Raw genomic sequence first — 113,504 nt, 5'->3', positions numbered from 1 at the left:
GCCCTCGGGCTGGTTGGCCAGGATATCGGCCCCCAGGTTCGAGGTCAGCACGATCAGGGTATTGCGGAAATCGACGGTGCGGCCCTGGCCATCGGTCAAGCGGCCGTCGTCAAGCACCTGCAGAAGCACGTTGAACACATCGGGATGGGCCTTCTCGACCTCGTCAAACAAGATCACCTGATAGGGCCGGCGCCGCACCGCCTCGGTCAAAGCCCCGCCCTCGTCATAGCCGACATAGCCCGGAGGCGCGCCGATCAGCCGGGAAACCGCGTGCTTTTCCATGTATTCGGACATGTCGATGCGCACCATCGCCTGCTCGTCGTCGAACAGGAAGGCGGCCAGGGCCTTGGTCAGTTCGGTCTTGCCCACGCCGGTGGGGCCGAGGAACAGGAACGACCCCATCGGCCGGTTGGGATCTTGCAAGCCGGCCCGCGAGCGGCGGACGGCGTTGGAAACGGCCACCACCGCCTCGCGCTGGCCGACCACCCTTGAAGCCAGAACCTTTTCCATGCCCAGCAGCTTTTCGCGTTCGCCCGCCAGCATCTTGTCAACGGGAATGCCGGTCCAGCGCGACACCACCGAAGCGATGGTCTCGGCGGTCACCACCTCGTTGACCAGCTTGCCACCCTGGCGATGGGCGAGGCCATCACCGGATTCGACCTCGCCCAAACGGCGTTCGAGATCGGGGATGACGCCATATTCCAACTCGCCCGCCCGCGCCCAATTGGCTTGGCGTTTGGCGATATCAAGATCACCGCGCGCCTGCTCCAATTGCTCCTTGATGCGCGTCGATCCGGCCAGACCTTCCTTTTCGCGCTTCCAGTCCTCGGTCAGGGTCGCCGACTGGCTTTCCAGATCGGCCAGTTCCTTTTCCAGATCGCTAAGACGGGCCTCCGAGGCGATGTCCTTTTCCTTGCGCAGGGCCTCGCGCTCGATTTTCAGCTGGATGATGCGGCGATCAAGCTCGTCCAGGGCCTCGGGCTTGCTGTCGACCTCCATGCGCAGGCGGCTTGCCGCCTCGTCCATCAGGTCGATGGCCTTATCGGGCAGGAAGCGGTCGGTGATATAGCGGTTGGACAAGGTGGCGGCGGCGACCAGGGCGTTATCGGCGATGCGCACCCCGTGGTGCAGCTCGTACTTCTCCTTGATGCCGCGCAGGATCGAAATGGTATCGGCCACACCCGGCTCGGAGACGAAAACCGGCTGGAAACGCCGGGCCAGGGCCGCGTCCTTTTCCACATGCTTGCGGTATTCATTGAGCGTGGTCGCGCCAACGCAATGCAGATCGCCGCGCGCCAAGGCCGGCTTGAGCAGGTTCGAGGCGTCCATCGCCCCCTCCCCGGCCCCGGCGCCGATCAGGGTGTGCATCTCGTCGATGAACAAGATGATCTCGCCCTCGGCCGCCGACACCTCGGTCAGCATCGCCTTCAGGCGTTCCTCGAACTCGCCACGGAACTTGGCGCCGGCGACCATGGCGCCAAGGTCAAGGGCCATCAGCTTCTTGTTCTGCAGGCTTTCGGGAACGTCGCCATTGACGATGCGCAGGGCCAGACCCTCGATGATCGCCGTCTTGCCGACACCGGGCTCGCCGATCAGCACCGGGTTGTTCTTGGTGCGGCGGCTGAGCACCTGGATGGTGCGGCGGATTTCCTCGTCGCGGCCGATCACCGGGTCAAGCTTGCCCTCGCGCGCCGCCTCGGTCAGGTCGCGGGCGTATTTCTTCAGGGCGTCATATTGGGATTCCGCCCCGGCGCTATCGGCCTTGCGGCCCTTGCGCAGGTCTTCGACCGCCTTGTTGAGGCCCTGGGGCGTGGCGCCGGCCTCGGCGAGGATGCGCTTGGCCGGGGTCTCGGCGGCCATCGCCAGGGCGATCAGCAAGCGCTCCACGGTCACGAAGCTATCGCCGGCCTTTTCGGCCATGCGCGTCGCCTGATCGATCACCCGGGCCAGCGACTGGGCCCAATACATCTGCTGGGCGCCTTGCACCTTGGGCAGTTTGTCGACTTCGCGGTTGACCGCCTCCTGGGCGCGCAGCGGGTCACCGCCAGCGGCGCGAATCAAATTGGCCGCCAATCCTTCTTTATCATCAAGCAGGGCCTTGAGCAGATGCTCGGGCGTCACCTGCTGGTGGGTTTCGCGCAGGGCGATGGTCTGAGCCGCCTGCAGAAAGCCCTTCGACCGATCCGTCAGTTTTTCGGGATCCATAATCTATCCATCCTCACCTTCTCTAGGGGACCGGGCATGGCGCCCCGACATACGGCGGCGTCCTCGCCCTTCCAGGCATATGGTCACGGTAGATATGGGGGTGGGAAAGGCCCGCGCGCAACAGCGGCAACGCCCCGTTTACGCAGGGGGAAGCCAATAAATCCCGGGGCCGCACCCTTGCGGATACGGCCCCGGAAAAACGGCCTTTGGCTGGCCCGAAAAGGCCTCAGGCGGGGATGGTCTGTTCGCTGGCATCTCCGCCCTGGCCTTCGGCCTCGGCCTCGGCCTCGGCGGCGATCTCGGCGGCCGGACGACGGCGGCGGCGCGGCGCCCGCTCGGCCTTGGCCCGGGGCTTTTCCTCGTCGCCTTCGACGGCGATCACCGGCTGCTCGGCCGGCACCGGCTCGACGGCGGCGGCGGGAACGGCGACATCGACCTTCGGGCTGGCGTCGACGGCGGCCTCAGCGATTGGCGCAAGCTGGACCTCGGCCGGAGCCTCGAGGGCGGGACGGGGCTCCCGGCGCGGGCGGCGTTCGCGCACCTCGCGGGGCTCACGCGGTTCCCGGGGCTCGCGACCGTCGCGCGGCTCGCGGGTCTCCCTGGCTTCCCGGGGCTCCCTGGGTTCGCGGATCTCGCGCGGCTCGCGGGTATCGCGGTTATCCCTGGGTTCGCGAGGCTCGCGGATTTCACGCGGCTCCCTCGGCTCGCGGGTTTCCCTCGGCTCGCGCGGCTCGCGGGCCTCGGCGCGGGGCTCGCGATAATCGCTGCGATAGTCGGGCTGCTGGTAATCGGGCTGATAGTCGCGGGGGCCGCGGAAATCGTCGTCGTCGCCGAAATCCTCGTCCTCGCCATAGGCGCCACCCTGATTGGGATCCTCGGGACGGATGTAACGGCCGGTCAGGGCGTTGAGAACGCGCTGGTAGTGGTCGGCGTGCTGGTGGCAGTTCTCCGCCAGGATGCGGTCTCCCTGCGACGAGGCATCGCGGGCCATCGCCAGATATTTCTCGACCAGTTGCTGGGCATTGCCCCGCACCCGCACGCCGGGACCATTGCTGTCGAAAACCTGATTGCGGTTCGGCGGGCGCTTGCCATTCATGCTGCGCCCGCGGGGACGGCCCCTGGAGTTCGCGTTTTTCATCTGTCCGTCAAATCTCACTGGTGGCGTTGATTTCATGACGTTGATTTCATGATGTTAATCCCGTGTCTGGCGCCCAAAAAAAGGCCCGCCGCAAGCGCTCCCTTGGAGCACTCGTTAAGATACGATCGACCATTTTCCGTGCCCCGGCCTTGCGCATCCGCGCTTGCCGGCAAAGCGGCCACACCTTAGGGAAACGGTGTCTCCGGGGACCGGAGGTCCATGGAGATCGCGTCTACCGCACGCTTTATCGCGCCGGTCCCAGGGCGGGCCCCGCCATTGGGCAATCGGGCCTATGGTCGTTCAAGAATGTCTCGTTCGCGCCGCATGCGCGCTGTGGCCGTCCCGTTCCGGGAGCTTCCTTCGGACGGATCGTCCGCATCCGGCGCCCCAGGCCGGAAAAACCGATCCGTTCCCCGAAAATCCGACGCTCCTTCCCCGCATCCATAACGGACACCCCGGGCCGGGCTCGCACGACGTCTTTCGGCATTGATGGAAGCAACTCGGGATTCCCGGAAGCGCCCCCTTCGTATCCCCACCGGTCAATCCGCCGCGTGCCAATTGCACCCTATTCGCCCCGAACCCTTTTTTCCAGCGCTTTTTTCCGTCAAAGCGAAGACCGTCTCACGCCTTTGTCGGACCGTTCCCGGGTGCCGACGGCTTGGCATCGATATGGATAGGGGGCAAAGGACCCGCCGCTCGGCGCCGGGCGAGCAAACAGCGCTCTTCCCCGGAAAGATCCTTCTTGATCTCATATGGGCATAAACCGCCCACTTCCAAGAGCCCGGCCACATCCCTGGCTTGTCCCTGACCGAATTCGACGGCCAGAACCCCGGCCGGCGCCAGCAGCGCCGGCACCTGGGCGGCCAAGATACGATAAGGGTCAAGGCCGTCGGCCCCGCCGTCCAGGGCGCGCGACGGATCGAAGCGGGCGACCTCGGGCTCCAGGGCGGCGATATCGGCCGAGGGGATATAGGGGGGATTGGACACGATCAGATCGAAGGGGCCAGCGACCGCCGCCGCCCAATCGCCGACGGCGAACAGGGCGCGGCGCTCCAGACCCAGGGCGCGGGCGTTGCGCAGGGCCACCCGCACCGCCCCCGGGGCGATATCGATCCCCAGGCCGATCGCCCCGGGACGATCGGCAAGCAAGGCCAGCAGAATGCAGCCACTGCCGGTGCCCAGATCAAGGATGCGCCCGCCGCAGCCTTCCAGCACGGCCAGACCGGCCTCGACCAGGGTCTCCGTATCGGGGCGGGGGTCCAGGGTATCGGCGCCCAGCGCCAGATCGAAGCGCCAGAACCCGCGATGCCCGAGGATGCGCGAGACCGGCTCGCGGGTTTCGCGGCGGGCGATCACCGCCTCCAGGGCCTGGGCTTCCTCGGGGGTGACCACCCGGTCATCGGCCAGCAGCACCGCGCCCGGCGACAGGCCAAGGACATGGCCGGCCAGCAGGCGGGCATCGCGGCGGGGCTTTTCGACGCCGGCGACTTTCAGCCGCCAGGCGCCACGGTCGAGCAACCGGCCCAATACCAGGGCGGACTCCTCCGCCTCGGCCGGACCGCCGCCCCCTTGCTCCCCGCCGCCGTCGCCGTCGCTCACCCGCCGATCTCCGCCATCCGCGTCGCCTGATCCTCGGCGATCAGCGGCTCGATCACCTCGTCAAGGGCGGTTCCGGCCAGAACCTCGGGCAAGCGGTGCAGGGTCAGGCCGATGCGGTGGTCGGTCACCCGGCCCTGCGGGAAGTTATAGGTGCGGATGCGTTCGGAGCGATCGCCCGAGCCCACCTGAACGCGCCGCGCCTCGGCCCGGGCGTCATCCGCCGTCTGCCGGGCGTGGTCATAAAGCTTGGTGCGCAGCATGCGCATCGCCTTGGCCTTGTTCTTGTGCTGGGATTTTTCATCCTGGCACTGGGCGACGACGCCGCTGGGCAGATGGGTGATGCGCACGGCGCTATCGGTGGTGTTGACGTGCTGGCCGCCGGCGCCCTGCGAGCGATAGGTATCGATGCGCAGGTCCTTTTCCTCGATCTCGACATCGACCTCCTCGGCCTCGGGCAGCACCGCCACCGTCGCCGCCGAGGTGTGGATGCGTCCGCCGCCTTCGGTCACCGGCACCCGCTGCACCCGATGAACCCCGGATTCGAACTTGAGCCGAGCGAAAACCCCGCGACCGGAAATCGCCGCGCTGGCTTCCTTGATGCCGCCGATATCCGTATCGCTGGCCTCCATCACCTCGAACCGCCAGCCGCGTTCCTGGGCATAGCGTTCGTACATGCGCAACAGATCTCCGGCGAACAGCGCCGCCTCGTCGCCGCCGGTTCCGGCGCGCACCTCAAGGATCACGCCACGGTCGTCGGCCTCGTCGCGGGGCAGCAGCAGAAGCTTCACCCCGTGTTCAAGGGCGGGGATCTCGGCTTCCAGCCGCAGCACCTCCTCGCGGGCGAGATCGCGCATGTCGGGATCGTCGAGCAGGGCCCGCGCCCCGGCCAACTCGGCCTTGGCGTCATCAAGCCGGCCGATCGCCTCGACCACCGGGGCGAGATCGGCCAATTCGCGCGACATGCGCACGAAGCCCTCGCCGCCGCCGGCGCTGGTCGACAGCAGGGCGCGCAATTCATCGTGCCGGGCGACCACGCGGCTCAGGTTCTCTTCCAAACTCATCCCTTCGACCCATCCTCCCGGTCGGTTGCGCCCGTTTCGGCGATGCTCGTGGGCAGGTCAAACAGCCGCCGCAGCAGCATCTCCGCCCGCACCGTCATGAATTCCTTGTCGGCCGATCCCGCCGCCAGATCGCGCAAGGCCTCGCTCGGCCCATGCAGCAGGCGTCCGACCAGCAGCCGGGTGGCCTTTTCCGCATCGTCGGGGGCCTCGGCCAGGGCGCGCAGACGCTCGCCCTCGAAATGGGCGCGCAGGGCGGCGATCGCCGGCACGGCGGCCCGTTCGGCCCGGTGGCGCTCAAAGGCGGCGACCGCATCGGCCACCAGGGCGTGGGCCTCGCGCGACGCCTGATCGCGGGCCGCCCGCCCTTCCTCGGCCACCGCCTCCAGATCGGCCAGATCGTAGAGAAAGGCCGCCTCCAGCCGCTGGACCGACGGCTCGACATTGCCCGGCACCCCGGCGTCGACGATGAAGACAGGCCGGTTGCGGCGGCGCTTCAAGGTGCGGCGCATGGCCTCCTCGCCCAGGGCCAGCAGCCCGCCGCCAACGCCGACGACGACGATATCGGCATTGGGCAGCAGATCAAGCAAGGCCCCGTGATCGCCGACACTCGCCCCCAGCCGCGCCGCCACCGCCTCGGCGCGCGGCCGCCGGGGGGCGCAGACCACCAGCCGGCCGACACCGGCCATCTGAAGCTGTTCGGCGATCAACTCGCCCATCTCCTGGGTGCCCAGCAGCAGCAGGCAGGTTTCGCCAAGATCGCCGTGAAGATCGCGGGCGATCTGGGCGGCGACGGCGGCCAGACTGACCGGCCCTTCGGAAATGCGCGTCTCGCTGCGCACGCGTTTGGCGATGGCATAGGCCGCCTGCATCAGGGCCTCGGTCGCCGATCCAACGGTGCCGGCGTCGCGGGCGATGCGGTGGGCGGCCTTGACCTGCCCCAAAATATGGGGCTCGCCCAGAACCTGGCTCTCCAGGGCCGAGGTGATGCGAAACATATGCGCGACAACCGCCAAGCCGCGCAGATCGACCATCTGACCGGCCAGGGCCGCCGGTTCGATAGGACCAACCGCGCAAAGCTCGGCCAGCAGCAGGGCGCGCAAGGCGCGGGGATCGCCGCCATGACCAAAGATCTCCACGCGATCACAGGTCGATAGCGCCAAAGCCTCGGTCACGCCGCGGGCGCGCAGCCGCACCAGAAGGGCGGCCAGGGCGGGGTCGTCAAGAACAAGGCGGTCGCGCAGGGCCATCGGCGTGGTCTGGTGGTTCACCCCCACCATCACGTAGCCGTCCACCCCGCATCCCGCCGTCCGCTCCTGCGCCACCCGCTCTCCCCTCCGATAAGCTAGAGGAACCGGGCCAGGAACTCCTCCAGCACAGCAAGGCCGATGGTTTCCTGCTCGCCGCTGTCAAGATCGCGCACGACGACCGTTCCATTGGCGCGCTCCTCGCCGCCAAGGATGATGGCGGCCCGGGCGTTGATGCGGTTGGCCCGCTTCATGCGCTTGCCGAGATTGCCCGAATAGCCGAAATCGACGAACAGCCCGCCCTGACGCAGGGCATGGGCCAGCTTCAGCGCCTCGACCTCGTCATCGGGACCGGCGGGGATCATCGCCAGCGGTCGCGGCGCGCCCACCCGATCGGCGGCCATCAGCATGGACAGCCGCTCGACGCCCGCCGCCCAGCCCACGCCCGGCGTCTGCGATCCGCCCATCTGGCGGATCAGACCGTCATAGCGCCCGCCGGCCATCACCGTGCCCTGGGCCCCCAGATCGGTGGTGACGAATTCAAAGGCGGTATGGCCGTAATAGTCCAGACCGCGCACCAGCAAGGGATCGATCTCGAAGGGGATCCCCAGGGCTTCCAAGCCGCCGGTCACCCCGGCGAAGAAAGCCCGGCTGGCCTCGTTCAGGTGGTCGATCAGGCGCGGCGCCCCGGCGACCACGGCGCGGTCGCCCTCGTCCTTGGAATCAAGCACGCGCAGCGGGTTGCGCTCCAGGCGCTCCAGGCTGTCGCGCGACAGGCTGTCGCGGTGCCCCGACAGATAAGACACCAGCGCCGCCCGATAGGCCTCGCGGCTTTCGGGATCGCCCAGGCTGTTGAGATGCAAGATGGTGCGCCCGCCAACGCCCAGGGCGCCCAGCAACTGGCTGCCCAGGGCGATGACCTCGACATCGGCCAAGGGGTTCTCGGCGCCGATCAACTCGACGCCGACCTGGTGGAACTGGCGCAGGCGGCCCTTCTGCGGGCGCTCGTGGCGGAACATCGGCCCGCGATAGAACAGCTTCACCGGCACATTTTGCGCCAGACCGCCCGAAATGAAGGCGCGAGCCACCCCGGCGGTGTTTTCCGGCCGCAGGGTCAGGCTGTCGCCCGAGCGATCGGTGAAGGTGTACATCTCCTTGGTCACGACATCGGAGGTATCGCCCAGGGTGCGGGCGAAGACATCGGTGAACTCGAAGATCGGGGTGATGATCTCGCCGAAGCCGAAACGCTCGGCCACCGTGCGGGCGGTTTCCTCCACATGGCGGTGCGAACGGGCTTCATCGGGAAGGTAGTCGTGCGTCCCTCGAACAGGCTGCAAGGCGGCCACGGTCAACGTCCTCATATCACGGGGCCCAGGAAGGCCCGGTTGGCCGCTCTGCGATACCATCCCCAAGGGGCCGCTGTCTAGGAACGCAAAGGCGGCCCCGGCCGGATGAGCGGCCGGGGTCCGGTCCTATTCGGCGGCGGTCGCCGGTTCCTTGGCCTTGCGGGCGGCCTCGAGGGCTTCGATCTCGGCGGCCTTTTTCTCGACCAGGGCGACCAGATGATCGACCATCGCCTCGTTGTTGATGGTGTGATCGGGGATGCCCGACACATAGACCTTGTTGAGGGCGCCCTCCTTGGCCAGATTGCCGCCGCCGGTCAGGCCGATGTCGGTTTCCCGCGCCTCGCCCGGGCCATTGACCACGCAGCCGATGATCGACAGGGTTATCGGCGTCTGGATGTGCGACAGGCGGCTTTCCAGAACCTCGACCGTCTTGATCACGTCGAAGCCCTGGCGGGCGCAGGACGGGCACGACACGACGCGCACGCCGCGATGGCGCAGATTGAGCGACTTCAGGATCTCGAAGCCGACCTTGACCTCTTCCTCGGGCTGGGCCGAAAGCGAGACGCGGATGGTATCGCCGATCCCCGCCCACAGCATGCTGCCGATGCCGATCGCCGATTTCACCGTGCCGCCGCGCAGACCGCCGGCCTCGGTGATCCCCAGGTGCAACGGATAGTCGCAGGCCTCGGCCAGCGCCTTATAGGCGGCGACCGCCAGGAAGGCGTCGCTGGCCTTGACGCTGATCTTGAACTCGGTGAAGTCGTTGTCTTCCAGGATCCGGGCGTGGCTCAGCGCGCTTTCGACCATCGCCTCGGGGCAAGGCTCGCCGTATTTCTCCAGAAGCTCCTTTTCCAGCGATCCGGCATTGACGCCGATGCGCATGGAACAGCCGTGGTCCTTGGCGGCGCGCACCACTTCGCGCACCCGCTCGGCGCTGCCGATATTGCCCGGATTGATGCGCAGGCAGGCGGCGCCGGCCTCGGCGGCCTCGATGGCGCGCTTATAGTGGAAATGGATGTCGGCGACGATCGGCACCTCGACCTGCGAGATGATCGCCTTCAGCGCCGCCGTGCTTTCCTCGTCGGGGCACGAAACGCGCACGATATCGGCCCCCGCCTCCTGAGCCCGGCGGATCTGGGCGACCGTCGCCGCCACATCGGTGGTCAGCGTGTTGGTCATGGTCTGCACGCTGACCGGCGCATCGCCGCCAACAAAGACCGATCCGACACGGATCTTGCGGGAAACGCGGCGGCTGATGTCGCGATAGGTACGGACGGACATGGAAATCCCTTCGGTGACCGGCTCACGGTTGGGGGGCGGCGGCGGCCGTCAGGCACCCGCCCCGGGCGATCCGTCCTTGGACGGTCGCCGCACCGCCCTTTCGGCGGCGCGTTCGCACCCCGTAGATAACGCTTTCAGCGCCCGGATTTCAACCTGTTCGCATCCAGGCGGATATCGTTTCTGACCCCACCCACCGGTCCGAGCGACGGCGCGCGCACGCCATCGACATAAACCTCAAGGGCCCCGGCGTTGAGCACATTCAACGTTAGCCCCTCGGGCTGGCTCACCGCATAGACCTCGCCCTGACGCAACAGGCGGCGCACCACCAGGGCACCATCGCGGCGCAACTGGATCCAACTGTCGCTCGCCGCCTTGAGGACGATGCGCGAGGTCTGGGCCTGACGGGCCACCTCACCCGACGCCGGCTGACCCACGACGGACTCTTGACGGGGCGCCTGCGTGGCCTCCTCGGCCGGCGGTGGCGGCGGCGGAGCGACCGCTTCGGCGATGGGGGCGGGGGGCGACACCGCCGGACCAGCGGCGGGCGGCGGCGCCGGTTGGGGCGAAGGCGCGGCGCTCGGCGCCGGAGCGGCGGGCGGCGATGGGGGGGTCGACGGCGCCGGCCGCGCCGGCTCGGGGGTCGGCTGCGCCGGCTTCGCCGGCTCGGGGGTCGGCTGCGCCGGCTTCGCCGGCTCGGGGGTGGGCTGAGCCGGCCGCGCCGGCTCGGGGCGCTGAACGACGGTCACGGCGGGCTCGGCCGGCGTTTTCGGCGGTGCGGCGACCACGGGCGGCGGCGCCGGCTCCTCGTCGACGGCATTCCCCCGGGGCGGCGGCGGCAAGGGAGCCCCCGACGGGCTTTCGGGCGTATGCGAGACCAGCACCTCGGGCTCGGGCTGGGACGAGGCCTCCGCCTGGGGTTCGGGCGCGGCGGCGTCGGGCTTGGCCTCGGCGGTCGCGCCCTGATCGATCGGAGTGACCGGAGCCACCGGAAAGGCGCTGACCAGGGGCAAGCCGGAAGTCGGATCGGTTGCGCCTCTCGGCTCGTCATCGGGGCCGGGCATCAGGGTCTCGACGGGCGATCCCGCCATCGCCGGATCGGCGGGGGCGTTTTCACCGCTCGGACCGGCCTGGGGCGGGGCCACGGGCAAGGGTTCGCCCGCCGGGCTGGGTCCGGGGGGAAGACCGGGCGAGCGCCCGACCAGCGCGGCCAGACGGTCGGGGATATCGGGGATCAGTTCGGCCACCGGCTTTTCGGCCGAGGAGACCCAGTACCAGGCGCCATAGGCGCAAGCCGCCAGGATCAGCGCCACCGCCACCAGGGCGCCGGCGGGAACGCCGCCCTCGCCGGCCGGGGCGGGAAATTCCAAGGTGGCCGCCGGGGCCATGCTTTGGGTTTCATCCTTGAAGCGGCGCACGACCTCTTCGGCATGAAGCCCCAGATGATCGGCATAGGCCCGCACGAAGCCCACCGCATAGGCGGCGCCCGGCAGATCCTGATAGCGTCCCTCTTCGATCGCCTGCAGATAACCCTGGCGGATGCGCAGGGATTCGGCGACCCGTGCGATCGGCTCACCCACGCGCAACCGGGTGGCGCGCAACAGGGCGCCGACCTGACCGCTGCCCCCGGCTCGCTCGGCCCGGGAGGTGTCGGGAACGGATGTCTTCAAGATGTCCTCATTCCAGCGCGGATCCAGCCGCACGAGACACTGATAGGGTAGGCCGTTTTCCGGCGCGATCTTGCCGCGTCATCGGGCTCCACCGAACTACATCGGGCACTTCGCCCCTTCTCCCCCGGCGGCAATCCGGCGCGGACGCCACGAACCTAGCGAAAAACCCCTCTGGGAACAACGCTCGTTTCCGCAACGATCGCGGCGCCCGGCTGCCTTACGACAGGGAAATACCGTGGTCAAGGGCGAAGGAGCGCAGGTTTTCGCGGACCGAGGCGTCGGGCAAATCCAGCAGGGTTTCCACATAGGGACGGACCTGATCGATATTGGTCGACAGCAGCATCTGCTTGACCGGCCCGACCCCCGGCGCCGCCACCGACAGGAAGCGGAAGCCCAGGGCCACCAGGGCCATGGCGTCAAGCGGCCGCGAGGCCATCTCGCCACACAGCGACAGCGGCACGGCGGCGGCGTCGCAGAGCGTGACCACCCGATGCAGGATCGACAGCGCGGCCGGCGACAGCGGATCATAGCGCCCGGCCAGCCGCGAATTGGCGCGATCGGCGGCAAAGGTGAACTGCATCAGATCATTGCTGCCCACCGAGATGAAATCGACGCCATCCTTGAGCAGGGCCGGCAGTTGCCAGATCAACGAGGGAACCTCGAGCATGGTTCCAACGCGCACCCGCCGGGGCGGCGGCGTGCCGCGCGCCGCCTCGCGCGCCAGTTCGGCCATCAGCACCTTGCGGGCGGCGCGGAACTCGGCGACGTTGGCGACCATCGGGAACATGACGCGCAATTCCCGCTGTCCCGAGGCGCGGATCAGGGCGCGCAACTGCTCGCGCAGGATCGCCGGCCGGTCAAGGGTGATGCGGATCGAGCGCCAGCCCATCGCCGGATTGTCTTCGGGCGCGCGGTTCCAATAGGGCAGCAGCTTGTCGCCGCCGACATCAAGGGTGCGGAAGGTGACCGGCTTGTCGCCGGCCAGTTCCAGAACCTTGTCGTAAAGCTCGGTCTGGGTCTCGACGCTGGGCAGCGACGGCCGGGCCATGAAGGGGATCTCGGTGCGATAAAGCCCCACCCCGTCGGCCCCGCTTTCGACCAGCCCCTCCATATCGAACAGCAGGCCGGCGTTGATCATCAATTTGATGCGATAGCCGTCGCGGCTGACGGCGGGCTGGTCGCGGAAGCTTTGATAGAAGGCGCGGCGCTGCTTGCGCGCCAGCACGCCATTAAGGAACGCTTCGCGCACGTCTTCGCCGGGGCGGACGAAAACATGACCGTGATCGCCATCGACCACCACCTGATCAAGCGGAGCGACGCGCTGGAAGACATCGGGTACCCGGCCGATCACCGGAATATCGAGCGCCTTGGCCACGATCACCGCATGCATGCCCGAACTGCCCTCCTCCATGATCACCCCGCGCAGGCGCGAGGGGTCATAGTCAAGGAGTTCGGCCGGCCCCAGGCTGCGGCAGATCAGCACGACATGCTCGGGCAGGTCGCTGAGCGCGGCGGTCGAGCCGTCGCCGGTCAGATGGCGCAGCAGGCGGTTGGCCAGATCCTCGAGGTCGTGAAGGCGTTCGCGGATATAGGGATCGCTGACCTGGGACATGCGCAGGCGCATGTCATCATCGACCTTGCGCACCGCGCCCTCGGCCGACAGCCCGGTCTGGATATGCTCGGAGATACGACCGATCCAGCCCGCATCCTCGGCGAACATGCGGAAGGTTTCCAGAACGTCGTGATATTCGCCCGGAACGTCGCGGTGCAGGGCCAGCATGCTGTCGATGCTCTGGCGCATTTCCGACAGCGCCGTGCGCAGGCGCTCCATTTCGGTTTCGGGATCGTCGCCAACCAGCCGGTGGACCATCACCTCGGGCCGATGATAGACGGCGGTTCCCAGGCCGATGCCGCCGTTCAGGCGATCGCCCTCCAGGCGCATCGGCAGCACGGCATTGCCCGCCACCGGCCCCAGTTCGTCCTTGCCCACCAGATCGGCCCCGGCCAGCATCTCGGCCAGAACCATGGCGACGGTTTCGAGGATTTCCTGCTCGAACTCCTCGTAGTCACGCGACTCGCGATTTTGCACGGCCAGAACGCCGATCACCCGGCCGCCGCGTATCATCGGCACGCCCATCAGCGACTGGAACAGATCTTCCCCGGTTTCCGGGCGATAGGCGAAATTGGGGTGGGACCAGGCGTCGGCCACGGTCAGGGCGCGGCCGGTGGCCGCCACCTCGCCGATCAGCCCTTCGCCAACCCGCAGTCGCGTCTTGTGAACGGCGGCCTGCGACAGGCCCTCGGTGGCGAAAAGCTCCAGAACCTCGCCGGCGCGCAGCACGTAGCACGAACAGACATCGGTCCCCAGGCCGCGCGCGATCAAGGCCGTGACAAGGTCAAGGCGGACCTGCGGCGACCCGCCACCGGCCATGATATCGCGCAGACGACCAAGCAGGCTGCGTGCGTCGCGTTCCCGCTCAGGCATCTCCCGATGCCCCCCTTTCGTACGCTCAACCACCCGCTTGCCGGGCGGCCCTGCGGGTCAGGGCCGCGACGGCCTGTCCCCGCAATTCGGCCAGTATTTCGGCGACGGGCTCCTCGCGCTTGACCATGCCCACGCTCTGGCCGGCCATCAGCGAACCCGAGTCCACATCGCCTTCGATCACGGCGCGACGCAGGGCGCCGGCCCAGAAGTGCTCGATTTCAAGCTGGGCGGACTTCTGATCGATCTCGCCGTTGTGAAAGCGGTCGATGACGGTCCGCTGCATTTCCATGAAGCGGGCGGTTCCCTTATTGGCCAGGGCCCGCACCGGGATCACCGGAAACTGGGGGTCGATCTGGATGGTCGGCACCGCGTCGCGGGCGCTGGCGCGGATGAAGGCCTTCTTGAAGTTGGGATGGGCGATGCATTCGGTGGCGCACACGAAGCGCGTGCCGATCTGCACCCCGGCGGCGCCCATCTCCAGATAGGACAAGATCGCCTCGCCCCGGCCGATGCCGCCGGCGACGAAGATCGGAATCTCGGGGACCTCGGGCAGGATCTCCTGGGCGAGGACGCTGGTCGAAACCGGGCCGATATGCCCCCCGGCCTCGGCCCCTTCGATCACCAGGGCATCGGCCCCCGATCGCACCAGCTTGCGCGCCAGGGCCAGGGCGGGGGCGAAGCAGATGCAGCGCGCCCCCAGATCCTTGACGCGCTTGATCGACGCGGCACTCGGCAGGCCGCCGGCCAGAACCACATGGCTAACCCGGTGCTCGCCGCACAAATCGATCAAACGATCGAGTTCGGGATGCATGGTGATCAGATTGACGCCGAAAGGGCGCTCGCCGCCCATCCCCTCCAAAAGGGCGCGGGTGGCGGCGATCTCCTTGGACAACAGATCGGACGGCATCGAACCGCAGGCGATGACCCCGAAGCCGCCGGCCCCCGAAATCGCCGAAACCAGATGACGTTCCGAGACCCAGGCCATGGCGCCGCCGAGAATCGCCGTATCGCAGCCCAGGAAGGCGCGGCCACGGGCCCAAAGCTCGTCCAGCCGTTCTTCCGCCCACCCGTTCATCGCCGCGTCCTTCATCGTTCCGCTCCGCCTCAGGCCGCATCCAGCCCATAGGCGGAGTGCAGCGCGCGTACCGCGAGTTCCATGTATTCCTCGGCGATCAGCACCGACACCTTGATCTCCGAGGTGGAGATCACATGGATATTGATGCCTTTTTCGGAAAGGGCCCGGAACATCGTCTGGGCGACCCCGGCATGGCTGCGCATGCCGACGCCGATGACCGAAACCTTGACCACGGCGCTGCTGGTCGTCAGTTCGCGATAGTTGATATCGTCGCGCGCCCCTTCCAGAACCTTGAGGGCGCGGGCGAGATCGCTGCGCGGCAAGGTAAAGGTGAGATCGGTCGAATGACCGTCCTCGGACACGTTCTGCACGATCATATCGACATTGATATTGGCGTCGGCCAAGGGCCCGAAGATCCGCGCCGCCACGCCCGGCCGGTCGGAAACCTTGACCAGAGTGATCTTGGCCTCATCGCGACTATAAGCAATGCCGCTTACCAATTCCTTTTCCACGATCTCATCCTCGTCGCATACCAGGGTTCCGGGCGCATCGCTGAAGCTTGACAGCACACGGACCCGAACCCGGTGCTTCATGGCCATTTCCACCGACCGGGTCTGAAGGACCTTGGCCCCCAAGGATGCCTGCTCCAGCATCTCCTCATAGGTAATTCTGTCAAGCTTCCGCGCCTTGGGCACAATCCGCGGATCGGTCGTATAGACGCCGTCGACATCGGTGTAGATATCGCAACGATCGGCCTTCAGCGCCGCGGCCAGGGCGACGGCCGAGGTATCGGAGCCGCCACGGCCCAGGGTGGTCACGCGATTATTCGGTCCCAGCCCCTGGAAACCGGCGACCACCGCCACCTGACCGCTGGCCAGACGCTGTTCGAGCACGGTGGTGTCGATCGACAGGATGCGGGCCTTGCCGTGGGCCTCGTCCGTATGGATCGGGATCTGCCAGCCCATCCACGACCGCGCCTCGACGCCGATATCTTGCAAGGCGATGGCCAGAAGCCCGATGGTCACCTGTTCCCCGGTGGCGACCACGGCATCATATTCCCGCGCGTCGTACATGTTGGTCATGGAATCGCAGAAGCCGACCAGACGATTGGTCTCTCCCGACATGGCCGAGACCACCACCGCCACCTCATTGCCGGCGTCAACCTCGGCCTTGACCCGCCGGGCGACGTTGCGGATACGATCCACGTCGCCGACGGAGGTTCCGCCGAATTTCATCACGATGCGCGCCATGGCGTGCTGCCTTCCTCGTATCAGGTCCAGTCGAGCGCGCGGAAACTGCCGCGGACCGCGCCTCGCCCCCGGCGCCACGCGTCCGACACCGCGGGGCCCGTCAATGGCGGGGGGAAGGGCGGAGGTGGGGCGGGTCAGGGAGCGGGTCCGCGTGGCATCCAGATTGCCGGACAGCCTCGCGCCGTGTAGTAAATCAGCGTAGTTAAATCAGAGCGAGCACCCCGGCGAGCGCCAGGACGGCCAGAGGGCCGCCCGGTGGCGAAGCGCCGGAGAGCGCGTATGGATACGAAAAGCGGGGCCGCAAGTCCAGAGGTCCCGCGCGGCTTATGAAAGAGGGAGACCCCGATGTCCGCCACCACCTCCGGTACCGCGTCGGCCGCGGAACTTGCCAAGTTCAGTGCCATGGCCGACGCATGGTGGGATCCGGAAGGCGACTTTAAGCCGCTGCACAAGTTCAATCCGGTCCGAATCGCCTTTCTGCGTGACCATTTCGCCGCCCATTTCGGCCGCGATATCGAGGCGCCCCGCCCCTTCGAAGGGCTGAGCCTGCTTGATATCGGCTGCGGTGGCGGGCTGCTGTGCGAGCCCTTCGCCCGGCTCGGCTTCGCCGTGACCGGCATCGATGCCGCCGAGCGCAATATCGGCACCGCCTCGGTTCATGCCGAGCGCGCCGGACTGCCCCTCACCTACCGCTGCGCCATGCCCGAGGATCTGGTGGCCGAGGGCAAAACCTTCGACGCCGTCCTCACCATGGAAGTCGTCGAACATGTCGCCGACGTGCGGTTGTTCCTCGACTCGGTGGGCCAGCTGTGCCGGCCGGGCGGAGCGGTGGGGGCGGCCACGCTCAATCGCACGCTGAAATCCCTGGCCCTGGCCAAGGTCGGCGCGGAATACGTGCTGCGCTGGCTGCCGCGCGGCACCCACGACTGGCGCAAGTTCATGAAGCCCAGCGAACTGACGGCGGGCCTGCGCGAGGCCGGGCTGTCCGTCGACGCCATCGCCGGCATGACCTTCGATCCCTTCAGCGGTACCTGGAGCCAGACCACCGACGTCAGCGTCAATTACATGCTGTTCGCCACCCGGGCCGCCGCCTGAGCGATCCTTCCGGGCCCCCCGCCCCTTTTCGGCGAAAGGGGGCCCGCCTTGCCCTAATTGCGCCCTGGAGCCGCCATACCCCCTCCCCATCCTGGCCCCGATCGAATCGCCGCCCATATCTATGGGTGTGACGACGAGGATGGGGCACCCTGACGGAGGGATCTTTTCTGAACGCGTTCAGAAGAAACGCCGAACATGACAATGGGCCGTCGGCCCGCTGCTGCCCCTTCCCTTTTGCGCGGGGACACCACTGACCATGTTCAGCCTGATTGATTCGCTGGTTGGCGAAACCGCCCTTCTTCCCCATGGCCAGTGCCTGCTGTGGGACACCCCGCTTCTAGCCCTGCATGCGGTATCGGATGCGCTGATCGCCCTGGCCTATTTCGCCATTCCGCTGGCGATCGTCATCTTCGTGCGGCGCCGCCCGGGCCTCGAACCGCTTCATCTCGCCCTGGCCCTGCTGTTCGCCGTTTTCATCGTCGCCTGCGGCCTGAGCCACATCAGTTCGGTCGTTACCCTGTGGATCCCGGCCTATCTGACCCAGGGCCTGATCAAGGCGGCCACCGCCGTGGTCTCGCTGGTCACCGCCTTTGTCCTCTTCGCCCTGATCCCACGCCTGCTGGCCATCCCCAGCCCGGCCGAGCTCCGCGAGGCCAACCGGCGTCTTGGGCAGGAGGCCGCCCTGCGCCAGGGCATGGTCGAGGACTTGATCGTCGCCCGCGCCGATCTGGAACGCCGGGTCGAAGAACGCACCCGCGCCGCCGTCAAGATCATGGAGAACTTCGAGGTCACCCTGCGCGGCTCGGCGGTCACCATCTTTCAGCAGGATCTGGATCTGCGCTATACCTGGATCCATAATCTGCGGCCGCCGCTGGTCGCCTCCGATTATATCGGCCGCACCCCGCGCCAGGCCCTGCCGCCCGAGGCCGCCGCCGTCATCGAACCCTTCCAGCGCGAGGTCCTGCGGACCGGAGTCAAGGATCGGCTGATCCTCGCCATCAGCCGCGGCCTGGACGAGGGCGTCTGGTACGACATTCAAAGCGAACCCCTGCGCGATGACGCGGGCGTCATCAGCGGTCTGGCCTCGGTCGCCGTCGACATCACCTCGCAGAAGGCCGGTGAACAGCAGTTGCGCGTGCTGATGCGCGAATTGACCCATCGCTCGAAGAACCTTCTGGCGGTGGTCCAGGGCATCGCCCGCCAAAGCGCCGCGAACGTCCCCGACGTCAAGACCTTTACCGAACGCTTCGGCGCCCGCCTTCAGGCCCTGGGCGAATCCCATGATATCCTGGTATCCACCGACTGGCGCGGCGCCGCCATCCCCGATCTGGCCCGCGCCCATCTGGGCCATTTCCTGGCGGTCAGCAAGGAACGGCTGACCCTGCGCGGCCCCGATATCCTGCTCTCGCCCGAGGCCACCCAGCAAATTGGGCTGGCTTTGCACGAGCTATCGACCAATGCCGCCAAATACGGCGCCCTGTCCAACGATGGCGGGCGGGTGGAAATTACTTGGGAGACGCGGCCAAGCCCGCTCGGCGTCGATCTTGTGCTGATCTGGCGCGAAATCGACGGGCCGCCGGTCGTGCCCAGCGAGCGCACCGGCTTTGGCCATATCATGGTCACCTATCTGGTGCCGCGCTCCCTGCGTGGCACGGCGACCCTGACCCCCGCCGCCGAGGGCATGCTGTGGACCCTGACCTTCCCGCTGTTCATCCGCCAGAACCCCCATCCGCCAGCCACGCCAACGGCCTAAAACGCCGTGGCGCCGCCCGCTCAATGGCCGGCGCGGCGGCTCCAGGGCAGAAGGGCGACGGCGATGCCCTCCTCGTCAAGATCGCGGGCCTCTTCCAGGCTGGCCTCGCCATAGATCGGCCGCTCGACCCCTTCGCCATAATGAATGCGCCGGGCCTCTTCGGCGAAATTGGCGCCAACGTTCTCGCAGGTTTCCTCGACCCTCTTGCGCAAGGCGGCCAGGGTCTCGGCCATCTTGGCCGCCCGAGCGGCATCGATCGGCGCGGCGGCGGCGGGGGCGACGACGGCCGGCACCGCCGGCGGCGGCGAAGGGGCGGCCGGAGCGGCGCCCCCGGCCGCCGGGGGCGCCAGCCGCCCGGCGTCGCGCACCCGCGACGACACCACATTGGGCGCCATCAGCGCCTTGCCGACCGTCGACGAGCCGCAAACCGGGCAACGCACATCGCCGGCGGCAAGCTGCGTCCCACAGGTCGCGCTATCGCGAAACCAGCCGTCGAACTCGTGGTCGTTGTCACAGATCAGGGTATAGCGGATCATTTTTACCGTTCCGAACAAGCCCCCCCTCTACCCCAGCCGGTGGACGAAGGCAAGGCGGGCCCTAAAGCGTATCGAGGGCGAAGACCCGGTCGTGGGAGAGCGACGGAACCATCGCCCGCGCCTCGACCACCTTTTCGGGATCGATCTTGGCCAGGATGATGCCCGGGGCCTCGCCGGCATCGGCCAGAACCCGTCCCCAGGGATCGATGATCAGGGCATGGCCATAGGTTTGGCGGCCTTCGGCATGGGTGCCGGTCTGGGCCGGGGAAATCACGTAACAGCCGGTCTCGATCGCCCGCGTCCGCTGCAGCACATGCCAATGGGCCTCGCCGGTGGTGCGGGTGAAGGCCGCCGGGATGGTCAGATAATGACAGCCGGCCTTGGCCAGGGCGCGAAACAGATGGGGAAAGCGCAGATCGTAACAGATCGACAACCCGAGCCGGCCAAAGGGGATATCCAGGGCCACCGCCCGCGATCCCGCCTGAAAGGTCGAGCTTTCCTTATAGCTTTCGCCATCGGCCAGATTAACGTCGAACATGTGGATCTTGTCGTAGCGGCCGCGGATCGCCCCATCGCTATCGACCACATAGGTGCGGTTGGCCACCATGCCATCGCCGACGGCGACGGCCAGCGTGCCGCAATGCAGCCAGATATGCAGATCGCGGGCGAGATCGCGGAAGGCGGTCAAGGCGACGTGATCCTCCTCGGGCATCGCCTTGGCCTGGATATTACGCCGCCCCCATTCCATCATCGCCACGTTTTCGGGCATGAACACCATGTCCGCCCCACGCTCGCGCGCCTCGCGCACCAGGGCGCTCGCCGCCTCCACATTGGGATAGACCTCGCGCCCGGCATTGACCTGAATGCAAGCGGCGGTGAAGGAACGGGGGGGCTGGGTCATGGCGCGCTTCCCGACAGAAGACCATCAAGCTTGCCCAGGCGGTCAAGGGCGTGGATGTCATCGCAGCCGCCCAAGGCCCGGCCGTCGATGAAGATCTGCGGAACGGTGCTGCGCCCGCCGGCCCGCCGGGTCATCTCCTCGCGCAACCGGGGATCGCCCGACACATCGATCTCGCGATAGGCCACCCCCTTGTCGCCCAGCAGCGCCTTGGCGCGCCGACAATAGGGACAGCTCGGGGTGGTGAAAATCTCAACGGCAACCATCGATACTCTCCAGGCAAAAGAACGAAAACCGAAAACAGTCGTTTCTATATACGGCGGCCGGCTTGACGCTTCCAGGCCGCCACCCCCTCAGGTCTCCTCCAGGCTCACCCGCGCCAGGGTCAGCACGTCAACGCCGGTGGCGCCGGCGGCCAGCAGAGCCCGGGCGCAGGCATTGGCCGTCGCCCCGGTGGTCAGCACGTCGTCGATCAGCACCACCCGCCGCCCGGCGATCTCGTCGGGGCGGACGACGACGAAGGCGCCCTGGACATTGCGCGCCCGCGCCCCGCGCCCCAGGCCGCCCTGGCTTGGCGTCGCCCGCCGGCGCACCAGGGCCAGCGGACGATAATCCAGATCGCCGGCGTCGGCGATGGCCTGGGCGAGAACGGCGGCCTGATTATAGCGCCGCGAAAACAGCCGCCAGCGATGGAGCGGAACGGGCACCAGCACGGGATCCCCGGCCAGCAGGGCGCGGCCGGCCCGCGCCATCCAGCGGGCGAATCCCGGCACCGAGTCCAAGCGATCGGCATGCTTGAAGCCGAGGATCAGCCGGGCCGAGGCGTCATCATAGCGCCAGACCGCCCTTGCCCGGGAAAACAGCGGGGGGGTTCCCAAACAAGCCCCGCACAGCCGCTCGCCCTCCCCCTCGCCCCCCAGTTCGAAAGGCAGGCCACAGCAGGCGCAGAAGGGTTCGGTGATATGGGCGAGGCCGGAAAAACAGGCCGGACACAAGGCATCGGGGTCGGCGACCTGGGTGCCGCAGCCCAGGCAGCGCGGCGGCAACAAAAGATCGAACAGCCCCCGGCCCATCTCCCGCCACGACGCCCCCATCGCCCCCTCCGCTTTATCCGCGGCTTCCCCCTGGAGACCGACGGGCGAACCGACTATATCAGGCTCCATGTCCGAGAGCATGACCGTCTTCGATCGCCGCGCGGTTCGCCGCCACCGCGACCGCGCCGCCCCCACCCTTGACGGGTTCGATTTCCTGCTGGCCGAAGCCGCCGAGCGGCTGACCGAGCGGCTGGACGATATCACCCGGCGTTTCCCTTTGGCCCTTGACCTCGGCTGCCATGGCGGCGAGGTCGGCCGGGCCTTGGGGAAGCGCGGCGGGGTCGACACCCTGCTCGCCTGCGATCTGTCGCCGGCCTTCGCCGCCCGCGCCGCCGGCGATAAGGCCGCCCGCGCCTCCGGCGACAAGGTCACCCTAGCCTTCGCCGCCGACGAGGAACTTCTGCCGATCCGCCCGCAAAGCCTGGATCTGGTGCTGTCGAACCTGTCGCTGCATTGGGTGAACGACCTGCCCGGCGCCCTGATCCAGATCCGCCGGGCCCTCAAACCCGATGGCCTGTTCCTGGGCTGCCTGTTGGGCGGCGAGACCTTGGGCGAATTGCGCGGCTGTCTGGCGCAGACGGAAATCGCCCTGGAAGGCGGCTTGTCGCCGCGCACCAGCCCGCTGGCCGATGTCCGCGACGCCGGCAACCTGCTGACCCGCGCCGGCTTCGCCCTGCCCACCGTCGATGTCGATACCCTGACCGTCCATTACGGCGATCCGCTGGCGCTGTTGCGCGACCTGCGCGGCATGGGCGAGACCAACGCGGTGATCGAGCGGCGCAAGGGCTTCACCCGCCGCGAGACCCTGCTTTCGGCGCTCGCCCTCTACCGCGAACGCCATGGCGACGACCAGGGGCGGGTGCCCGCCACCTTCCAGATCATCACCCTGACCGCCTGGGCCCCCTCGCCCGATCAGCCCCAGCCGGCCAAGCGCGGCTCGGGCATGGTTGGCCTGGGACAGGCCTTGGCCAATCCGGGCGCCCCCCTTGTTTAACCCTTTGGTGTAAGGACGCCGCCATGCTGTTTCCCACGCCGCTGGTCGAAGGCCGGCTGGTCAAGCGCTACATGCGGTTCCTGGCCGATGTGATCTTGGACGATGGCACCGCCGTGACCGCCCATTGCGCCAATTCGGGATCGATGGCCTCGGTCAAGGAGCCGGGATCGCCGGTCTGGCTTTCCGAAAGCCCCAATCCCGACCGCAAGCTGAAATACACCTGGGAGATCATCCGCGTTGGCGACGCCTATTCCGGCGTCAACACCGGCACGCCCAATGCCGTGGTCGCCGAGGCCATCGCCGAGGGCAAGATCCCGCCGCTTGCCGGCTATGCCCGCCTGCGCCGCGAGGTCAAATACGGCAAGACCTCGCGCATCGACATCCTGCTCGAGGATGATGCCGCCGCCGACGACGCCCCCGCCCGCCCGCGCTGCTATGTCGAGGTCAAGAACGTCACCCTCAAGCGCGATCCGGCCTGGGATGGCCCCATCGATTTTCCCGACGCGGTGACGACGCGCGGCGCCAAGCACCTTCTCGAACTGGCCGATATGGTCGACCAGGGCCACCGCGCCGCCATGGTCTATCTGGTCCAGCGCACCGATGGCGGCGCCGTCGCCATGGCCGCCGACATCGATCCCGCCTATGCCGCCGGCCTGAAGACCGCCATCGCCAAGGGCGTCGAGGTCTATTGCCTGGGCTGCGAGGTCGACCCCTTGCGCGGCATCTGGGTCAACCGCGCCCTGCCGCTGATCGCCCCTTAACGGAGTCCGCCGCGACGGAGGACGAAACATGCGGGATGTTTTGAAGGTCGGCATGGGCGAAACCCTGAGCTTCGAGGTGCCGCGCGAAAAGACCGTGCCCTTTCTTTATCCCGAATCCGCCGAGTTCCAGGCGATCCCCGAGGTGTTCGCCACCGGCTATATGATCGGGCTGATGGAATGGTGCTGCGTGCGCTCGCTCGCCCCCGCCCTGGAAGACGGCGAAGGCAGCCTGGGCATCGCCATCAATGTGTCCCATCTGGCGCCCACGCCGCCGGGGGCGCGGGTCGTGGTCGAGGCCAAGATCATCGCCATCGACGGCCGCAAGGTAAGCTGGCATGTGGTCGCCCGCGACGAGGTCGATCTGATCGGCGAGGGCACCATCGGCCGGGCCGTCGTCCGCTGGTCGTCCTTCACCCAACGCCTAGCCGAGAAAGCCGCGACGATCGCCGCCCGGCGCGCCACCAAGCCAAGCGGGACCGACTGATCCGGGGGACTTGTAGCGAAGCCCCGCCGCGCCTAAAACAAAAGGGGCGGGTTCGGTTTCGGCACCCCATATATCTCCTTACCCCTTTTTCAGAAACGATTGGACCGTTTTCCCATGAACCAGACTGCCCAACGAGCCCAGCAGGTGACGATTCACGGGCTGGAGGGATTCGAGGGTATGCGCCGTGCCGGACGTCTCGCCGCCGAAACCCTCGACTTCATCACCCCCTATATCGTGCCCGGCGCGACGACCGAGGATCTCGACCGCCTTTGCGCCGAGTTCATGGCCGATAATGGCGCGATCAGCGCCACGCTGAACTACCGCGGCTACCCCAAGTCGATCTGCACCTCGATCAACCATGTGGTCTGTCACGGCATTCCCAGCGAAGACAAGATCCTGCACGACGGCGATATCATGAATATCGACGTCACGCCGATCCTGGACGGCTGGTATGGCGATTCCAGCCGGATGTATTACGTCGGCGAGCCCAAGGTGAAGGCCAAGCGCTTGGTCGAAGCTACCTATGAATGCCTGATGCGCGGCATCGCCGTGGTCAAGCCCGGCGCTACCCTGGGCGATATCGGCTATGCGATCCAAAGCTATGCCGAGGGGCTGAAGTTCTCGGTGGTCCGCGATTTCTGTGGCCATGGCCTGGGTCAGGTCTTCCACCAGCCGCCCAATGTCATGCATTTCGGCCGCAAGGGTCAGGGGATGACCCTGCGCGAAGGCATGATCTTCACCATCGAACCGATGATCAACACCGGCCGCGCCGATACCAAGATCCTGTCGGATGGCTGGACGGCGGTCACCCGCGACAAGTCGCTTTCGGCCCAGTTCGAGCATTCGATCGGCGTGACCGCCGATGGCTGCGAGATTTTCACCCTGTCGCCCAAAGGCTGGCACTGCCCGCCCTATACCGAGGCGCCATGACCCCGGCCTCGGGGGAGACGCCGCCCAACAAGGCGGTTGTGGCGCCCGAAAAGGCGCCCCTCCCCCATTATTCCGGGCACCGCGCCCGCCTGCGCGACCGCTTCCTGGCCAATCCCGATGGCCTGCCCGATTACGAATTGCTTGAATTACTGCTGTTCCAGGCCAATCCGCGCGGCGATGTGAAGCCGCTGGCCAAGGCGCTGCTGGCGACCTTCGGATCCTTCGCCCGGGTGATTTCGGCCTCGCCCGAGGCTTTGCGCCGGGTTGACGGCGTGGGCGACGCGGCGGTGGCGGCGCTCAAAACCGCCGAGGCCTCGGCCCACCGCCTGCTCAAGGGCGAGGTGATGAACCAGCCGGTGCTCGGCGCCTGGGACCGGGTGCTCGATTACTGCCACGCCACCATGGACCACCGGCCGATCGAGCAGTTCCGCGTGCTGTTTTTGGATAACCGCAACCGCCTGATCGCCGACGAGCTTCAGCAGACCGGCACCATCAACCATACCCCAGTCTATCCACGCGAGGTGGCGCGCCGCGCCCTGGAACTGCACGCCGCGGCGATTATAATGGTCCACAACCACCCATCAGGCGACCCCGCCCCCTCGGCCGCCGATCAGGACATGACCTTGCAGGTGCGCGACGCCCTGCGCGCCGTCGGCGTCGGCCTGCACGACCATATTGTGGTGGCGCGCGGCGGCCATGTGTCGTTCCGCTCGCAAGGGCTGTTCTAAGATCTTGATAGTCAAATAAATCGTCGTCGCGATCTGGTTCAGAGCGCTCGGGATTTATTCTAGAACATCGCTCGGGTCGGTCCGTCCCTAGATCCCGGCCGCGACCATCCCGGCCCCAATGATCCACACCGCCGCCGCGATCACCGCGCCCAGTCCCAGGCCGGCGACGAGGCGCATCATCGGCAGGCGCAAGGGCGGCAAACGCTCCCCGCATGGGGCCTCGAAGGGCACATCGCCCTCGGCCAAATCCGATAGCGGAGAGCGGTGAAGGCAAAGAGCGCCCGGCTCGGGCGGGAGGACGACGGGCGGCGGCGCGGCGAGCGCGGCCTGGGGAGCGACGGCCACGGGCGGCGGAGCGGCCGCCCTTTCGGCGTCGGCAACCGCCTCGGGGCGCGACCGGAACGCCGACTGCGGCCGGGGCGCCGGCCGCAGCGGGATCATGGTGGCGACGGCCGGGGACAGCGTTCGCGGCTTCAGCGGTGGTGGCATGCGGGTGCTGGGTGGCGGCAGAAGCCGCCAAGTCGGCCCCTCTTCCAGCGCAGCGGCGACGGCGAAGCCCCCCTGGCTGGCGAGACGCGGCGAGCGCGCGTCGACAAGGGCCTTGGCGGGAACGGCCGCATGGCCGGGGATAGCCGGGGACGCGGCGGCGCGGAGGGAGTCATCGCCCACCAAGCTCAGGCGGCTTTCCACCCGAGGGGGGATGGGGGGCGCCGTTCCCCTCACGGCATTTAGATCATCCAACCCGTACAGGCGGGGGGCACGCCACACAGTGTTTCCGCCCTCGGGCATAGTCCTGATCCTTGTCACAACACGACATTGACGAACCGGGGTCTCGCCGTTCACCGGAAGACCGCGACTGTTTTTCCTCTTTGCGACCCTCGGGTGATCCTTTTGCGCCTTTCATCCGTTGAAAGGAGACGATCACCCATCGTCCGATGCCCGAGGAGCAAATCCCATGCCGTTCCCCCGCAAAGCCGCCGTCCCGGCCCTTGCCGCCGCCTTGCTCCTGATCGCGCCGGCGAGCGGCCCGGCCCGGGCCCAATCCGCGATGCAAACGGCAACGCCTTTTGGCACCTCGCAAAATCCGCAGCAGAATGCGAAAGTCGATCCCCTGGCGCTCTACGGAGCAGATCTGCGCTTTCGCATCATGCGCAAGGGCGAGCGGGTGGGAACCCATCGAGTCAGCTTCTCCCACGACGGCAAGACGGTGATCGCCCGCGCCCATGCCGACATAGAGATCACCCTCGCCTTCATCCCGATCTATCGCTTCTCTTATTCCAGTACCACCACCTGGGCGCGCGGACAGATCCAGTCGCTGCGCGCCCGCACCGATGACAACGGCACCGATACCTCGGTCACCGTCGATAAACTGGCCAGCGGTCAGTTGGGGGTTTCGGGAAGCGGCGGCCCGGCCACGGTGGCGGCCGATACCTTCCCCACCGACCATTGGAATCCGGCGGTGATCGGCAGCGACCGGGTGATCAACACCATCACCGGCGAGATAAACGACGTGACCATCACCAGGATCGGCCGCGAGCGGGTGGAAACGGGAACCGGCCCGCGCGAGGCCGATCATTACCGCTACGCCGGCCAGCTTGAGGCCGAGGTCTGGTACGACGATCAGGGACGGTGGGTCAAACTGGCCTTTCCCGGCCGCGATGGCTCGCGCGTTGACTATATCTGCGAAAGCTGCGGCAGCGGCGAGGCCATGGCGGCGCGTCCCGCCCCCGGGGCATCTGGCGATAGGACCGCCCCCGCCGGGGCGCGGCCATGAGCGAAGCGCCGCGTCCGGTCACCTGGATCACCGGGGCGGGGAAGGGCATCGGCCGCGCGCTCGCCCTGCATCTGGCCGCCGAGGGCGCCACGGTGGCCGCCAGCGCCCGCACCCTCGGCGATCTCGATACCCTGGTCGCCGAGGCCGACCGCTCAAAAGGTGGATCGATCCACCCCTTCGCCCTTGATACCACCCAGCCCGAGGCGGTGGCCGCCGGGGTCGAGGCCATCGAAGGCGGCCTGGGGCCGATCACCCAGGCCGTGCTCAACGCCGGCACCGACCAGTCGATGGGGGTGGCGGATTTCTCGACCCAAACCCTGCGCGCGGTGATCGAGGTCAATCTTCTGGGCACCGCCTCCTGTCTTGAAGCGGTGCTGCCACCGATGCGACGGCGCAAGAGCGGGCGCATCGCCGTTGTCAGCTCGGTGGCCGGCTATCGCGGCCTGCCGACGGCGGCTGCCTATGGGCCAACCAAGGCGGCGCTGACCAATATGATGGAATCCCTGAAGATCGAGGCGGCCCAGGCCGGCATCCTCCTGCAGGTGATCAATCCGGGATTCGTGCGCACGCCGCTGACCGACCGCAACCCCTTTCCCATGCCCTTTCTGATCGAGGCCGACGAGGCGGCGGCGCGCATCGCCGATGGCTTGCGAAGCAAGGCCTTCGAGATCACCTTCCCCAAACGCTTCACCTATGGGCTGAAGCTGGCCCGCCTGCTGCCCTATGCCCTTTACTTCCCTTTGATCGCCAAGATAACCGGGAGCCCCAAGCGATGAGCCAAGACACCGCCTTGCAGCGGGCCGCCGCCCTGGAAGCCGGGGCCAACGCTTATTTGGCCTTTTATTCCTCGATGACGCCGCTGACCCTGGGCCAGCTTGACACGGTCACCACCAGCGATGTCCGCTTCAAGGACCCCTTCAACGACGTTCATGACCGCGACGCCTATCGCAAGGTTCTAGAGCATATGTTCGCGACCATCGGCACGCCGCGCACCACCATCGTGCATTGGGGCTGGGCGGCGCCCGAGCGCGTCTTCGTCCTCTGGCGGTTCTCGGCCAAGGTTCCGGTGATCGGCGACTGGCAGGTCGAGGGGATGAGCGACCTTCACTTCGCCGCCGATGGCCGGGTAAACGCCCATATCGATCACTGGGACGCCTCGCAAAGTTTCTATGCCCGCCTACCGGTGATCGGGTCGCTGATCGGCTTCATCCGCCGGCGGGCTTCGGGGGAATAGGGTCCGGCAGGCCGTAATCAACCGGTGCGGCGCCCTTTTCGTTGAGCAGATCCTTGCGGATGAAGGCGATCGACACCGTGCCGATCTCGAAGCCGAAGCGCGTCACCGTCGCCCGGTTCAGCATCACCCCGCCCGGCTGAAGAAGCATCCAATCGTCGAAGGATACGGTCCACACGGACTCGCCCACCGGCAGATCCAGCCGATAGCGCCAGCGCAGGGCGTTGCCCGCCAGCTCGCCGACCGCTTCGCCAACGACATCGCCGGCCGTGCCCTTGAACATCGCCGGACCGTTGGGGGTGATCGTCCACACCCGATGGCTTTTCTCGCCGTCCGAATACTGGAAGCGTTCGTCAAGGATCAGGGCGTCGCCCTGGCGACTGCCGGTGATATCGACGACGAATTGGCGGCGGATCTTGCCGAAGCGATCCTCAAACAGGCCCCAGGCGCGGGTTTCCCCCAGGAAATACTCATCCAGCGACAGTTTTTGCGCCGATTGGGCGAAATCCTGCGGTTCCATCGGCGAGCATCCGCTCATCAGCGGGATCATCAGCGCCAAGGCACCCAAAAGACCCGTTCGTTTCATCATCCGATCTCCGGTTTGCGGGGTTCAGAGCCAGGGGGAGCGGCGGGAGCGGCGCGATCAAGCAGGCGGCGGATCGCTTTTTGCCGGCCGAGCGTCAGGGGATGGCCCCAGACAACCAGGATGGCGCAGACCTTCAACCCTATCGGGATCAGCGCATAGATCACCACCAAAGCCGTTAACGCCTGGGGGGATTGCGTGGTTGCGCTTGTCTCGAACCCGGCCAGGGCCAATCCCCAGAAGCCGATGCCCACCGCCAGGGCCAGGGCCAGTTTCTGGGCCATCGCCCACAGGGCGAAGAACAACCCCTCCCGGCGCTGACCGGTACGCAGGCGATCAAGATCGATGACATCGGCCTGGATCGCCGGCGGCAGGGCCAGATCGGCGCCGAGCGCCATGCCGGTCAGGGCACAGATCACGCCAAAGGCCAGGACATCGCCGGGGCCGAGCAGCGGCACCCAGACAAAGGCGGCGATCGCCACGATCATCGCCACGCACCACGCCCGATGCTTGCCGATGCGCCGGGCCAATCCCAGCCAAAGCGGAATGAAAACAACGCCCGACAGGAAATAAACCAGGATCAGCCCGTTGCGCGCCGCCTCGGAGCCGCGCAGCAGGTGGTCGACGATCAGCGGAAACAGGGCGGCGGGCAGACCGGTGGCCATGCCGTTCAGGAACCAAGCGACGACCAGCCGCAGAAACGGACCATTGGCCGCCAGGGCGCGCAGATCGCGCCAACTCAAAGCCGGCGGAGCGCTTGATGGCGGCGGAGCCTCGGGCACGCGCAGCAGCAACAGGGCAAGGCCCGGCACCCCGAGAAGAATGGCCGCCCAGGCGACCCAGGCCAGCCCACCGGCGCGGTCCAGACCGGCGGCCAGGGCCAGGGCCGGCACCGCCCCGGCGACCAGCACGCCGACCATGGCCAATCCCTCGCGCCAGCCGGTGATGCGCGCCCGCTCGTGGTAATCGCCCGACAATTCGGCGCCCCAGGCGGTATAAGGCACCGAAACCAGCGTCCAACCCAAGGACAGCACCATGCTCCAGCCCAGCAGATAGCCGATCCCCGGCTCGGCCGGCGGCGAAAACAGTTGAACCAGCCCCAGGCCGGCCAGCAGGGCTCCGGCCAGAACATAGGGTTTGCGCCGCCGCTTCCCCCCCGGCCAGGGCAAGGCGTGGCGGTCCGACATCAGGCCGATCAGCGGATCGCAAAGACCATCAAACAGCCGGGCGACGACCATGGCCGTGCCGACCGCCGCCAGCCCCAAGCCCAGGTCCTGGGCGTAAAAGGCCGGCAGCAGCACGAAGGCCGGGATGGTCGGGATGGCCAGGGCCAAAGCCGGCAGGGCATAGGCCAGAAGGCGGCCCGCCGACAAATGGCCCGACGCCGCGTGGCCGGTGGGGCCGGTCATCGGTCGGTGGGAGCGCGGGGATCCTCGTCCGGCCGCTGGGCGGTATAGAAGCCGACGTCGATGATCCCTTCGGTGAATCCGGCCTGACAATAGGCGAAATAATACTCCCACATCCGGCGGAAGCGGTCGCTGAAGCCCGTCTCGCCAGCCAATCGCGGCCAGGCGTGCTGAAAGGCGCGCTGCCACAGATCAAGGGTGCGGGCATAGGACAGGCCGAAGCGCTGAACCTCCGCCCCCACCAGCCCGGCCTTGTCGATAGCCTCGAGAAGACGCGGCACCGAGGGCAGCATGCCGCCGGGGAAAATATGCTTCTGGATGAAATCCGCCCCCGAGCGGTAATCCTCGAAGCGATCGGCGGCGATGGTGATCACCTGCAGGGCCGCCAGCCCGCCGGGCTTCAACCGCGCGCGCAGGCTCTCGAAATAGATCGGCCAATGGTCCTGCCCCACCGCCTCGAACATCTCAATCGAAACCACGCGGTCGAACTGGCCGGTGACATCGCGGTAGTCTTGCAAACGCAGATCGACCTTGCCCTCCAGGCCGGCGCGGCGGATGCGCTCGCGCCCCCAGCTCAATTGTTCCTGGGACAGGGTGATGCCGACAACCTCGACGCCGTAATCGCGCGCCGCCAGTTCGGCGAAGCCCCCCCAGCCGCAGCCGATCTCCAGCACCCTCATCCCCGGCTCCAGGGAAAGCAGGGCGGCCAGCCTTTGATATTTCCGGGTCTGCGCCGCCTCCAGGCTTTCGCTCTCGCCCTCGAACAAGGCCGAAGAATAGGTCATCGAGGGATCAAGCCACCCCTGATAGAAGGCGTTGCCCAGGTCATAGTGATAGGCGATGTTGCGCTTGGCCCCGCGCTTGGAGTTGCGGCGCAGGCGGTGGCGCAGGCGATCAAGCAGGCGCACCGGGCCAAGGCCGCCGAAATCATTGGTCCCCAAAGCCCGCTGGTTGACCGCCGCCAGACCGATCAGGGCGGTCAGATCCGGGCTATCCCATAATCCATCCATATAGGCTTCGGCGAAGCCGGTATCCCCGCCCAGGAACAGCGCCCGGGCGGCGGCGTCGGAGCGCAAGATCAACACGCCCCGCCCCCCGGCGTCGCCGTCGCGGCCGCTGATGACGCGCTGGGTGCCATCGGGAAAAACCACGGTCAGACGGCCCAGGCGCAGGCCTTCGGCAAGGCGGGCCAGCGCCCGGCTCCAGGGTTGGGCCGGACCGAGTCCGGGAAGCAGGGTGCTCATGGCCAGAACCAGGGCCGAAGCGGTCTTTTTGGTCAGCATGGTCTTACCTCGCGGCAGGGGAGTCCGGGGCGGGGATGGGGGGGGAGGGAAGAATGGTGACGGGCTCGGCCGGGGGCGGGGGCCGGGGCAGCAGACGCATTCCCTTGATCACCAGCTTGAGGGCTTCCCAATGGATGGCGCCCATGACCTTGAGGGTCATCAGCCGATAGCGCAGGAAGGCCCGTACCAGGGCACCGTCGCTTAAGGCCTCGGCCTCGCCTGCGAAACTGGCGAAGAACAGCGGGCCTTCGGCGTCGTCCTCTTCGATGCTCACCGCCAGCGACGATCCGGCAACGATCTCGGCTTCGGGGGGGACCAGACGGAAGTGATAGGTGCAGGCCATCTCCATGAACGGCGAGACATAGAATTCCTTGGGGCAGTCCTGACGGACGACGCCGGTCTCGCCGGTCACCGGGATCAAATAGGAATGGCGCTGGCCGAAGGTGTTGCGAACCTCATAGACGATCGCTCGCAATACCCCCTCGCCATCACGGCAGTAGTAAACGCTTAATGGATTGAACACATAACCAAGCACCCTGGGGTAGCAGAGAAGGTCGATCCGCCCGCCGCCCAGGTCGATGCCGGCCCGGGCCAGTTCGCCTTCGATATAGGGGCGCAACGCGCCGCCATCGGCCGCCCCATGGTCGCGGTCGTGAACGCCAAACAGGGCGAAGCCGTTGTGGGCGAACAGCCGCAGCTTGCGGTCAAGCTCGGGAAGGGCGTCGATATCGACGAGCAGGGAAAAAACCTTATAGGACATGCGATGGCGCCGGGGCCGCAGCCGATTGTGCAAGACGGTCCCGTGATAGAGCGTGCCCCCCCTCATGCCGCCACCTCGCGGCCGGTCGAGCCGGCGCCGGCCGCCGGCCAGGGGGCAAGGCGGGCGTTTTCCTTCTCCACCGTCCACGGCCGGCGCACCCCGCCCAGGCGTTCGGCCGCCAGCAAGCCCGATTGCAGCGCGTCCTCGTGGAAGCCGGCGCCGAAATAGCTGCCGCAGAACCATGTCCTTTGGACGCCCTGCAGACGCCACAGCTCTTTTTGGGCGGCGATGGTGGCCAGGGTGAACAGCGGATGGTCATAGGCGTAGCGTCCAAGCACGCTGTCGGCGGCCGGGGCGTGGGATGGATTGAGGGTGATGAACACCGGATGGGCCGGATCAAGCCCCTGAAGCCGGTTCATCCAATAGGTCACCGTCGGCGGGCTGTCGGGCGAGCGCCGGTCGGTCAGCGCGTTCCAGGCCGCCCAGGCGCGGCGGCGGCGCGGCATCAAGGTATCGTCCTGGTGCAGCCAGACATCATTGGCTTGATAGGCGAAGGGGCCAAGCAGGCGGGCCTCCTCGGCCGAGGGATCGCCCAGCATCGCCAGCGCCTGATCGGCATGGGTGGCGATAAGAACGTGATCGTGGCGGGTGATGCCGCCATCGGTCGCCTCGATGCGCACACCCTGGGCGTCGCGGAAGATCCGCCGCGCCCCGATCCCCAGGCGGAACGACCCCTTGGTGCGATCGATCAGGCGGTTAAGATACTCCCGACTGCCGCCGGCGACCGTCCGCCACAGCGGCCGCGCCCCCAGGTCGAGCAGGGCGTGGTTCTGAAAGAAGCTGATGAAGGCCCGGGCGGGATAATCGGCCATGTCGCGGGTCGAAGACGACCAGATCGCCCCGCCCATCGGCAGCAGATGATCCTCGATGAAGGCTTGGGAATAGCCGCCGCGCTTAAGCAGGTCGCCAAGGGTCAGGTGGTCGGCGTCGGGCGCCTCCAGAACCGCCGGCGCCCCGCGGTAAAAGCGCACGAGATCGCGCATCATCGCCCAGAAACGCGGGCGCACGAGATTGACCGGCTGGGCCAGCAATCCCCCAAGACCGGCCCCGGAATACTCCAGCCCGCCGCCATCGGCCGAAACCGAAAACGACATGTCGCTGGGCCGCGTCTTCACCCCCAGATGATCAAACAGCGCGACCAGATTGGGATAGTTCGGCTCGTTATAAACGATGAAGCCGGTGTCGACGACGATGCTGGCGCCACCGCGCGTGCGCACCGCGACCGTATGGGTATGCCCCCCCGGCCGCTGGTCGGCTTCATAGATCGTGACGGCGTGTCGGCCTGACAACAGCCAAGCCGCGGCACTGCCCGCAATGCCCGTACCGACGACGGCGATATCAAGCCGGCCGGAGGGGGGACGAAACGAGGCGGAGGATACCTGGGTCATAACGCGTTCCCCTACGACGAAGAAATCCAGCCTTTCGATTTTATCTCTCAAGCCATATGGTCCTGTTTACGCAGCGCGCCACGCGCGAGATCAGTCAGGTATGAAATTTGCTGGACCGGTGAGCACACGGGACGGATGAAAAGCCCGCTGTGCGCTCCCATCCTTTGGGTTTGGGGCGCCCTCCGCCTCTTGCTGACCCTTGGCACCGGAAAGGGACTTTCACTGATGCCCAGTCCGACCGCGCCCGGTTCGACGGCGACCCCGGCCTCCCCGGCCCCTCCCCCCTCTCCCGCCGCCGACGGCGCCGATCACGGCGCGCTGATCGTCGCCATCGCCCGCTCGGGCGATCGCGCCGCCTTCGCCACGCTTTTCACCCACTACGCCCCGCGGTTGAAATCCTATCTGCGGCGCCTGGGTGCCAATGACGCCAGCGCCGAGGAAGTGGCCCAGGAGGCGTTGTTGATGGTCTGGCGCAAGGCCGAGCGCTTCGATCCGACGAAAGCGGGAGCCGCGACCTGGATTTTCACCATCGCGCGTAATCTGCGCATCGACATGTTGCGTAAGGAGAGACGACCCGAGATCGACCCCGAGGATCCCTTGCTCGAACCCTCAAGTCCCGATGCGGCCGATATCCTCATCGAAAAGGACCAGCGCGAGACCCGGGTGCGAACGGCTTTGCGATCCCTGCCCGCCGATCAGGCCGAGGTGGTCAGGCTGGCTTTTTTCGAAGATCTGACCCACGTCGAAGTTGCCGATCGTCTTGGCCTACCCCTTGGAACCGTGAAATCCCGTTTGCGTTTGGCCTTTTCCAAGGTGCGCGGATCTGTTGGAGACGAAGTGCGATGACCCTGTCCCACCACCCGAGCGAAAGCCTGCTCGCCGCCTATGCGGCGGGAGTCCTGGGCGAGGGGGCGAGCCTGATCGTCGCCGCCCATCTGACCCTCTGCCCGCATTGCCGGGGTGCCGTCGACCATCTGGAGGCCCTGGGCGGGGCGCTTCTCGAGGAGATGGCCCCCTTGGCTTTGGCCGAGGGCGCCCTCGACGCCGTTCTCGCCCGCCTCGACACCCCGGCCGCCCCGTCCCCGACCCGCGCCACGGCTTCCCGCCTGCCGCCGCCCATGGGCGAGGCGGCCCTGCTGCCCGCCCCCTTGCGCCGTCACCTTGCCGATCCTTCGGCCGCCACCTTGCCGTGGAGGGCGATCGCCCCGGGCATCCGGCAGATTGCCCTGTTGCCGCGCACCGCCGGCGGAGGCAATGCCCATTTGTTAAAGATCGCCCCCAAGACCGCCCTTCCCCGGCACGGTCACCATGGGCAGGAATACACCCTGGTGCTGGCGGGGGCCTTTCAGGATCGCTCGGAGCGCTTCGCCCGGGGGGATGTCGCCGAGGTCGAAGCCGACAGGGTCCACCAACCGATCACCGACGGCCAGGATTGCCTGTGTCTGGTCGTGACAGAAGGCCCTTTGCGCTACATGGGCATGATCCCGCGCCTGATGCAGCCCTTCACCGGTTTCTAAGGATACCTTTAACCGGCTTGCCCCCTTGCTTTCGCGGGCTTTTGACGAAAGAATGCGGGCGTCGTCGTTTCGGCCGAAGTTAGGGGTAATCTTGACGGACCAATACCAGGAGATGGTGCAATTGATCGAAAGATTGCACCGCCACTTTCTTGATGTGATTCGCGCCGAGCTGCGGCGCCTGAACGTGGAAGATATCAACGCCGTCCAGGCCCTTCTTCTTCATAACGTCGGGACCGAAGATGTGGTGATCCGCGATCTCAAGGATCGCGGCTATTACCATGGCTCGAACGTGTCCTATAACATCAAGAAGCTCACGGAAACCGGCTATATCGCCCAGGAGCGCAGCGCCCACGATCGCCGGGCCACCCGCCTGCGTTTGACGGACAAGGGCTTGGCCCTGTGCGAGGCCCTGCGCGCCATGCAATCGCGTCTGGCCGGCCTGTTGCCCGACCAGGGGCTTGATGACTCGTCGCTGTCAATGGCCAATGGCGCCCTGCTCCGCCTGGAGCGGGCCTGGACCGATCATATCCGCTTCGGCGCCAACTGAGCCCGGTCCCGCCAAGATCACGGGCGCGCTCAACACGTCCCATCGGGGCGGTCGTCTTGACGAGACCTTTTGAGCGCGCCCTGACAACCCGGGTTCACGGATCGCCCAAGGTCTGAAAACGCAAGGCGCGATTGATCCGGGCGAGGACCTCGGCCATGCTCTCCGAGGCGCGCAGGCAAAGAAAAATCGGCCGGATCGCCAAAACCCGCCGGCTGAAGCGCACCTGATGGGCCACCGCCCGCGCTTCAGGGTCATGGGCCATCAGGTGATCGAACACATCGCGATCGATGATGGCCAGGGCCAGCCGTCCGGCGGCAACCTTCAGAACATTGCGAAGATCATTCGTCACCACCTCGGTGGTCAGCACCCCGCTGGCGACCAGGCGGTCGAACTCGGGCGAATTCGAATAGCCCAAGACCGACCCGATCCGCAGACCGGCGAGATCGCTCAACGACGCCCAGCGAACCGGCGCGTCGACCCGTTCGACGAACCCGAGCACCGTGTCAAGAACCGGCTCGGACAGCTGACAGGATTGACCATGGCGATCATAGGTCGGCAGGAAGCCATCGACATCGCCTTCGGCAAACAGGCTGACCGCGCGCGGCCAGGGAACATAGATGACCTCCAGAATCACCCCGATCTCGCGCAAGGCGGCGGCGATCGGAGCGACGACCGTTCCCCCGTCGGGCAATCCTGATCCGGCATAGGGAGGCCAATAGGTCGATGACACGACAAGCCGGTGGGTCGGCGCCGGCGGATCGGCCGCGGCCAGGGCGGGAAGGCAGCCAAGGCCAAGCAGCGCGGCCACCCCTCCCCACCCAAGTAGCCTGCGGGCGCCCTTGCAGATCACCGCCCAATCCTCCTGAGCGTCGTGTCGCCCGCTTCTCGGGCGATGGTCTCCTATATTAAGGACGCCTTGGGGCCGACGCCAAGCGGCCAAATGCGACGGCGCCGACCGGTTTCGCGCAAGCCGCGCCCCGCCCTCAGGCGGCGCGCACCTCTGCCAGGAAACGGGTGATCAACTCGCGCAGCAAAGTAGCCTGGGTATCGACGTCGCGAGCCGCCTGCTGAACCTCGACGGCGGCGCCCCCGGACTGGGTGGCCGCCTGATGCACGCCGACCACCGTGCTTGAAACTTCGCGGGTGCCGGCCGCCGCCTCGACAACGTTGCGGGCGATTTCACCGGTGGCGGCGTTTTGCTCTTCGACGGCGCTGGCGATCGAGGTGCTGACCTCGCGCACCGTGCCGATGGCCGCACTGATCGCCTCGATCGCCGTGACCGCCGCCTCGGTCTCCTCCTGCACCTTGGCGATGCGTTGGGCGATCTCCTCGGTGGCCTTGGCCGTCTGGCTGGCCAGGGTCTTGACCTCGCCGGCGACCACGGCGAAGCCCTTGCCCGCCTCGCCGGCCCGCGCCGCCTCGATCGTGGCGTTCAAGGCCAGCAGATTGGTCTGATTGGCGATATTGGTGATGATCTTGACGACCTCGCCGATCTGGGCGGCCGAATCCTCCAGATTGCGGACGGCCTCGCGGGTCTGGCCGGCATGGTCGGCGGCTTCGCTGGCCACGGCGGTCGAATTGCTGACCTGACGCGAGATCTCCTCGATCGAGGCCGAAAGCTCCTCGGCCGCGGCGCTGACCGTCTGAACATTGGCCGAGGCCTGTTCGGCCGCCGCCGAAACCGCCGCCGCCTGGGCGCTGGTTTCCTCGGCGATCGCCGACATGCTCTCCGACGTGGCGCGCAATTGCACCGTCGCCGTCGAGACCACGCCGATCACGCCGCCGACCTCGCGATCGAAGGCGGCGTTGATCTCCATGATCCTCTTGGCCCTTTCGTCGCGGCGCTCCGCCTCGGCCTTTTGCTTGGCGTCAAGGGCGTCGGCGCGGATCATGTTCTCCTTGAACACCAAAACCGCCTTGGCCATGCGGCCGATCTCGTCGGTCTGGTCGACGGCCGGAATATCGACCGCCATATCCTTGTCGGCCAGACGGCCCATCGCCAGGGTCAGCGCCCGGGCGGGGCCGGCGACGCTGCGGCCGATGACGATGGCGGCGCCGCCGCCGAGAAGGATCGCCAGAACGATCGCCCCGGCCCCCATCGCCAGACCACGGGCGATGTCATCCTTGACGACGGCGCCCAGGCGCATCTGCTCCTCGCCCACCCGCTTCTGCATCTCGCCGGTCAGGGCCGAGACCTGGGGGCCGACCACATCCATGGTCCCGCTGACCAAGTCCTGGCGGGCGTTCACCGCGCCGCGAAGATGCTCTAGCGCCCGGCCATAGACCGCGATCCGCTGAAGAAGACCGTCGATAGTCTGCCCCTCCTCCCCCGCTCCGAGGCTCGGGCGCAGGCGGATCAGCCGGTCGCGGACCTCGTGAAAGGATTCCTCGGCCTTGCCGAAGCGATCAAGCCCACCGTCGAGAACGAAAAAGGTGGTGTGGATGCGCGCGGTCTGCAGGGCGCGGATCGTCTTGGCAACCTCCATCGTCGCCTCGATCGACCCGACGCCATAAACGCCATCAAGCAGTCCGGCCATCGCCCGATCGAGATCGGGACCCAGGCTGACCAGGGTGGCATAGGCCTCCTCGCGCTGGCGCTGCAGACCGATGATCTTGGAGAAGGCGGCGAAATAGGCGGTGACCCCGCTTTCGATCCTGGCAAGAAGGCCGCGATCGGCCTCGGTCAGGTTATGGCTGTTGGCCTCGCCCAGAAGAGCGGCGCTTTTGCGGCCAAGCTCTTGCACATCGGCGGCAAGGGCGGGATCGCCATGGCTTAAAAAGGCTTTTCCCTTGAAGCGGGCGGTCATCAAATTGGTGGAAATTTGTCCAACGGCAGAAGACTGAAAGGTCTGACTTCTAAAAACATCAACGACTTCGCCCAGGCGAACAAGAATAAAGCCACCCATCACACCAACGAGAATCAGAAGAACAATGCTGACGGAAAATCCATACCCTATGCGAGCACCGATACCGATATTATTAAGGGTCCTCATAAGCATTTTCTCCTGGCGAAGGCCGTCTCACCCCCCGTCCTTAAGGAATGAGTGGCTATCTTCTTAAGTATGTGAATTCTGATCTGGTCGATTGGTCCTTGTTACGGAGAAGAAACGCTCCGGTTTTCCGATTTCGTGGTATATTACGAGACCTTTGCCTGAAACGGTCAGACAGGGATCCGAAAGATGAGGGCCCAGGGGGAGCGACTTTGCCCTCGAACTCTGGCCGACACCGCAACCATGCTCTACAACCACCTTTCCAAGCCAAGCGGCCCACCAAGCTTATTGTTTTGCTTTTTATGTTTTTTCAGAAGCCGATCGCCGCCCGATAACGGGGGCGCGAGAAGGCCCGCGATAGGGATTGTTTCTTTGCGCTTCTTCCGCCGCCGCGCCAGCCCCTCCCTGTTAAAGGGATCCCGTCGCGCGAGATGGACTTAATCCAAAGTAAAAAGGTGAATGCGCCGCACTCACGAGAACCACGGACGTCTTTTTTCGCCCGGCCTTGGCGGATGAGAGGAAAGACAGAGCGAAATATCAGTCATATGGATCACCAGTCAAATCCGGCCCTCCTGGCACGACTCCCCGCCCGGAAAGCCGATTGATCATAATATTGATATTTTTCTGATACTTAAGGCATCAGAAGGCCCAACCGCCCCGCAAGACTTTGTCCTATGAAACGCTCACTTTCAAGTGTTTTTTCGTCCGTGCCCACCCGCTTTGCGAAGCACTTTGAACGATAAAACGCAAACGAGTCCAGGGTCTGCATGCGGGCATTGAAAAAAATAGCGCCGGACAAAACGGATGGGGTAATGACGGGAATACATCACGACGGATTTTCGGCCCGGGTTCGGTCGGTTTTGGAGGGACAAAGCGCGCGATCTTTCGCTCAAAAGGCGGGGATCAAAAGCAGCACGCTTCAAAGCATTCTTCGCGGCGCCCGCCCAACGGTCGACAATCTGGTGGCCATCGCCAGCGCCTCGGGCGTCAGCATCGACTGGCTGGCCACCGGCGGCGCCCCGCCCCCCAAGCTATCCGCGCAAGACGCGCCGGATGGCGCCGCCCATCCCGACGTTTTCTGGATCCCGCGCTATGATACGCAGCTGGCGACGGGCGACGGCGCCTTCGCCGATCGGGCGGTGCGCACCGACACCATCGCCCTCACCGCCAAGGTCCTCGGCCAGGGCCTGGAGGGCCTGGATCTTGGCAACTGCCTGTTTTTCACGGTCGAGGGCGATAGCATGGCCGCCACCCTCAATGATGGCGATGTCGCGCTGATCCACCGGGAAACCCATTGGCGCGACGGCCTTTGGGCCTTTTCCGATGGCGCGCTGTGCCGATTGCGGCGCTTGCAGTTCAGCGCCGAGGGGGTGCGGGTCATCAACGACAATCGCGAGGCCTATCCGCCCGAGTTCATCCCCGCCCACCAATGGTCGCTCTCCCATGAATTGGTCGGCCGGGTGCGCTGGGCCGCGCGCTCTTTCTAGAGCGGCGATGGCGCGGAAAAGCGGGCACTGGTTTTCCGCGCCATCGCCGCTCCCCTTTGATCCCCTCCGCATCAGGCCATTCCCTGGAGGGGGGACGATGGACCGCGGCCGCGCCCGAACGCCCTTATCGGCAGTTGGAGGGGCGGCCGGCTTGGCCTATAAGGAAGCCACCCATCCCCGCACCCGTTCATGGAGCCTGAGACAGCGATGATTCCCCGCTATAGCCGCGACCGCATGGCCGCTATTTGGGCCCCGGAAAACCGCTTCCGCATCTGGTTCCAGATCGAAGCCCATGCCTGCGACGCCCTGGCGGCGATCGGCGTGATTCCGGCCGAGGCGGCGAAGACCGTCTGGGAAAAGGGCGACTTGCCCTATACGCCCGAGCGCGTGGCGCGCATCGACGCCATCGAAGCCGAGGTCAAGCACGACGTCATCGCTTTCCTGACCGAGCTTTCCGAACATGTCGGCGAGCCGGCGCGCTTCATCCATCAGGGCATGACCAGTTCGGACGTGCTCGATACCTGTCTGGCCGTTCAGCTTACCCAGGCCGCCGATCTTCTGCTCGAGGATATCGACGCCCTGCTCGCCGCCCTGCGCACCCGCGCCTTCGAGCATAAGATGACCGTCTGCATGGGCCGCAGCCACGGCATCCATGCCGAACCGGTGACCATGGGCCTGAAGTTCGCCGGTTTCCACGCCGAGTTCCAGCGCGCCCGCACCCGCTTGGTCGCCGCCCGGGGCGAAATCGCCACCTGCGCCATCTCGGGCGCCGTCGGCACCTTCGCCAATATCGATCCGCGGGTCGAAGAGCATGTCGCGGCCAAGCTGGGCTTGCTGCCCGAACCGCTGTCGACCCAGGTGATCCCGCGTGATCGCCACGCCCAGTTCTTCGCCGTGCTCGGCGTCATCGCCAGTTCGGTCGAACGCGCCGCCCTTGAAATCCGCCATCTCCAGCGCACCGAAGTGCGCGAGGTCGAGGAATTCTTCTCGAAGGGCCAGAAGGGCAGCTCGGCCATGCCCCATAAGCGCAACCCGGTGCTGACCGAGAACCTGACCGGCCTTGCCCGCATGGTCCGCGCCTATGCCCTGCCGGCGATGGAAAACGTCGCCCTCTGGCACGAGCGCGACATCTCGCATTCCTCGGTCGAACGGATGATCGGCCCCGACGCCACCGTCACCCTGGATTTCGCCCTCGCCCGGCTGACCGGGGTCTTCACCAATCTGGTGATCTATCCCGAGGCGATCGACCGCACCTTGAACCAGATGGGCGGGCTGGTCTTCAGCCAGCGCGTCCTGCTCGCCCTCACCCAGGCCGGGGTGTCGCGCGAAGAGGCCTATCGCATCGTCCAGCGCAACGCCATGGAGGTGTGGAACGGCCAGGGCGGCCTGCTCGATCGCCTGAAAGCCGATGCGGCGGTCACCGACAAGCTGACCCCGGAGGCTTTGGAAGAGCTGTTCGATCTGGGCTACCACACCAAACACGTCGACACCATCTTCCGTCGGGTCTTCGGCGACAATTAGCCTAGGCAGCGGGTAACCTTGGAAGCGGGGCGCGCGGGTGGTCTATCGCAAGGACGACGATAAGGACGCGACGGCCCCGCCGGCGGGGGCCGAGGCCCCCGATCTGCTGTGGATCGTCGCCCTTGATGGCAAGGGCGGCTGCCGCGAGGTCGCCCTTGACGATGTTCCGGCCCTGATCGGCGGGCCGGAACGCCTGTGGATCCATCTGCATCGCGGCTGGCCCAAGGCCAATCGCTGGCTGAAGGAAGTTTTGGCGATCCCGCGCCCGGCCCGGCGCGATCTGTTGGCCGAAAGCACCCGCCCCGATAGCGCTTTCCTGGGCGAGGGGGTCTTGCTCAATATGCGCGGCATCAACGTCAATCCCGGCGCCGATCCCGAGGACATGGTGTCCCTGCGCCTGTGGATCACGACGTCGCTCATCATCACCAGCCGCGCCCGCTTCATCCTGGCGGCCAAGGATGTCCGCGCCCAATTGGCCCAGGGCCAGGGTCCGGTCGACTGCGGTGGGGTGGCCGCCGCCCTCGCCCTTGGTCTGGCCGAGCGCATGCAACCCTTCCTGCTCGAACTCGAAGACGCGATCTATGCGCTTGATGAACGCGACGAGGAACTGCGCGAGAACAATCCGCTGGTCGAAGAAGAGATCGAAGAGGGCCTCCATCAAAGCCGGATCGATATCGTCAGCCTGCGCCGCTACCTCGCTCCCCAACAGGCGGCCCTGACCCGTTTGATGGGCCATCCCCACCCGGCGCTCAGCGCCCAGGACCGGGAAATCCTCGGCGCGGCGCTCGCCACTTTCACCCGTTACGTTGAAGATCTGGATTCCTTGCGCGAACAGGCGGCCCTGCTGCGCGACCGCATCCAGCAGCGCGCCCAACAGCGGATAAACCGGTCGATTTACAAGATGACCCTGCTGGCCGGCATCTTCCTGCCACTGACCTTCTTCACCGGTCTGCTCGGCGTCAATCTGGGGGGCATGCCGGGCGCCCAATCGCCCTTCGGCTTCTGGATCCTGGTCGGCCTGCTGGTCGCCCTGGCCATCGGCGAATTCCTTTATATCCGCCACAGCCGCCGGTTTTGACTCCCAGCGGGCGGCGCCTTTTCAAGCCACTCTCAGAACGGCTCGCGGGGGTGGGCCCTTTCGCGGGCCTCGGCCTGCCCCTGACATTTCTCAAGCTTGATGCGCAGCCGACCTTCACCGATATCAATGCCCCGGGCCGCGAGATCGCCGAGAACCCGGCCGATCACCGCATCCTCGCCCCGGGCGGTCAGTTCGACTTCGACCACGCCCCGGGCATAGGTTTCCGCGTCGGCCCCGGTCAATCCCAGGGCTTCGGCCGCCCATAACCCGAACAAATGGTTGCGATGAGAGACCAGACGAAAACGCTGTTCCTCGTCGTGTTGATACTTCGCTTCGAAAGCTTTCTTGCGGTCGTCAAAGACATTGCTCATAGCGACCCTCCCCCCGGATGATCGGTTACCTTATCGTCCCCGTTACCGGGCTGTTTCATTTTTCCGCGCCCAAGGTAGAGACTCTTCCTATGGGCGCCATAGGCGTATTTTACACCGGCCCCGTCCGATCCGCGCATTGGAAAGTGAACGGCCGGTGTTTTCCCCGCCCCGCCGGGCGGAAGACAGGAGGCTTGCATGTGTACCGTGGTCATCGACCGACGCCCTGGCGATCCCTGGCCGCTGCTGGTGGCGGCCAACCGTGACGAACTGGCCGACCGCCCCTGGCTTCCTCCGGCCCGCCACTGGCCGTCGCGTCCGGAAGTGATCGCCGGGCTCGACGAACTGGCCGGCGGGACTTGGATGGGGCTGAACGACTGGGGCGTCGTCGCCTGCGTGCTCAATCGCGAAGGCACCTTGGGGCCGCTGGCCGGCCGGCGCAGCCGGGGCGAGTTGGTGCTTGACGCCCTTGATATGGCCGATGCTCGCGATGCCGCCGAGGCTTTGGCCGATATCGATCCCCGCGCCTACCGCCCCTTCAACCTGATTGTCGCCGATAATCGCGATGCCTTCTGGATCCGCCACGCCGATGCCGAGGGCCGCGCCGCCGTCGAGGTCCACCCCTTGGCCGAGGGACTGACCCTGATGACCGCCCATGATCCGGACGATCCCCTGGACGCCCGCGCCCGCGCCTATCTGCCGCGTTTTCGCGCCGCCCCCCGGCCCGATCCGCAGTTGCGTGATGGCTGGGCGCCCTGGACCCACCTTCTGGGGTCGCGCGACCATGCCGTCGACGACGGACCGACGGCGGCGATGTGCTTTTCCCTGGCCGGTGGCTTTGGAACCTCGAGTTCAAGCCTGATCGCCCTGCCGGCGATGGAGCGGATCGGCGTCGACCCCCTCTATTTATTCGCCCCCGCTCCGCCCGATCAGACGGATTATCGTCCGGTTCTTGGCGGCGGCGTTCCGGCATAACCGCACCCTGTGCGCATTCACCATTGCGATACCGCGCCGTTCCGGCTATGTAATAGACAAAGGGGATCCCAAGAGCGAACACTCTTCCCCCCACCCAAGCAACCGAGAGATCACCATGACACCGGCGGACTTCAAACAGTGGCGCAAGCTTCTGGGACTGTCGCAGAAAGAGGCCGCCGAAGCGCTCGGCCTCAAGCGGCGGGTGGTTCAGTATTATGAAAAGGGCGAGCGCGACGGCGACGAGGTCAGCGTGCCCAAGATCGTCCGCCTCGCCTGCTGGGCCTTGCAGTCCGGGATCGCCGATTACCAGGGGCCCATCGCCGCCCAGGACGCCCCGCCCGCGCCAGGCAAGGGTGGCGCCAAGCGCGGCAAGAAGGCCGCCAAGGCCGCCCGGGACTCGGGAGCGGAGTCGGCTACGGACGGGGCCGCGACCGCGGCGGACTCCCTGCCGGACGGCGCCGGAGGGTCCGACGCCCCCCGCCCTTTAGCCGCCTCCGGGCCAAACGAGGCCGCAAACGCTGTTCCCGCTGCCCCGATCGCCGGCGAGGCCGCCCCTCTGGACGATGCCGCTGCCGCCCCCGCCGCTGAGTCGGCGGCCCCGCCGAAGCGGACCGCCACCCGCCCGGCGCGGGCCCCCAAAACACCGCGCAAAATCAAGGCCCGCCCCGCCTCGCCAGCAGCCAAATCGCCCGCCGAAGACGGGGAGTGAGGCGGGGTCGGGGATCGGTGGGCGAGAACTATCGATTTACAGCCCACCCCCCTTTGCTGCTATAAGATCGCACATCCGCCCGGGGGAGGTCTCCAGAGAGACCTCGGAGACCCCGAGGCGGATGTTTTCCTGTCAGCAGTCCGGATCACGGAACCTGGATCCGTGCCGGCTCACTTCCGGGTTCCGCCCCATGGCACGACGCAAGCAGATTTACGAAGGCAAGGCCAAGGTCCTTTTCGAGGGTCCCGAGCCGGGCACGCTCGTCCAGTACTTCAAGGACGACGCGACCGCCTTCAATAACAAGAAGCACGGCACGATCACCGGCAAAGGCGTGCTCAACAACCGCATCAGCGAATACCTGATGACCCGCCTGACCGAGATCGGCGTGCCCAATCACTTCGTGCGGCGGCTGAACATGCGCGAGCAGCTCGTGCGTCAGGTCGAGATCATCCCCATCGAGGTGGTGATCCGCAACGTCGCCGCCGGCTCGATTTCGACCAAATTCGCCATCCCCGAAGGCACCCAGCTGCCGCGTTCGATCGTCGAGTACTATTACAAGAACGACGAATTGAACGATCCGATGGTGTCCGAAGAGCATGTGACCGCCTTCGGCTGGGCCAGCGTTCAGGAACTCGACGAGATCTTGTCGCTGTCGCTGCGCATCAATGATTACCTCTCGGGCCTGTTCCTCGGCGTTCAGCTCCGCCTTGTCGACTTCAAGCTTGAATTCGGCCGGATCTACAACGAGAACGGCGACGTCCAGATCATCCTGGCCGACGAGATTTCGCCCGACAACTGCCGCCTGTGGGATGTCACCACCGGCGAGAAGCTTGATAAGGACCGCTTCCGCCGCGATCTCGGCGGGGTCGCCGAGGCCTATCAGGAAGTGGCCCGCCGCCTGGGCATCCTTCCCGAAGGCGGCCCGCGCGACATCAAGGGTCCGCCCGTGATGCAGTGACCTCGAAGCGGGCGGCGTAAGGCCGCCCGTTCGTTTTTTACAGGTTCCCCGCCCCCGTCCCCGAACGGAGAGGCGCAATGTCCAAGGAGTACCCAACGGTGAAGGCGAAGGTGCATATCACCCTCAAATCCGGTGTTCTCGACCCCCAGGGCAAGGCGATCGCCAATGCGCTGGCTCACCTCGGTTTCGACGGCCTGGGCGAGGTCCGCCAGGGCAAGGTGATCGAGATCGAACTGGCCGAAACCGATCCGGCCAAGGCCCGTGACAGCGTCGACGCCATGTGCCGCAAGCTGCTGGCCAATACGGTGATCGAAAACTACGCCATCGAGATCGCCTGACACCCCTCCCCTCGCATTCGGAACTCGCCATGAACTCCGCGATCATCGTCTTCCCCGGCACCAACCGGGAGCGGGACATGGCCAAGGCGCTGACCCTAGTCGGCGGCAAGGCCCCTCAGATGGTCTGGCACAGGGATAGCGCTCTGCCCGCCGGCCTCGATCTCGTCGTCCTGCCCGGCGGCTTTTCCTATGGGGATTACCTGCGCTCGGGCGCCATGGGCGCGCGCAGCCCCATCCTCGACGCCGTCCGCCGCTTCGCCGAGGCCGGTGGTCACGTGCTGGGCGTGTGCAACGGCTTCCAGATCCTGACCGAGGCCGGGCTGCTGCCCGGCGCCCTGATGCGCAACCGCGATCTGCGCTTCATCTGCCGCGATGTCCACCTGCGGGTGGAAACCATCGCCAGCCCCTATACCTCGGCCTATGGCCTTGGCGAGGTCGCCCGGGTTCCCGTCGCCCATCACGATGGCAATTACTTCGCCGATGACGCCACCTTGGCCCAATTGGCCGATGAAGACCGCGTCGCCTTCCGCTATTGCGCGGCCGATGGCACGGTGGGCGAGGCCAGCACCCCCAATGGGTCGCGCGACGCCATCGCCGGCATCCTGTCGGCCAACCGCCGGGTGCTCGGCATGATGCCCCACCCCGAAAACCTGGTCGAACCGGCGCTGGGCGGCATCGGCGGCCGGGCGCTGTTTCAGTCCATCGTGGAGAGCCTGTCGTGAGCCAGTCTGCGAGCACTCCGGCGACGCCCATCACGGCGAAGATCGTCGCCGAGCACGGGTTGACCGAGGCCGAATACGCCAAGGTCCTCGCCATCATGGGGCGCGAGCCCAATCTGGTCGAACTGGGCATCTTCTCGGTCATGTGGTCGGAGCATTGCTCCTACAAGTCCTCGAAGAAGTGGCTCAAGACCCTGCCGACCACGGCGCCCTGGGTGATCCAGGGACCGGGCGAGAACGCCGGGGTCATCGACATCGGCGATGGCCTGACCGCCATCTTCAAGATGGAAAGCCATAACCACCCCAGCTACATCGAGCCCTATCAGGGCGCGGCGACGGGCGTTGGCGGCATCTTGCGCGATGTCTTCACCATGGGCGCCCGGCCGGTGGCCAATCTCAACGCCTTGCGCTTTGGCGATCCCTCCGACCCGCGCACCCGCCACCTGATCTCGGGCGTCGTCGCCGGCATCGGCGGCTATGGCAATTGCGTCGGCGTGCCCACCGTTGGCGGCGAGGTCAATTTCCACGCCAGCTTCAACGGCAATAATCTGGTCAACGCCATGACCGTCGGCGTCGCCCGCGCCGACCGCATCTTCTATTCGGCCGCCGCCGGCATCGGCAATTCGGTGGTCTATGTCGGTTCGAAGACCGGCCGCGACGGCATCCACGGCGCCACCATGGCCTCGGCCGAGTTCTCCGAGGACTCCGAGGAAAAGCGCCCCACCGTTCAGGTCGGCGACCCGTTCACCGAAAAGCTGCTGATCGAAGCCTGCCTGGAACTGATGAACACCGACGCCATCGTCGCCATTCAGGACATGGGGGCGGCCGGTCTGACCTCCTCATGCTTCGAGATGGCCTCGAAGGGCGGCATGGGCGTCGATCTGGCCCTTGACCGCGTGCCGATGCGCGAAGAGGGCATGACCCCTTACGAACTGATGCTGTCGGAAAGCCAGGAGCGCATGCTCATGGTGCTCAAGCCCGGCAAGGAGGACATGGCGCGCGCCCTGTTCGAGAAGTGGGAGCTTGATTTCGCCATCATCGGCACCCTGACCGACAGCGGCCGCATGGTGCTGACTTGGCATGGCGAGGTTGTCGGCGATCTGCCGATCGATCCGCTGGCCGCCGCCAGCCCCGAATACGACCGGCCCTGGGAACCGACGCCGATGGCCGCCGCCGCCGATCTCAGCGGCGCCGAGGACACGCCGTGGAGCGAGGCCCTGCTGCGCCTGATCGGCTGCCCCGATGTCGCCAGCCGGCGCTGGATCTGGGAGCAGTATGACCATCTGGTGATGGGCAATACCCTGCAGCGTCCCGGTGGCGACGCCGCGGTGATCCGCCTTGACGAGGCGCCGGGCAAGGGTCTGGCGATGACCACCGATTGCACGCCGCGCTACGTCCACGCCGATCCGGTCGAAGGCGGCAAGCAGGCGGTGGCCGAGGCTTGGCGCAATCTGACCGCCGTCGGCGCCCGGCCCTTGGCCATCACCGACAACATGAACTTCGGCAATCCCGAAAAGCCGCGGATCATGGGCCAGTTCGTCGGCGCCTGCCAGGGGATCAGCGAGGCCTGTCTGGCCCTCGACTTCCCGGTGGTCTCGGGCAATGTCTCGCTCTACAACGAGACCAACGGTCAGGCGATTTTACCGACCCCGACCATCGGCGGCGTCGGCGTGCTTGATAACGTCGAAGCCAGCGTCTCCATCGCCCTCAAGGCGGCCGGCGAGGCCATCCTGGTGGCCGGCGGCTTCCATGGCTCGACCGGGGCATGGCTTGGCCAGTCGCTGTTCCTGCGCGAAATCCTGGGCCGCGAAGAAGGCGCGCCGCCGCCCGTCGATCTGGCGGCCGAGCGCAAGGTTGGCGATTTCGTCCGTGGGCTGATCCTTGGCGCGAGCGTCACCGCCTGCCACGATCTGTCCGATGGCGGCCTGCTGGTCGCCCTGGCCGAAATGGCCATGGCCGGCGACCTGGGGGCCGAGCTGACGCTGGAGGGCCATCCCGACAATGGCCGGCTGTTTGGCGAGGATCAGGGCCGCTATCTGCTGACGGTCGCCGAAGGCGACCGCGACGCGGTGGTCGCGGCGGCCGAGGCCGCCGGCGTGCCGCTGCGGGTGGTCGGCACCACCGGCGGCGACGCCCTGGTGGTCAACGGCTTTGTCGGACCCAGCGTGGCAGCCTTGCGCAAGGTTCACGAGGAGTGGCTGCCCACCTATATGGCGGGTTAGATCGCGACGCCAGCCGACAGACCTCTTTGAGAGCGGCGCGGGGAAAAGCCCTTTCCCCTTTCCCCTGCGCCGCTCTACTCTTGTTTTTTTTCCCCTCCCCCCGCAAGGAGCGCAGAGCATGGCGATGGAAGCCGGTCAGATCAAAACCCTGATCCAGGACGCTTTCCCCGACGCGGAGGTCACGATCGAAGATCTTCGCGGCGACGGCGACCACTATGCGGCCCAGGTCATCTCGGCCGCCTTCACCGGCAAGACCCGGGTGCAGCAGCACCAGATGGTCTATGACGCCCTGAAGGGCAAAATGGGCGGCGACTTGCACGCCCTCGCCCTGCAGACCAAGCCCAAGGACTGATCCCGGGACATCCCGGCCCGGGGTCTTATGGCCCACAGCCTGACGGATGAACGCGCCCATGGCCTCCCCCTCCCTGTCGCCTTCGCCCGCCGGGTCTTCGGCGCGGGGGGTGGCGGCCGCCCTTGGCGCCTATGGCGTCTGGGGCATCTCGCCGCTGTTTTTCAAAGCCGTCTCGGAAGTTTCGGCCCTGGAGATCCTCAGCCACCGCGTTCTCTGGGCGATGGTGGTGATGGGTATTACCCTGGGGCTGCGCGGCGAGTTGGCCGCCAGCTTGCGTTTCCTGGCCAATCGTCGCGTCTTCTTGCTGATGCTGGCGGCGACGGTGGCGATTTCCATCAACTGGCTGACCTTCATCCATGCCGCGACCTCCGGCCATGCCATGCAGGGCTCGCTCGGCTATTACATCTTTCCCTTGGTCACCGTGGTTCTGGGACGGCTGGTGCTCGGCGAGGAGATGAGCCGCCGCCAGGGGCTGGCCGTCGCCCTCGCCGCCGCCGGCGTCGGCATCGCCCTGTGGCGCACCGGATCGCTGCCGTGGATTTCGCTGACCCTGGCCTCAACCTTTGCCCTCTATGGCCTGATCCGCAAAACCGTATCGGTGCCGCCGCTGGCCGGGCTTTTCATCGAAGCCCTGCTGCTGTCGCCGGTGTTGATCGGCCTCCTCGCCTGGATCGAGCTCAAGGGCGGCGGTCTGGCCTTTTTCGATGGTCCTTGGGGGCGCAGCCTGTGGCTGATGGCGCTTGGCCCGCTGACCGCCGTACCGCTGTTCTTCTTCACCTGGGCGGCGCGCCGGCTGCGCCTGTCGACGCTGGGCGTCATCCAGTACACCAATCCGACCATCCAGTTCGCTTTGGCCGCCCTGGTCTTCAAGGAACCGGTGACGACGACCGAGCTTCTGACCTTCGGCTTCATCTGGGCCGGCGTCGCCCTTTACCTCTGGCCGGTCCGCAAAGACCCGCCGGCGCAGGAATACCCCTAAAAGGATTGGAATTGACAGCCGCCCTCCGGCCATCCCATATCGCGCCCAGGTTCCCCCCTCCGATCCCCTTTGAAAGGACTGCCCGATGAGCGTTCAGGACCGCATCAAAAGCGAAGTCGACGGCACCCCCGTCGTCCTGTTCATGAAGGGAACCCCGGCGTTTCCCCAATGCGGCTTTTCCGCCGCCGTCGTTCAGGTGCTCAACCACTACGGCGTCGCCTTCAAGGGCATCAACGTCCTTGAGGACGACGAAATCCGTCAGGGCATCAAGGAATTCGCTAATTGGCCGACCCTGCCGCAGCTTTATGTGAAGGGCGAGTTCGTTGGCGGCTGCGACATCGTGCGCGAAATGGCCGCCGATGGCGAACTGGCCACCCTGTTTGAAAAAAGCGGCATCCCGACCACCGCCGCCTGATCACAACAGTCCATCCTGGCCAAGACTATCAAAGGGTCGTCCCCGGCGGGCGGCCCTTTTGTTTGAGCCGACCGCGCCACGACCGGGGCGCATTGACCCCTTCCCCCATATCTTGTATCCCATGACGCATAAGCACGGCTTTGCACAAGGGCTCGAAGAGCCTGTCATCTCGGGAAAAGGGGATCCCCTCCATGCATATCGGTTCCTTGCGCGGTCTTCTCGCGGCGGGTTCGCTCGCCCTCGTCCTGGCGGCCCCGGCGGCCCAGGCCGAAGAGCTTACCGTCTTCGCCGCCGCCTCGACCACCAATGCCCTGACCGACATCATCGCCCTGTTCAACGACACCGGCGCCGGTCCGGCCGTGGCCTCCTTCGCCTCGTCCTCGACCCTGGCCAAGCAGATCGAGCAAGGCGCGCCGGCCGGCGTTTTCCTGTCGGCCGACCAGAAGTGGATGGATTACCTTGATGAAAAGGGGCTGATCGCCAAGGACAGCCGCGCCGATCTGCTTGGCAACCGTCTGGCGCTGATCGCCCCGGCCAATTCAACGCTCAAGGTGGCCGAGGTCTCCTCCAAGACCGACTTCCCGGCCCTGCTCGGCGAGGGCCGGCTGGCCGTCGGCGATCCCGACCATGTGCCCGTGGGCATCTACACCAAAGAGGCCTTCACCAAGCTCGGCCTGTGGGACGGCGTGGCGAACAAGCTCGCCCCGGCCAATGACGTGCGCGGCGCCCTGACCTTCGTCGAACGGGGCGAAAGCCCGCTGGGCGTCGTCTATTCCACCGATTCCGCCGTCAGCGAGAAGGTCAAGACCCTGGCCCTGCTGCCCGAATCCTCGCATAAGCCGGTCACCTATCCGGTGGCGACGGTTAAGGCCAAGGACACCAAGACCGCCCGCGCCTTCGTTGACTTCCTCAAGGGCGCCAAGGCCAAGGCGGTTTTCGAGCGCTACGGCTTCCAAGTCAAACCCTGATCCTGCTACAAGGCCCAAGGCAGCGAAGGCCTTTCGCCGCCTTGGGCTTGTCGCGACGAGGTGGCCTTTTCCATGCCCTTGCTGACCCCCGCCGAAACCGACGCCCTGATGCTCAGCCTCAAGGTGTCCACCTGGGGCATCGCCGGCAGTCTGCCCCTGGGCATCGCCTTCGCTTGGCTGCTGGCGCGGCGGACGTTTCCCGGTAAGACCATCCTCGATGGCCTTATCCACCTACCTTTGGTGCTGCCGCCGGTGGTCATCGGCTATCTGTTGCTGGTCACCCTGGGACGCAACGGCGCGGTCGGCGCCCTGCTCTATGACTGGTTCGGCCTGACCCTGGCCTTCACCTGGCGCGGGGCGGCGGTGGCTTCGGCGGTGATCGCCTTTCCGCTGATGGTCCAGGCGATCCGCCTGTCGATCGAAGGCGTCGATCGCGGCCTGGAATCGGCGGCGCGCACCCTGGGCGCCGGCCCCTTGCGCACCTTCTTCACCGTGACCCTGCCGCTGGTCGCCCCGGGGATTCTGACCGGGGTGATCCTGGGCTTCGCGCGCTGCCTAGGGGAATTCGGCGCCACCATCACCTTCGTGTCCAATATCCCCGGCCAGACCCGCACCCTGCCGCTCGCCCTTTATACCCAGACCCAGATTCCCAACGGCGAGGTGGCGGCCGGGCGCCTGTGCCTGATCTCGATCACTGTCGCGATGATCGCCCTTCTCGCCTCGGAATTCCTGTCGCGGCGGGTCAACCGGATCATTCAAGGGTAGGTCATGCTTGATATCGATGTCCTTCGCCAGCAGGGCGCCCTGCGCCTGTCGATCGCCTTTCGCGCCGGCAAGGGGGTGACGGCGCTGTTTGGCCGTTCGGGCGCGGGCAAGACCTCGGTGATCAGCATGGTGGCCGGGCTGTCGCGTCCCGATGGCGGCCGCATCGTCGTTGACGACCGCGTGCTGTTTGACGGGGCCAAGGGCATCGATCTCGCCCCGGAAAAGCGCCGCGTCGGCTATGTCTTCCAGGAGGGGCGGCTGTTCCCCCACCTTACCGTGCGCCAGAATCTGGCCTTTGGCATGAACCGGGTGCCCGCCGCCGAACGCTATGTCGGCGAAGACGATGTGGTTGACTTGCTCGGCATCAGTGCCCTGCTCGACCGCCGGCCGGCCAAGCTGTCAGGGGGCGAGAAGCAGCGGGTGGCGATCGGCCGCGCCCTGCTGGCCAGCCCGCGCATCTTGCTGATGGACGAACCCTTGGCCTCGCTCGACGCCCAGCGCAAGGACGAGGTGCTGCCCTTCATCGCCCGCCTGCCCCGGCGGTTTTCCATCCCCATCCTCTACGTCAGCCACGCCATGGACGAGGTGCTGCGGCTGGCCGATACCCTGGTGCTGATCGCCGAGGGACAGGTGGCGGCCAGCGGACCGCTGGAAGAGGTTCTGGCCCGCCCCGACATCCCGGATTTCGCCGCCCAGCGCGATGCCGGGGCGGTGGTCGCCGCCAAGGTCGCCGGCCGCGACATCCCCTTTGGCGCCACCTTGCTCGATACCCCGGCCGGGCTGCTGCGCACCCGCCCCATTGACCTGCCGCTGGGCACCAAGGTGCGGGTGCGCATCGCCGCCGCCGATATCTCGCTGGCCCTGGAGCGGCCGCGCATGGTCTCGGTGCAAAACATCCTGGCCGCGACCATCCTGGCCATCGGCGAGCCCGAAGACGGCCGACTGTCCGTCGATCTGGACGCTGGGCCCCCCGGCGGCCCGCCCTGCCGGCTATGGGCCAGCATCACCGCCCGCGCCCGCCATGACCTGGGGCTGGTCCCCGGACTGCGGGTCCATGCCCTGATCAAGGCGATGTCGCTGCTGCGCGACGAACTGGTCGAGCATTCGCCGCATTAGGGTCTTAACAGCAAGCACATCGTCGCCGCCGCTCTCGGACACCACGCCCCAGCGTAAAGGCGGCCCGAGAAAAAGGGGCAAGATCATAGCAAAACGGCCCCACCCAAAAGGGTGGAGCCGTCGCATAAACCATGTGGAAAACCGGCGGAAGCCGACTTAGCGGGAGTAGAACTCGACCACCAGGTTCGGTTCCATCTGCACCGGATAGGGCACGTCTTCCAGCTTGGGAGCGCGCAGGAAGGTTCCCTTGGCGTGCGCCAGATCCATGGTGATGTATTCGGGAATGTCGCGCTCGTGGGACTGCAGGGCCTCGAGGATGAGGGGCATCTGCCGGGACTTTTCCTTGACCTCGATCACGTCGCCTTCCTGCACCCGGTAGGAGGCCACCGAAACGCGGCGACCGTTCACCAGGATATGGCCGTGGTTGATGATCTGACGGCTGGAGAACACGGTCGGCACGATCTTCATACGATAGACCACGGCGTCGAGGCGGGTCTCAAGGATGGAGATCAGGTTCTCGGAGGTGTCGCCACGACGGCTGGAGGCTTCCTCGTAGTACTTGCGGAAGGCCTTCTCGCTGATATTGCCGTAGTAGCCCTTGAGCTTCTGCTTGGCCATCAGCTGAATGCCGAAGTCGCTCGGCTTGCGGCGACGCTGGCCGTGTTCGCCGGGACCGTATTCACGCTTGTTGATCGGGCTCTTGGGGCGACCCCAAAGGTTTACACCCAAGCGGCGGTCAATTTTATGCTTCGAATTAAGGCGCTTACCCATTTGTATTCTCACCATCGAGTGGTTGTTGTTGTTTCATGTCCCGGTAGGCCCATCTGCCCTGCAAGGACAAACGGACGGGGTTCCAAGACCCACGTTCCCGGAAGTGAACGCGCATTATGGTCAGCGACCTTGGGGTGTCAAGCGCTTTGGGACGGGTGGTTCGGGGCCGCGGGGGGCGTCAGCTCTCGTGAGGCGCGCCATACGCGCTCGCCGTAGCGCCGTCGGACGGCTTCCACCCTTCGCCACGCCGTAAACCGGGGCAAGAGGGAGACAGTCTCTAGTGGCCTGTCCGGTTGAGTATAGGGTCGAATCTGATAGGATCGAGTATGAAGGAGGGGCGGTCATGCCAAACATCCATCTGACGGACTCGATGCGGGACTATATTGATGGTCAGATCAGGTCCGGGGCCTATGCCAATCTCAGCGAGGTGGTGCGGGCGGGTATCCGCCTGCTGATGGAGAAGGATGGAGCCCGGCAGTTCTATGCGCTGAAGGCCGAGCTTGAAGCGGCCGCGACTGCCGCCGAGGCGGGAGCCTTCGCGGAGTTCGACCCGCAGGCCTTTGAGCCAGACGCCTTCACAAGCTGATCTTCTGAATGCCGATCACACTGTCTGACCTCGCCTTGAAGGATCTGGAAGAGATCCGACACTACACGGTCAGGCAGTGGGGCAGGGAGCAATGGCTACGCTATTATCGCGGTCTCGTCTCCACATTCGAGCGGATCGAACAATCCCCAGAGTCGGGACGGTCACGCGATCTCTTCCTGCCGGGACTGCGGTCGATCAGCTACGGAAAGCACAGTGTCTTTTATGCCCCGATCGCTGCTGCGGGTGGTGCTATCGTCATCCTACGCATCGTGCATCAGAAACGCCACTTGCCTGCGCTGACCTATTACGAGGACATCGAGTGATGTCCGTTGCGGCGAACACGGCAAGCAGCGCCGCCAAATCTCCGCCCATCGGCCAGAGCGACCCGCACGAACGCCCCATCGATCACGACATCGACGGCGGTTGGATCGACCCTCATTGCCAGGACCGCTTCTCCCCGATTTGGTGGGCGGCGATGGCTTATTTTAGTCAAAACCGCCGCCGGGCTTAAGCCCCCTCGAGCCTGTAGGCCGGGAAAATCCCAAGCCTTACCTCCTCAGGTTTCTCGCTTGACAGGGCCCCGTTTCTCTACTTAACTCGTAGAGTATAAGGACTATGAACCGGAAATCGGACGCAGAGGGGTTGCCATGCCGAACACGCCTGTCCTTGGCCGCCTTGGATCCCCCAGCCCTTGCGGGCACCCCAAAGGGGAGGAACGCTGATGTCCGATCCGTTGACCCTGTTCACGCGGGGCGGTTCCAGTCTCCCCACCATCGCTCGGCCGACGTCCACCCTGGCCGGACTGCATCCCGAAGCCGCCGCGCTGTTTGACTCCCTTGAGCGCTCGGGAATCTTGTCGGGGCGGCCGGAAAGTCAGCCCCTGGCCACGGCGCGCGCCCGGGCCCAATCGTTCTGGTATCCCTGGAACACCGGCGGTCCGCGCATGCGGCTGCGCCGCGACCTCAGCTTGGACGGGTCCGATGGCCCGGTGGCGGCCCGGCTGTTCATTCCCTGTTCCGCCAGCAGCGAACCGCCGGTGATCGTCTATTTCCACGGCGGCGGCTATGCCCTCAACGGCCTGGATACCCATGATCGGCTGATGCGGACCCTGGCCGACGCATCGGGCGCGGCGGTGCTTGGCGTCGGCTATGCCCTGGCGCCCGAGCATCCCTTCCCCACCCAAACCGCCCAGGCGCTGTCGGCCATCGACTGGCTGTTGCGCCGGGGACGTCGCGACTTCGCCATCGATGCCCGGCGCATGGCCCTGGCCGGCGACTCGGCCGGCGCCCACCTCGCCCTGTGGACGGCCCAGTCGATGCGCGAAGCCGATTGGCCGGCCGCCCGCATGCTGCTGTTGGCCTATGGCATGATGGTGCCGCGCTTCGACAGCGCCTCCCATGCCCTTTATGGCGGCGGCGCCTATGGCCTGACCACCGAACGCATGCGCTGGTTCTGGAACGCGGTGACCCCGGCCCAGGGAAGGCCCTTCACGCCGCTGACCGCCGGGCTCGACGATCTGCCGTCCTGTCTGGTGGTCGGCGCCAGCGCCGATTGCCTGCGCGATGACAGCCGCGCCCTGGCCGAAGCCCTGGAGCTGCGCGACGCGCCGGTCCGCTTCATCGAAGCCGAAGGCCTACCCCATTCCTTCTTGCAATACGCCCCGGCGCTCGAGCCGGCGCGCCGCCTGCTGGGCGATCTCGCCTCCACGCTGGCGCGCAGCCTGGAAAGCGGCGCCCCGGTCCGCTGGTCCTAGAGCAAATCCCGAGCAATCTGGACCAGATTGCGACGACGATTTGCTTAACTATCAATATCTTAGAGCAGAGAGCGGGGATCCTGTTTCACGCTCTCTGTTCTACCCCCGGAGCGACCGCCTAAGCGGTCACGCTGGCGCGTTCCAGGGCGGCGACCAGACGGATCCAGCGCCGGGTCATCAGCACGGCCACCACCGAAAGCCCGCCGGCCAGCCCGATCCACACGCCGGGCGCGCCCACCCCCAAAGGGAAGGCGAGCAAGGCGCCCAAGGGCAGGCCCAAGCCCCAATAGCCCAGGGCGGCCAGCAGCATCGGCACCTTGGTGTCATGCAGGCCGCGCAGCATGCCGTTGCACACCGCCTGGGCGCCATCGGCGATCTGGAACAGCGCGGCCAGGGCCATCAGCACCACCGCCAGATCGATCACCGGGGCGTTTTCGGCCAGATCGGCATCCAGGAAAGCGCCGATCAGCAACCGGGGCACGCTGAGCATCATCAGGGCCGCCCCGCCCATGAAGGCGACGCCGGCGCCATAGGCCACCCAGCCGGCGCGGCGCAGGGCCGGAATGGTGCCCGCTCCCAGCGCCCGCCCGACCCGCACCGTCGCCGCCTGCCCCAGCCCCAGGGGCACCATGAAGGTCAGCGTGGCGATTTGCAGGGCGATGGTATGGGCGGCCAGGGCGTCCGCCCCCAGAATGCCCATCATCATCATCGAGGCCTGGAAGATCGACACCTCGAAGGCGAAACTGATCGCCATCGGCAAACCCAGGCGCCACAGGGTGACCAGACGTGGCCAATCGGGCCGCCAGAAGCGGCCAAACAGCCGGTAGCGCTTCAGGCGGCGCTGGCGGGTGATGACCAGGGCCAGCCCGGCAACCATGAACAGGCTCGACAGGCTGCTCGACACCCCGGCCCCGGGCAGCCCCAGGGCCGGCAGGCCAAGGTGGCCGAAGATCAGCGCCCAGGCCGCCAGGGCGTTGAAGCCGATGGCCAATCCGGCGACCAGCAAGGGCCACATCGGCCGTTCCAACGCCGAAAGAAAGGCGCGCAGCACGATATAGCCGAGGAAGGGCAGCAGCCCCCATTGCAGGGTATGCATGAAACCGGCCGCCTCGGCCGCCAGGGCGGGCTCCTGACCAAAGGCGATCAGCACCGCCTCCGTATGCCAAAGGATCAGCCACAGCGGCAGGCTGATCAGCCCCGCCGACCATAGGCCCTGGCGCACGGTGCGCCGCACATCGCGCACGCTATGACGGTTGCGGCCCAAAGCCGTGGCCAGCAGCGGCAAGGTCGCCGAGACCAGCCCCAGGCCGAACAGCATCAGCGCCTGAAACAGGCCGGCGGCCATGGCGGCGGCGGCCAGGGACCGCGACCCCAGGCTGCCGATCAGCAAAAGATCGGTGGTGGTCAGCGCCGCCTGGGCCAGATTGGTCAGGATCAGCGGCCAAGCGAGCGACAAGGTGGCGCCCAATTCGGTCCGCCATGCTCCATGGCCCGACCGTGGCAAGGAAACCGATGAGGAAATCACCCCGCACCATCTTCCACAACGCCAACCGACAGCGGTTGGACAACGCCAACCGGCAGCGGTTGGGCGCGTTCGACCCGGCCGTGGCGCAATTCCTTGACCACCCCGTGCAGGGTGCGGATTTCCTGTTCGGTCAGATCGGCGCGCTCGAACAGATTGCGCAGATTGCGCACCATCCCCGGACGCTTGGCGGCATTGCGCAGAAAACCGCAGTCATCAAGCTCGCGTTCGAGATGGTCGAAAAAGCCCAGAAGCTCGCCGCGCGTCGCCGGCTGGGTGTCGTTGGTCACCAATTGCTCGGCCGGGGTGGCGTCGCCTGCCTGATACCATTCATAGCCGAGCAGCAGCACCGCCTGGGCCAGATTGAGCGAACAATAGGCCGGATTGAGCGGCACCTCGACGATGGCGTCGGCCAGGGCGACGTCGTCGTTGGACAACCCCGTGCGCTCGGGGCCGAACATCACGGCGCAGCGCTCCCCGGCGGCCACCTGGGTGCGCAACCGTTCGGCGGCGCCACGCGGCGTCAGCACGCGCTTGATCATGTCGCGCCGGCGCGCCGTGGTGGCGTAAACCCGGTTGATATCGGCGATCGCCGCCTCGGTCGTTTCAAAAAAACGCGCCTCGCGCAGCAGGCCATCGGCGCCCGAGGCCGAGGCGATGGCCTTTTCGGCCAGCCAATCCTCGCGCGGGGCGACAAGGCGCAGGGCCGTCAGACCGCAATTGAGCATGGCCCGGGCGACCATGCCGATGTTTTCAGCCAATTGCGGGCGCACCAGCACAATCGCCGGCGCGTTCTCGCCAAAAACCCGGGACATCCGGGTCCGATCCGTTCCTGCCATGATATCAAGCCGCTCGCGATGCCTGTTCGCCCTTGAAGAGCTTATAGGTCAAGGAATCGTGCAAGGCGTTATAAGAGGCGTCGATGATATTGCCCGACACCCCGACGGTGTTCCACCGCCCGCCCTTTGAATCCGCACTTTCGATCATCACCCGGGTGATGGCCGCCGTGGCGTCATCGGGGGTAAGGATACGCACCTTGTAATCGACCAGCCGCAAATCCGCCAGCTGCGGATAGACCGGCAGCAAAACCTTGCGCAGCGCCGCGTCCAAGGCGTTGATCGGGCCGTTGCCCTCGGCCACGGTCATATAGTCGCGCCCCTGGACCACCGCCTTGATGGTGGCTTCCGACAGCGTGATCAACTGACCGCGCGCGTTCCAGCGCCGTTCGTCGATCACCCGGAAGCTGTTGAGGCGGAAATATTCCGGCACGCCCTCCAGCGCCCGGCGGGCCAGCAGCTCGAAACTGGCCTCGGCGCCGTCATAGGCGTAGCCCTCGGATTCACGGCGCTTCACCGCGTCAAGCAGGTCGTTAACCTTGGGCTCGCCGGGATCGATCTCCAGACCGATCTCGCGGAAACGGGCGATGACATTGGACCGCCCGGACTGGTTCGACACCAGGATCTGGCGGGCGTTGCCGACGGTTTCGGGGGCGATATGCTCGTAACAGCGCGGATCGCGTTCCACCGCCGAAACATGCAAGCCCCCCTTATGGGCAAAGGCGCTGTCGCCGACGAAGGCGGCATTGCGGTTGGGCGCCCGGTTCAGCCGCTCGTCGAGCATGCGCGACACATGGGTCAGATGGCGCAGGTCGTGCTCGGACACCCCGGTTTCAAAGCCCATCTTCAGCATCAGATTGGGAATGATGCTGACCAGATTGGCGTTGCCGCAGCGCTCGCCCAGGCCGTTCAACGTGCCTTGGACCTGACGGGCGCCGGCGCGCACGGCGGCCAGACTATTGGCCACGGCGTTCTCGGTGTCGTTGTGGCAATGGATGCCCAGGTGATCGCCGGGAATGACGGCGGCGACGGCGCCGACGATCGCCTCGATCTGATGGGGCAGCGTTCCGCCGTTGGTGTCGCACAGCACCACCCAGCGCGCCCCGGCCTCATAGGCGGCGCGCACGCACGATAAGGCATAGTCGGGATTGCTTTTATAGCCGTCGAAGAAATGCTCGGCGTCAAACACCGCTTCTTCGACACGGGCGGCGGCATGGGCGATGCTGTCGGCGATCATCTTGCGGTTTTCATCCAAAGGCACGCCGATCGCCACCTCGCACTGGAAATCCCAGGTCTTGCCGACCATGGTCACCACCCGCACCCCCGGACAGAACAGCGCCTGCAGGCTGGGATCGTTTTCGGCGCTGCGCCCCGAACGCCGGGTCATGCCAAAGGCCGATAGGCGGGCCCGCCGCAAAACCGGCGGGTTGGCGAACAAGGCGTCATCGGTCGGATTGGCGCCGGGCCAGCCGCCTTCGACATAGTCAATGCCCAGGGCATCCAACTCGCGGGCGATCGCGGCCTTGTCGGTGGCCGAGAAATCCACACCTTGGGTCTGCGCCCCATCGCGCAGGGTGCTGTCATAAAGATAGACGCGCTTATCGCTCATGTCGGCCCCGGATGTCGTGGTCCCTCGGCCACCGAAGCGTCGAGAGAAAGAGCGGAAGTATCCGCGTTTTCCGCCCGCGCCTCAAGGATTTGTCCAATCCCCGCCGCTACCGGGCGTCCAGGCCCAAAAATCGCGAGAGATACCTCAACCAAAAAGCGACCACAGGTAGTTTCCGAGGCTGCCATTCCTTGGCGTAAGAACAGATATTTGGGACACACAGAAAGTTCCGCCACAGCTTATCCGGGTAAGCACTCCCTTTTCTCAGGGAAAATATCTTATTTATTCTCTCTGTTATGCCCAATATCTACGCCAACAAAGCAAAAATGACTTTCTACCCTGGAAGAACCACGAGGTTCTTTTGATACCTCCCGCCGCAGGACATCGGCAATCGTTTCCAGAACGCGGAGCGCCCCAAGGAAAGGTCTCGATATGACCAAGGTTCTGATCGCCGAGGACGAATTAATGATCGCCGACATGGCCGAGGAGGTGCTCGTGGAAAACGGCTATGAGGTGTGTGGCATCGCCCGCACCGTGGGCGAGGCGATCGACATCGGCCGGCGCCATCACCCCGACCTCGCCCTGATCGATCTGCGGCTGGCCTATGGCGGATTTGGCACCGATGTCGCCAACGAACTCAGCGCCCTTGGCCGGATCGGCGTTCTTTATGCCAGCGGCAATGTCGCCCAGGTCAAAGAGCGGGCGATCACCGGCGAGGCCTGCCTTGCCAAGCCCTTCCGCTCGCAGGATCTGCTGCGCGGCCTGGAAATCGTCAGCGAGATGGTGACCAGCGGCCGGGCGTCCCTGCCATTTCCTCCGGGGTTCTTTCTTTTGCCCTCCCCCCTTCCCGCCCCGCAGGACACCGATCTTGGATGAGACGACAGCCGAACTTCACAAGCTTATCAGCCAGCAGGCAGCGATCGCGCACTTCGGAAATTTCGCCCTTCGCGAACCCGACCTGATGGTGATCCTGACGGAAGCCGCGCGGCTTTGTGCCGAGGGGTTGAGCGTTCCTTTTTGCAAGGTCTGCCGCTATCGCGCCGCCGAGAACGATCTGCTTGTCGTCGCCGGATACGGCTGGAATCCCGGCGTCGTCGGCCATGTCGTCTCGCGCGCCGACCTCACCTCCCCCCAGGGCCGGGCCTTCATCACCGGGAACCCGTCGATCTGTGACGATGTAAGCCGCGAGGTCGATTTCGAATTGCCGAGTTTCTATGCCGAGCACGGCGTGGTTTCGACGATCGATGTCCTGATCAAAGGCGACGACCTGCCCTATGGCGTATTGGAAATCGATAACGACCAGCACCATGATTACGACCAGCACGACATCGATTTCCTGACCGGCTTCGCCAATGTCCTGGCCGAAGCCGTCGCCACCTCGACTCGCACCCAGGTTTTAAATGAGTCCGTTAATCAGATGCGGATTCTGGTCGAAGAAAAAGATCGCCTTCTTGAACAAAAAAACACCTTGGCCGAAGAACTTCAGCATCGAGTGAAAAACAACCTTCAACTTGTCTATGCGATGCTCAGCAAACAATTGGGCGACACGGTGGATCCCTTTGAAAGAAAGGGTCTCTCGGCTATCGCCCGTCGGGTTTTCACCCTGGCCCAAGTCTATGACCATCTTCTGGGCCGGGAAATGACCCGCACAACCGATTTCGGCAGCTATCTGAAGTCGCTTTGCGCCAGCCTCGCCGATATTCAGGGCTCGGCGAACGACGAAATCTCCCTGACCTGCACCAGCGACTCGCTCTCCCTGGATCTCGACGTGGTCACCGCCTTGGGGCTGGCCGTCGCCGAACTGGTGGCCAACGCCTATGACCACGCCTTTCCCGATGGCCGGGGCACGATCACCGTCAGCGCCCTCAAGCAGGACTCCGAGGACGCGCGGGCCATCCTGACCATCGCCGACAATGGCAAGGGCTTCTCGATCAATGGGGGAACCAAGCGTCATGGGGTCGGTTTGGTGCGCCGTCTGATCGAACAGATCGGCGCCAGCGCCACGGTGGTGTCCGATCAGGGCACGGTGTGGACCATCCTTATCCCCACACCGGGCCAAGCGGCATCGTAACACGACACGCCGCCCTCATCCCACTTTGGGCTGACCGCGTTCATCGACGATGATCGGGATGGCATCGGCGATCACCCGCAGGCGGGCGAGGTTGCGCAGGCGCTCGATATGGGCCTCGGAAACCGGCGTCAAGGCCGCCAGCAGCAAGCGCCCGCCCTCTCCGACCACATCGTCCGACACCACCATGCCGGCGATCAACGTATCGGTCGAAAGCTTGCGGAAGGCCGGCTTGATCCCCTTGCCGGCCGGCGCTTCCAGACACAGCCGTACCTTGCGCAGCAAGGCCCCGTCATACCACCGGGCATTGGCCTCCAATTCGGCGAAATGACCGGCCAGCGGCACCGAGTCGCCAACCACGTCGCCCAGATCGTTCAAGATGCGCAGCAGGCGCGAATCAAAGGGGATATCCACCCCGCTCGGCCCTTCGGGGGGAAAGCCGCTGCCGTCAAAGCCGCGGTTTTGCAAATAAACGATCTCGGCCACCCCCTGGAGGCGGGGGATATGGTTGATGACATTGCGCGCCGCCTCGGGGCTGCGTTCGACCATCGCCCTTTCCTCATCGCTCAAGGGCTCGCGGCGGTGCAGCTTGGCCAGCACCGCCTCGGGTAGGGCGACAAGGCCGAGCGGGGCGAGCATCGAGGCGATATCAAGCTGCCAGCGGTGGGGCATGTTGTTGTCGCGCGTCATCTTGCGCACCCAGCCGCGCAGGCGGGCGGCCCGGGCATAGCCCCGGGGATAGGTCAGCGCCAGCATATCCATCAATACCCGGATGCTGCCCGACAGGGTCTTTTCCAGCAGGTCGCGTTCGGCGGTCACCAGACGATACTGGGCCACCGCCGCTTCCAGCCCGGCTTCCAGCACTTGCGGGGTGCAAGGCTTGGAAAAGAAGCGGAAGATGTTGCCTTCGTTGATGGCGTCGATCGCCGTCTGGGTGTCGGCATTGCCCGTCAACATCATGCGCACCGTATCGGGCGCGAGGTCGCGGACCTTGCGCAGGGTTTCCACCCCGTTCATGCCACCCATGCGCATGTCGCACAACACCACCGCCGGCGCCTCGCCGGCGCCAAGCAGGCCGAGGGCCTCTTCGCCGCTTTGGGCGGTGGTCACGGCGAAACGACCCCGCAGCTGGCGTTTCATCGCCGAAAGCAGATTGGCGTCGTCGTCGATGATCAAGACGGTATCGCTCACTCCGCGTCTCCCTGACGGCTCGCCGCCCCCAAAGCGGCGGACTGCGAGTCAATCCTTTGATTTCAACTCAAGAGTCCCCCCGCTCGCCTCCCGCCTATCGAACACAGGGACTGTGGTCCAGGCCAAGGCGCGCGGCATAATCGGCATCAAGATCGCATTCTCCCATCCCGGGCGGACCAAGGGGGGAGGCATTGCCGCGCACACAGGCCAGATGAACATAGCTAAGCGCGCCGCGCCCCTGGTTCAGGCACTGCGAGGGATGCCATTGATAGAGCACCGCTTCGATCACCGGATCGGGAAAGCCCCAAAGCCCCAGGATGAACGCCCCCAATTGGGCATGGCTGGCGCCAAAGGCCGCCCGTTCGACCGCCTCGAGTTTCCCCCGCCCCGCCTTGGCGATCATCGTTTGAAAGGCGTCGGGATAGGCATCAAGCAAAACCAGGGCGCCGATATCGGCCATCATGCCCGCGCAATGGGCCTGGGCGCGCACGGCCTCGTCGGCCCCGTCCTCGGCCGCCAGCTTCTGGGCGAGCAGGCCTTTGGCGACTCCATGGCCGCTCAGGGCCCGCAAGATCTCGCCAAGACCGGGATGCCCCTGGAATTGGCGGAAGATTCCGGCGTGAAGAACCAGAACGCAGACGGTTTCCAACCCCAGCAGGCGTACCGCCTGGGCGGCGGTGGTAATGCGCGAGGGCAAGGCGAAATACGAGGAATTGGTGATTTTGAGCAGTTCGGCGGTCATCGCCATGTCTTCGGCGATCATCCGGGCGATGGTCGAGGTATTGACCGCCGGATCGGCCATCGCCGCCGTCAGCCGCAGATAGAGATCGGGCGGCGAGGGCAAGGTCCGCAAGCTGGCCGCCAAGTCGCGCAGGGCCGGATCGGCCAGAATCTCGCGCAACCGCCAGCTTCGCGCCATCAGGGCGAGGATGGCTTCGGGATCGCAGGGCTTGGACAGATACTGGTGGGCGGGACCGACACTGCGAAACAGGCTGCTTTCCTCGGCATAGCCCGACAAGATCACCCGCACGGTGCCCGGATGCAGGCGCTCGACCTCCGACAGCAATTGGGCGCCGTCAAGATCGGGCATCCGCATATCGGAAACCACCACATCGAACCGTCTGGTCGCCAGCAGGGCGAGAGCCTTGCGCGGGTCGTCGACGAAAACCATCTCCCATTCGGCGCGATAACCACGCAGCATCCGCTGAAGGGCCTGCAAAAGATTGATATCGTCGTCCACGAACAAAATGGTCTGCATCATGACGCCGTGTTTCCCCTTGATGATACAGGGCGGCCCGGTCCGTCTTCCGGCGAAGGGATTATTTTAGCGACCTTACGGCTGATAAGATACAGCCTTTTCCCTATATAAAAGACTTATTCCGCGTTGCCGATCGGCAAGCGGACGACGAAACAGGCGCCCGGGGCAACGCTGGTATCGAGGTACATTTTTCCGCCGTGCTTGGTCACCACCACGTCGCGGCAGATGGAAAGCCCCTGCCCCGTTCCCTTGCCCACCGATTTGGTGGTGAAAAAGGGATCGAAGATCTTGTCGCGGATGGCTGGCGGCACCCCGGGACCGCTGTCGGTGATGCGGATTTCGATGCATTCGGCCTCGCCGCGGGTGGCGATGCGGATGGTGCCAAGCTGGCCCTCGGCGCGCACGGTCTCGATGGCATGGGCGGCATTGACGATCAGGTTGAGAAGCACCTGATTGATCTCGGCGGCGAAGCACAAGATCAGCGGCAAATCGTCATCCAGGTCGGTCTCGACCTGGGCCAATTGCTTCCATTCATTGCGCGAGACGGTCAGGGTGCTGTCGATGGCGCGATTGATATCGGTCGCCACCTTGGCCGTGGTCCCCGGGTGGGAGAATTCCTTCATCGAGCGCACGATATGGGCGACATGATCGACGCCCTGAAGCGATTGGGTGGCCGCCAGCGGCAATTCCTCCATCAGATAGGCGATATCCTTGGCGGCGAAACAGCCATCGGCCTCGGCTTCCAATCCGCCGCGCGCCGCCAGGGCCCGCAGATCGGCCAGCACCCCGCCCAATTCGCCCAAGGCCCCTTCGATGAAGCGCAGATTATCGCCGATATATTGGATGGGGGTGTTGATCTCATGGGCGATGCCGGCGGCGAGCTGACCGACGCTGGCCAATCGCGAGGCCTGCAGCGCCTCGCGCTGGGCTTCCTTGAGGGCGTCGATGCTGCGGAACGACAAAACGGCGATCCGCCGCTTGCCGCCCTCCTCCAGCGGCGAGGCCGCATAGGCGACGCTCACCACATGGCCAGAGCCGACAACGAAGGCGGCGTCATCGTCGATCAGCGTCTCGCCGCTGTCGATGACCCGGCGGAAGGGCCCCTCGGCGAAATCGATCAACCGCCCCGTCCCGCGCAGCTTCAGCACCTCGTCGAGTTCATGATCGACCAGATCAACGGTTTCCAGCCAGCGATAGGCGGATTTATTGGCAAATACGATGATGCCATGGGCATCAATCAACAGAACGCCCTCAAACAGGCTGGCGGCGATCGCCCGCATGCGTCCCTGGCTATCGCGCAGAACGTTTTCCACCCGCGACCGCATGCTGATTTCGGCCGAGAGCTTGAAGGTGCGCTCGGCGACCTCTTCCTCAAGCCGGCGCTGCTGGTCGACGATCCCGGCCTCGTAATGCTTGCGCAGCGAGATATCGCGAAAGACCAGCACGGCGCCTTCGAAGGTGGCGGTTTCGCGGATCGGCGCCAACATGAATTCGGCGATGAAATCGGTTCCGCCATCGCGCAGGAACACCCCCTCGCCGGTCAGGCCGGTTTCCCCAAGCAGGGGAAAGGCCGGCAGGAAGGGGGCCTCGACCCCGCCGCTCAGCACCGGCCGGTACGGGCAGCCGATCAGGGTCTCGGCGGGGCGGCCCAACATCGCTCCGGCGGCCTGATTGGCGAAGATGATGGTTTCATCCCGATCGATGCCGACGATGCCGTCGCCGGCCGAGCGCAAGATCAGCTCATAGCGCCGCTTCAGCGCCTCGACCTCCTCCTCGCGGCGCTTGAGTTCGCTGACATCGGTGCGCGTGGCCACCACCCCGCCGCCGGGCATGCGGAATTCCTTGCTGACGATCCAATGGCCATCGCTCACCCGGTGGAGCTGGCCACGCCCGGTGGGCGCCCGATGCTCGGCCAGCCTCTCGGCGACGAAGCGTTCCAGATCGGCGCCCTCCTGGCAAAACACCCCACGCGCGGCGATGTCGCGCACGATGTCGCCAAAGGTGTTGCCGGGCTCGATCGCGTCTTCGGCCCCGGCGAAGGTGGTGCGGTATTGGGCGTTGCAGATCACCAGACGGTCGTCGGCGTCATAAAAGGCGAAGCCGTCGTTGATCGTCTCGATCGCCTCCTTAAGCTGGCGTTCGGCCTGACGGACCCGTTCCTCGGCGGCGAGATCGCGGGCGATGGCGGCGCGGATCCCGCTTAGCATCGCCCCGACATCGGGCGAGGAATCGACCATGCCCTCGATCAGCGCGGCGAGATCGGGGCTGGCGCCCAGATGGTGGATCAGCCGGGTGGTCATATCGGCGCGCAGCCGGGCGACACTTTCCAGGCGGTGCAGCCGGGTCAGGGTGAAATAGCTGCAATAGCTGGCGTAATGCAGGGGAAAGCCATCGACGAAGGAATCATGGAAGGCGCCGTCGGGATCGTCGAAAAAGGCGACCGCCGTCAGGGTCTGATTGATATTGATGCCGAGCAGCTCGCCAAAGGTCGAAAACCCCGCCGTCTCGGTCAGCCACAGGTCATTGAGACCGGCCAGGGCCGGTTCGTTGTTGAGGCGGCGCAAGATGCAGTCGTTGAGCAGAACCCCCAGCGGCGGGGGCTTGTCGCGCAGGAAATCAACGACATCGCGCCGCGTCTGTTCGACGAAATCGGTGGCGTCGAGCAATTCAAGCCGGTCGCCGCGATTGACGTCGCAAAAGAACGACACCGTTCCCGCCGCCAGATCGATGCGCGAGACCGAGCGCACGAATAATTCCTTGCTGACCTCGATGCCGAAGGTATGGCCGATCAGCCTGTCGCCCACCCCTTCGGGAAGGGTGCCCAGGGTTTCGGCCAACACCTCGATGAACGGACGCACGGCGCCGGTGGCTTCATCAAGGACCGAGGTGACGGTCCGCCGATCGGCATCGGCCTCGACCACCGAAAAGGCCACGCCGGATTTGACGAAGTTCTGACTTTTCAAGATGCCGTAGCGCTTGCCCGGGGCCAGCTTGATGAAAACCAGCACCGCGTGGTCTTCCAGAACCCGCTGGCCGTCGAACAAATAGGTGTGACGGAACTCAAGGGTGCCGGCCGCCGAGCCGCCGACGAACAGACAGGGAAAGCGCGCGCTCTCGTAGATGGCTTCCATCAGGTAGTTTTCGCAGGCCGACAGGCCATCGACAAAGGTCAGCGCCAGACTGTCGCGGGCATCAAGGGCGAAGGGCAAGGCGATCTCTGCCAGATCGGCGCCGATCCTGGCCACCCGCGTGTCGCGTTCAAGGCTGGGTTGCTCGCCGCGGATGTCGGCATTGTGCAGAAAAACCGACTGAATGCTGACCGTACCGATCACCTCGGCCGAGAACACCTGAAGAATGATGCCCGGAGCCTCCGGCCCGGCCGAGCGATAGAGCCCGCCCCCGGGGCACGAGGCGCAAAGGCCGCCAAAGGACGAAACCCCGATCAGCGGCGTCGGTCCGGCAAGGCGGCGCAGCCCCTCCAGAACCTCGGCGAAATCAAGATGGGGGGACACGAAGGCCAGGGCGAGGGCCGCCGGCCGGCCGGAAAAGCCGAAGCTCGCCTCGTCCACCCCGGCCAGATCGGGACCGGCCTCGCGCACGCGCACCATCCGACCGTCGGGAAGGCCGGCCGGCGCCGGGGAAGCCATCAGGGTTTTGTCTTGCGTCGCGCGGGCCATCCGATCCTCCCGATCCGGCCACACCGCCCAAGCGGTGTAGCCCTAAGGATGGATCAGGCTATCATCTTCCCGCGAAAAGAAGGAGTCCGCAGCTTAGGCTTTTCGCCAAGTGGTGCCGTTCGGTCCGTCTTCCAGCACGATCCCGGCCTGGGTCAGTTCGTCGCGGATGGCATCGGCGCGGGCGAAGTCGCGGGCCTGGCGGGCGGCCTTGCGCTGACAGATCAGATCTTCGACGCGGGCGGCCAGCCCCTCCTCCTCGCCGGTCCCCGCCCCGCACAACCAAACCTCGGGATCGGCCTGGAACAGGCCGAGAAGCGCGCCCGCCGCCAGCAGGGCACCCTTGGCCTTCGCCTGCTCTTCGGTGGTGGTCGCCCGGTTGAGGACGCCGAGCAGGTCGTAGACCTCGGCCAGGGCCTTGGGGGTATTAAGATCATCACAAAGCGCGGCCATCACCCCTTCGGGAACCTCGGCCGGCGAGGCGGCGATCCCGGCGACCCGGCGCAGCGCCGAATAGAGGCGATCCAGGCCGCGCCGCGCCTGCTCCAGCCCCTCGGCCGTCCAGTCGAAGGGCTGGCGGTAATGGGTGCCGAGCATGGCCAGCCGCATGGCCTCGCCCGGCGCCTGATCAAGCAGGTCGCGCACGGTGACGAAGTTGCCCAGGGATTTGGACATCTTCTCGCCTTCGACCATCAGATAGCCGTTGTGCATCCAGTAGCGGGCGAAGGTTCCCGGACCATTGCAGCAGACGCTTTGGGCGATCTCGTTTTCGTGATGGGGGAAGATCAGATCCAAGCCGCCGCCGTGAATATCGAACGACGGCCCCAGATAGCGCGACGACATCGCCGAGCATTCGATATGCCAGCCCGGCCGGCCGCGCCCCCAGGGGCTGTCCCAGCCGGGTAGGCTGGCGTCCGAGGGCTTCCACAGCACGAAATCGGCGGGATCGCGCTTATAGGGCGCCACCTCGACCCGGGCTCCGGCGATCATGTCGTCCATCGACCGGCCCGACAGCGAGCCATAGGCGCCCATGCTCGGCACGCTGAACAGCACATGGCCCTCGGCCTCATAGGCGTGGCCCTTGGCGATCAGCCGCTCGATCATCGCCACCATATCGGCGATATGGGCGGTGGCGCGCGGTTCGACATCGGGGGGCAGCGCGCCCAATTCGGCCATATCCTCGTGGAACAGCCGGGTGGTCTCCTCGGTGATCTCGCCGATGGTGCGGCCGCTGGCGCTGGCGCGGGCGTTGATCTTGTCGTCAACGTCGGTGATGTTGCGAACGTAGGTGACCTGGGGATAAAGCCGGCGCAGCAAGCGGGCCAGCAGATCGAAAACGATGACCGGCCGGGCATTGCCGATATGGGCCCGGTCATAAACCGTTGGACCGCAGACATAGAGCCGCACATGGCCGGGATCGAGAGGTTCGAAAACCTCCTTGGTGCGGGTCATGGTGTTATGGATATGAAGCGTCACCGGTCTCGGTTCCTTGCTTCCCGGCTCGAACCGGGCGGGGACTTGTCGATCGCCCCGGGTTATGCCTTTTCGCCACGCAGCCGGGCAAGGGCCTTGTCGCGCCCGATCAGCGGCAGCAGCGCGGCCAGTTCCGGGCCATGGTCAACGCCGGTCAACGCCCGGCGCAGCGGCATGAACAGCCCCTTGCCCTTGCGCCCGGTCGCGGTCTTGACCGCCGCCGTCCAGGTCGCCCAGGTGGTGGCGTCCCACGGCGTCTCGGGCAGCAGGCGGGCGGCTTCATCGATCATCGCCCGGTCTTCCTCGGCGATCAGCGGCGTGATTTCGCCTTCGACGACGGGCAGCAACTCGTCAAGGTCGGACAGCGTGGTCAGATTGGCGCGCAGGGCCAGCCACAGGGCATCGGACACGGCGATGCCGCGCGCCCGCGCCTCGCTTGGCGACAGGGCGTGGTAGATCCGCGCGGACAGCCGCACGAGATCGGCCGGATCCAGGCGCGGCGCGGCGCGGCCAAAGGCATCCAGGCGAAAGCCCTGGGCCAGCTCATCCAACGACTTCAGGGGATCGGGCGCCTCGGCGGTGCCCAGGGCGGCGAGCAGGGCGTTGATCGCGGCGGGCTCGATGCCTTGCGCCCGCAGATCGCCCAGCGACAGGGCGTTGTCGCGCTTGGACAGCCCGCCGCCCTCGGCGGTCAGCACCAGCGGCAGATGGGCGTAGTGCGGCGGCTCGGCCCCCAAGGCCCGGCAGATCTGGATCTGCACCGCCGTATTGACCACATGATCCTCGCCGCGAATGACATGGCTGATGGCGAAATCGATGTCATCGACCACCGACGGCAGGGTGTAGAGCAGGCTGCCATCCTCGCGCACCAGCACCGGGTCGGACAAATGGCCGCCATGGGCATGGCAGGGGCCGCGCGCCAGATCCAGCCACGAGGTCTCCTCGTGATCAAGGCGGAAGCGCCAATGGGGCTTGCGGCCCTCGGCCTCCAGGGCGGCGCGCTCGGCCGCGCTCAAAGCCAGACCGGCGCGGTCATAGATCGGCGGCAGCCCCTGGGCGCGCTGGCGGCGGCGGCGGTATTCCAGCTCTTCGGGGGTCTCATAGCAGGCATAGAGCCGGCCGGCCGCCTTCAGTTGGTCAACGGCCTCGGCATGGCGGGCGGCGCGGGCCAGTTGGCTTTCCTCGCGCGTCCAGGTCAGGCCAAGCCAAAGCAGATCATCGCGGATCGCCTGGGCGAATTCGGCGGTGCCGCGCGCGATATCCGTATCATCCAGACGCAGCACCATCGCCCCGCCATGGGCATGGGCGAACAACCAGTTCAGAACGGCGACGCGGGCATTGCCCAGGTGCAACCGGCCGGTGGGGCTGGGGGCGAAACGCACGAGAACGGACGACATGACGGTTCCTTGATGGCCCGGGAACGCCCCGGCTTAACCGCCGTAGGCGTGGGTGATCGGATAGCGGCGGTCGCGGCCGAAAGCAAGCGCGCTGATCTTGACGCCCGGCGGGGCTTGGCGGCGTTTGTACTCCGCCCGTTGCAGCAGCGTCCACACCCGCTCGACCAAAGGCCGCGGCAAACCGCTTTCGGCGGTGGCGGCGGCGATGCCGCGCTGCTCCTCGATCAGCAGATGAAGCACGCGATCAAGATCGACATAGGGCGGCAGGCTGTCCTCGTCCTTCTGATCGGGGCGCAGCTCGGCGCTGGGCGCCTTGGTGATCACCCGCTCGGGCATCACCGGACCCTCGGGCCCCAGGGCGCCCTCGGGATGGTTGGCGTTGCGCCAGCGCGACACGGCGAAGACAGCGGTTTTGTAAACGTCCTTGAGCACCGAATAGCCGCCGCACATATCGCCATAGAGCGTAGCATAGCCAACGCTCATCTCGGATTTATTGCCCGTCGACAACACCATCGGGCCGAATTTATTCGACAGCGCCATCAAGGTCAGGCCCCGGGCCCGGGATTGCAGGTTCTCTTCGGTGATATCGGCGGCGCGCCCGGCGAAATGGGGCTCCAACATGGCGCCAAAGGCCGCCATCGCCGGGCCGATATCGATGGTGTCAAGCCGGGTGCCAAGCAATCGGGCGCAGGCGGCGGCGTCTTCCAGGCTTTCGGCGCTGGTATAGGGGCTGGGCATCATCACGCACCACACCCGCTCCGCCCCCAGGGCGTCAACGGCGACGGCGGCCGACAGCGCGCTGTCGATGCCGCCCGACAAACCCAGGATCACCCCGGGAAAGCCGTTCTTGGTCACATAATCGCGCAGGCCCAGCACCATCGCCTGATAGATGTCGGCGGCGACCGGCGGCGGCGGCGGGATCGGTTGGGCCGGGGTATCGACCCGCCCATCCTTGCGCGTAAAGACCACCGGGCTTACCGCCTCGCGCCAGGGGGCCACCGTCATCCGCAAGGCGCCATCGCCCCCCATGACGAACGAGGCGCCATCGAAGACCAGTTCGTCCTGACCGCACACCTGATTGACATAGACCAGGGGCAGGCCGCTTTCGGTGACCCGGGCGCGGGCGTGATCAAGGCGGGCCTCGGTCTTTTCCAGATCGAAGGGCGAGCCGTTGGGCACCAGCAAGATCTCGGCGCCGCCAGCGACCAGCGCGGCGGCGACATCGGGGAACCACATGTCCTCGCAGATCATCACCCCCAGCCGCCAGCCGCGAAAGATCAGCGGCGCGGGCTTGGGGCCGGGATCGAAGACGCGCTTTTCGTCGAATACCCCGTAATTGGGCAAATGATGCTTGAAGACCATGCCGGCGATGGCCCCGTTATCAAGCAGCAGCGCCGCGTTATGGCGCCCACCCGCCTCGCTGCGCCAGGGCACGCCGACGATGACGCCCGGCCCGCCATCGGCGGTATCGGCGGCCAGGGTGGCGACGACCTCGCGCGCCTGGGCCATAAAGCTGTCGCGCAGCACCAGATCCTCGGGCGGATAGCCGGTCAGGGCCAGTTCGGTGGCCAGAACAAGCTCGGCCCCCAAACGGGCGGCCTCGGCGCGGGCGGCGCGCAGGCGCTCCAGATTGCCCGACAGGTCACCGACCCAGGGATTGATCTGGCAGAGCGCCAGGGTCAGGCGCTCGGAAGAGGCTGGTCCGGTCATCAGGGAGGGTCCCGCACAAGGAACGATATGCCCCGGCCCGGGCCGGAGCGGCAGGCTCAAAGGCTAAGGGTCGATCCCCCCAGCGTCAAGGGAAGGGCGGAGCAAGATGATCGGCAAGCCGGCGGGCCGGGGGGGCGAGCGTCGCGAAATCGCGGGCGCGGACCAGCAGCACCCGGGTCGCCCAGGGCTCGGCCAAAGGCACCTGTGCCACCGCCGCTCCCGCCCGCCGGGCGGCGTCTTCGGGGATCACCGCCAGACCGATCCCCTGGGCGACCAAGCGGCAGACCGCCTCGAAGCCGCGCAGCCGCACCCGCAGCCGGGGGCTGAGGCCAAGGCGCCGGGCCTGACGCTCCAGATAGTCCTGCAGGGCGGCCCCCTCGCCCAGCCCCACCCCGTCCTCGGCCAGGACCCGGGCGAAGGACAACTCCGCGCAAGCGGCCAAAGGATGGTCGGGCGCCATCACCACCACCAGCCGGTCGCGGCGATAGGGCCGGGCCTGGAGGCCGCCCGCCTCGACCGCGTCCGACACGATCCCCAGATCGACCGCGCCTTCAGCCAGGGCGGCGATGATGCGGGCGCTGGTGCGTTCGCTGAGATCAACATCGATCAGCGGCTGGTCGCGCAGGAACGGCCCCAGGTCATCGGCCAAAGCCCCGGTCACGGCCGCCGTATTGGCCGCCAGCCGCACCACCCCGCGCCAGCCCCGGGAAAATCCGCCAAGATCGCCGCGCAGCCGCTCCATCTGGTCCAGCACCACGCGGGCGTGGTGGAGCACCATGCGCCCGGCCGGGGTCGGGCTGACGCCGCGTCGGCCGCGCTCGAGCAGCGCCGCGCCAAGCAGGTCCTCCATGCCCTTGATCCGCGCGCTGGCCGAAGCCAGCGCCAGATGGGCCCGCCCGGCCCCGGCGGTCAGGCTGCCCGCCTCGACGACATGAACGAACAGCGCCAGATCGATCAGATCGAACCGCATCGGCTTGTGCCTTCGGATAAGACGAAGCCATTCTTCGCAAATCCCACATTGCGGGCCTTGGGAAAAGCGGTCAAGGATGGGCCATGGACCCGCTCGATCTCACCTTTCTCGTCGTCGTCTTCCTGGTAGCCGGCTTGGTCAAGGGCCTGCTTGGCCTGGGATTGCCGCTGATCGCCATGGGCTTGATGAGCCTGCGCCTGCCGCCGGCCGAGGCCGCCGCCCTGGTCGTCGTGCCTTCGCTTGTCACGAATATCTGGCAGATGGTGGTCGGCCCCCATCTGCGGATGCTGATCGGCCGGCTGACACCGATGATCGCCGGCATCGCCCTTGGCACCTGGATCGGGGCGCTGGTGATCGGCACGGCCGCCCATAAGGCCGGCGGGGCGGCCAGCGCCCTGGTCGGCCTGTTGCTGGCGCTTTACGCCCTGTATGGCTTGGTCGGCCTGCCTTTGCCCAATCCCGTCCGCGTCCCGTGGCGGCTGACCTGGGGCCTGGGATCGGGCCTTTTGACCGGGCTTTTGACGGCGGCCACCGGGGTGTTCACCCTGCCCACCGTGCCCTATCTGCAAAGCCTGCGGCTGGAGCGCGACGCCCTGATCCAGGCCCTGGGTTTGGCCTTCACCGTATCGACCCTGGCCCTGGCGGCGCTGTTGCGTGGAAGCGGCCACTTGAACGGCGACCTTGGCCTCGGCGCGGGGATCGCCCTGGCCGCGGCCCTGAGCGGAACGGCGGCCGGCGGCATCGTCCGCCGCCATATCCCGCCGGCGCGCTTCCGTCGCGGGTTCTTCCTGTTCCTGCTGGTGCTTGGCGTCGTGCTGGTTTTTCAGACGGCGCTTAAAAGCGGCTGGATTTAGCCGCGCAGAGGGACCTTGGTCCCCGCTTTTCGGCGCCTGTCGTTGAATTGCCGAGAGGCGCCGCCTCTCGGCGCTCTCGGCGAAGGGCCCTTGGCCCTTCGAACCCCCGGGGGAAGGGCCTTGCGGCCCTCCGCGGGGCCCTACCCCCGGTCGCGCGCCGGGACCTCGCGCTTCTTAAGCAGGAATTCGCGGCCGACCTTGACCCGGGGCAGGCCGTCATAGGCGATGATATCGGCGGTGGCGTAGGTCTCGTTCCAGTTATCGGGCAGGAACGAGCCGGTGCCGATGACATCGATCGGCGTATTGGCATAGGCCATCACCCGGCATTTCGCCGGCGAGAACCCCGAGGAGGCGACGATGCGCACCTTGGGATAGCCCGCCAGATCAAGCTCTTCGCGCATATGCCAGATGGCGGCGGCGGAAACGCCGGTGCCGATCAGATTGCGCAGTTCGGGCTCCGAGCGATAGCCGCGGATGGCGTCGGAGGCGTTGCGTTCGAGCACCTCATAAGAGGTCTGGGTATCCAGGCCTTCGATGAAGCGGCCACCATGGGTATCAAGCCGCACGCCCAGCCGGCCCTCGGCCGCCAGATCGGGAAAGCGCCGGCAGACTTCCAGGGCATCGGTGATTTCCTGGCCGAAGTAATCGACCAGCACCACCAATTCGACATCGGGATGGGTTTCGTGGAACATCTCGGCGGCGCGCACCGTCGATCCGGCATAGCCGATCAGGCTGTGGGGCATGGTGCCCTTACCCTCGGCCTGACCGAAATAATGGGCGGTGGCATCGGTGGCATTGCCGATGAAGCCCTTGGCATCGGCCTTGATCTGCGCCCGCTCGCCGCCGACCGCCGCCGCATAGGCCATCAGTTCGGCCATTTCGGTGCCAGCGCAATGGCGGGCGTCCATCGCCAAAAAGGCGACGCGCGGCAGGTCCATGCACATGTGATAGGCGTTGTAGGCGGCCACGCAGCAGGCACCAAGCTTCTGAAGGAACAGGGTTTCCAGTTCCGACAGATCGATCAGCGAGCCGGTCAGATGCAGCATCGGCTCGCCCGCGCCCACCCAATCGGCTTCCTTATAAAGCGCCTCGATCACCACCTCGGTGCCGCGCTCGGCGCAAACCGCGCGCAGCCAATCGGTGGCCAGACGGGCGGCGAACAGCACCGGCCGGCGCATGAACACCGCGTAGGTCACCTGGGAATCGCCGAAGCGGCGGACCACCTCGGCGGTGCGCGAAAAATACTTATCGGTCCAGCGCGGCACGTCGATGGCGCTGGGCCAGCGGTCGGCCGGCCGGTCCATCGCCGCGCCGTCGCGGGGCGATGGGGCCCCTTGCGTCAAGGACTTGGCCAATATTTCCTTCGGGGCCACGGTGTCGTCCTTTTCGGCTTACGAGGCGCGGGCGACGGTCGCCGCCTGGATACGCATCCGCTCGGTCTTCAGGGATTCGGCGATGAGGAAGGCCAGTTCCAGCGCCTGATGGGCGTTGAGCCGCGGATCGCAATGGGTGTGGTAGCGATCGCCCAGGCTGGCCTCGGTCACGGCGCGGGCGCCGCCGATGCATTCGGTGACATCGGCGCCCGTCATCTCGAAATGCACGCCGCCGGCATGGGTGCCCTCGGCGCGGTGCACGGCGAAGAACTCGGTGACCTCCTGAAGGATCTTCTTGAAGTCGCGGGTCTTGAAACCGCTGCCCGCCTTCATGGTGTTGCCATGCATCGGGTCGCACGACCACACCACCTTGCGGCCCTCGCGTTCGATGGCGCGGATCAGCGGCGGCAGCCCAGCCTCGACCTTGCCCGCGCCCATGCGGACGATGACACTGAGACGTCCGGGCTCGTTCAAGGGGTTGAGCAGGTCGCACAGTTCCAGCAGGCCATCGGGCGACATGCTGGGGCCGGCCTTGACGCCGACCGGATTGGCCACGCCGCGCAGGAACTCCACATGGGCGCCCTGGGGATCGCGGGTGCGATCGCCGATCCACAGCAGATGGGCCGAGCAGTCGTACCATTTGCCGGTGGTCGAATCGATGCGGGTCAGGGCCTGTTCGTAGTTGAGCAACAAGGCCTCGTGGCTGGTGTAGAAATCGGTCTCGCGCATCTGCGGCACCGATTCCGGCGTGATGCCGCAAGCCCGCATGAATTCGATGGTTTCGGCGATGCGGTCGGCGAAGGCGCGGTAGCGTTCGGACTGCGGGCTGCCCTCAACGAAATCCAGGTTCCACTGGTGGACCTGGGTCAGATCGGCATAGCCGCCCTGGGCGAAGGCGCGCAGCAGGTTGAGCGTGCTGGCCGACTGGTTATAGACGCGCAGCAGGCGCTCGGGATCGGGGATGCGGACCCCTTCCTCGAATTCCATGCCATTGACCATATCGCCCCGGTAACTGGGCAGGGCGACGCCATCGATGGTTTCCAAAGGCGCGCTGCGCGGCTTGGCGAACTGGCCGGCCATGCGCCCGACCTTGACCACCGGCAGGGCGGCGCCATAGGTCAGCACCACCGCCATCTGCAGCATCACCCGGAAGGTGTCGCGGATGGTATTGGCCGAAAACTCGGCGAAGCTTTCGGCGCAATCGCCCCCCTGAAGCAGAAATCCCTTGCCCTGCGAAACCTGGGCCAGGGCGGCGCGCAGGCTGCGGGCCTCGCCGGCGAAGACCAGCGGCGGATATTTCGCCAGTTCGGCCTCGACATCGGTCAAGCGGGCGGCGTCCGGGTAATCCGGCACCTGATCGATGGGCTTGGCGCGCCAGCTCTCGGGTGTCCAGGGGGTAGCCATGGTGCGCATTCCTTGCTGTATCATCGTGGCCCCGGGGACCGGCGGGTGCCCAAGGGTTCGGTCATGCCCCGCAAGGGGCGGATCGGGCGAAACGGCCTGATTTCGGTATAAGGAAGCCCTTTCGTCCTGACCAGAAAAAACGGCGCCCTCCCCCGCTTGGCGCTGGTCACCGGCCGCCCAACGGAAAGGGCCCAAGGGCTTTAACGGGCGCCTTAATCGGCGGGCTGGGCGAAAACCGGCTCGGGCACCGGGTCGCGCATGGTCACGAATTCCTCGGCGGCGGTCGGATGGATGCCGATGGTGGCATCGAACTGGGCCTTGGTCGCCCCGCATTTCAAGGCCACCGCCAGCCCCTGGATGATCTCGGGGGCGTCGGCGCCAACCATGTGGCAGCCAAGCACCCGATCGGTGCGGGCATCGACCACCAGCTTCATCATCGTTTTCTCGTCGCGCCCGGCCAGCACGTGCTTCATGGCGCGGAAGCGGGTGCGGAAGATGCGCACCGGACCCCGGGCGCGGGCCTGCTCCTCGGTCAGCCCCACCGTTCCCACCGGCGGCTGGCTGAACACGGCCGAAGCCACGTTCTCGTAATCCATCACCCGGGGCGTATCGTTGAACACGGTGTGGGCGAAGGCGATCGCCTCGTTGATCGCCACCGGGGTCAGGGCGATGCGGTCGGTGACGTCGCCAATGGCATAGATGGTGTCGACAGTGGTGCGATTCCATTCATCGACGATCACCGCCCCCGAGGCCGCGACCTTGACCCCCGCCGCCTCCAGCCCCAGGCCGGCGGTATTGGGCGCCCGGCCGGTGGCATACATCACCAGATCCGTATCGATGGCCTCGCCCGGGGTGCGGATCAGGCGATAGCCGCCGCCCGGGCGCTTGTCGATGCGGTTGATCACCGTGCCGGGCACGATGGTGATGCCGCGACGGACCAATTCCTCGGTCAGGGTATCGCGGATATCGGCGTCAAAGCCGCGCAGTATCTTGTCCTTGCGGATGACGACCGAGACATCGACGCCCAGAGCATTGAAGATGGACGCGAATTCCACGGCGATGAAGCCGCCGCCAACGATGGTCAGGCGTTCGGGCATGACCATCAGATCAAGCGCCTCGTTCGAGGTGATGGCGTGTTCGATGCCCGGAATCACCGGCATCTGCGGCCAGCCGCCCACGGCGATCAGGATCTTGTCGGCGGTGACGGTCTTGCCGTCGATATCGACGCTATGGGCATCGAGGAAGCGGGCCCGCCCCTCGAGCAAGGCGACGTTGCCGTTGCGCAGCATCGTGCGATAGACGCCTTCCAGGCGATCAAGCTCGCGGTTCTTGGCGGTGATCAGGCTTGGCCAATCAAAGGCGACGCCGCCCATCGACCAGCCGTAGCCGATCATGTCTTCCAGATCATTGGCGTATTGGGCGCCATAGACCAACAGCTTCTTGGGCACGCAGCCGCGCATGACGCAGGTGCCGCCGATGCGGCTGCCCTCGACCACGGCGACCCGCGCGCCAAATCCCCCGGCCAGCCGCGACGCCCGGACGCCGCCGGAACCGGCGCCGATGGTAAGAAGGTCGTAATCGTAATCGGCCATGGTGCACGTCCGTCAGCGAGGAATAGAAAAAGCCAGCCAGCCTACCATATGCGGCGGGGCCGCGCCCGACACCACAATTCACATACCGCGTGGATCGGGACAAAGCGCGAACTTGGGGACGACCTTGAAGACGGTCTTGGCTCAGATATCAAGCGGCTTTTCGGAGGACTCGCCATCGCCCTCCTCGCCCGGCGCCGGGCCGAGCGGCGCGTTGTCGCCGCCCTTGCGATCGAGGAAGCCCTCCAGGAACCGCGTCCAGCGGTTGACCTCGGCCTTGGCCTTGGGCGCGGCGGCGCGCAGGCCGGCCTCGGCCTTGCAGATCGCCGTATCGGCCATGCAGCGGCTAGAACAGCCGGCCAAGGCCGCCTCGTCGCCGGCATGGGTCGCGCCGCAGCTGGCCGAGCACAGATCCTGACCGGCATCGCATTCGGCGGCGCTGGGACCGGGCGGCAGGGCGGGGCCCGGCGTGCCGTCCTTGCCGGTCAGGCCATCGAGAAAGCCCTTCACCCGGGCGCTCTGCTCGGCCAAGCTATCAAGCCCCTTGCCGGCTTCGCAGACCCCGCGATCGGCGGCGCAGCGCGCCGAACATCCCGCCCGCGCCGAGTCCTCGCTTTCCAGCGACTGGCAGGCGGCCACGCAGCCGGCATGGGCGGTCTTGCAGCGATCGAGTCGCGCCGCGTCCCCCCCTTCCGCCGCCGCCGCCAGCCCGGGCGCCGCCACCACCAGCACCGCCAAAACCCAGGCCCGGGGCGCCGCCGACAGCGGGCGCATCTTCGAAAAAAGCGACATCGGCCGGCATCCTGATCCCATGAAAAACCCCTCCCCTACAGATAGCCCCAAGCCCGCCCCTCGCCAAGGGCGAAGGCCGGGGGGGGGGAGAGGAACGGCGAAGGGGGAAGGACGGGGGCCCGATCGCCGGGATTAAGCGGCCAGAGTCTAATGATAAAAGGGGGCAGACCCCGATAGTCGCGATAGTCGCTTTCAGTCGATGCCGCACCGCTCCGCCGCTGGTTACCACAGTGCCGGAACGTCGGCGCGGTTGGCCGGATCCGCCCAGTAGAGCGACGGTAAACAGCGCGAAAGATATCCGAATTCGCAGTGACAATGCTGGAGAAGCCCCAGGCCGATTTCGTCGGAAACACTTTTTCCCTCGACCGGAGCGAGGAGGAAACAGCTCCGCAGCACGGCGCCGAAGGCGGTATCGCGCAAAACGTGCACCATGGCGCCTTGGAGGGGATCCCCCGCCGCGTCAAGGGCGACATCATCGCCAAAGCCGATCCTTGCGACAATCGCCAGCGACACCTCGCCCGCCTGGCAAGCGGCGGCATAGGCGCCGGGCGAGAAAGCGTCCCGGGGATCATGGAACCGAATCACCGCCGCGACCGGCGGTATGGCTCCCAAGGCCTCGACCGCACGAATCGTCGCTCCGACATAGCTGCGCCCCTTGCGCCACTGTGCACTCCAGCCGCGATGCTCGACATGATCGGTCGGATGCCACCACAGAAGATGCTGGGTGGTGTCGAATTCCTTGAACCACCAGTCGAGCATCCTGCCCTTGCAGTTTGGCAGGTCGGTGCGAACCTCGACGCGCAGCACGTCGCCGCTCAACCGCTCGATACCGGTCTCGATGCGCAAAGGGTGGGGAACGAGCAGGGCATCCATCTCTTGAGAAGCCATCCCGAAGCGGTCTAGGAACAAGGACATGCGAACCTCCAGTGCCATTTAAGAAACGTTTATCGTTTCCTAATTTGAGGTAGGATTCGCTCCGGGATCTGTCAAGAAAAAAGGGGTCGGTGGTGATGGTCGAACAACGAAACCGGGGGAGACCGGCCGTTCCCGATGCGGTGGTGCGAGAGAGCATCGTCGGCGCGGCGCAGCGCCTGCTGTCGAGCGGCGGCGCCGCCGCCATGACCATGGAGGGAGTCGCCTCGGAAGCCGGCATCGCCAAGAAGACGCTGTATCGATTTGCCAGCGGTCGCGCCGACCTGATCGGCCTGCTCGTGGAGAGCTGGATAGCCCCGATCTTCCCGGGCTTCGAGGCCGACCCGCAGGATGCCGCGGCCGCTTTGGAGCGTATCGTGTACGATATCGCCCAGGCCGTGCTGAGCCGGGAGGCGGTCAGCCTGTTTCGAATGCTGGCCAGCGACGCCGACCTCCGGAACCGCTTTCTGCCCGCCTATAACGCCAATGGCATCGAGCGTTCCCGAAGGGAACTGGCGCGATGGCTCGACCAGCAGGCCTCGGCGGGACGCCTCCCGTTGCCCATCCCCGCGGAGAGGGTCGCGGACCTTCTGCTGTCGGCCGTCATTGCCGAACCGCTTCGTCAGATCACGCTCGGCTTGCGTGAACCGCTGCCCGCCTGGGACATCGCCCCCCGCGTCGCCGATGCGGTACGCCTGATCGCCCCCGGCCGCGAGCGGTGAGGCCGATGAGAAAGAGCGGTCTGAAAGGGGGACCCCTTTAATCGCTTATGATTGACCGGACAGCTCCCATCCCCTATGTCTGGCGGCCAAGGTTCCGGCACCTGCCGCCTGCGGACGCAAGTCACGGTGAAGCCCGGATCGACAAGACACCTCACCCTCGAAGCATTTCGCGCGGTGGGCAATGCAGGCCCCCATTCCACCTTGAAATGCCTTCCAAGAGGAGTGAGCGATGTCTGCGCGGCACGCTGCCCAACAGGTTAATCCTTTTCTGACCGTCCCTATCGGGCGGCTGTTTGTGTCAAACGCCCTTCCTATGGCCGTGGTCATGTCGATGGGCGGGGTTCTTAATGTTGTCGATGGGATTTTCGTCGGCCACTTCATCGGGTCCGACGCGCTCGCGGCGGTAAGCTTGGCCTTTCCGGTGGCTATGGTGCTTTCGGCGCTGACGACCTTGACGGGCGGCGGCATGTCGAGCCTGATGGCGCGGTATCTAGGTGCCGGAGATCGCGGAGCTGCCGGGCGCATCTTTGCCGAGACCCATGGGCTGGTGTTGGCGATTTCGGTTGGTCTTGTCGTGCTATGGGCGGTGGTTGGCGCTGCGCTTGTCGACTCTATGGCCGCAGGCAATCCCAAGGTCGCCGGATTGGCGCAGGATTATCTGCAGATCATGATTCTTGGCGCGCCGGCGCAACTGATGCTTGGCGTCCATGCCGATGCCCTGCGTAACGAGGGTCGGGCTGGTCTGATCGCCGCCCTGTCCGTGTTGGTCAATCTCTTCAATATCGGCGCGAACGGGTTGGGGATCGTGGTGCTTGGCCTCGGGATTTCCGGTTCTGCCCTTGGCACGGTTGCAGCGCAAGCCCTTGGCTTGGCGCTGGTGATTGGCGTGAGGGGACATAGCAAGGGGCTGCTACCGCTGTCCGTTCTGCGCGCGCGGAATTGGCTAGGGGCGTGGTCACAGATCATTCGGCTGGGCCTGCCGCTGTGCCTCAGTTTCATCGGCATCGCCATGGTTGCCAGTGTCGTGATCGTGTCCCTGCGGCTTTCTGCCGGCACGGACTATAACGCCTTGGTCGCCGCTTATGGCGTAGTGACGCGGCTTTTAGGCTTTGCCTTTCTACCGCAGATGGCAATCGCGCTCGCCACGCAAAGCATTACCGGCAACAATGCTGGTGCGGGAAGGACTGACCGGGCGCGGGCCGCGTTGCGGCTGGCGCTGGGAGCGGCTTTCCTCTGGTGCCTGCCGGTGGTGTTGGCCGGAGTCTTTGCGGGAACCACTCTCGGCAGTTGGTTTAGCGATGACCCTGCCGTGATCGACGCCGTTGCCGAGATATTGCGGCCTATGATGCTGTTTTACGCAGCCTCCGGCCCGGTCCTTGTCTTGGCGCTATATGTCCACGCTCTTGGTCAACCGGGGCGGACGGCGGCACTAACTTTGGTGAAGCCTTGGCTTCTGACACCCCTGCTCATATTGGCGCTTTCTATCGGCTTCGGGGTGTCGGAGATGTGGTTGGCCTTTCCGATGGCCGACGCGATCATTCTCATGCTCGCCGTGATGATCGGGCGCAACGTCCTACACACCGCTGGCACACGGGCCGCCCATGCGGAGGAAGGCGCATGACCATTGATGAGGCAAAGGCTCAGGCCAAAGCCTTGCGCGCGGCGCTTGGGGCGCAGGGAACTGTGATCAGCCATGCACAGGCGTTGGAGTTGATCGCCAAACAGCGCGGCGCACGGGATTGGAACACGCTCCATGCCCGGTTGGCCCTGCGCAACGCGCCCCCCGAACTCGCCCTGAACGATCGGGTGCGTGGCCGCTATCTTGGTCAGCCTTTCACCGGACAGATAATCGGCCTTTCTGGCCCGGCCAACCACCGGCAGATTTCAATCCGCTTTGACACGCCGGTCGATGTGGTCAGGTTCGAGAGCTTCTCGAACCTGCGCCAGCAGATCAAAGCAACGATCAACGAACAAGGCCGCTCCCATCGCCATACCTCGGATGGGGAACCACAGTTAATCGTTGAAAGGGGAACCCCCTTAACGGGGGTCTTCCGTAATGGGCCTTCTGGTGTCAACCCCCGAGAGTTGTCTCGTCGCCGTCTCACGCTTCCGTCCGTGGTCGGCACGTGGCCGCCACACCATGCTATCAGAGGGAATCCGTGAGCCGATCTGACCCGCGTGCTCCAAAGCACAACCCTTTTAGCGGCTTCAACGGACTCCGCGTCCCGGCGACGGGACCTCGGAAGGCGGAACCGTTCAGTCCCACCTGAAAGCTATTTCCTTTTACGCCGAGGTGATCTCCTTCCCCCAACGGAAGTCGCTGCCATCGATCCACATGCGATGGAGCACCGTGGCCAACTTGCGGGCCAGGGCCACCTTGGCCCGCTTCATGCCGCGTCGCTTGGCGACCTCCAAGGCCCAACGCTTCAAGCTTGAGAAGCGCTGGGATCTGGTTAGCAGCACCTGCGCCGCCTCATAGAGCGCCATCCGTACCATGGCATCGCCGGTGCGGGTGATGCCTCCGGTAATGTCGGTTTCGCCCGATTGATATTTCTTCGGGGTCAACCCGAAATGGGCGCCGACCGTCTTTGACGAGGTAAAGCGACTGGGATCATCAATCCCGCTTTTGAAGGTAAGCGCCACCAGGGGGCCGACGCCCGGCACCGTCATCAGGCGGCGGCAGAGGTCGTCCTTTCGCACAATCGCCAAAATCTGGCGATGCAGAAGGGTGAATTCCGCACGCAAGGCATCGCGGGCGCGCAGCATCGGCTCGGCGACCGTTTCCAACATGGCTTGCCCGGCCACCAATTCGCGGATGCGGGCGGCGAACCGCCCCTTGCTAATGACCCCGACTTTGAGGCCGAAGCCGCGCAGCAGGCCGCGAATGCCTTGCTCGAGGTCTCCCATCTTGCTTTGCAGAAGCTTGCGCCCCACCAGAAGCACCCGGATTTCCTGGGCCGAGTTGGTTTTGCAATGCACCGGACGGAACCACCCCATCCGCAGCAAATGGGCGATGCCACGCGCATCCTTGCGGTCGGTCTTCACCGTCATCGCCGACAGTCCGGCTTTGACATGACGGGTTTCCAAAAGAACCACATCGTATCCGCCAGCCGTCAGTCCGGCGTGCAGCCACTGCGATAACGGTCCGGCTTCCAGGCCGATCCGGCTCAGCGCCACACCAAGCCCGCCGAACAGGCCAATCAGCGCTTCCGGATCGCTCGCCACCTTCACTTCCCGAAAGATCTTGCCATCCTGGTTCACGATGCACACGCTGCTCAGTTCCAATGAAACGTCGATGCCGGCATAGTAGTCCATGGCTATCCCCGTCGATGCTTGGGGCCGATCGCTTCGGACCCCGTGGTTCTTCAACACCATCTTCGGGGATGGCCACCTTGCCTGGCTAGACTCCTGGCCAAGGCCCATTACCGCATCTGACCCCTTTTATCCCTTTTATCGGCTGGACCGTTGAGATCATCAGGTCGCTGGCGACAAAATCGCTCGATGAAGCCAAGCGACTGTCCCGCCCCCTTGCCGACGCCACTGATGCGCTGTTCGAAGAGGCTGAAGGGCTTCAGTCACAGCATATGCGCTTCAGGCGGATTTTCGGTTGAGTAAATCCAAAGCATGGACGAGAAGATGCGCAAATTAAATTTGCCATCAATCCCGAACTCTAACGAATCTCCCCAATCGCATGCGGAACTGATTGCTCTTCCAACGCAAATTTCATCCACAAGAAACTTTGTGCATGGAGATGGCTCCATCATGTTTTTACGGCATTGAAATTCATCGGATTTTTCTTGGGCGAAAATTTGATTTCTTGAGTGGTGAATTTTATCAATTCCAACTGAAACCCAATAAGGAGGATCGAGGGTAACTATTACTGAGTTATCCGTCGCCTTCAGTCCAACAACATTCTTTCCGACAACATTGTTTACAAGCTCTGAAAACGACGATATCCACCGCTCTTCGCCAAATTCATACCGCTGACTTTCCTTCTTGCGACGCCACATTTCCTCGAAGCCATCGGTCAATTTAAACCCAAAATCGTATAGATTTGGAGCTTCGAATAACCCGTTGGTAGATATCGCAATTCGCTTCTGAAGCGCCCCAAGCACTCGATTCAGCATGGAGAAGATTTGATGTCGTTCCAGCTTATCACTTTCGGGACGATACGGTGGAATTAGCATAAGATTTGCTGCCGATGCCCAAGGCTCACATCCCTCAGAGAACCCAGAAGAGCAAATTACTATGCCAACATAATGCCGACCACCACCGTACTGGTTCATTGCCTTTACGACGGAATCCCATTCCTGCACATCTCCCGGAGAGGCGGCTTTTGAATAATCTTTGCAGCTAATCAACAAAGTTACGCCGCCAATATCGGCAACGATAACATCAACCTCTTTCTTCGGTGGACCCGAGAATGACGCAATTTCTGGGTGATGTGTTGAGGCGACCTTGACGACTTTGTTGTGTTCAATCCTCGCATTGGCAATGTGCTTGTGCGCAGTTGCAAAAACATCTTCTTCGAACTTATTTTTGAATTTCATCGGAATACCTTTTCGCCTGTAACTAAAATAGACCCAGGTAGGAGGTTTTTCGCGTACACCTTCCTAAGCCCGCTCTCTTCCCGCACGACAAAAACAGCATCCTCAGTGACGCTAAAGACCTTGGCTCCTATTTGCTTTCTGATGGTTTTTTTTCCAAATCTTGTAACTTGAACTTCAAGAACCTTTTTCAATAGATAATGACCTGATTCGAGAGGTTCTGCCGAGAATATGTCCAAATCTCCAGTGTATATGATGGACCCGACTTCATCATTTACTATAGACCGCCACTCATCCCCCGAGAGGGAGGTGTGCAACTCTTCAGGGTCTATGGTGCGACCGCTGCCATCTACCAATATGAATTGACTAGGGGGTACAGACATTCATTTCCCCTTATGCTCTGGAACGTTTGCCAACATCGCCTTGCGAGCCTCCTCGCTGAGAAGATGGGAGGGGGTCTTCTTGCTTCCTTGCACGTCAATGAGCATAGGCTTGCCGTCTGCGCCCAAACCGATTACGTAGCCTGGGTCGCCCTCCAAGCAGAGAACCTTGATATGGGCTTCACAGGAAGGGCAATACACAGATTCTTCCTGCATTGGTGGCAGTATGGTTACCGTCCCACCACAGTTACACTTTAGCTGGAAAGGTTTTCCGCTCTCCAGGGCGGCTCCCGCGACGAATGTATACAAATCATATTTTACGTCGCTCATGGCGTTCTCCGCTGAGTAGGTGCTGCTCGAAGCATAGTAGCCCAGGAGGCGAGCGCACCTGAGTTGAATCGGTTAAAATGATTGCGATGCATATCGCATCACTCAAATCTGGTTCCGAAGGAAATCTTGCGGACCTCAAACGCCAGCACCGCCAAGCTGTACCCCGTCCCGTAGCTGTCCCCCACGGTACGCCCCGCGTGACCCATCAGCACCTCCGCCACCTCGCGGGGGACGCCGCAGTTTCGGCAGGCGTCCTTAAATGTGTGTCGGAAGCTATGAAAGACCTTCTGGGGTGAGGTGATGCCGAGTTTGGTCAGGAACCGACCGAACCACTTGCTATAGGCGGTGGTGATCTCTTCCCCGTTGGCACGGATGTCAGGGAACATGCGGGACTCCCCAATTGCTTTCATCCGCTGGACGTGTCGGGTCAAACCCAGTTGGATCAGGACTGGGTGAACGGGGATTTCTCGTTCAGAGCCAACCGTCTTCAGCGATTTTTTGGGCGAGTCATCTCGGTCGTCAGACTCCATCGCCGTGATGGCAAAGTAGGTGATGCCATCTCGCATACGGTAGTCAATTACCCGAAGCTGACCAATCTCCTCCATGCGTGCGCCAGCGTACAGGGCGATCACCGTAAGCCAATGCTTGCCCTCCCACTGGTGGGGCGGCATTTGGAACATTTCGTTTCCGAAAATTGACGCCAGTTCATCGGCATCGAACGGCAGTCGTGGCTTGGGTTTTACCCGCTTCGTCGCCCGCTTCGATACCTTGCCGACGAATGGGTTGTCCAAGCGGTACTTGTGCCGCTGTGCGTAGTAGAAGACTGCCCGAAGGGCGTCGATCTTCACGTTGATGGATCGCTGGTCAAGCTTTGGCACATCGGCGGAAGCACCGAACTTGTCGATCATCTGCGCCAGCGTCAGCGTTCTGAAATTTGCCCCCTGGCGACGCGCGGGAAGTTTTCGAAGCGCCAGGATGAAATCTTCCACGTGCGCGTCGTTCACCGTGTGGATGTGGGCGACCCACGTTAGTCCGCTGAGTTCGAGGAACATCTCCATATGCCTGCGCCACGCCTGCTCGGTGCGTGGTCGTCGGTCGAATTTGCTCAGGTAGCGGTCGAACACCTCCTGCACGGTAGCGATACGCTGCGGCGGCAGAATCGGCTGAGACTGCTGGATGGGTTGGGGGACGGCAGGAGGCGGTATTGGCGCTGGTGCAGACTCAGGGGATGGCGTAGACGCCTCTGGCGGCACGGACACGATGGTGGATGCGGTGGCAGGGGCGACATCACTCCGCCGTCCTGAGGCGCTATCCAGTCAATTAGTAATGAAGTCGCTGTGCCAGCCTTCGGGTTGGGAAACGCGCTCGCTACCCCCAAGCCCTTCAGCCTCTTCGAACAGCGCATCAGTGGCGTCGGCAAGGGGGCGGGACAGTCGCTTGGCTTCATCGAGCGATTTTGTCGCCAGCGACCTGATGATCTCAACGGTGCCGATGCTCGGCTTGAGATGGTCGGGAACGCGGCGTCGGAAGTAGTAGCCGCCCGTCCTGGGATGGCGTTTGACGTAGGTCGCGCCGAGCATGTGTGGATCACCCCCGTGGATCACAGGGGGCGTTCGCACCACTCAAACTGCTCGGAACTTAGTATTCCTGCGGCTTACCGCAGGAATGGCGGAGGGGGTGGGATTCGAACCCACGATACGCTTTTGACGTATACACACTTTCCAGGCGTGCGCCATCGACCACTCGGCCACCCCTCCACCGGGAGTCCCCTGATCTTGGCGGGGACTCGGACGTCCGCTTTGCGGCGGACGTTTGCAGGTCGCGGAAAATAGCGATTTGACTCCGCCTTGGCAACACCCGATTTCACTGGTACCAACGCATCGCCAAAAGACAAATCCTATTGAATAGCTGACCCTTTAGGCGCAAAGTTTACCGGCAATCGCTCAAAAAAATGTCTGTAGCCCCGGAATTGCAATGATAATCGGGCGTATCCTAGGGTGGCTTCTGCTCACCGTGGCCGTTCTCGTCGCGTCCGGCGAGGCGGTTTTGGCCCTTGGAACGGGGTCTTATGATGGATTGGCCACCCGCGAGGTGTGGACCTTGTTGTCGGGCAGCGTTCCCCATCCCGCCGCTTCGGCCAATACGATCGCCGATCTCGCCGCCCGCCTGCTTGATTGGCCGGCCTGGGTGGTCATCGGCGCCCTTGGCCTTGGCCTGTCGGTTACCTGTCGGCCGCGCCCGCGCCGCCGCCGCGACATGCCGCGCATCCACACCTTCGTCTCGTAAAAACTCCCGTCTCGTAAAAGGCTCCCGCCCCCGGGCTTGGCCGACCACTGGCCGAACCAAGCCCGGAGGGACGGGCCCGGCCGCTTACAGGCCGACCAGGGCGCCGCGAATCGCCGCCTCGTCCAATCCGCGCAGGCCGATCACCACCAATCGCGATTCGCGGGCCTCGTCGTCCCGCCACGGCCGGTCGTAATAGCCCGAAACCCGCGGGCCGACCGCCTGGATCAGATGGCGCATCGGCTTGCCCGGCACCGCCAAAAATCCCTTGATGCGCAAGATGTCGTGATCGGCGATCACCGCGCCCAGGCGCTGGCGGGCCTCGGCCGGATCGGCCACGGCGCCCAGGCCAACGACGAAGCTGTGGAAATCGTCGTGGTCGTGATCGGTCGCCGTATCGTGGTGGCTGGGGCGGCCCTCAAGGTCGTCCTCCACCCCGGCCATCAGGCCAAGGGCCACGGCGGGATCGACCCGGCCCTCGACCACGGGCACCAGCCGGGTGCCCGGGCGCAGGCGGCCGCCCAGCTCGGCGATCAGCGCCGCCGTCTCGGCCTCGCTCAGCAGATCGACCTTGTTGAGCACGACCATATCGGCGCACAGCAACTGATCCTCGAAAACCTCTTCCAGCGGATTGTCGTGATCAAGCGCCGGATCGGCGGCCCGGCGCGCCGCCAGACCGGCCGGATCCTCGGTGAAGCGGCCATCGTGGACCGAGCGGGCGTCGACCACCGCCACCACCCCGTCCACCGTTACCCGCGCCCGCACGTCGGGCCAATCAAAGGCGCGGACCAGCGGCTTGGGCAGGGCGAGGCCCGAGGTTTCGATGATGATATGCTCGGGCGGCTGCGGCCGGGCGAGCAGCGCCTCCATCGTCGGCAGGAATTCATCGGCCACCGTGCAGCAGATGCAGCCATTGGCCAGTTCGACGATGTCATCCTCGGCGCAGCCGGCGACGCCGCAGGCCGCCAGGATCTCGCGGTCCATGCCGACATCGCCGAATTCATTGATGATCAGGGCGATGCGTCGGCCGCCGGCATGTTCCATCAAATGACGCACCAGGGTGGTCTTGCCCGCCCCCAGAAAGCCGGTGATCACGGTGGCGGGAATGCGGCGGGGGGCATGGCGGGCGGAAACGCTCATCGGTCACTCCAAATCAGGCAGATCTTTAAGAACCAAGGGTAGTCCTGCGGCGCATAATACCACCCGGCCGCAGAGCGTGGCCATGCGCTGATTGAGCACCCCCTGGGCGTCGCGAAAGCGCCGGCTCAGCGCCTCCATCGGCACGATGCCCTGCCCGACCTCGTTGCTAACCAGCACGACGGGGGAGCGGACATTGCGCAAGGCCCCTTCCAGGGCGGCGATGGCCGGTTCTTCCGGCCGATCGGCCAGCATCAGATTAGACAGCCACAGCGTCAGGCAATCGACCAGGATCGGCCGCTGAGCGTCGCCGCCATGGGCCATCAGCGCCACGGGCAGGCTCATTGGCGCCTCCACCGTCGTCCAGCCCGCGCCGCGCCGCGCCCGGTGGGCCTCCACCCGCTCGGCCATCTCGCCATCCTCGCCGACCTCGGCGGTGGCGACGTAAAGTGCCTGGGCGCCGTGGCGCAGAACCAAACGCTCGGCCAGCCGGCTTTTGCCCGACCGCGCCCCGCCCAATACCAGGGTCAGCCGCGGCCCGGGGGGGGCCGTTTCGGGATCGAAGGGAAGAATGCTCACGCGCGCGCTCCAGGCCACGGGCGACCGCCTTGCGCTTGGGGAAAGGCGACGCCGCTTCAGATCAAACTGCGTTAAACGGGATCCCTTTAACGCAGAAACTTTGATCTAGATTCAATAAATTAGAGCGGCGATGGCGCGGAAAACCGGCACCCACTTTTCCGCGCGCCGCTCTAAGGTAAGGTCTCGTTCATCGACCGCACCGCCCAGCCGCCCGAGGCGACGAAGTGGTCGATGCGGGTCAGCGATTGCGGATCGATGACCAAGCGCAGGGCGGTATCGGGCGACAGCCCCAAAGCCTGGGCCACGGCGGCGCGAATGGTGCCGGCATGGGCGATGGCGACCACGTCGCGCACGCCCAGGCGCGCGCTCCAAGCTTCCACCGCCCGGGCCACCCTGTCCATCACCATGGCGAAGCTTTCCCCGGCCGGCGGCGCCGTGGTGCCGGGCGAGCGCCAAAAGGCCTCAACCGCCTGATCGGGGGGGGTAAGCGTCATCAAGGCCCCCCAGGTCCGCCCCTGCCAGTGGCCGAAATCCTGTTCAAGAAAGGCCGGCTCTTCTTCCGGGGGAAGAAGGCGGGCCCCGGCCAGTTCCAGGGCGTCGGCGGTCTGGCGGGTGCGCAGCAAGGGGGTGACGATCAACACCGCCCCGCCGGGCAGCCGGCTGGCCAGCACGTCGAAGACATCGCGATCGGAGGTATCGCAGGCGGTATCAAGCTGGCCAAGAATGCGGCCCTCGGGATCGGGCACCGGGGCATGGCGGATCCACCACCAGCGGGTGGCCTCGGCCGGCCGCGCGCCCGGCGTCCTCATGGGGCCGCCCCCAGCATCGCCGACAGCCCGACCAGGGCCAGGGTCTCGCCGATCAGGGCGGCGGCGCCGGCCACATCGCCGGTCTGCCCTCCGATCCGCACCTTGGCCCGCCAAGCCAGATAAAGGGTCGGCGCCACCATGCCGACCAGGGCGACGGCCGGGGCGGCGCCGGGCAACAAAACCACCGCCAGCACCAGGCACAAGATCAGGGCGAAAGCCAAAGACGCCTGTTGGGGCCGGCCGAAACTGGCGCCCAGGCCATCGGTGCGCGCCGGCGGTAACAACCCCAGCATCAGCACCGCCGCGCCGCGCCCCAGGCCGGCGGCACAGACCAGCGCCGCCATCGCCCAGGGTCCGCCGGCCAGGGCAGCGAGGGCGGCGACGCGCAGCGCCAAAACCAGCACCAGGGCGGTGACGCCAAAGGCGCCAACCCGGCTGTCGCGCATGATCTCAAGCACCCGCTCGCGCGTCCGTCCACCGCCGAAGCCATCGGCGATATCGGCCACGGCGTCCTCGTGCATGGCCCCGGTGACCAGGGCCATGACGCTGACGCCCAGCAGGGCGGCCAGGGTCGGCGACAGGCCCAGGGCTTGGGCACCGCCCACCGCCAGGGCGCCGATCAACCCAACCAGGGCGCCGGCCAGCGGAAAGGCCCAGACCGCCCGGGTGAAGGGGGGCGGGGTATGGGTCGTCGGCGTCGGCAAACGGGTCAGGAAGAACAAGGCGCCGAGCAGATCGGCACCACGGTCGGCAGTCCACGAAGGCTTGGTTTGATCGGTCAAGGGGTGTAATCACCAGTCAAAGAACGGGCCGCTTGCCCCGTCCGGGGCTCTTCCCATAGCGGATCGTACCGCGTCTTGCCAGTCCTCACCCGCCTTATCAGGAAGAAACCCCTTGCCAATGATCCAGACCCTTGACGACCTGCGCGTCCTTCTCGGCACCCTTCCCGGCCCCGACACCGTCTGTCGCGATATCGCCCTGGCCCGCGAGCCGCAGCTGACCAAGCCCCGGGGCGCGCTGGGACGGATCGAACAGCTCGCCGCCTTCCTGAGCGCTTGGCAAGGACGCCATCCGCCGGCCATGCAGGCGCCCGTCGCCCATGTCTTCGCCGGCAATCACGGAGTCGCCGCCCTGGGCGTTTCGGCCTTCCCGCCCGAGGTCACGCTGCAGATGGTCGCCAATTACCGCAAGGGCGGCGCCGCCATCAACCAGCTGTGCCGGGCCTTCGGCGTTCGCCTGGGGGTGACCGAGATCGACCTTGACCATCCGACCAAGCCCTTCAACCAGGAACCGGCGATGGACGAGGCCGAGGTGGTGGCCGCGCTTAATATCGGCCTGGGGATGGATCTGGCCGGCGCCGATTGCCTGTGCCTGGGCGAGATGGGCATCGCCAACACCACCGCCGCCGCCGCCATCGCCCTCGCCCTCTATGGCGGCACGGCCGAGGATTGGACCGGTCCGGGCAGCGGCGTCAGCGGTTCGGCGCTTGATACCAAGATCAAGGTGGTGGCCGAAGGGGCGGCCCGTCACGCCAAGGCCGGCGACGGCCTGGAGATCCTGCGCCGCCTGGGCGGGCGCGAATTGGCCGCCATCGCCGGCGGCATCATCGCCGCCCGCCTCGCCCGGGTGCCGGTGGTCCTGGATGGTTTCATCGTGTGTTCGGCCGCCGCCTGCCTGAAGGCCGTCGCCGCCGACGCCCTTGACCATTGCGTCCTTGGCCACGTCTCGCGCGAACCCGGCCACCGCCGGCTGGTCAAGGCCCTCGGCCTCGACCCGCTGCTTGACATCGGCATGGCCCTGGGCGAGGCGACGGGCGCGGTCACAGCGGTGCCGCTGCTCAAGGCCGCCTGCCAGTGCCATATGGGCATGTCCACCTTCGCCGAGGCCGGGGTCACCGACCACGACTAGACCTCACCGCGTCAAAGGAGGCCCCTTTGACGCGGCAGCTTTTGCGCGACGGGACCAGAGGAACGCGGCGATGGCGGGAAAGGCCGCTATCGCCCTTGCCGCGCGCCGCTCCGCCCGCCCCACCGGACGCCTTCGGGAAAAGACGATTCCCCGGAACCCGGAGGGAGGGCACGGCGTTTGGGTCGGGTCTCCAGAGGGGGCGAGGCGCGCCCGTCCCGCCGCCACCCCGTCGCCCACCCATCCCGCCCGCCGCGAAAGCCCGCCACCCGATGCCCTCGCTCACCCCCGCCTCCACCAAAGTGACGGCTCCGCTTCTGCTCGCGGCCTTCGCCGGATTGGCCCTCTTGTTGTTCGCGACCGTCTGGCTGGGCAATCGCACGCAGATCTACGCCACCTCGTTTGACCAGACCCAAGAGATCTATATGCGGGCGACCCGCACCTTCCGCGGGCTTCAGGACGCGGAAACCGGACAGCGCGGCTATTTGCTGACCCATGACCCAGCCTATCTTCAGCCCTATCACGACGCGCTGTCGCGGATGAGCGAACAGCGGCGGCTTATGAACGCCTTGATCCAGGACACCCCTTGGGAAAGCGGGCTTGGCGCCAAATTGACGCCGCTGATCGACGCCAAGCTCGCCGAATTGGCCCGTACGGTGGATCTGGCCCAGGCCGGGCGATGGGACGAGGCCCTGGCCCTGGTCCTGGCCGGGTCGGGCAAGACGACCATGGATCAGGCGCGAACCGTTCTGGAAGACACCCTGGCCGAGCTCAGAAGCGCCCTGCAGACCCAGTCCGAGGAGATGAAAACCCGCTCGGCCTATCTGTTCTGGGCGGTGACCTTCGGCGGACTGTTCATTCTCTGCGTGGCCGGCACCGCCTTCTGGCTGATCGTCAGGGCCAATTCCAGTCTGGCCCAGGCCCAGGCGCAATTGCGCTCGCTCAACGAAAGCCTGGAAAGCCGGGTGCGCGGCCGCACCCAGGAGGTTCAGCGGGCGAACGAGGAGATCCAGCGCTTCGCCTATATCGTCAGCCACGATCTGCGCTCGCCGCTGGTCAACGTCATGGGCTTCACCGCCGAACTCGAAGCTGGGCTGAAGGACCTCCAGGCGCGCCACCCGATCGAGACGGGCGACGGAGCGCTCAGCGAGGATGAGCGCGATCTTCGTGTCACCATCTTTGAAGACATGCCCGAAGCCGTGGGCTTCATCCGCTCCTCGACGGCCAAGATGGACGGCTTGATCAACGCCATCTTGCGGCTGTCGCGCGAAGGCCGCCGCACGATCAGCCCCGAACGCCTCGACATGACGGCGCTGGTGGAAAGCGTGGTCTCCACCACCACCCACAGCATCCAAGACACCGGTTCGACGGTCAGCGTCGATAAAAACCTGCCCGAAATCGTCTCGGATCGGCTGGCGCTCAGCCAGATTTTCGCCAACCTGATCGACAACGCCATAAAATACCGCCTTCCCGGCCGCCCCTGCGCCGTCACGATCACCGGGCGGATCGACCGCGGGCGCGCCCTGTTCCAGGTGGCCGACACCGGCCGCGGGATCGAGCCGAAGGACCATGAGCGGATCTTCGATCTGTTCCGTCGCTCCGGCGAGCAAGACCAGCCCGGAGAGGGCATCGGACTGGCCCATGTCCGCACTTTGGTGCGGCGTTTGGGCGGCGAGATCACGGTCGGCTCGGTGCCTGGACAGGGGACCACCTTTCATATAACCCTACCTTTCGACGTAGGGCCCTATCTGGAGATCGAACCGTCATGAGCAGTGCCGCCCAGTCCGTCACCATCGTGATGATCGAGGATGATCTTGGCCACGCCCGCTTGATCGAAAAGAACATCCGCCGCGCCGGGGTGAACAACGAGATCATCGCCTTCACCGACGGAACGTCGGCTTTGAACTACCTGTTTGGCGACGACAAATCCGGTCGGGTCAGCGCCGGCCGGGCCCAACTGGTGCTGCTCGATCTCAATCTGCCCGATATGACCGGGATCGACATCCTTAAACTGGTCAAAGAAAACCCCCATACCCGGCGTTCTCCCGTGGTCATCCTGACCACGACCGATGATCAAAGGGAAATCCAGCGCTGCTACGATCTTGGCGCCAACGTCTATATTACAAAGCCGGTGAATTACGAAAATTTCGCCAATGCCATCCGCCAACTTGGACTGTTCTTTTCCGTCATGCAGGTCCCGGAGACCAACTAAGTGACACACGCCAGCCCCCGTGTCCTTTATATCGATGACGATCCAGGGACGGTCCGGCTGGCTCAGAAGCGGCTTGAACGTCACAATCTGATCGTCGAAGTCGCGCTCAGCGCCCGCGAGGGGCTGGCCCGCATCGATCAGGGCGGCATCGACGTGGTCGCCCTTGATCACGAGATGCCCGGCGGCACCGGCATGGAGGTGCTGTCGGCCCTGGCCGAGCGCGAGGACGCGCCGCCGGTGGTCTATGTCACCGGAACGGGCGACACCGGGGTGGCGGTGGCGGCGATGAAGGCCGGCGCCTCGGACTATGTGGTCAAGGATGTCGGCGGCGCCTTCCTCGACCTGCTGTCGATCGCCATCGATCAGGCCCTGGAGATCGCCCAGGCGCGCCGCGAAAGAAGCCGGGCCGAGCGCGAGGTCCGCGAGGCCAAGGATCGGGCCGAGATCTTGCTGCGCGAGGTCAACCACCGCGTCGCCAATAGTCTGGCCCTGGTCGCCGCCCTGGTCCGCATGCAAGGTCAGGTGGTCGAAGACCCCAAGGCGCGCGCCGCCCTGGAGGAAACCTGGGGCCGCATCGTCGCCGTCGGCGGCATCCATCGCCGATTGTACACCTCGGAAGACGTGCGCTTCGTCGGCATCGACGAATACCTGAAAAGCTTGGTCGCCGACATCGAATCGGCCATGACCTCGGCCAGGTGCCACCACACCATCCGCGTCGACACCCAGCCGGTGCTCATCCCCACCGACAAGGCCGTCTCGGTGGGCGTCATCGTGTCCGAATTGCTGACCAACGCCTGTAAATACGCCTATCCCGAGGGCAGTTGCGGCGAAATCCGCCTGCGCTGCCACCAAGAAGGCGCCGAGGTCCTTCTTGACGTCGAGGATTTCGGTCAGGGCCGCGATCCGGGCGCGCCGCCCCGGGGAACCGGCCTTGGCACCCGCATCATGGCCGCCATGGCCAAAAGCCTGGGCAGCGAGGTGACCTATCCCGCGGTTTCCCGAGGCACAAAGGCGCAACTGCGCTTTTCCCTCTGACCCCGCGCCCCTTTTTCAGTCTTCACGCCCCGCCGGCCAAGTGCCCTTCGGGGGGATTATTGACTTTTTCACTCTTTCGCCCTATGTAGGGTTCATCAAATTAGTAGAGTGACGTCCCAGAATTGCCCGCCCGCTTTGTTTTGGCTTTTCCCTCTGACGATTTGATGACGAATCCCGCCTTTCGCGGTGCGTTCGCCTACCCTATGCGCCAGACAAAAAGGAGAAAAGCATAATGCTTACTGGCACGATTACCTGGTTCGACACCATCAATGGCTATGGTTTCATCCGTCCCGATGACGGCGGTGGCGACATCGCCGTTGATATGCCCGCCCTGGACCGCTCCGGCCTGCGCTCGCTGCGCGACGGTCAGCGGGTCGCCTATCGGCTGACCCGACCCCGTTTCGGCGGCGCCATGGCCGGTATGATCCGGATGGCGTAACCCTATCCGGGCCTCTCGGCCCGGCTGTTTGGACTCCCCGGACCCCGGGTCCGGGTTATTTTTTCGTCGGGCTTTCGGCTTGGCGAAGGCTGTCGGGCCCCGGGTTGGGCCAAGGATGCGTCAGGCTTTCCTGTTAAAGCTTGACGCCGGCCCAGGCAGCTGACACGCAGACGAAGACCATACAACGCGGGCAAGCCCCGTGCCCCGCTCCGCGGGCAGGTTACCACCGCAAAGTGGTCCCTGCTTGCCGGGGCCGGGCGGCTTTTCCGAACGCCCAATGACGATCCGCGCATTCCTCGGCGGACGGCGGCGGATTTTTCGGGTAAGTATCGAGAGATCAGGACGAGGGGAGAAGGTGCGGCGGTCCATGCGGACGGGCCCTTCCCCGACAACAAGGAAGTGGGAATGGCGAAAGAAGAGCTTATCGAGATGGACGGCGTCGTCACCGACGTTCTCCCGGACTCTCGATTCAAGGTGCAGTTGGATAACGGCCACGAAGTGATGGCCTATTCCGCGGGCAAGATGAAGAAGCACCGCATTCGGATCATGGTCGGCGACCGCGTCGACATGGAAATGACTCCTTACGATCTGACCAAGGCGCGTATCACCTATCGTCATAAGGTCGGCGGCCCTCCTGGCCCGGTCACCGGTGGCGGCAACCGCCCCCCTCCCCGCCAGCCCCGCCGCCGCTGATCCCGGAGGTCGCTATGTCGGGCTCATTGTTTCCGACTTATACCCGTGCCGAGCGGATCGCCGATGCGGCGATCCACATGCTGGGCGTTCCCCTCGGTCTTATCGCCGCCGTTTGGCTGGTGATCGCCGGGTGGGATGGTGGGCGGACGACAACGGCGAGCGCGATCTACGGCCTTGGTCTGGTTGGTATGCTGAGCGCCTCCGCGGCCTATAATCTGGCCTCCCACGGAACGCTCAAGCATATCCTCCGGCGCATCGACCACGCGATGATCTTCGTGATGATCGCCGGAACCTATACCCCCTTCGCCCTGCTTGGTCTGGGCGGGGAAATGGGGGGATGGCTTTGCGGGGCGATCTGGACAACGGCGGTGCTTGGCGTCGCCAGCAAGCTGTTGCTGCCCTATGGATGGGAACGCCTCAGCCTTGTTCTCTATCTGGCGATGGGGTGGGCGATCCTGACCGTCATCGGCCCGTTGTCGGACGCCCTGTCGATGCCAGCCATCGTTTTGGTGTTCATCGGCGGCATTCTTTACACGATCGGCACCGCCTTTCATTCGTTCAAGCGCCTGCCCTTCCAGAACGCTTTTTGGCATCTTCTGGTCCTGGCCGCCGCCGCCTGCCATTTTGCCTCGATCTACTACGAGTTTGTTTAGGGACCCGCTTGCGCCCATCGCGGCGCAAAGGGCCCTCCCCCAGAGATCCAATCCCTGGGTTAGCCGGCCAGACCGATAGGTCGAAAGCCTATATTACCCAAAAGACAATTCCCCCAAAGTCTACAATCCCCTTATGCTCGCTCCCCGAAGGGCGTCTTAGGGAGGCTTGGCCTTGGCCGGATCCGCACCACTCAATCGGTTTTTCCTGCTGACCCTGATCGGGCAGGTGGTCGCCCTTGCCGTCTATGCCGCGATAACCTGGATGGATGTTCGCAACGACGCGATGATCCAGCTCCACTATACGGCGCTGACCTTCCGTTCGGCCTCGCAGACCACCTTCGCCGGCTTTGAAAGCTCTCTCGATGCCCTCGCCGATCAGTTGATCGACAGCGACGGGCTGAGCGACCCGACGAAGGGCCGGGCGATCTTGACCAAAAGCCTTGGCACCCTGCCGGCTTTCACCGTCTTGTCCGTGATCGCCGTCGATGGTCAGATCCGCGCCCTCAGCGAGGACAGCCACGATCCCCTTCCCAATCTTCTGACCAATCCCGACACTCGCGAAACCTTCCTGCAAGCCCTGGATAGCAAGGCCGCGGTTTTCGGGGAGATTTATTACAGTCCGTTTTTGAAGCGCTGGGTTTTTCCCATCCGCAAGGCCGTCCGCGACGAAAACGGAACCGTTATCGCCGTTGTCGCCGGGGGCATCGATTCCAATGCCGCCGTCAACGTCTGGCGCGCCCTGGACGCCTTCGCCGATCAACGCATCTGGATGCTGCGCGCCGATCGCGGCGTGCAAAACATCCATCCGATCTCCGCCGCCGACATGCGGCGCCTGGAGGGCACCGTTCTCCCCGCCCTCGCCGGCGGCTTCCCGCCCCAGGAGGGGCCGGCCCCGCTGATCGACTGGCCGATCCTTGAAGACGAGATCGCCGTCACCCTGCCCTTCCCGGCGCTTTCGGGAACCATCGTCGCTAGCATGAAGAAGTCGCTTCTCGTAAAAACCTGGGTCCACCGCATGGCGACGGGGGGGCTTGGCTTCGTCTTTCTCTGCGTTGTCACCGCCGTGGTCTTCCGTCTTGCCCAAAGATCCCAGGCGGTGGCCGATGCCCGGCGCGAAGCGGCCGAGCACACCTTGTTCGAGTCGCGCGAAAACTATCGTCTGCTCTATGAGAACGTCGAAACCCTGGTGAGGGACCGAACCGCCGAGTTGGCGGCGCTGGTCGACACCTTGACCCGCACCCAAGCCGAATTGGTGCGCTCGGAAAAGCTGGCCTCGCTGGGGGCGATGGTCGCCGCCGTGGCCCATGAGGTGAACACTCCCGTCGGCAACGCCCTGGTGGCGGCGACGACGCTGAAGGACCATACCCGCGCCTTCGCCACCCTGACCGCCTCGGGGCGGATCTCCCGGCAAGCCATCGCCGCTTACGTCGCAACCACCGAGGAGGCCTGCGACCTGCTGGTTCGCAGCCTTGAACAGGCCGGCCGGCTTGTCGGTACCTTCAAGCAGGTGGCCGTCGATCAGACCAACGACCAGCGCCGGAGCTTCCTTTTGGATCAGACGATCCAAGAGGTGATCACCGCGCTCAAGCCGTCGTTCCGCTATCGCCCGATCACCGTCAGCCTTGATCTCGCCGCCGCGGTCACGATGGACAGCTTTCCCGGATCCCTGGCCCAGGTCATCGGCAACCTTGTCACCAATGCCGTTGTCCATGGCTTCGATGACCACGACTCCGGAGAGATCCGCATCATCACTCGCAGCGTAGAAGCCCAGTCCGTGACCATTGGCGTCAGCGACAATGGCCGGGGCATCGCTCCGGCGATTCTGCCCAAAATCTTTGACCCCTTCTTTACGACCCGCCTGGGACAAGGGGGCAGCGGCCTGGGACTTCACATCGTCTATGGCATCGTCACCAAAATTCTTGGCGGTGGCCTGACGGTGGACAGCGTCGAGGGCGAGGGAACCCGCTTTACCCTCACCCTGCCCCGCGTCGCCCCCGCCGAAAAGCCCGTCGAGCAGCCCGTCCGGCCCAAGGAGGCCCTAACGCCATGACACCGAATGAGGATCTGATAGAGATCTTCGAAGACGAGGAAATTTCCCCCTCCTTGACGGCCAAGACATGGCCGATCCTCATCGTCGATGATGACCAGGATGTCCATGATGTCTCGCGGCTCGCTCTGCGTGGCGTGCGCCTGCTCGATTACGACCTGGAAACGCTTCACGCCTATAGCGCCGCGCAAGCCCGCGCTATCTTGTCCAGCCGCTCCGACATCGCCGTCGCCCTGCTCGATGTGGTGATGGAGCGCGAGGACGCCGGCCTCGACCTTGTCCGCTGGATCCGCTCCGACCCGGCGCGGGATCTGCTGCGCATCGTCTTGCGCACCGGCCAGCCCGGTTACGCCCCCGAGGCCACGGTCATCCAGGACTATGACATCAACGATTACCGCACCAAATCCGAACTCAATCGCGGGCGGTTGATCAGCATCCTGACCACCGCCTTGCGCTCCTATCGCCAGATGGCGGTGATCGCCGCCAGCCGCGACGGCCTGGACAAGATCGTGCGCGCCTCGGCCGACCTGCTGGCCTCGCCGTCGATGGCGATCTTCGCCGAAGGGGTGCTGACCCAGCTTGCCGGACTGCTGGGCACCGAACGCTCGGGGATCGTTCTCGCCCGCCGGAATCGCCGTCCCGGAGCCACCGCGTCGATGGCGATGACCGGCGACGAGGGGTTCGTCCTTGCCGCCGCCGGACCGCTGAGCGCCGATATCGGCCGGCCGCTGTCCGATATCGGCGACCACCAGACCGCCGAAATCCTGCGCCGCACCCTGGAAAGCCGACGCTCGTCCTTCGATCACGGCTCCATGGCGCTCTATATCGCCACGCCCAACGGCGATTCCCTGGCCGTGCTGATGGAGGTGGCGAAAACGCTGGGCGATACGGACCGCAAGCTGGTCGAGGTGTTCTGCGTCAACATGGCCGCCGGCTTCGACACCATCAGCCTGTTCGAGCAGATCAGCCTTCAGGCGTTCCACGACGAGGCGACGGGGCTGCCCAATCTGGCGGCCTGCCAGAGCCTGATCGACCAATACCTGCAGCGGCGCCAGCCGGTGGCCGTGACCTTTTTTTCCCTTGAGGGCTTTTCGGCGATCAGCGATACCCTGGGGCGGGTGATCGGCGATCGCATGATCGGCCTGCTGGCCAATGCCTTCCGCCACCGCTTGCAAGAGCGCGGCGAGGTGTTCCGCGTCGGACAGGAAACCCTGGCCACGGTGATCGGCGGCCCCGTCGATCAGGTTGGACCTTTGGCCGACCAACTGGCGGGCGATTTCCGCGCGGGTTTGCCGCTTGACTCGATGACCCTGCCGGTCTCGTTCTCCCATGGCACCTCGGTCTCGACCTCCGAACACGACACCGCGCAAATCCTGGTCCAGCGCGCCGGCATCGCCATGCAAAAGGCCCGCAACATCAAGCGCGGCGGCGGGCTGACCTATGCGGTGGCGATGGAGGAGGAAATCCGCGCCCATATCGGCGTCATCTCAAAGCTGGGCGCGGGCGTCGTCTCGGAGGCCTTCGTCGCCGTCTTCCAACCCAAGATCCGCTTGGCCGATCGCAGTTGCCACGGCGGCGAGGCCCTGGTCCGCTGGCGCGATGGCGATGGCACGATGATCGCGCCGTCGCTGTTCATCCCGGCGGCGGAAACCTCGGGCCATATCGTCGATATCGGCTATTCGGTCTTCCGCCAAAGCTGCGCCATGATCCGCTCGCTGAAGGTTTCGCAAGATGACGCGCGGATCGCCGTCAATCTGTCGGTCCGCCAGATGCGCGAACCCGATCTGATCGACAAGCTGGTTTCCATCGCCGCCGAGGAAGGCGTGGCGACGACCCGGCTCAAACTGGAAATCACCGAAAGCATCGTCATCGACGACCTAACGCATACCGTATCGCTTCTCAAAGCCCTAAAGGATAAGGGATTTCTGCTGGCCCTGGATGATTTCGGCACGGGCTATTCCTCGCTCAGCTATCTGCGCAGCCTGCCCATCGACACCTTGAAGATCGACCGCAGCTTCGTCTCGGGCCTCGCCGAACAGGCCGATATGCGCAAGATCGTCGGCTTGATCATCGGCCTTGGCCATGAGCTTGGCTTCGACATCACCGCCGAGGGCGTGGAAACCGAGGAGGAGGCGCGGATCGTCACCGAAATGGGCTGTTTCACCGCCCAGGGCTATTTGTTTTCCAAGCCCTTGAGCGCCGAGGATTTCCTGGTCTTCGCCCGCACCCACGCCGGGGCCCGTCAAACCTCGGGCGGGTCGCTCTCGGCGGAGGGCTGTATCAGGGCCCGGGACGCCTGACCGACAACCGCGCGCGTCAGATCGGCAAGCTGATCGGCGGCAAGGCGGTTCACCTGCCAGAACAGCGGACTATCAAGCGTCCGCCCGGGCAGGATTTCGACCAGACGCCCCGCTTGCAGATGGGCGCCCACCATCTGGGCGGGGTTCATGCCCCATCCCATCCCGGCGAGACAGGCATCGACAAAGCCCTGCGTCGAGGGCAGCCAGTGGGTGGGGAAGCTTACGGACTGGCCCAAGGTCCGCCTTATCCAGTCGCGCTGAAGGCGGTCCTTCTGGCTGAAGGTCAGGGCCGGCGCCCGGGCGAGGGTCTCGGGCGTCACGCCGCGGGCGAAATAGCGCTCAAAGAACTCCGGGCTGGCCGTCGCCTGATAGCGCAAGGCGCCCAGACGCGTCACCCGGCATCCCTTGACCGGCTTGGCCAGAGAGGTGACGGCGGCGAGCACCCGGCCGCGGTGCAGCCAGTCGGCCGTGTAATCCTCATCATCGACGGCGATCGACACAAGAAAATCCGTGCTCCGGGCGAAGGGCGCCACCGCGCCAAGGAACCATGTTCCCAGGCTGTCGGCATTGGTCGCCAGGGTCAGCGTCACCCTGTGCAAAGGGTCGGCGCCCGCCTCGGCCAAACCCGGCATGTGCTTGATCAGGTCTTTTTCAAGCATGCCGACATGGTCCATATGCCGGCACAACCATTCGCCCTTCTCGGTGGCGATACAAGGCGTCCCCCTTTCGATCAGCGAGACCCCCAAGCGGTCCTCGATCATTTTGACGCGCTGCGAGATGGCCGAGGGGGTCACATGCAGGGCTTTCGCCGCTTTCTCGAAGCTTCCCGTCTGGACGACCAGGGCGACGGCGAGGGCGGCGGGATAGTCGATCATCGTTAAAATCTCTAATGTCTGATTAGTTTGTTTAATTATGCTTACTCATGGGACCATGCTATCGCACCCCCTGTAAAGTCAAACAGCGGTGGTCCTCAGACATGAGCGTTTCGGTTTTCTTCGCGGGCCTGACCATGGGTCTGAGCCTGATCGTGGCCATCGGGGCGCAGAACGCCTTCGTTTTGCGCCAAGGCCTGCGCAACGAGCATGTCCTGGCCATCTCGCTGACCTGCGCCCTGTCGGACGCCCTCCTCATCACCCTGGGCGTGGCCGGCTTTGGCAAGATGATGGCTTTGGCGCCCTGGCTTGATCCGCTGCTGCGCTATGGCGGGGCGGCCTTCCTGATCTGGTATGGCGCGATCAGCCTGCGCTCGGCCCTGCGCTCCTCCGCCGCGCTCGCCGTCGGCCCGGCGGCGGAGAAGGCCGGCCTGAAGGCGACGCTGCTGACCTGCCTCGCCCTGACTTGGCTGAACCCCCATGTTTATCTGGATACGGTGATGTTGCTGGGATCGATCTCGACCCAGTTCCCCGATCGCCAGGGCTCGTTCGCCGCCGGCGCCATGGCGGCGTCGTTCCTTTTCTTTTTCGCGCTCGGCTATGGCTCGTCCTGGCTCAAGCCGCTTTTCGCCAAGCCCTCGGCCTGGCGGAGCCTGGAAGCGATCATCGCCCTGGTCATGTGGACGATCGCTCTCAAGCTCCTTGTCGGCTCATGACCCCCGGCCCTTATCCTTCGTCGAGCATCAGCAGGCTGGCATTGCCGCCCGAGGCGGTGGTGTCGATCGACACCACCCGTTCGCTCACATAGCGGCCGACGCCATCGACCAGGGCGACTAGTGGCACGCGGGCCCCCGACCGCGCCGCCAGGGCGACGCGCAGGCCTTCACCACCGACGCCGCCCTCATGGGCGACCAGGGCCAGACGTGGCATCTCGCGCAGCAGCCCAGGAAGATCGCTGGCGACGATCGATTGAACCAGCCCAGCCGAAAGCCCGGCCTCGGCCAGGGCCTTGCGCAGGGCGGCGATCACCCCTGCCCCCGGATCCCCGGCCAGCAGCACCGCGTTACCCGCCGCCAAGCCCAGCAGCGCCTGGGCCAGCAGCGCCGTCGCCGGCCGCTCGCCGCCGCCCAGGCACAGAACCACGCCACGCCCATGCAGGGCCAACCGGTTGCTTTCCCCGGTCACCCCCACCAGATCCAGCGGCGGGGCGACCAGCGGCTTGGCTAGGTCCAGAACCGCGCTCGCCGTCGGGCGGGCGGCCTCGGGCAGGGCACGCAGGGCCGCTTCCAGAATGGCCAGACGATCGCTCCGCCCGTCCCAGGCCGGCTGGACGGAGGCCGCCCAGCGCGCGGCGTCCAGGGCATTCTCGGCCGCGGCGTCCTCGCCATGGGAGGCCGGCAAGGCGACTTCGGGCAGGGCGACCGGGGCGGCGATGGTGAAGCGCTCCAGATAGCCCGGACCGCCGGCCTTGGGGCCGGTTCCCGACAGCCCTTCGCCGCCGAAGGGCTGGACACCGACCACCGCGCCGATCTGGTTGCGGTTGACATAGATATTGCCAACCCGGGCCCGGCTGCAGATGCGTTCGACCTGGGCGTCGACCCGGCTGTGGATCCCCAGGGTCAGGCCATACCCAGCGGCGTTGATGCTGTCGACAACGGCGTCGATCTCGGTATTGCGGAAGCGGATGACATGAAGCACCGGGCCGAAGATCTCGCTCTTCAGATCCTCGAAGCGATCGAGCGAGAAGGCGACGGGGGCAACAAAGCCGCCGCCCTTGGCCGCCTTGGCCTTGTCGTGGACGAACAGCCGCCGTCCGGCCGCCGTCAGGGCCTCGCAATGGCGGGTGATCACCGCCTTGGCCTCGGCATCGATCACCGGGCCGACATCGGTGACCGCCTCCCACGGATTGCCCACCACCAGTTCCTGGACCGCCCCGGCCAGCATGGTCAGCAGGTGGTCGGCGATGTCTTCTTGCACGAAGAGGGCGCGCAGGGCCGAACAGCGCTGTCCGGCGCTTTGGAAGGCGCCGGCGACGATATCGCGCACCGCATGTTCGGGCAGGGCGGTGGAATCAACGATCATGGCGTTGAGGCCGCCGGTCTCGGCGATCAGCGGCGCCCCGCCCGTGCCGGCTGAAGCCTGGGCGCGGTCGATGGCGATGGCGGTCTCGGTCGATCCGGTGAAGCAGACGCCGGCGACCAAGGGACTGGCGGTCAGCGCCGCGCCGACGCTGGCACCCTCGCCGGGCAGCAGGGCCAAAACCTCGGGCGGCACCCCCGCCTCGCGCATCAGGGCCACGGCGCGGGCGGCGATCAGCGGCGTCTGCTCGGCCGGCTTGGCGATCACCGTGTTGCCGCTGACCAGGGCGGCGGCGATCTGGCCAGTGAAGATCGCCAGCGGGAAGTTCCAGGGCGAGATGCAGACGAACACGCCGCGCCCCTTACGACCGCTGCCGGCCAGATCGGCCCGGCTTCGCGCCGCGTAATAACGGCAGAAATCCACCGCCTCGCGCACTTCCAAAATGCCGTCCCAGCGCGTCTTGCCGGCTTCGCGGCTGAGCAGGGCGATCAGTTCGGGGGCGTGTTCCTCATAGAGCGCGGCGATGCGGTCAAGGAGGGCGGCCCGCTCGGCCGGCGCCCGGTCGCGCCAGTTGGGGAAGGCCCGCGTCGTTGTTTCCAGGGCCACGGTGACATCGTTCGCCGTCGCGCTCACCACGAAGCCCACGGTTTCGTCGCGGTCGGCGGGATTGGTCACCGCCTCGCCACCCGAGCGCGGCGGCGTCGCGCCGATCATCGGCGCGGCCGACCAACGCGCGGCGCGGAAGGGCGTCAGGCGCTCGTCCAACTCGGCGGCCATCAGCGGATTATTCAGGTTCCAGCCCTTGGAATTGGCCCGCTCGGCACCGAACAGGGCGGGCGGCAGCGGAATGCCGGCATGGGCGACCGAAGAGGCCTGGGCCACCACCGTCGCCGGATCGCGGGTCAGCTCGGCGGCCGGCACGTCCTTATCAAGGGCCTGATTGACGAAGCTGCTATTGGCGCCGTTTTCCAAAAGGCGGCGCACCAGATAGGCCAGCAAATCCTTGTGAACGCCGACCGGAGCATAGATGCGGCAGCGGTGACCATGATCGCGGCGCAGCAGCTCATGCAGGGTTTCGCCCATGCCATGCAGGCGCTGGAACTCGAACACCGCGTCCGGTCCGGCCATTTCCAGCACCGCCGAGGCGGTATGGGCGTTATGGCCGGCGAACATCGGATAGATATGGTCCTGGGCGCCTAGCAGCCGGGCGGCCGAGGCCATATAGGACACATCGGTCGAGGCCTTGCGGGTGAACACCGGATAGGCCGGCAGGGCGAGGCTTTGGGCGGTCTTAATCTCGGCGTCCCAATAGGCGCCCTTGACCAGCCGCACCGCCAGTTGGCGATCGAGGTCGCGGGCCAGGGCGATGATCCAGTCGATGGTCGGCAGGGTGCTTTTCAGATAGGCCTGGACGACGATACCAAAGCCGCCCCATCCCGCCAGATTGGGATTGCGCAGCACCGCCTCCATCACCGAAAGCGACAGATCCAGGCGATCGGCCTCCTCGGCGTCCACCGTCATGCCGACATTGACCGCCGCCGCCATCTCGGCCAGGGCCGACAGCCGGGGGACCAGTTCGGCCATCACCCGGGCGCGGTTGACCTCCTCATAGCGCGGATGCAGGGCCGACAGCTTGACCGAGATGCCCGAATTGGCATGGACATCGGCCTGGGTCGCCCGCGCGCCGACGGCGGCGATGGCATTGGCATAGGCCTTGAAATAATGGGTGGCGTCGGCGGCGGTGCGGGCGGCCTCGCCCAGCATGTCGAAGGAATAGGTATAGCCCTTCTCGATCAGCGGCCCGCCGTTCCTCCACGCCTCGTCGATCGTCCGCCCCAGAACGAACTGGGCGCCCATGATCTTCATGCATTGGGCAACGGCGGTGCGCACCACCGGCTCGCCGACCCGGCGCACCATCTTGCGCACCGATCCCAACAAGGTATCCTCGGCCCAGCTTTCCCCATAAAGCCGGCCGGTGAACATCAGCCCCCAGGTCGAGGCGTTGACCAGCATCGAGCCGCTTTCGCCAGCGTGCTCGGCCCAGTCGCGGCCGCCGATCTTGTCCTTGATCAGGGCATCGAGGGTGGGGGCGTCGGGAACGCGCAAATAGGCCTCGGCCAGACACATCAGGGCGACGCCCTCGTCGGTGGACAGGCCGTATTCGGCCAGCATGTTGTCCATCATCGTGACCTCGCCCGAGGCCCGCATCCGTTCGACCAGGGCCCGCCCGGCCTCGGACACCGCCTGACGGCGGTCGGCATCGAGCGGCAGGGCGGCGAGACGGTCGGCGACGACCGCCGCCTCGTCCCGCAAAGGTTCACGACGCAAAGACAAACGCAGGCTGGCTAGATCGGACATGCCGAACATCCTTGACCGGGAGCGCGAGGGGGGATGGCACCCGCAGGGCCATCGACCCGAAGTTTCGGCGATTTTCCGGAGGAAGTGTCTCTGATTTTGCGCCGCAAACAGGCGGAACGGCTATACTATCAACTTTTTGGCGGCAAAAGGACTGGCATGGCTTCCCTCGACCGTATCGACCGCCGCATCTTGCGCGAACTCCAGGCCGATGGCAGGCTGTCCATCGTCGAACTGGCGCGGCGGGTCCATCTGACCAAAACCCCCTGCGCCGAACGCGTCCACCGCCTGGAACGCGAGGGGGTGATCCACGGCTATCAGGCCCGCCTGGATCCCCAGGTGCTGGGCGCCGATCACGTGGCTTTCGTCCAGGTTTCCCTGAAAGGAACGACCGAGGCCGAGCTTGAACAGTTCAACGCCGCCGTTCGCGGCCTGCCCGAGGTTCAGTCCTGCCACATGATCGCCGGCGGCTTCGACTACCTGTTGAAGGTGCGCACCCGCGACATCGCCGAATACCGCCATGTGCTGGGCGAAAAGATCTCGCGCCTGCCGGTGGTCCAGCAAACCCATACTTATGTGGTGATGGAAAGCGTCAAGGATGAAACGACGCTGCCGGTGCGCGATTAAAAAGAAAAGGCCAACCAAACGCCCCCTCGCCGCCCCACAAATGTCGCGTTTTAAAGGAAAATGGCCGTCCGCTAGCCTCCCCCGTTCCTATATTCCGGGCTCGACCCCAGGCGAATGCTTTTGCAGGATCTTCCCATGGATTATTTCGGCCTTGCCGCGAAATACATTCCCTTCGTCACGCTCGGATTGCTGCCGATCATGAATCCGCTAAGCACCGTGCCGCTGTTTCTGGAATTGACCAAGCGCATGTCGCCCGAGCGCAAGCACCAGCAGGCGCGCCGGGCCTGTCTTTACGCCCTGTCGATTCTCGCCGTGTTCTTGTTCATCGGCAACGGCATCATCACGCTGTTTGGCATCTCGCTGGCCGGCATCCGGGTGGCCGGCGGGCTGATCATTCTGGTGCTGGCCTTCCGCATGCTGTTCTCGGGCGAAGGCGAAGAAGCCTCGATCGAAACGGAAGCCACCGAGATCAAGCGCGCCAACCTCGATTTCTCGTTCTCTCCGTTGGCCATGCCCAGCCTCGCCGGCCCGGGATCGATCGCCGTGGTCATGAGCTACGGCTCGCAGATCCCCGATGACGCCCTGGTCTTTGGCCATTTCATCGTCATCTGCGGCATCTCGATCACCGTGCTCATCGCCTATATCGCCCTTGCCGGCTCGGCCTGGATCGCCAAATTCCTCGGCGAGCACGGCATTCAGGCGGTCACCAAGATCATGGGCTTTCTGCTGACCTGCATCGCCGTCCAGTTCATCGCCTCGGGCATCCGCGATTTCTCGCAAACCCTGTAGGGGAGCGGGCGGGCGGGGGTGCCAAGGCCCCGGACGCCCCCCTTCCCTTATTGGGCCGGCGCCAGATGGCGCAGGATGGTCATGCGGGCCTTGCCGTGGGTGCGTTCGTCGGCCACCTCGAAGGCTTCGGGCCAGAGCGGGGCTGGGGTTCCCTTGGCTTCGGTTTCAACGCAAACCAGGGCGCTGGGCGCCAGCCAGCCGGCGGCGGCCAGGGCGATAACGGCGGGCAGGGCCAGACCCTTGCCATAGGGCGGATCGAGCAGGGCCAGGGTCGCGGCCTCGCTGGCGCGGGCCGGATGGCAGGCGTCGCCGCGCACCACCTTGCACACCGCTTCGGCCCGACAGGCGGCGATATTGGCGCGGATCAGCGCCAGACTGGCCGGCGCCTGCTCGAGAAAAGCCACCCGGGCGGCGCCGCGCGACAGGGCTTCCAGCCCCAGCGCCCCGGTGCCGGCGAAGGCGTCCAGCACGATGGCGCCTTCCAGCGAAAAGCCGTCGCGGCCCTGGAAGCGGTGAACAAGCACATTGAACAGCGCTTCCCGGGTGCGATCCCCGGTGGGCCGCACGGCGGGGCCGACCGGGGCGGTCAGCACCTTGCCCTTGAGCCGGCCGCCAACGATGCGCATTACGACGGCTCCGGCTTATGGGCGCGCCGGGTGGCGCGGGCGATGCGGGCCACCCGACCGGTGTTGGAGGATTCGGGCAGGCTCAGCGTTCCTTTGGGCGGCGGGGCGGCGCCTTTGTTGCCCTTGGCCTTGGCTTCGGCGCGGCGCGGCGGCGGCGGGGCGTCCTTGCCCAATTGCTCGCGCATGATCTTGCCCGGGATCTCGTCGACCGTGCCCTCTTCAAGCTGGCCGAGCTGGAACGGGCCATAGGCGACGCGGATCAGCCGCGACACCGGCAGCCCCAGATGCTCCATGACCCGGCGGATTTCGCGGTTCTTGCCCTCGCGCAGCGACACCGACAGCCAAGCATTGGCCCCTTGCTGGCGTTCGAGGGCGACGCGGATCGAGCCATAGGCCACGCCTTCCACCGTCACGCCCTTTTCCAGGGCGGCCAGTTTCACCGGATCGGGGGCGCCATGCACGCGCACGCGGTAGCGGCGCAGCCAGCCCTGGCTGGGATGTTCCAACCGGCGGGCCAGTTCGCCGTCATTGGTCAACAGCAGCAAGCCTTCGCTGTTGAGATCAAGGCGGCCCACCGAAATCACCCGGGGCAGGGTGGCGGGCAGACGCTCGAACACCGTCGGCCGGCCCTGTTCGTCGCGATGGCTGGTGACCAGACCGATCGGCTTGTTGTAACGCCACAGCCGGGCCGGTTCGAGGGCGGGCAGCGGCTTGCCGTCGACCGTCACCGTATCGCTGGCGGCGACCAGGGTGGCCGGCGTCTCGACCTTGCGGCCGTTGAGCGTCACCCGCCCCTCGACGATCAGCTTTTCGGCATCGCGGCGCGAGCATATGCCGGCGCGGGCGATGACCTTGGCGATCCGTTCGCTATCCCCACTCATGCGCCCTCTCCCCCCCGGCTTGCGGCGACGAAGGCGTCAAAGATCGCCGTGTCGGCCGCGCTGATGGCATATTCGGGGTGCCATTGCACCCCCAGACAGAACCGACGGCTTGGGTCTTCCACGCCTTCGATCACCCCGTCGGCGGCCCGGGCATCGACGATCACCGGCGCGGGCACCGACTCGACCGCCTGATGGTGGGCGCTGTTGACGCCAAAGACCTCGACCCCGGTGATGCGATGGAGCAGGCTGCCCGGGGTAACGCTGATCTCATGCCCAACTTCCGTCCGCGGATTGGGCTGCTCATGGGCCAGACCATCCTTGATCACATCGGGAATATGCTGGATCAGGCGACCGCCCAGGGCCACCGCCAGCAATTGCTGACCCCCGCAGATCCCGAGGATCGGCATATCCGCCGCCAGGGCGCCGCGCAGGATGGCCAGTTCGAAGGCCGTGCGGCGCTGCTTGAGAACAACGGTCTGGTGGCGATGGGCCTCGCCAAACAGGGCCGGGTCGACATCGAAGGCGCCGCCGGTGATCAGCAGGCCATCGATCAACCCCAGGAAATCCTCGGCGACCTCGGCGTTATGGGGCAGGATGACCGGCAGCCCACCCGCCTTGGCCACCGAATCGCAGTAATTATGGCGGATAGCATACCAGGGCATGGCCGAATAGCCACCACCCTCCTCCTCGCTGTCCGCCGTGATGCCGATAACCGGCCGCGTCATGCTGTTCTCCTGAACCCAAATCCACAGCAAACCCCCAGCCCTCTGGACCAGAGGGCGACGACGATCCGCTTCACTATCCAACGCCTAGATCCGTGGGCGCGAGGCACGTTTCACGCACACGGATCTAGGCGTCATAGACTCATCGCGCCTTGTTTAAGGGGCCGGGGCCTCGCCCGCAACGGTCGGCGTCGCCCCCGGCGCGATTAGGGCCGGACAGCCCCTTGACCGCCCAGGCGTTTGCCCGGACTCTGCGGGCATGAGCGCCACCCGCCCGCCCGATCCCGCCCTTGTTCTCGCCGATCCGATGGGATTGGCGCTTGATCTCGCCCGCGCCGCCGCCGCGACAGGCGAAGTGCCCGTCGGCGCGGTGATCACCGATGCCGGCGGCAGGCCTTTGGCCGCCTGCGCCAATCGGACGGAAACCGACCACGACCCGACAGCCCATGCCGAAATCCTGGCCATCCGCGCCGCCTGCGCCCGGCGCGGCGATGCCCGCTTGCCCGATTGCACCTTGTGGGTCACGCTCGAACCCTGCCCCATGTGCGCCTCGGCGATCGTTCATGCAAGGCTGGCCCGGGTGATCTTCGGCGCCTATGACCCGAAAGGC

At 65.7% G+C, this 113,504-nt stretch carries 108 protein-coding genes and 1 tRNA gene (2 of these 109 cut by a window edge); 53 read left to right on the top strand and 56 right to left on the bottom strand.

The features are described 5' to 3' along the window. From clpB to RRU_RS03870, 11 genes are all read right to left on the bottom strand, one after another. Positions 1-2,205, bottom strand: the 5' portion of a protein-coding gene (gene clpB / locus RRU_RS03920) for an ATP-dependent chaperone ClpB (protein ID WP_011388511.1). The gene continues 408 nt to the left of window position 1, outside the view; 2,205 of the gene's 2,613 nt are visible here — the first part of the coding sequence; the start codon lies at positions 2,203-2,205; its stop codon lies off the left edge, out of view. A gap of 226 nt (positions 2,206-2,431) precedes the next feature. Continuing rightward, complete coding sequence (locus tag RRU_RS03915; RefSeq protein WP_014626015.1) at positions 2,432-3,301, bottom strand: DUF4167 domain-containing protein; 870 nt, start codon at positions 3,299-3,301, stop codon at positions 2,432-2,434. A 663-nt stretch (positions 3,302-3,964) separates the two neighbouring features. Next, positions 3,965-4,942 (bottom strand): peptide chain release factor N(5)-glutamine methyltransferase, encoded by a 978-nt coding sequence (gene prmC, locus RRU_RS03910; protein WP_011388509.1) that lies wholly within the window; start codon positions 4,940-4,942, stop codon positions 3,965-3,967. Then, positions 4,939-6,003 carry a peptide chain release factor 1 gene (gene prfA, locus RRU_RS03905; protein WP_011388508.1) on the bottom strand — a complete coding sequence of 355 codons (1,065 nt, stop codon included), beginning with the start codon at positions 6,001-6,003 and terminating at the stop codon, positions 4,939-4,941. The genes prmC and prfA overlap by 4 nt, the downstream gene beginning before the upstream one ends. Further along, complete coding sequence (gene hemA / locus RRU_RS03900) at positions 6,000-7,295, bottom strand: glutamyl-tRNA reductase (protein ID WP_014626014.1); 1,296 nt, start codon at positions 7,293-7,295, stop codon at positions 6,000-6,002. Before hemA ends, prfA begins: the two co-directional genes overlap by 4 nt. A 50-nt stretch (positions 7,296-7,345) precedes the next feature. After that, a complete protein-coding gene (gene hisS, locus RRU_RS03895) occupies positions 7,346-8,593 on the bottom strand; it encodes a histidine--tRNA ligase (protein ID WP_011388506.1) in 1,248 nt (415 codons plus the stop codon). 126 nt (positions 8,594-8,719) lie between these two features. Beyond that, the gene (gene ispG / locus RRU_RS03890) at positions 8,720-9,874 is read right to left on the bottom strand and encodes a flavodoxin-dependent (E)-4-hydroxy-3-methylbut-2-enyl-diphosphate synthase (RefSeq protein ID WP_011388505.1); all 1,155 of its coding nucleotides are present in this window, start codon (positions 9,872-9,874) and stop codon (positions 8,720-8,722) included. 134 nt (positions 9,875-10,008) lie between these two features. Continuing rightward, the gene (locus tag RRU_RS20125; protein ID WP_011388504.1) at positions 10,009-11,541 is read right to left on the bottom strand and encodes a helix-turn-helix domain-containing protein; all 1,533 of its coding nucleotides are present in this window, start codon (positions 11,539-11,541) and stop codon (positions 10,009-10,011) included. Between the two features lie 217 nt (positions 11,542-11,758). Continuing rightward, positions 11,759-14,026, bottom strand: a complete 2,268-nt coding sequence (gene ptsP / locus RRU_RS03880) for a phosphoenolpyruvate--protein phosphotransferase (RefSeq protein ID WP_011388503.1) — start codon at positions 14,024-14,026, stop codon at positions 11,759-11,761. Positions 14,027-14,051: 25 nt separating this feature from the next. Continuing rightward, positions 14,052-15,116: an NAD(P)H-dependent flavin oxidoreductase gene (locus tag RRU_RS03875; RefSeq protein WP_011388502.1), complete on the bottom strand. Its 1,065-nt coding sequence runs from the start codon at positions 15,114-15,116 to the stop codon at positions 14,052-14,054. Between the two features lie 14 nt (positions 15,117-15,130). Next, complete coding sequence (locus RRU_RS03870; protein WP_011388501.1) at positions 15,131-16,351, bottom strand: aspartate kinase; 1,221 nt, start codon at positions 16,349-16,351, stop codon at positions 15,131-15,133. 345 nt (positions 16,352-16,696) lie between these two features. Between RRU_RS03870 and ubiG the strand changes: the two genes are divergently transcribed. Both ubiG and RRU_RS03860 read left to right on the top strand, forming a co-directional pair. Continuing rightward, positions 16,697-17,446, top strand: a complete 750-nt coding sequence (gene ubiG / locus RRU_RS03865) for a bifunctional 2-polyprenyl-6-hydroxyphenol methylase/3-demethylubiquinol 3-O-methyltransferase UbiG (RefSeq protein ID WP_011388500.1) — start codon at positions 16,697-16,699, stop codon at positions 17,444-17,446. Positions 17,447-17,702: 256 nt separating this feature from the next. Continuing rightward, positions 17,703-19,199, top strand: a complete 1,497-nt coding sequence (locus tag RRU_RS03860) for a sensor histidine kinase (protein ID WP_011388499.1) — start codon at positions 17,703-17,705, stop codon at positions 19,197-19,199. Positions 19,200-19,219: 20 nt separating this feature from the next. Here the strand turns inward: RRU_RS03860 and RRU_RS03855 are convergent, their stop codons facing one another. From RRU_RS03855 to RRU_RS03840, 4 genes are all read right to left on the bottom strand, one after another. Further along, positions 19,220-19,735: a DUF1178 family protein gene (locus RRU_RS03855; RefSeq protein ID WP_014626011.1), complete on the bottom strand. Its 516-nt coding sequence runs from the start codon at positions 19,733-19,735 to the stop codon at positions 19,220-19,222. Positions 19,736-19,796: 61 nt separating this feature from the next. Further along, positions 19,797-20,636: a carbon-nitrogen hydrolase family protein gene (locus tag RRU_RS03850; protein ID WP_011388497.1), complete on the bottom strand. Its 840-nt coding sequence runs from the start codon at positions 20,634-20,636 to the stop codon at positions 19,797-19,799. Continuing rightward, complete coding sequence (gene grxC, locus RRU_RS03845) at positions 20,633-20,899, bottom strand: glutaredoxin 3 (RefSeq protein WP_011388496.1); 267 nt, start codon at positions 20,897-20,899, stop codon at positions 20,633-20,635. Before grxC ends, RRU_RS03850 begins: the two co-directional genes overlap by 4 nt. Positions 20,900-20,986: 87 nt before the next feature. After that, the gene (locus tag RRU_RS03840) at positions 20,987-21,727 is read right to left on the bottom strand and encodes a ComF family protein (protein ID WP_011388495.1); all 741 of its coding nucleotides are present in this window, start codon (positions 21,725-21,727) and stop codon (positions 20,987-20,989) included. A 79-nt stretch (positions 21,728-21,806) separates the two neighbouring features. Here RRU_RS03840 and RRU_RS03835 point away from each other — a divergent pair, with 79 nt between their 5' ends. From RRU_RS03835 to radC, 5 genes are all read left to right on the top strand, one after another. Further along, positions 21,807-22,721 carry a methyltransferase domain-containing protein gene (locus RRU_RS03835; protein WP_014626010.1) on the top strand — a complete coding sequence of 305 codons (915 nt, stop codon included), beginning with the start codon at positions 21,807-21,809 and terminating at the stop codon, positions 22,719-22,721. A 23-nt stretch (positions 22,722-22,744) separates the two neighbouring features. Next, a complete protein-coding gene (gene sfsA, locus RRU_RS03830; RefSeq protein WP_011388493.1) occupies positions 22,745-23,482 on the top strand; it encodes a DNA/RNA nuclease SfsA in 738 nt (245 codons plus the stop codon). A 28-nt stretch (positions 23,483-23,510) separates the two neighbouring features. Continuing rightward, on the top strand, positions 23,511-23,966 hold the full coding sequence (locus RRU_RS03825) for a thioesterase family protein (protein ID WP_011388492.1): 456 nt from the start codon (positions 23,511-23,513) through the stop codon (positions 23,964-23,966). Between the two features lie 114 nt (positions 23,967-24,080). Then, on the top strand, positions 24,081-24,896 hold the full coding sequence (map, locus tag RRU_RS03820; RefSeq protein ID WP_011388491.1) for a type I methionyl aminopeptidase: 816 nt from the start codon (positions 24,081-24,083) through the stop codon (positions 24,894-24,896). Further along, entirely contained in the window at positions 24,893-25,624 is a 732-nt protein-coding gene (gene radC / locus RRU_RS03815) for a RadC family protein (protein ID WP_011388490.1), read from the top strand. Before map ends, radC begins: the two co-directional genes overlap by 4 nt. An 87-nt stretch (positions 25,625-25,711) precedes the next feature. On the opposite strand, the gene RRU_RS03810 is transcribed toward radC, so the two are convergent. Beyond that, complete coding sequence (locus RRU_RS03810) at positions 25,712-26,293, bottom strand: hypothetical protein (RefSeq protein ID WP_162470602.1); 582 nt, start codon at positions 26,291-26,293, stop codon at positions 25,712-25,714. Between the two features lie 286 nt (positions 26,294-26,579). Between RRU_RS03810 and RRU_RS03805 the strand changes: the two genes are divergently transcribed. Genes RRU_RS03805 through RRU_RS03795 form a run of 3 tightly spaced genes read left to right on the top strand, consistent with a single transcriptional unit; the run spans position 26,580 to position 28,632 of the window. After that, the gene (locus tag RRU_RS03805; protein ID WP_011388488.1) at positions 26,580-27,398 is read left to right on the top strand and encodes a DUF6134 family protein; all 819 of its coding nucleotides are present in this window, start codon (positions 26,580-26,582) and stop codon (positions 27,396-27,398) included. Further along, positions 27,395-28,174, top strand: a complete 780-nt coding sequence (locus RRU_RS03800) for an SDR family NAD(P)-dependent oxidoreductase (RefSeq protein WP_011388487.1) — start codon at positions 27,395-27,397, stop codon at positions 28,172-28,174. Before RRU_RS03805 ends, RRU_RS03800 begins: the two co-directional genes overlap by 4 nt. Continuing rightward, positions 28,171-28,632 carry a nuclear transport factor 2 family protein gene (locus RRU_RS03795; RefSeq protein ID WP_011388486.1) on the top strand — a complete coding sequence of 154 codons (462 nt, stop codon included), beginning with the start codon at positions 28,171-28,173 and terminating at the stop codon, positions 28,630-28,632. Before RRU_RS03800 ends, RRU_RS03795 begins: the two co-directional genes overlap by 4 nt. On the opposite strand, the gene RRU_RS03790 is transcribed toward RRU_RS03795, so the two are convergent. Genes RRU_RS03790 through RRU_RS03770 form a run of 5 tightly spaced genes read right to left on the bottom strand, consistent with a single transcriptional unit; the run spans position 28,604 to position 34,109 of the window. Further along, the gene (locus RRU_RS03790) at positions 28,604-29,218 is read right to left on the bottom strand and encodes a DUF3833 domain-containing protein (RefSeq protein WP_011388485.1); all 615 of its coding nucleotides are present in this window, start codon (positions 29,216-29,218) and stop codon (positions 28,604-28,606) included. The two genes, RRU_RS03795 and RRU_RS03790, sit on opposite strands and share 29 nt — an antisense overlap. After that, complete coding sequence (locus RRU_RS03785) at positions 29,215-30,621, bottom strand: MFS transporter (RefSeq protein ID WP_011388484.1); 1,407 nt, start codon at positions 30,619-30,621, stop codon at positions 29,215-29,217. The genes RRU_RS03790 and RRU_RS03785 overlap by 4 nt, the downstream gene beginning before the upstream one ends. Continuing rightward, the gene (locus RRU_RS03780) at positions 30,618-31,901 is read right to left on the bottom strand and encodes an SAM-dependent methyltransferase (RefSeq protein WP_011388483.1); all 1,284 of its coding nucleotides are present in this window, start codon (positions 31,899-31,901) and stop codon (positions 30,618-30,620) included. Before RRU_RS03780 ends, RRU_RS03785 begins: the two co-directional genes overlap by 4 nt. A gap of 4 nt (positions 31,902-31,905) precedes the next feature. Beyond that, positions 31,906-32,727 (bottom strand): DUF1365 domain-containing protein, encoded by an 822-nt coding sequence (locus tag RRU_RS03775; RefSeq protein WP_011388482.1) that lies wholly within the window; start codon positions 32,725-32,727, stop codon positions 31,906-31,908. Next, positions 32,724-34,109, bottom strand: a complete 1,386-nt coding sequence (locus tag RRU_RS03770) for an NAD(P)/FAD-dependent oxidoreductase (RefSeq protein ID WP_011388481.1) — start codon at positions 34,107-34,109, stop codon at positions 32,724-32,726. The genes RRU_RS03775 and RRU_RS03770 overlap by 4 nt, the downstream gene beginning before the upstream one ends. Before the next feature lie 225 nt (positions 34,110-34,334). Between RRU_RS03770 and RRU_RS03765 the strand changes: the two genes are divergently transcribed. The 3 genes from RRU_RS03765 (at position 34,335) to RRU_RS03755 (ending at position 36,173) form a co-directional block, all read left to right on the top strand. Continuing rightward, a complete protein-coding gene (locus RRU_RS03765) occupies positions 34,335-34,955 on the top strand; it encodes a sigma-70 family RNA polymerase sigma factor (RefSeq protein ID WP_011388480.1) in 621 nt (206 codons plus the stop codon). Further along, positions 34,952-35,626, top strand: coding sequence for a ChrR family anti-sigma-E factor (locus RRU_RS03760; RefSeq protein WP_011388479.1), 675 nt, complete (start codon positions 34,952-34,954; stop codon positions 35,624-35,626). The genes RRU_RS03765 and RRU_RS03760 overlap by 4 nt, the downstream gene beginning before the upstream one ends. A gap of 112 nt (positions 35,627-35,738) precedes the next feature. Continuing rightward, complete coding sequence (locus RRU_RS03755; protein WP_014626005.1) at positions 35,739-36,173, top strand: helix-turn-helix domain-containing protein; 435 nt, start codon at positions 35,739-35,741, stop codon at positions 36,171-36,173. 94 nt (positions 36,174-36,267) lie between these two features. Here the strand turns inward: RRU_RS03755 and RRU_RS03750 are convergent, their stop codons facing one another. Both RRU_RS03750 and RRU_RS03745 read right to left on the bottom strand, forming a co-directional pair. After that, on the bottom strand, positions 36,268-37,023 hold the full coding sequence (locus tag RRU_RS03750) for a substrate-binding periplasmic protein (protein ID WP_011388477.1): 756 nt from the start codon (positions 37,021-37,023) through the stop codon (positions 36,268-36,270). Positions 37,024-37,156: 133 nt separating this feature from the next. Further along, complete coding sequence (locus tag RRU_RS03745) at positions 37,157-38,980, bottom strand: methyl-accepting chemotaxis protein (protein ID WP_014626003.1); 1,824 nt, start codon at positions 38,978-38,980, stop codon at positions 37,157-37,159. A gap of 995 nt (positions 38,981-39,975) precedes the next feature. Between RRU_RS03745 and RRU_RS03740 the strand changes: the two genes are divergently transcribed. From RRU_RS03740 to RRU_RS03730, 3 genes are all read left to right on the top strand, one after another. After that, positions 39,976-40,650: an XRE family transcriptional regulator gene (locus RRU_RS03740; protein ID WP_014626002.1), complete on the top strand. Its 675-nt coding sequence runs from the start codon at positions 39,976-39,978 to the stop codon at positions 40,648-40,650. A 207-nt stretch (positions 40,651-40,857) separates the two neighbouring features. Further along, complete coding sequence (gene purB / locus RRU_RS03735) at positions 40,858-42,171, top strand: adenylosuccinate lyase (protein ID WP_011388474.1); 1,314 nt, start codon at positions 40,858-40,860, stop codon at positions 42,169-42,171. Between the two features lie 37 nt (positions 42,172-42,208). Then, a complete protein-coding gene (locus tag RRU_RS03730) occupies positions 42,209-43,249 on the top strand; it encodes a zinc transporter ZntB (protein WP_011388473.1) in 1,041 nt (346 codons plus the stop codon). A gap of 32 nt (positions 43,250-43,281) precedes the next feature. On the opposite strand, the gene RRU_RS03725 is transcribed toward RRU_RS03730, so the two are convergent. Next, the gene (locus RRU_RS03725; RefSeq protein ID WP_011388472.1) at positions 43,282-43,620 is read right to left on the bottom strand and encodes a DUF1476 domain-containing protein; all 339 of its coding nucleotides are present in this window, start codon (positions 43,618-43,620) and stop codon (positions 43,282-43,284) included. 195 nt (positions 43,621-43,815) lie between these two features. Here RRU_RS03725 and RRU_RS03720 point away from each other — a divergent pair, with 195 nt between their 5' ends. The 12 genes from RRU_RS03720 (at position 43,816) to modC (ending at position 54,133) form a co-directional block, all read left to right on the top strand. Continuing rightward, positions 43,816-44,592 carry an NRDE family protein gene (locus RRU_RS03720; RefSeq protein ID WP_011388471.1) on the top strand — a complete coding sequence of 259 codons (777 nt, stop codon included), beginning with the start codon at positions 43,816-43,818 and terminating at the stop codon, positions 44,590-44,592. Between the two features lie 115 nt (positions 44,593-44,707). Next, a complete protein-coding gene (locus RRU_RS03715) occupies positions 44,708-45,301 on the top strand; it encodes a helix-turn-helix domain-containing protein (RefSeq protein ID WP_011388470.1) in 594 nt (197 codons plus the stop codon). Positions 45,302-45,491: 190 nt separating this feature from the next. Further along, entirely contained in the window at positions 45,492-46,259 is a 768-nt protein-coding gene (purC, locus tag RRU_RS03710) for a phosphoribosylaminoimidazolesuccinocarboxamide synthase (protein ID WP_011388469.1), read from the top strand. A 98-nt stretch (positions 46,260-46,357) separates the two neighbouring features. Continuing rightward, positions 46,358-46,597, top strand: coding sequence for a phosphoribosylformylglycinamidine synthase subunit PurS (gene purS, locus RRU_RS03705; RefSeq protein ID WP_014626001.1), 240 nt, complete (start codon positions 46,358-46,360; stop codon positions 46,595-46,597). A gap of 29 nt (positions 46,598-46,626) precedes the next feature. Beyond that, positions 46,627-47,319, top strand: a complete 693-nt coding sequence (gene purQ, locus RRU_RS03700; protein ID WP_011388467.1) for a phosphoribosylformylglycinamidine synthase subunit PurQ — start codon at positions 46,627-46,629, stop codon at positions 47,317-47,319. After that, positions 47,316-49,538, top strand: coding sequence for a phosphoribosylformylglycinamidine synthase subunit PurL (purL, locus tag RRU_RS03695; protein ID WP_011388466.1), 2,223 nt, complete (start codon positions 47,316-47,318; stop codon positions 49,536-49,538). Before purQ ends, purL begins: the two co-directional genes overlap by 4 nt. 118 nt (positions 49,539-49,656) lie before the next feature. Beyond that, entirely contained in the window at positions 49,657-49,890 is a 234-nt protein-coding gene (locus RRU_RS03690; RefSeq protein ID WP_011388465.1) for a BolA family protein, read from the top strand. 58 nt (positions 49,891-49,948) lie between these two features. Beyond that, entirely contained in the window at positions 49,949-50,869 is a 921-nt protein-coding gene (gene rarD, locus RRU_RS03685; RefSeq protein ID WP_014626000.1) for an EamA family transporter RarD, read from the top strand. 85 nt (positions 50,870-50,954) lie between these two features. Next, positions 50,955-51,284 (top strand): Grx4 family monothiol glutaredoxin, encoded by a 330-nt coding sequence (grxD, locus tag RRU_RS03680; RefSeq protein ID WP_011388463.1) that lies wholly within the window; start codon positions 50,955-50,957, stop codon positions 51,282-51,284. A gap of 191 nt (positions 51,285-51,475) precedes the next feature. After that, positions 51,476-52,252 (top strand): molybdate ABC transporter substrate-binding protein, encoded by a 777-nt coding sequence (modA, locus tag RRU_RS03675; protein ID WP_011388462.1) that lies wholly within the window; start codon positions 51,476-51,478, stop codon positions 52,250-52,252. 72 nt (positions 52,253-52,324) lie between these two features. Beyond that, entirely contained in the window at positions 52,325-53,017 is a 693-nt protein-coding gene (modB, locus tag RRU_RS03670) for a molybdate ABC transporter permease subunit (RefSeq protein WP_011388461.1), read from the top strand. Positions 53,018-53,020: 3 nt separating this feature from the next. Further along, entirely contained in the window at positions 53,021-54,133 is a 1,113-nt protein-coding gene (gene modC, locus RRU_RS03665) for a molybdenum ABC transporter ATP-binding protein (RefSeq protein ID WP_011388460.1), read from the top strand. 156 nt (positions 54,134-54,289) lie between these two features. On the opposite strand, the gene rpsD is transcribed toward modC, so the two are convergent. Beyond that, a complete protein-coding gene (gene rpsD / locus RRU_RS03660) occupies positions 54,290-54,904 on the bottom strand; it encodes a 30S ribosomal protein S4 (RefSeq protein WP_011388459.1) in 615 nt (204 codons plus the stop codon). Positions 54,905-55,247: 343 nt separating this feature from the next. Between rpsD and RRU_RS03655 the strand changes: the two genes are divergently transcribed. The 4 genes from RRU_RS03655 to RRU_RS03640 all read left to right on the top strand — a co-directional run bounded on the left by RRU_RS03655 (position 55,248) and on the right by RRU_RS03640 (position 57,243). After that, positions 55,248-55,490: a type II toxin-antitoxin system ParD family antitoxin gene (locus tag RRU_RS03655; protein WP_011388458.1), complete on the top strand. Its 243-nt coding sequence runs from the start codon at positions 55,248-55,250 to the stop codon at positions 55,488-55,490. Positions 55,491-55,498: 8 nt separating this feature from the next. Beyond that, positions 55,499-55,813: a type II toxin-antitoxin system RelE/ParE family toxin gene (locus RRU_RS03650; protein WP_011388457.1), complete on the top strand. Its 315-nt coding sequence runs from the start codon at positions 55,499-55,501 to the stop codon at positions 55,811-55,813. Further along, positions 55,813-56,001: a hypothetical protein gene (locus RRU_RS03645; RefSeq protein WP_014625998.1), complete on the top strand. Its 189-nt coding sequence runs from the start codon at positions 55,813-55,815 to the stop codon at positions 55,999-56,001. Before RRU_RS03650 ends, RRU_RS03645 begins: the two co-directional genes overlap by 1 nt. A gap of 210 nt (positions 56,002-56,211) precedes the next feature. Beyond that, positions 56,212-57,243 (top strand): alpha/beta hydrolase fold domain-containing protein, encoded by a 1,032-nt coding sequence (locus tag RRU_RS03640; RefSeq protein ID WP_011388456.1) that lies wholly within the window; start codon positions 56,212-56,214, stop codon positions 57,241-57,243. 118 nt (positions 57,244-57,361) lie between these two features. Here the strand turns inward: RRU_RS03640 and RRU_RS03635 are convergent, their stop codons facing one another. Genes RRU_RS03635 through cimA form a run of 3 tightly spaced genes read right to left on the bottom strand, consistent with a single transcriptional unit; the run spans position 57,362 to position 61,210 of the window. After that, positions 57,362-58,768 carry an MATE family efflux transporter gene (locus RRU_RS03635; RefSeq protein ID WP_011388455.1) on the bottom strand — a complete coding sequence of 469 codons (1,407 nt, stop codon included), beginning with the start codon at positions 58,766-58,768 and terminating at the stop codon, positions 57,362-57,364. Then, the gene (locus tag RRU_RS03630; protein ID WP_014625996.1) at positions 58,765-59,580 is read right to left on the bottom strand and encodes an RNA methyltransferase; all 816 of its coding nucleotides are present in this window, start codon (positions 59,578-59,580) and stop codon (positions 58,765-58,767) included. The genes RRU_RS03635 and RRU_RS03630 overlap by 4 nt, the downstream gene beginning before the upstream one ends. A 28-nt stretch (positions 59,581-59,608) precedes the next feature. Next, entirely contained in the window at positions 59,609-61,210 is a 1,602-nt protein-coding gene (gene cimA / locus RRU_RS03625) for a citramalate synthase (RefSeq protein ID WP_011388453.1), read from the bottom strand. Between the two features lie 429 nt (positions 61,211-61,639). Here cimA and RRU_RS03620 point away from each other — a divergent pair, with 429 nt between their 5' ends. After that, a complete protein-coding gene (locus tag RRU_RS03620) occupies positions 61,640-62,083 on the top strand; it encodes a response regulator (RefSeq protein ID WP_011388452.1) in 444 nt (147 codons plus the stop codon). Next, complete coding sequence (locus RRU_RS03615; RefSeq protein ID WP_011388451.1) at positions 62,076-63,278, top strand: histidine kinase dimerization/phosphoacceptor domain -containing protein; 1,203 nt, start codon at positions 62,076-62,078, stop codon at positions 63,276-63,278. The genes RRU_RS03620 and RRU_RS03615 overlap by 8 nt, the downstream gene beginning before the upstream one ends. Before the next feature lie 15 nt (positions 63,279-63,293). Here RRU_RS03615 and RRU_RS03610 read toward each other — a convergent pair whose 3' ends face one another. From RRU_RS03610 to RRU_RS03580, 7 genes are all read right to left on the bottom strand, one after another. Continuing rightward, positions 63,294-64,466 (bottom strand): HD domain-containing phosphohydrolase, encoded by a 1,173-nt coding sequence (locus tag RRU_RS03610; RefSeq protein ID WP_011388450.1) that lies wholly within the window; start codon positions 64,464-64,466, stop codon positions 63,294-63,296. A 94-nt stretch (positions 64,467-64,560) separates the two neighbouring features. Beyond that, a complete protein-coding gene (locus RRU_RS03605; RefSeq protein ID WP_011388449.1) occupies positions 64,561-65,727 on the bottom strand; it encodes a response regulator in 1,167 nt (388 codons plus the stop codon). A 113-nt stretch (positions 65,728-65,840) separates the two neighbouring features. Beyond that, positions 65,841-69,401 (bottom strand): FIST N-terminal domain-containing protein, encoded by a 3,561-nt coding sequence (locus RRU_RS03600; RefSeq protein ID WP_011388448.1) that lies wholly within the window; start codon positions 69,399-69,401, stop codon positions 65,841-65,843. A gap of 93 nt (positions 69,402-69,494) precedes the next feature. Next, positions 69,495-70,874, bottom strand: a complete 1,380-nt coding sequence (cysS, locus tag RRU_RS03595) for a cysteine--tRNA ligase (RefSeq protein WP_011388447.1) — start codon at positions 70,872-70,874, stop codon at positions 69,495-69,497. Between the two features lie 59 nt (positions 70,875-70,933). Continuing rightward, complete coding sequence (gene gltX, locus RRU_RS03590; protein WP_011388446.1) at positions 70,934-72,268, bottom strand: glutamate--tRNA ligase; 1,335 nt, start codon at positions 72,266-72,268, stop codon at positions 70,934-70,936. A gap of 33 nt (positions 72,269-72,301) precedes the next feature. After that, positions 72,302-73,978: an NAD+ synthase gene (locus RRU_RS03585; RefSeq protein ID WP_011388445.1), complete on the bottom strand. Its 1,677-nt coding sequence runs from the start codon at positions 73,976-73,978 to the stop codon at positions 72,302-72,304. 85 nt (positions 73,979-74,063) lie between these two features. Beyond that, complete coding sequence (locus tag RRU_RS03580; RefSeq protein ID WP_011388444.1) at positions 74,064-74,948, bottom strand: LysR substrate-binding domain-containing protein; 885 nt, start codon at positions 74,946-74,948, stop codon at positions 74,064-74,066. An 83-nt stretch (positions 74,949-75,031) separates the two neighbouring features. On the opposite strand from RRU_RS03580, the gene RRU_RS03575 reads away from it, so the two are divergent. Beyond that, the gene (locus RRU_RS03575; protein WP_011388443.1) at positions 75,032-75,802 is read left to right on the top strand and encodes a TSUP family transporter; all 771 of its coding nucleotides are present in this window, start codon (positions 75,032-75,034) and stop codon (positions 75,800-75,802) included. Positions 75,803-75,942: 140 nt separating this feature from the next. On the opposite strand, the gene RRU_RS03570 is transcribed toward RRU_RS03575, so the two are convergent. From RRU_RS03570 to RRU_RS03550, 5 genes are all read right to left on the bottom strand, one after another. Continuing rightward, complete coding sequence (locus tag RRU_RS03570; protein ID WP_042440341.1) at positions 75,943-77,106, bottom strand: nicotinate phosphoribosyltransferase; 1,164 nt, start codon at positions 77,104-77,106, stop codon at positions 75,943-75,945. A gap of 87 nt (positions 77,107-77,193) precedes the next feature. Continuing rightward, positions 77,194-78,579, bottom strand: a complete 1,386-nt coding sequence (locus tag RRU_RS03565) for a class II 3-deoxy-7-phosphoheptulonate synthase (RefSeq protein ID WP_011388441.1) — start codon at positions 78,577-78,579, stop codon at positions 77,194-77,196. Positions 78,580-78,791: 212 nt separating this feature from the next. Then, a complete protein-coding gene (gene gor / locus RRU_RS03560; RefSeq protein WP_011388440.1) occupies positions 78,792-80,171 on the bottom strand; it encodes a glutathione-disulfide reductase in 1,380 nt (459 codons plus the stop codon). Between the two features lie 141 nt (positions 80,172-80,312). Continuing rightward, complete coding sequence (locus tag RRU_RS03555) at positions 80,313-80,960, bottom strand: hypothetical protein (RefSeq protein ID WP_014625994.1); 648 nt, start codon at positions 80,958-80,960, stop codon at positions 80,313-80,315. A gap of 222 nt (positions 80,961-81,182) precedes the next feature. Further along, on the bottom strand, positions 81,183-81,875 hold the full coding sequence (locus RRU_RS03550) for a DAPG hydrolase family protein (protein ID WP_011388438.1): 693 nt from the start codon (positions 81,873-81,875) through the stop codon (positions 81,183-81,185). Between the two features lie 95 nt (positions 81,876-81,970). Between RRU_RS03550 and RRU_RS03545 the strand changes: the two genes are divergently transcribed. The 3 genes from RRU_RS03545 (at position 81,971) to RRU_RS03535 (ending at position 84,757) form a co-directional block, all read left to right on the top strand. Beyond that, positions 81,971-82,594, top strand: coding sequence for a TetR/AcrR family transcriptional regulator (locus tag RRU_RS03545; RefSeq protein WP_011388437.1), 624 nt, complete (start codon positions 81,971-81,973; stop codon positions 82,592-82,594). A gap of 229 nt (positions 82,595-82,823) precedes the next feature. Beyond that, positions 82,824-84,215, top strand: coding sequence for an MATE family efflux transporter (locus tag RRU_RS03540; RefSeq protein ID WP_011388436.1), 1,392 nt, complete (start codon positions 82,824-82,826; stop codon positions 84,213-84,215). Beyond that, positions 84,212-84,757 carry a glyoxalase superfamily protein gene (locus RRU_RS03535; protein WP_011388435.1) on the top strand — a complete coding sequence of 182 codons (546 nt, stop codon included), beginning with the start codon at positions 84,212-84,214 and terminating at the stop codon, positions 84,755-84,757. The genes RRU_RS03540 and RRU_RS03535 overlap by 4 nt, the downstream gene beginning before the upstream one ends. Positions 84,758-84,877: 120 nt before the next feature. On the opposite strand, the gene RRU_RS03530 is transcribed toward RRU_RS03535, so the two are convergent. Further along, a complete protein-coding gene (locus RRU_RS03530) occupies positions 84,878-85,909 on the bottom strand; it encodes an IS110-like element ISRhru3 family transposase (protein ID WP_011388434.1) in 1,032 nt (343 codons plus the stop codon). 116 nt (positions 85,910-86,025) lie between these two features. Here RRU_RS03530 and RRU_RS20175 point away from each other — a divergent pair, with 116 nt between their 5' ends. Then, positions 86,026-86,205: a DUF6538 domain-containing protein gene (locus RRU_RS20175; protein ID WP_330981764.1), complete on the top strand. Its 180-nt coding sequence runs from the start codon at positions 86,026-86,028 to the stop codon at positions 86,203-86,205. On the opposite strand, the gene RRU_RS03525 is transcribed toward RRU_RS20175, so the two are convergent. The 6 genes from RRU_RS03525 to RRU_RS03500 all read right to left on the bottom strand — a co-directional run bounded on the left by RRU_RS03525 (position 86,170) and on the right by RRU_RS03500 (position 89,608). Further along, complete coding sequence (locus tag RRU_RS03525; protein ID WP_011388433.1) at positions 86,170-87,144, bottom strand: restriction endonuclease; 975 nt, start codon at positions 87,142-87,144, stop codon at positions 86,170-86,172. The two genes, RRU_RS20175 and RRU_RS03525, sit on opposite strands and share 36 nt — an antisense overlap. Further along, positions 87,141-87,524 (bottom strand): hypothetical protein, encoded by a 384-nt coding sequence (locus RRU_RS03520; protein WP_148265469.1) that lies wholly within the window; start codon positions 87,522-87,524, stop codon positions 87,141-87,143. The genes RRU_RS03525 and RRU_RS03520 overlap by 4 nt, the downstream gene beginning before the upstream one ends. Further along, positions 87,525-87,851: a hypothetical protein gene (locus RRU_RS03515; protein ID WP_014625991.1), complete on the bottom strand. Its 327-nt coding sequence runs from the start codon at positions 87,849-87,851 to the stop codon at positions 87,525-87,527. 98 nt (positions 87,852-87,949) lie between these two features. Then, positions 87,950-88,975: a site-specific integrase gene (locus RRU_RS03510; RefSeq protein ID WP_162470600.1), complete on the bottom strand. Its 1,026-nt coding sequence runs from the start codon at positions 88,973-88,975 to the stop codon at positions 87,950-87,952. A gap of 192 nt (positions 88,976-89,167) precedes the next feature. Further along, the gene (locus RRU_RS03505) at positions 89,168-89,431 is read right to left on the bottom strand and encodes a DUF6538 domain-containing protein (protein ID WP_014625989.1); all 264 of its coding nucleotides are present in this window, start codon (positions 89,429-89,431) and stop codon (positions 89,168-89,170) included. Positions 89,432-89,517: 86 nt separating this feature from the next. Beyond that, a tRNA-Ser gene (locus RRU_RS03500) sits at positions 89,518-89,608 on the bottom strand. 217 nt (positions 89,609-89,825) lie between these two features. Here RRU_RS03500 and RRU_RS03495 point away from each other — a divergent pair. Continuing rightward, complete coding sequence (locus tag RRU_RS03495) at positions 89,826-90,137, top strand: hypothetical protein (RefSeq protein ID WP_011388430.1); 312 nt, start codon at positions 89,826-89,828, stop codon at positions 90,135-90,137. A gap of 84 nt (positions 90,138-90,221) precedes the next feature. Here the strand turns inward: RRU_RS03495 and cobW are convergent, their stop codons facing one another. The 4 genes from cobW to cobS all read right to left on the bottom strand — a co-directional run bounded on the left by cobW (position 90,222) and on the right by cobS (position 93,441). Continuing rightward, positions 90,222-91,274 (bottom strand): cobalamin biosynthesis protein CobW, encoded by a 1,053-nt coding sequence (gene cobW, locus RRU_RS03490; protein ID WP_011388429.1) that lies wholly within the window; start codon positions 91,272-91,274, stop codon positions 90,222-90,224. Between the two features lie 3 nt (positions 91,275-91,277). Next, on the bottom strand, positions 91,278-91,850 hold the full coding sequence (gene cobU / locus RRU_RS03485; protein WP_011388428.1) for a bifunctional adenosylcobinamide kinase/adenosylcobinamide-phosphate guanylyltransferase: 573 nt from the start codon (positions 91,848-91,850) through the stop codon (positions 91,278-91,280). A 170-nt stretch (positions 91,851-92,020) separates the two neighbouring features. Then, the gene (locus RRU_RS03480) at positions 92,021-92,659 is read right to left on the bottom strand and encodes a histidine phosphatase family protein (RefSeq protein ID WP_011388427.1); all 639 of its coding nucleotides are present in this window, start codon (positions 92,657-92,659) and stop codon (positions 92,021-92,023) included. Next, positions 92,656-93,441, bottom strand: coding sequence for an adenosylcobinamide-GDP ribazoletransferase (cobS, locus tag RRU_RS03475; protein WP_011388426.1), 786 nt, complete (start codon positions 93,439-93,441; stop codon positions 92,656-92,658). Before cobS ends, RRU_RS03480 begins: the two co-directional genes overlap by 4 nt. A 118-nt stretch (positions 93,442-93,559) precedes the next feature. On the opposite strand from cobS, the gene cobT reads away from it, so the two are divergent. From cobT to RRU_RS03430, 9 genes are all read left to right on the top strand, one after another. Then, positions 93,560-94,567, top strand: coding sequence for a nicotinate-nucleotide--dimethylbenzimidazole phosphoribosyltransferase (gene cobT, locus RRU_RS03470; RefSeq protein ID WP_011388425.1), 1,008 nt, complete (start codon positions 93,560-93,562; stop codon positions 94,565-94,567). A gap of 269 nt (positions 94,568-94,836) precedes the next feature. Beyond that, positions 94,837-96,333, top strand: a complete 1,497-nt coding sequence (locus RRU_RS03465; protein WP_014625987.1) for a sensor histidine kinase — start codon at positions 94,837-94,839, stop codon at positions 96,331-96,333. After that, on the top strand, positions 96,330-96,776 hold the full coding sequence (locus RRU_RS03460) for a response regulator (RefSeq protein ID WP_011388423.1): 447 nt from the start codon (positions 96,330-96,332) through the stop codon (positions 96,774-96,776). Before RRU_RS03465 ends, RRU_RS03460 begins: the two co-directional genes overlap by 4 nt. Next, entirely contained in the window at positions 96,777-97,811 is a 1,035-nt protein-coding gene (locus RRU_RS03455; protein ID WP_011388422.1) for a sensor histidine kinase, read from the top strand. Between the two features lie 232 nt (positions 97,812-98,043). After that, a complete protein-coding gene (locus RRU_RS03450) occupies positions 98,044-98,250 on the top strand; it encodes a cold shock domain-containing protein (protein WP_011388421.1) in 207 nt (68 codons plus the stop codon). A 405-nt stretch (positions 98,251-98,655) separates the two neighbouring features. Then, on the top strand, positions 98,656-98,943 hold the full coding sequence (gene infA, locus RRU_RS03445; RefSeq protein ID WP_011388420.1) for a translation initiation factor IF-1: 288 nt from the start codon (positions 98,656-98,658) through the stop codon (positions 98,941-98,943). Between the two features lie 14 nt (positions 98,944-98,957). Then, complete coding sequence (gene trhA, locus RRU_RS03440; protein WP_011388419.1) at positions 98,958-99,596, top strand: PAQR family membrane homeostasis protein TrhA; 639 nt, start codon at positions 98,958-98,960, stop codon at positions 99,594-99,596. Positions 99,597-99,768: 172 nt separating this feature from the next. Continuing rightward, positions 99,769-101,646, top strand: a complete 1,878-nt coding sequence (locus RRU_RS03435; RefSeq protein ID WP_011388418.1) for an ATP-binding protein — start codon at positions 99,769-99,771, stop codon at positions 101,644-101,646. Then, entirely contained in the window at positions 101,643-103,943 is a 2,301-nt protein-coding gene (locus RRU_RS03430) for a putative bifunctional diguanylate cyclase/phosphodiesterase (RefSeq protein WP_011388417.1), read from the top strand. The genes RRU_RS03435 and RRU_RS03430 overlap by 4 nt, the downstream gene beginning before the upstream one ends. Here RRU_RS03430 and RRU_RS03425 read toward each other — a convergent pair. After that, on the bottom strand, positions 103,886-104,818 hold the full coding sequence (locus RRU_RS03425; RefSeq protein ID WP_011388416.1) for a LysR family transcriptional regulator ArgP: 933 nt from the start codon (positions 104,816-104,818) through the stop codon (positions 103,886-103,888). The genes RRU_RS03430 and RRU_RS03425 overlap by 58 nt on opposite strands. A gap of 101 nt (positions 104,819-104,919) precedes the next feature. Here RRU_RS03425 and RRU_RS03420 point away from each other — a divergent pair, with 101 nt between their 5' ends. Continuing rightward, on the top strand, positions 104,920-105,531 hold the full coding sequence (locus RRU_RS03420; RefSeq protein ID WP_011388415.1) for a LysE/ArgO family amino acid transporter: 612 nt from the start codon (positions 104,920-104,922) through the stop codon (positions 105,529-105,531). Between the two features lie 10 nt (positions 105,532-105,541). Here the strand turns inward: RRU_RS03420 and putA are convergent, their stop codons facing one another. Continuing rightward, positions 105,542-109,252 (bottom strand): bifunctional proline dehydrogenase/L-glutamate gamma-semialdehyde dehydrogenase PutA, encoded by a 3,711-nt coding sequence (gene putA, locus RRU_RS03415; RefSeq protein WP_011388414.1) that lies wholly within the window; start codon positions 109,250-109,252, stop codon positions 105,542-105,544. 156 nt (positions 109,253-109,408) lie between these two features. Between putA and RRU_RS03410 the strand changes: the two genes are divergently transcribed. Further along, entirely contained in the window at positions 109,409-109,876 is a 468-nt protein-coding gene (locus tag RRU_RS03410) for an Lrp/AsnC ligand binding domain-containing protein (RefSeq protein ID WP_014625985.1), read from the top strand. A gap of 135 nt (positions 109,877-110,011) precedes the next feature. Beyond that, a complete protein-coding gene (locus tag RRU_RS03405) occupies positions 110,012-110,665 on the top strand; it encodes a MarC family NAAT transporter (RefSeq protein WP_011388412.1) in 654 nt (217 codons plus the stop codon). Positions 110,666-110,712: 47 nt separating this feature from the next. Here the strand turns inward: RRU_RS03405 and rsmD are convergent, their stop codons facing one another. Genes rsmD through RRU_RS03390 form a run of 3 tightly spaced genes read right to left on the bottom strand, consistent with a single transcriptional unit; the run spans position 110,713 to position 112,897 of the window. After that, positions 110,713-111,291 (bottom strand): 16S rRNA (guanine(966)-N(2))-methyltransferase RsmD, encoded by a 579-nt coding sequence (gene rsmD, locus RRU_RS03400; RefSeq protein ID WP_011388411.1) that lies wholly within the window; start codon positions 111,289-111,291, stop codon positions 110,713-110,715. Beyond that, on the bottom strand, positions 111,291-112,172 hold the full coding sequence (locus RRU_RS03395) for a pseudouridine synthase (protein WP_011388410.1): 882 nt from the start codon (positions 112,170-112,172) through the stop codon (positions 111,291-111,293). The genes rsmD and RRU_RS03395 overlap by 1 nt, the downstream gene beginning before the upstream one ends. Continuing rightward, a complete protein-coding gene (locus RRU_RS03390) occupies positions 112,169-112,897 on the bottom strand; it encodes a gamma-glutamyl-gamma-aminobutyrate hydrolase family protein (RefSeq protein ID WP_011388409.1) in 729 nt (242 codons plus the stop codon). Before RRU_RS03390 ends, RRU_RS03395 begins: the two co-directional genes overlap by 4 nt. A 256-nt stretch (positions 112,898-113,153) precedes the next feature. On the opposite strand from RRU_RS03390, the gene RRU_RS03385 reads away from it, so the two are divergent. Further along, a protein-coding gene (locus RRU_RS03385) for a nucleoside deaminase (protein WP_011388408.1) crosses the window boundary here: on the top strand, positions 113,154-113,504 show its 5' portion. The gene runs 129 nt beyond the window's last position; the window shows 351 of its 480 coding nt (coding positions 1-351); the start codon lies at positions 113,154-113,156; its stop codon lies beyond the right edge, outside the window.

This window comes from Rhodospirillum rubrum ATCC 11170 (genome assembly GCF_000013085.1).
Taxonomy (GTDB): Bacteria; Pseudomonadota; Alphaproteobacteria; order Rhodospirillales; family Rhodospirillaceae; genus Rhodospirillum; species Rhodospirillum rubrum.
This window is presented reverse-complemented; position numbering and strand designations above follow the sequence as displayed.

Excerpts from the sequence above, each read along its gene's own strand:
- trhA (WP_011388419.1), top strand. The coding sequence starts at position 98,958 with ATGTCGGGCTCATTGTTTCCGACTTATACCCGTGCCGAGCGGATCGCC.
- prfA (WP_011388508.1), bottom strand. The coding sequence starts at position 6,003 with ATGAGTTTGGAAGAGAACCTGAGCCGCGTGGTCGCCCGGCACGATGAA.
- RRU_RS03630 (WP_014625996.1), bottom strand. The coding sequence starts at position 59,580 with ATGTCCCGGGTTTTTGGCGAGAACGCGCCGGCGATTGTGCTGGTGCGC.
- modB (WP_011388461.1), top strand. The coding sequence starts at position 52,325 with ATGCCCTTGCTGACCCCCGCCGAAACCGACGCCCTGATGCTCAGCCTC.
- purQ (WP_011388467.1), top strand. The coding sequence starts at position 46,627 with ATGAACTCCGCGATCATCGTCTTCCCCGGCACCAACCGGGAGCGGGAC.
- RRU_RS03480 (WP_011388427.1), bottom strand. The coding sequence starts at position 92,659 with ATGAGGACGCCGGGCGCGCGGCCGGCCGAGGCCACCCGCTGGTGGTGG.
- RRU_RS03725 (WP_011388472.1), bottom strand. The coding sequence starts at position 43,620 with ATGAGCAATGTCTTTGACGACCGCAAGAAAGCTTTCGAAGCGAAGTAT.
- ispG (WP_011388505.1), bottom strand. The coding sequence starts at position 9,874 with ATGTCCGTCCGTACCTATCGCGACATCAGCCGCCGCGTTTCCCGCAAG.
- RRU_RS03720 (WP_011388471.1), top strand. The coding sequence starts at position 43,816 with ATGTGTACCGTGGTCATCGACCGACGCCCTGGCGATCCCTGGCCGCTG.
- purB (WP_011388474.1), top strand. The coding sequence starts at position 40,858 with ATGATTCCCCGCTATAGCCGCGACCGCATGGCCGCTATTTGGGCCCCG.
- RRU_RS03745 (WP_014626003.1), bottom strand. The coding sequence starts at position 38,980 with ATGACCGCCCGCTTCAAGGGAAAAGCCTTTTTAAGCCATGGCGATCCC.
- rsmD (WP_011388411.1), bottom strand. The coding sequence starts at position 111,291 with ATGCGCATCGTTGGCGGCCGGCTCAAGGGCAAGGTGCTGACCGCCCCG.
- RRU_RS03465 (WP_014625987.1), top strand. The coding sequence starts at position 94,837 with ATGCCCTCGCTCACCCCCGCCTCCACCAAAGTGACGGCTCCGCTTCTG.
- RRU_RS03525 (WP_011388433.1), bottom strand. The coding sequence starts at position 87,144 with ATGAAATTCAAAAATAAGTTCGAAGAAGATGTTTTTGCAACTGCGCAC.
- RRU_RS03770 (WP_011388481.1), bottom strand. The coding sequence starts at position 34,109 with ATGACCCAGGTATCCTCCGCCTCGTTTCGTCCCCCCTCCGGCCGGCTT.
- RRU_RS03600 (WP_011388448.1), bottom strand. The coding sequence starts at position 69,401 with ATGGCCCGCGCGACGCAAGACAAAACCCTGATGGCTTCCCCGGCGCCG.
- RRU_RS03755 (WP_014626005.1), top strand. The coding sequence starts at position 35,739 with ATGGTGCAATTGATCGAAAGATTGCACCGCCACTTTCTTGATGTGATT.
- RRU_RS03875 (WP_011388502.1), bottom strand. The coding sequence starts at position 15,116 with ATGAAGGACGCGGCGATGAACGGGTGGGCGGAAGAACGGCTGGACGAG.
- putA (WP_011388414.1), bottom strand. The coding sequence starts at position 109,252 with ATGTCCGATCTAGCCAGCCTGCGTTTGTCTTTGCGTCGTGAACCTTTG.
- RRU_RS03390 (WP_011388409.1), bottom strand. The coding sequence starts at position 112,897 with ATGACGCGGCCGGTTATCGGCATCACGGCGGACAGCGAGGAGGAGGGT.
- sfsA (WP_011388493.1), top strand. The coding sequence starts at position 22,745 with ATGCTGTTTCCCACGCCGCTGGTCGAAGGCCGGCTGGTCAAGCGCTAC.
- RRU_RS03740 (WP_014626002.1), top strand. The coding sequence starts at position 39,976 with ATGACGGGAATACATCACGACGGATTTTCGGCCCGGGTTCGGTCGGTT.
- grxD (WP_011388463.1), top strand. The coding sequence starts at position 50,955 with ATGAGCGTTCAGGACCGCATCAAAAGCGAAGTCGACGGCACCCCCGTC.
- RRU_RS03760 (WP_011388479.1), top strand. The coding sequence starts at position 34,952 with ATGACCCTGTCCCACCACCCGAGCGAAAGCCTGCTCGCCGCCTATGCG.
- RRU_RS03570 (WP_042440341.1), bottom strand. The coding sequence starts at position 77,106 with ATGGACCGGCCGGCCGACCGCTGGCCCAGCGCCATCGACGTGCCGCGC.
- RRU_RS03555 (WP_014625994.1), bottom strand. The coding sequence starts at position 80,960 with ATGTCGCTTTTTTCGAAGATGCGCCCGCTGTCGGCGGCGCCCCGGGCC.
- RRU_RS03805 (WP_011388488.1), top strand. The coding sequence starts at position 26,580 with ATGCCGTTCCCCCGCAAAGCCGCCGTCCCGGCCCTTGCCGCCGCCTTG.
- RRU_RS03405 (WP_011388412.1), top strand. The coding sequence starts at position 110,012 with ATGGATTATTTCGGCCTTGCCGCGAAATACATTCCCTTCGTCACGCTC.
- rarD (WP_014626000.1), top strand. The coding sequence starts at position 49,949 with ATGGCCTCCCCCTCCCTGTCGCCTTCGCCCGCCGGGTCTTCGGCGCGG.
- gltX (WP_011388446.1), bottom strand. The coding sequence starts at position 72,268 with ATGTCGTCCGTTCTCGTGCGTTTCGCCCCCAGCCCCACCGGCCGGTTG.
- RRU_RS03420 (WP_011388415.1), top strand. The coding sequence starts at position 104,920 with ATGAGCGTTTCGGTTTTCTTCGCGGGCCTGACCATGGGTCTGAGCCTG.
- RRU_RS03460 (WP_011388423.1), top strand. The coding sequence starts at position 96,330 with ATGAGCAGTGCCGCCCAGTCCGTCACCATCGTGATGATCGAGGATGAT.
- RRU_RS03795 (WP_011388486.1), top strand. The coding sequence starts at position 28,171 with ATGAGCCAAGACACCGCCTTGCAGCGGGCCGCCGCCCTGGAAGCCGGG.
- RRU_RS03530 (WP_011388434.1), bottom strand. The coding sequence starts at position 85,909 with ATGGACTACTATGCCGGCATCGACGTTTCATTGGAACTGAGCAGCGTG.
- RRU_RS03585 (WP_011388445.1), bottom strand. The coding sequence starts at position 73,978 with ATGACCGGACCAGCCTCTTCCGAGCGCCTGACCCTGGCGCTCTGCCAG.
- RRU_RS03565 (WP_011388441.1), bottom strand. The coding sequence starts at position 78,579 with ATGGCTACCCCCTGGACACCCGAGAGCTGGCGCGCCAAGCCCATCGAT.
- RRU_RS03620 (WP_011388452.1), top strand. The coding sequence starts at position 61,640 with ATGACCAAGGTTCTGATCGCCGAGGACGAATTAATGATCGCCGACATG.
- radC (WP_011388490.1), top strand. The coding sequence starts at position 24,893 with ATGACCCCGGCCTCGGGGGAGACGCCGCCCAACAAGGCGGTTGTGGCG.
- RRU_RS03580 (WP_011388444.1), bottom strand. The coding sequence starts at position 74,948 with ATGCGGTTCGATCTGATCGATCTGGCGCTGTTCGTTCATGTCGTCGAG.
- RRU_RS03520 (WP_148265469.1), bottom strand. The coding sequence starts at position 87,524 with ATGTCTGTACCCCCTAGTCAATTCATATTGGTAGATGGCAGCGGTCGC.
- RRU_RS03540 (WP_011388436.1), top strand. The coding sequence starts at position 82,824 with ATGTCTGCGCGGCACGCTGCCCAACAGGTTAATCCTTTTCTGACCGTC.
- rpsD (WP_011388459.1), bottom strand. The coding sequence starts at position 54,904 with ATGGGTAAGCGCCTTAATTCGAAGCATAAAATTGACCGCCGCTTGGGT.
- purC (WP_011388469.1), top strand. The coding sequence starts at position 45,492 with ATGGCACGACGCAAGCAGATTTACGAAGGCAAGGCCAAGGTCCTTTTC.
- modC (WP_011388460.1), top strand. The coding sequence starts at position 53,021 with ATGCTTGATATCGATGTCCTTCGCCAGCAGGGCGCCCTGCGCCTGTCG.
- cobW (WP_011388429.1), bottom strand. The coding sequence starts at position 91,274 with ATGAGCGTTTCCGCCCGCCATGCCCCCCGCCGCATTCCCGCCACCGTG.
- RRU_RS03690 (WP_011388465.1), top strand. The coding sequence starts at position 49,657 with ATGGCGATGGAAGCCGGTCAGATCAAAACCCTGATCCAGGACGCTTTC.
- RRU_RS03605 (WP_011388449.1), bottom strand. The coding sequence starts at position 65,727 with ATGATGCAGACCATTTTGTTCGTGGACGACGATATCAATCTTTTGCAG.
- RRU_RS03785 (WP_011388484.1), bottom strand. The coding sequence starts at position 30,621 with ATGACCGGCCCCACCGGCCACGCGGCGTCGGGCCATTTGTCGGCGGGC.
- RRU_RS03395 (WP_011388410.1), bottom strand. The coding sequence starts at position 112,172 with ATGAGTGGGGATAGCGAACGGATCGCCAAGGTCATCGCCCGCGCCGGC.
- RRU_RS03825 (WP_011388492.1), top strand. The coding sequence starts at position 23,511 with ATGCGGGATGTTTTGAAGGTCGGCATGGGCGAAACCCTGAGCTTCGAG.
- RRU_RS03780 (WP_011388483.1), bottom strand. The coding sequence starts at position 31,901 with ATGCTGACCAAAAAGACCGCTTCGGCCCTGGTTCTGGCCATGAGCACC.
- RRU_RS03860 (WP_011388499.1), top strand. The coding sequence starts at position 17,703 with ATGTTCAGCCTGATTGATTCGCTGGTTGGCGAAACCGCCCTTCTTCCC.
- RRU_RS03430 (WP_011388417.1), top strand. The coding sequence starts at position 101,643 with ATGACACCGAATGAGGATCTGATAGAGATCTTCGAAGACGAGGAAATT.
- RRU_RS03425 (WP_011388416.1), bottom strand. The coding sequence starts at position 104,818 with ATGATCGACTATCCCGCCGCCCTCGCCGTCGCCCTGGTCGTCCAGACG.
- RRU_RS03800 (WP_011388487.1), top strand. The coding sequence starts at position 27,395 with ATGAGCGAAGCGCCGCGTCCGGTCACCTGGATCACCGGGGCGGGGAAG.
- modA (WP_011388462.1), top strand. The coding sequence starts at position 51,476 with ATGCATATCGGTTCCTTGCGCGGTCTTCTCGCGGCGGGTTCGCTCGCC.
- RRU_RS03640 (WP_011388456.1), top strand. The coding sequence starts at position 56,212 with ATGTCCGATCCGTTGACCCTGTTCACGCGGGGCGGTTCCAGTCTCCCC.
- RRU_RS03550 (WP_011388438.1), bottom strand. The coding sequence starts at position 81,875 with ATGTCCTTGTTCCTAGACCGCTTCGGGATGGCTTCTCAAGAGATGGAT.
- RRU_RS03410 (WP_014625985.1), top strand. The coding sequence starts at position 109,409 with ATGGCTTCCCTCGACCGTATCGACCGCCGCATCTTGCGCGAACTCCAG.
- RRU_RS03575 (WP_011388443.1), top strand. The coding sequence starts at position 75,032 with ATGGACCCGCTCGATCTCACCTTTCTCGTCGTCGTCTTCCTGGTAGCC.
- RRU_RS03840 (WP_011388495.1), bottom strand. The coding sequence starts at position 21,727 with ATGGGGGCGTCGTGGCGGGAGATGGGCCGGGGGCTGTTCGATCTTTTG.
- RRU_RS03855 (WP_014626011.1), bottom strand. The coding sequence starts at position 19,735 with ATGATCCGCTATACCCTGATCTGTGACAACGACCACGAGTTCGACGGC.
- RRU_RS03495 (WP_011388430.1), top strand. The coding sequence starts at position 89,826 with ATGATAATCGGGCGTATCCTAGGGTGGCTTCTGCTCACCGTGGCCGTT.
- RRU_RS03545 (WP_011388437.1), top strand. The coding sequence starts at position 81,971 with ATGGTCGAACAACGAAACCGGGGGAGACCGGCCGTTCCCGATGCGGTG.
- RRU_RS03915 (WP_014626015.1), bottom strand. The coding sequence starts at position 3,301 with ATGAATGGCAAGCGCCCGCCGAACCGCAATCAGGTTTTCGACAGCAAT.
- ptsP (WP_011388503.1), bottom strand. The coding sequence starts at position 14,026 with ATGCCTGAGCGGGAACGCGACGCACGCAGCCTGCTTGGTCGTCTGCGC.
- RRU_RS03790 (WP_011388485.1), bottom strand. The coding sequence starts at position 29,218 with ATGATGAAACGAACGGGTCTTTTGGGTGCCTTGGCGCTGATGATCCCG.
- ubiG (WP_011388500.1), top strand. The coding sequence starts at position 16,697 with ATGTCCGCCACCACCTCCGGTACCGCGTCGGCCGCGGAACTTGCCAAG.
- grxC (WP_011388496.1), bottom strand. The coding sequence starts at position 20,899 with ATGGTTGCCGTTGAGATTTTCACCACCCCGAGCTGTCCCTATTGTCGG.
- RRU_RS03645 (WP_014625998.1), top strand. The coding sequence starts at position 55,813 with ATGTCCGTTGCGGCGAACACGGCAAGCAGCGCCGCCAAATCTCCGCCC.
- cimA (WP_011388453.1), bottom strand. The coding sequence starts at position 61,210 with ATGAGCGATAAGCGCGTCTATCTTTATGACAGCACCCTGCGCGATGGG.
- RRU_RS03775 (WP_011388482.1), bottom strand. The coding sequence starts at position 32,727 with ATGAGGGGGGGCACGCTCTATCACGGGACCGTCTTGCACAATCGGCTG.
- RRU_RS03835 (WP_014626010.1), top strand. The coding sequence starts at position 21,807 with ATGACCGTCTTCGATCGCCGCGCGGTTCGCCGCCACCGCGACCGCGCC.
- gor (WP_011388440.1), bottom strand. The coding sequence starts at position 80,171 with ATGGCCGATTACGATTACGACCTTCTTACCATCGGCGCCGGTTCCGGC.
- RRU_RS03535 (WP_011388435.1), top strand. The coding sequence starts at position 84,212 with ATGACCATTGATGAGGCAAAGGCTCAGGCCAAAGCCTTGCGCGCGGCG.
- RRU_RS03765 (WP_011388480.1), top strand. The coding sequence starts at position 34,335 with ATGCCCAGTCCGACCGCGCCCGGTTCGACGGCGACCCCGGCCTCCCCG.
- RRU_RS03850 (WP_011388497.1), bottom strand. The coding sequence starts at position 20,636 with ATGACCCAGCCCCCCCGTTCCTTCACCGCCGCTTGCATTCAGGTCAAT.
- RRU_RS03655 (WP_011388458.1), top strand. The coding sequence starts at position 55,248 with ATGCCAAACATCCATCTGACGGACTCGATGCGGGACTATATTGATGGT.
- RRU_RS03450 (WP_011388421.1), top strand. The coding sequence starts at position 98,044 with ATGCTTACTGGCACGATTACCTGGTTCGACACCATCAATGGCTATGGT.
- cobT (WP_011388425.1), top strand. The coding sequence starts at position 93,560 with ATGATCCAGACCCTTGACGACCTGCGCGTCCTTCTCGGCACCCTTCCC.
- RRU_RS03515 (WP_014625991.1), bottom strand. The coding sequence starts at position 87,851 with ATGAGCGACGTAAAATATGATTTGTATACATTCGTCGCGGGAGCCGCC.
- RRU_RS03505 (WP_014625989.1), bottom strand. The coding sequence starts at position 89,431 with ATGCTCGGCGCGACCTACGTCAAACGCCATCCCAGGACGGGCGGCTAC.
- infA (WP_011388420.1), top strand. The coding sequence starts at position 98,656 with ATGGCGAAAGAAGAGCTTATCGAGATGGACGGCGTCGTCACCGACGTT.
- RRU_RS03870 (WP_011388501.1), bottom strand. The coding sequence starts at position 16,351 with ATGGCGCGCATCGTGATGAAATTCGGCGGAACCTCCGTCGGCGACGTG.
- RRU_RS03715 (WP_011388470.1), top strand. The coding sequence starts at position 44,708 with ATGACACCGGCGGACTTCAAACAGTGGCGCAAGCTTCTGGGACTGTCG.
- RRU_RS03650 (WP_011388457.1), top strand. The coding sequence starts at position 55,499 with ATGCCGATCACACTGTCTGACCTCGCCTTGAAGGATCTGGAAGAGATC.
- map (WP_011388491.1), top strand. The coding sequence starts at position 24,081 with ATGAACCAGACTGCCCAACGAGCCCAGCAGGTGACGATTCACGGGCTG.